113 protein-coding genes (2 of these 113 only partly in view) are annotated in these 111,313 nt (G+C 64.5%); 70 read left to right on the plus strand and 43 right to left on the minus strand.

Translation table 11 applies throughout. The features are described from left to right. The 7 genes from AKG11_RS16430 to AKG11_RS16455 all read left to right on the plus strand — a co-directional run. Positions 1-213, plus strand: partial view of an ABC transporter permease gene (locus tag AKG11_RS16430; RefSeq protein ID WP_050744648.1) — the end only. Its footprint begins 759 nt before the window's first position; only the last 213 of its 972 coding nucleotides appear in the window; the start codon falls outside the window, past its left edge; its stop codon occupies positions 211-213. After that, positions 210-1,169 (plus strand): ABC transporter ATP-binding protein, encoded by a 960-nt coding sequence (locus AKG11_RS16435; RefSeq protein WP_050744649.1) that lies wholly within the window; start codon positions 210-212, stop codon positions 1,167-1,169. The genes AKG11_RS16430 and AKG11_RS16435 overlap by 4 nt, the downstream gene beginning before the upstream one ends. 8 nt (positions 1,170-1,177) lie before the next feature. Next, positions 1,178-2,164 carry an ABC transporter ATP-binding protein gene (locus AKG11_RS16440; RefSeq protein ID WP_037409682.1) on the plus strand — a complete coding sequence of 329 codons (987 nt, stop codon included), beginning with the start codon at positions 1,178-1,180 and terminating at the stop codon, positions 2,162-2,164. Between the two features lie 317 nt (positions 2,165-2,481). Then, positions 2,482-2,652 (plus strand): hypothetical protein, encoded by a 171-nt coding sequence (locus AKG11_RS34580; protein ID WP_023514505.1) that lies wholly within the window; start codon positions 2,482-2,484, stop codon positions 2,650-2,652. Further along, complete coding sequence (locus AKG11_RS16445; protein ID WP_023514506.1) at positions 2,652-3,188, plus strand: NUDIX hydrolase; 537 nt, start codon at positions 2,652-2,654, stop codon at positions 3,186-3,188. The genes AKG11_RS34580 and AKG11_RS16445 overlap by 1 nt, the downstream gene beginning before the upstream one ends. Before the next feature lie 214 nt (positions 3,189-3,402). Continuing rightward, complete coding sequence (locus AKG11_RS16450; RefSeq protein ID WP_023514507.1) at positions 3,403-3,612, plus strand: hypothetical protein; 210 nt, start codon at positions 3,403-3,405, stop codon at positions 3,610-3,612. 157 nt (positions 3,613-3,769) lie between these two features. Then, positions 3,770-5,428, plus strand: a complete 1,659-nt coding sequence (locus tag AKG11_RS16455) for an FMN-binding glutamate synthase family protein (protein WP_082342461.1) — start codon at positions 3,770-3,772, stop codon at positions 5,426-5,428. Positions 5,429-5,511: 83 nt separating this feature from the next. Here the strand turns inward: AKG11_RS16455 and AKG11_RS16460 are convergent, their stop codons facing one another. The 3 genes from AKG11_RS16460 to AKG11_RS16465 form a co-directional block, all read right to left on the minus strand. Beyond that, positions 5,512-5,976, minus strand: a complete 465-nt coding sequence (locus tag AKG11_RS16460) for a GFA family protein (protein ID WP_050744650.1) — start codon at positions 5,974-5,976, stop codon at positions 5,512-5,514. Between the two features lie 32 nt (positions 5,977-6,008). Further along, positions 6,009-6,176 carry a hypothetical protein gene (locus AKG11_RS35135; RefSeq protein WP_088016452.1) on the minus strand — a complete coding sequence of 56 codons (168 nt, stop codon included), beginning with the start codon at positions 6,174-6,176 and terminating at the stop codon, positions 6,009-6,011. 119 nt (positions 6,177-6,295) lie between these two features. Then, entirely contained in the window at positions 6,296-6,982 is a 687-nt protein-coding gene (locus AKG11_RS16465; RefSeq protein ID WP_050744651.1) for a GntR family transcriptional regulator, read from the minus strand. Between the two features lie 257 nt (positions 6,983-7,239). Here AKG11_RS16465 and AKG11_RS16470 point away from each other — a divergent pair, with 257 nt between their 5' ends. The 7 genes from AKG11_RS16470 (at position 7,240) to AKG11_RS16500 (ending at position 15,048) form a co-directional block, all read left to right on the plus strand. Further along, positions 7,240-8,340: an ABC transporter ATP-binding protein gene (locus AKG11_RS16470; RefSeq protein ID WP_050744652.1), complete on the plus strand. Its 1,101-nt coding sequence runs from the start codon at positions 7,240-7,242 to the stop codon at positions 8,338-8,340. A 2-nt stretch (positions 8,341-8,342) separates the two neighbouring features. Beyond that, positions 8,343-9,266, plus strand: a complete 924-nt coding sequence (locus AKG11_RS16475; protein ID WP_023514513.1) for an ABC transporter permease — start codon at positions 8,343-8,345, stop codon at positions 9,264-9,266. Next, complete coding sequence (locus AKG11_RS16480) at positions 9,259-10,062, plus strand: ABC transporter permease (protein WP_023514514.1); 804 nt, start codon at positions 9,259-9,261, stop codon at positions 10,060-10,062. Before AKG11_RS16475 ends, AKG11_RS16480 begins: the two co-directional genes overlap by 8 nt. 42 nt (positions 10,063-10,104) lie before the next feature. Further along, positions 10,105-11,139, plus strand: a complete 1,035-nt coding sequence (locus AKG11_RS16485; RefSeq protein ID WP_037409688.1) for an extracellular solute-binding protein — start codon at positions 10,105-10,107, stop codon at positions 11,137-11,139. A gap of 77 nt (positions 11,140-11,216) precedes the next feature. Next, positions 11,217-12,398 carry a serine hydrolase domain-containing protein gene (locus tag AKG11_RS16490; protein ID WP_050744653.1) on the plus strand — a complete coding sequence of 394 codons (1,182 nt, stop codon included), beginning with the start codon at positions 11,217-11,219 and terminating at the stop codon, positions 12,396-12,398. Positions 12,399-12,418: 20 nt separating this feature from the next. Beyond that, the gene (locus AKG11_RS16495) at positions 12,419-14,089 is read left to right on the plus strand and encodes an amidohydrolase (protein WP_050744954.1); all 1,671 of its coding nucleotides are present in this window, start codon (positions 12,419-12,421) and stop codon (positions 14,087-14,089) included. 80 nt (positions 14,090-14,169) lie between these two features. Further along, positions 14,170-15,048, plus strand: coding sequence for a DMT family transporter (locus tag AKG11_RS16500; protein ID WP_050744654.1), 879 nt, complete (start codon positions 14,170-14,172; stop codon positions 15,046-15,048). A gap of 5 nt (positions 15,049-15,053) precedes the next feature. On the opposite strand, the gene AKG11_RS16505 is transcribed toward AKG11_RS16500, so the two are convergent. The 6 genes from AKG11_RS16505 to speB form a co-directional block, all read right to left on the minus strand. Next, positions 15,054-15,836: a carbon-nitrogen hydrolase family protein gene (locus AKG11_RS16505; RefSeq protein ID WP_050744655.1), complete on the minus strand. Its 783-nt coding sequence runs from the start codon at positions 15,834-15,836 to the stop codon at positions 15,054-15,056. A 219-nt stretch (positions 15,837-16,055) separates the two neighbouring features. Further along, positions 16,056-16,853 carry an ABC transporter permease gene (locus AKG11_RS16510; RefSeq protein ID WP_050744656.1) on the minus strand — a complete coding sequence of 266 codons (798 nt, stop codon included), beginning with the start codon at positions 16,851-16,853 and terminating at the stop codon, positions 16,056-16,058. Further along, a complete protein-coding gene (locus AKG11_RS16515) occupies positions 16,850-17,704 on the minus strand; it encodes an ABC transporter permease (protein WP_023515374.1) in 855 nt (284 codons plus the stop codon). The genes AKG11_RS16510 and AKG11_RS16515 overlap by 4 nt, the downstream gene beginning before the upstream one ends. After that, the gene (locus tag AKG11_RS16520; RefSeq protein WP_050744657.1) at positions 17,701-18,735 is read right to left on the minus strand and encodes an ABC transporter ATP-binding protein; all 1,035 of its coding nucleotides are present in this window, start codon (positions 18,733-18,735) and stop codon (positions 17,701-17,703) included. The genes AKG11_RS16515 and AKG11_RS16520 overlap by 4 nt, the downstream gene beginning before the upstream one ends. 81 nt (positions 18,736-18,816) lie before the next feature. Then, complete coding sequence (locus AKG11_RS16525) at positions 18,817-19,905, minus strand: ABC transporter substrate-binding protein (RefSeq protein WP_023516960.1); 1,089 nt, start codon at positions 19,903-19,905, stop codon at positions 18,817-18,819. Between the two features lie 68 nt (positions 19,906-19,973). After that, complete coding sequence (gene speB, locus AKG11_RS16530; protein WP_050744658.1) at positions 19,974-21,026, minus strand: agmatinase; 1,053 nt, start codon at positions 21,024-21,026, stop codon at positions 19,974-19,976. A gap of 182 nt (positions 21,027-21,208) precedes the next feature. Here speB and AKG11_RS16535 point away from each other — a divergent pair, with 182 nt between their 5' ends. From AKG11_RS16535 to cueR, 5 genes are all read left to right on the plus strand, one after another. Next, a complete protein-coding gene (locus AKG11_RS16535) occupies positions 21,209-22,225 on the plus strand; it encodes a LysR substrate-binding domain-containing protein (protein WP_050744659.1) in 1,017 nt (338 codons plus the stop codon). 17 nt (positions 22,226-22,242) lie between these two features. Beyond that, entirely contained in the window at positions 22,243-23,415 is a 1,173-nt protein-coding gene (locus tag AKG11_RS16540; RefSeq protein WP_023516963.1) for an aminotransferase, read from the plus strand. Between the two features lie 218 nt (positions 23,416-23,633). Then, positions 23,634-24,101, plus strand: coding sequence for a MarR family winged helix-turn-helix transcriptional regulator (locus AKG11_RS16545; RefSeq protein WP_050744660.1), 468 nt, complete (start codon positions 23,634-23,636; stop codon positions 24,099-24,101). A gap of 76 nt (positions 24,102-24,177) precedes the next feature. Next, positions 24,178-24,393, plus strand: a complete 216-nt coding sequence (locus AKG11_RS16550) for a heavy-metal-associated domain-containing protein (protein WP_023515675.1) — start codon at positions 24,178-24,180, stop codon at positions 24,391-24,393. 214 nt (positions 24,394-24,607) lie between these two features. Further along, positions 24,608-25,018 carry a Cu(I)-responsive transcriptional regulator gene (gene cueR / locus AKG11_RS16560; RefSeq protein WP_023515676.1) on the plus strand — a complete coding sequence of 137 codons (411 nt, stop codon included), beginning with the start codon at positions 24,608-24,610 and terminating at the stop codon, positions 25,016-25,018. 1 nt (position 25,019) lies between these two features. On the opposite strand, the gene AKG11_RS16565 is transcribed toward cueR, so the two are convergent. Together AKG11_RS16565 and AKG11_RS16570 are read right to left on the minus strand one after the other, a co-directional pair. Further along, the gene (locus AKG11_RS16565) at positions 25,020-25,412 is read right to left on the minus strand and encodes a YybH family protein (protein ID WP_050744662.1); all 393 of its coding nucleotides are present in this window, start codon (positions 25,410-25,412) and stop codon (positions 25,020-25,022) included. Between the two features lie 20 nt (positions 25,413-25,432). Continuing rightward, positions 25,433-26,059, minus strand: coding sequence for a TetR/AcrR family transcriptional regulator (locus tag AKG11_RS16570; RefSeq protein ID WP_023515678.1), 627 nt, complete (start codon positions 26,057-26,059; stop codon positions 25,433-25,435). A gap of 131 nt (positions 26,060-26,190) precedes the next feature. On the opposite strand from AKG11_RS16570, the gene AKG11_RS16575 reads away from it, so the two are divergent. The 7 genes from AKG11_RS16575 to AKG11_RS16605 all read left to right on the plus strand — a co-directional run bounded on the left by AKG11_RS16575 (position 26,191) and on the right by AKG11_RS16605 (position 33,594). Continuing rightward, positions 26,191-27,264, plus strand: a complete 1,074-nt coding sequence (locus AKG11_RS16575) for a polyamine ABC transporter substrate-binding protein (protein WP_050744955.1) — start codon at positions 26,191-26,193, stop codon at positions 27,262-27,264. Positions 27,265-27,490: 226 nt separating this feature from the next. Next, positions 27,491-28,354, plus strand: a complete 864-nt coding sequence (locus AKG11_RS16580; RefSeq protein WP_050744663.1) for an ABC transporter permease — start codon at positions 27,491-27,493, stop codon at positions 28,352-28,354. Positions 28,355-28,356: 2 nt separating this feature from the next. Continuing rightward, positions 28,357-29,145 carry an ABC transporter permease gene (locus AKG11_RS16585; RefSeq protein WP_197283990.1) on the plus strand — a complete coding sequence of 263 codons (789 nt, stop codon included), beginning with the start codon at positions 28,357-28,359 and terminating at the stop codon, positions 29,143-29,145. Next, entirely contained in the window at positions 29,142-30,227 is a 1,086-nt protein-coding gene (locus AKG11_RS35845; protein ID WP_050744664.1) for an ABC transporter ATP-binding protein, read from the plus strand. Before AKG11_RS16585 ends, AKG11_RS35845 begins: the two co-directional genes overlap by 4 nt. Before the next feature lie 6 nt (positions 30,228-30,233). Next, positions 30,234-30,962, plus strand: coding sequence for an MBL fold metallo-hydrolase (locus AKG11_RS16595; RefSeq protein WP_050744665.1), 729 nt, complete (start codon positions 30,234-30,236; stop codon positions 30,960-30,962). A 12-nt stretch (positions 30,963-30,974) separates the two neighbouring features. Continuing rightward, positions 30,975-32,408, plus strand: a complete 1,434-nt coding sequence (locus AKG11_RS16600) for an aldehyde dehydrogenase family protein (protein WP_050744666.1) — start codon at positions 30,975-30,977, stop codon at positions 32,406-32,408. Between the two features lie 292 nt (positions 32,409-32,700). Beyond that, positions 32,701-33,594: a DMT family transporter gene (locus AKG11_RS16605; RefSeq protein ID WP_371260114.1), complete on the plus strand. Its 894-nt coding sequence runs from the start codon at positions 32,701-32,703 to the stop codon at positions 33,592-33,594. 3 nt (positions 33,595-33,597) lie between these two features. Here AKG11_RS16605 and AKG11_RS16610 read toward each other — a convergent pair whose 3' ends face one another. Both AKG11_RS16610 and AKG11_RS16615 read right to left on the minus strand, forming a co-directional pair. Continuing rightward, on the minus strand, positions 33,598-33,831 hold the full coding sequence (locus AKG11_RS16610; protein WP_050744667.1) for a hypothetical protein: 234 nt from the start codon (positions 33,829-33,831) through the stop codon (positions 33,598-33,600). A 93-nt stretch (positions 33,832-33,924) separates the two neighbouring features. Next, positions 33,925-35,709, minus strand: a complete 1,785-nt coding sequence (locus AKG11_RS16615) for an IlvD/Edd family dehydratase (protein WP_024271208.1) — start codon at positions 35,707-35,709, stop codon at positions 33,925-33,927. Between the two features lie 167 nt (positions 35,710-35,876). Between AKG11_RS16615 and AKG11_RS16620 the strand changes: the two genes are divergently transcribed. Next, positions 35,877-36,776, plus strand: coding sequence for a DMT family transporter (locus tag AKG11_RS16620; RefSeq protein WP_050744668.1), 900 nt, complete (start codon positions 35,877-35,879; stop codon positions 36,774-36,776). Positions 36,777-36,784: 8 nt separating this feature from the next. On the opposite strand, the gene AKG11_RS16625 is transcribed toward AKG11_RS16620, so the two are convergent. Beyond that, a complete protein-coding gene (locus AKG11_RS16625; RefSeq protein WP_050744669.1) occupies positions 36,785-37,276 on the minus strand; it encodes a hypothetical protein in 492 nt (163 codons plus the stop codon). Then, entirely contained in the window at positions 37,273-37,740 is a 468-nt protein-coding gene (locus AKG11_RS16630) for an Lrp/AsnC family transcriptional regulator (RefSeq protein ID WP_023516832.1), read from the minus strand. The genes AKG11_RS16625 and AKG11_RS16630 overlap by 4 nt, the downstream gene beginning before the upstream one ends. A gap of 122 nt (positions 37,741-37,862) precedes the next feature. Between AKG11_RS16630 and AKG11_RS16635 the strand changes: the two genes are divergently transcribed. From AKG11_RS16635 to AKG11_RS16650, 4 genes are all read left to right on the plus strand, one after another. Beyond that, a complete protein-coding gene (locus AKG11_RS16635; RefSeq protein WP_050744670.1) occupies positions 37,863-39,953 on the plus strand; it encodes a transketolase C-terminal domain-containing protein in 2,091 nt (696 codons plus the stop codon). 15 nt (positions 39,954-39,968) lie between these two features. Beyond that, a complete protein-coding gene (locus AKG11_RS16640; RefSeq protein ID WP_371260103.1) occupies positions 39,969-41,156 on the plus strand; it encodes a dihydrolipoamide acetyltransferase family protein in 1,188 nt (395 codons plus the stop codon). After that, positions 41,153-42,556: a dihydrolipoyl dehydrogenase gene (lpdA, locus tag AKG11_RS16645; protein WP_050744672.1), complete on the plus strand. Its 1,404-nt coding sequence runs from the start codon at positions 41,153-41,155 to the stop codon at positions 42,554-42,556. The genes AKG11_RS16640 and lpdA overlap by 4 nt, the downstream gene beginning before the upstream one ends. Positions 42,557-42,767: 211 nt before the next feature. Beyond that, complete coding sequence (locus AKG11_RS16650; RefSeq protein ID WP_050744673.1) at positions 42,768-43,850, plus strand: acyl-CoA dehydrogenase family protein; 1,083 nt, start codon at positions 42,768-42,770, stop codon at positions 43,848-43,850. Positions 43,851-43,883: 33 nt separating this feature from the next. Here AKG11_RS16650 and AKG11_RS16655 read toward each other — a convergent pair whose 3' ends face one another. After that, entirely contained in the window at positions 43,884-44,348 is a 465-nt protein-coding gene (locus AKG11_RS16655; RefSeq protein ID WP_023516837.1) for an RrF2 family transcriptional regulator, read from the minus strand. Between the two features lie 500 nt (positions 44,349-44,848). Between AKG11_RS16655 and tauA the strand changes: the two genes are divergently transcribed. From tauA to AKG11_RS16670, 3 genes are all read left to right on the plus strand, one after another. Further along, on the plus strand, positions 44,849-45,853 hold the full coding sequence (tauA, locus tag AKG11_RS16660; protein ID WP_050744674.1) for a taurine ABC transporter substrate-binding protein: 1,005 nt from the start codon (positions 44,849-44,851) through the stop codon (positions 45,851-45,853). A gap of 93 nt (positions 45,854-45,946) precedes the next feature. Then, positions 45,947-46,735 (plus strand): taurine ABC transporter ATP-binding protein, encoded by a 789-nt coding sequence (locus AKG11_RS16665; RefSeq protein ID WP_050744675.1) that lies wholly within the window; start codon positions 45,947-45,949, stop codon positions 46,733-46,735. 14 nt (positions 46,736-46,749) lie between these two features. Then, positions 46,750-47,592 carry an ABC transporter permease subunit gene (locus AKG11_RS16670; protein ID WP_082342463.1) on the plus strand — a complete coding sequence of 281 codons (843 nt, stop codon included), beginning with the start codon at positions 46,750-46,752 and terminating at the stop codon, positions 47,590-47,592. Positions 47,593-47,667: 75 nt separating this feature from the next. Here AKG11_RS16670 and AKG11_RS16675 read toward each other — a convergent pair whose 3' ends face one another. From AKG11_RS16675 to AKG11_RS16685, 3 genes are all read right to left on the minus strand, one after another. Next, on the minus strand, positions 47,668-48,324 hold the full coding sequence (locus AKG11_RS16675; RefSeq protein ID WP_050744676.1) for a methionine ABC transporter permease: 657 nt from the start codon (positions 48,322-48,324) through the stop codon (positions 47,668-47,670). Continuing rightward, on the minus strand, positions 48,305-49,375 hold the full coding sequence (locus AKG11_RS16680; RefSeq protein ID WP_050744677.1) for a methionine ABC transporter ATP-binding protein: 1,071 nt from the start codon (positions 49,373-49,375) through the stop codon (positions 48,305-48,307). The genes AKG11_RS16675 and AKG11_RS16680 overlap by 20 nt, the downstream gene beginning before the upstream one ends. An 83-nt stretch (positions 49,376-49,458) precedes the next feature. Continuing rightward, positions 49,459-50,307, minus strand: coding sequence for a MetQ/NlpA family ABC transporter substrate-binding protein (locus tag AKG11_RS16685; protein WP_050744678.1), 849 nt, complete (start codon positions 50,305-50,307; stop codon positions 49,459-49,461). On the opposite strand from AKG11_RS16685, the gene AKG11_RS16690 reads away from it, so the two are divergent. Next, positions 50,294-50,476 (plus strand): hypothetical protein, encoded by a 183-nt coding sequence (locus tag AKG11_RS16690; protein WP_050744679.1) that lies wholly within the window; start codon positions 50,294-50,296, stop codon positions 50,474-50,476. The two genes, AKG11_RS16685 and AKG11_RS16690, sit on opposite strands and share 14 nt — an antisense overlap. A 53-nt stretch (positions 50,477-50,529) precedes the next feature. Here the strand turns inward: AKG11_RS16690 and AKG11_RS16695 are convergent, their stop codons facing one another. Further along, positions 50,530-51,345, minus strand: a complete 816-nt coding sequence (locus AKG11_RS16695; protein WP_050744680.1) for a MerR family transcriptional regulator — start codon at positions 51,343-51,345, stop codon at positions 50,530-50,532. Positions 51,346-51,594: 249 nt separating this feature from the next. On the opposite strand from AKG11_RS16695, the gene AKG11_RS16700 reads away from it, so the two are divergent. Beyond that, on the plus strand, positions 51,595-52,872 hold the full coding sequence (locus AKG11_RS16700; RefSeq protein WP_050744681.1) for a 4-aminobutyrate--2-oxoglutarate transaminase: 1,278 nt from the start codon (positions 51,595-51,597) through the stop codon (positions 52,870-52,872). Between the two features lie 96 nt (positions 52,873-52,968). Beyond that, entirely contained in the window at positions 52,969-54,450 is a 1,482-nt protein-coding gene (locus AKG11_RS16705; protein WP_050744959.1) for an NAD-dependent succinate-semialdehyde dehydrogenase, read from the plus strand. A gap of 36 nt (positions 54,451-54,486) precedes the next feature. Here AKG11_RS16705 and AKG11_RS16710 read toward each other — a convergent pair whose 3' ends face one another. Genes AKG11_RS16710 through AKG11_RS16725 form a run of 4 tightly spaced genes read right to left on the minus strand, consistent with a single transcriptional unit; the run spans position 54,487 to position 56,846 of the window. Then, positions 54,487-54,882: a type II toxin-antitoxin system VapC family toxin gene (locus tag AKG11_RS16710; protein WP_050744682.1), complete on the minus strand. Its 396-nt coding sequence runs from the start codon at positions 54,880-54,882 to the stop codon at positions 54,487-54,489. Continuing rightward, on the minus strand, positions 54,882-55,121 hold the full coding sequence (locus AKG11_RS16715) for a type II toxin-antitoxin system VapB family antitoxin (RefSeq protein WP_050744683.1): 240 nt from the start codon (positions 55,119-55,121) through the stop codon (positions 54,882-54,884). Before AKG11_RS16715 ends, AKG11_RS16710 begins: the two co-directional genes overlap by 1 nt. A gap of 59 nt (positions 55,122-55,180) precedes the next feature. Continuing rightward, the gene (maiA, locus tag AKG11_RS16720; protein WP_050744684.1) at positions 55,181-55,825 is read right to left on the minus strand and encodes a maleylacetoacetate isomerase; all 645 of its coding nucleotides are present in this window, start codon (positions 55,823-55,825) and stop codon (positions 55,181-55,183) included. Positions 55,826-55,829: 4 nt separating this feature from the next. Further along, positions 55,830-56,846 (minus strand): fumarylacetoacetate hydrolase family protein, encoded by a 1,017-nt coding sequence (locus AKG11_RS16725; protein WP_050744685.1) that lies wholly within the window; start codon positions 56,844-56,846, stop codon positions 55,830-55,832. Positions 56,847-56,961: 115 nt separating this feature from the next. Here AKG11_RS16725 and AKG11_RS16730 point away from each other — a divergent pair, with 115 nt between their 5' ends. Beyond that, complete coding sequence (locus AKG11_RS16730) at positions 56,962-57,522, plus strand: DUF2585 domain-containing protein (protein ID WP_050744686.1); 561 nt, start codon at positions 56,962-56,964, stop codon at positions 57,520-57,522. Between the two features lie 2 nt (positions 57,523-57,524). On the opposite strand, the gene hmgA is transcribed toward AKG11_RS16730, so the two are convergent. Then, the gene (gene hmgA / locus AKG11_RS16735) at positions 57,525-58,856 is read right to left on the minus strand and encodes a homogentisate 1,2-dioxygenase (RefSeq protein ID WP_050744687.1); all 1,332 of its coding nucleotides are present in this window, start codon (positions 58,854-58,856) and stop codon (positions 57,525-57,527) included. Positions 58,857-58,937: 81 nt separating this feature from the next. Between hmgA and AKG11_RS16740 the strand changes: the two genes are divergently transcribed. The 6 genes from AKG11_RS16740 to AKG11_RS16765 all read left to right on the plus strand — a co-directional run bounded on the left by AKG11_RS16740 (position 58,938) and on the right by AKG11_RS16765 (position 64,091). Then, positions 58,938-59,396 (plus strand): MarR family winged helix-turn-helix transcriptional regulator, encoded by a 459-nt coding sequence (locus AKG11_RS16740; RefSeq protein ID WP_050744688.1) that lies wholly within the window; start codon positions 58,938-58,940, stop codon positions 59,394-59,396. A gap of 88 nt (positions 59,397-59,484) precedes the next feature. After that, a complete protein-coding gene (locus tag AKG11_RS16745) occupies positions 59,485-59,739 on the plus strand; it encodes a WGR domain-containing protein (protein ID WP_082342467.1) in 255 nt (84 codons plus the stop codon). Between the two features lie 239 nt (positions 59,740-59,978). Continuing rightward, on the plus strand, positions 59,979-61,190 hold the full coding sequence (gene repA, locus AKG11_RS16750) for a plasmid partitioning protein RepA (protein WP_050744961.1): 1,212 nt from the start codon (positions 59,979-59,981) through the stop codon (positions 61,188-61,190). Between the two features lie 2 nt (positions 61,191-61,192). Continuing rightward, the gene (gene repB, locus AKG11_RS16755) at positions 61,193-62,224 is read left to right on the plus strand and encodes a plasmid partitioning protein RepB (RefSeq protein WP_023514386.1); all 1,032 of its coding nucleotides are present in this window, start codon (positions 61,193-61,195) and stop codon (positions 62,222-62,224) included. Positions 62,225-62,381: 157 nt separating this feature from the next. Then, entirely contained in the window at positions 62,382-63,704 is a 1,323-nt protein-coding gene (gene repC / locus AKG11_RS16760) for a plasmid replication protein RepC (protein WP_050744689.1), read from the plus strand. Positions 63,705-63,797: 93 nt separating this feature from the next. After that, positions 63,798-64,091, plus strand: coding sequence for a DUF6074 family protein (locus AKG11_RS16765; protein ID WP_050744690.1), 294 nt, complete (start codon positions 63,798-63,800; stop codon positions 64,089-64,091). A gap of 2 nt (positions 64,092-64,093) precedes the next feature. Here the strand turns inward: AKG11_RS16765 and AKG11_RS16770 are convergent, their stop codons facing one another. Further along, positions 64,094-64,675, minus strand: a complete 582-nt coding sequence (locus AKG11_RS16770; protein WP_023514389.1) for a LysE family translocator — start codon at positions 64,673-64,675, stop codon at positions 64,094-64,096. A gap of 148 nt (positions 64,676-64,823) precedes the next feature. Here AKG11_RS16770 and AKG11_RS16775 point away from each other — a divergent pair, with 148 nt between their 5' ends. The 8 genes from AKG11_RS16775 (at position 64,824) to AKG11_RS16810 (ending at position 75,272) form a co-directional block, all read left to right on the plus strand. Continuing rightward, entirely contained in the window at positions 64,824-65,324 is a 501-nt protein-coding gene (locus AKG11_RS16775) for a heme-degrading domain-containing protein (RefSeq protein WP_050744691.1), read from the plus strand. A 105-nt stretch (positions 65,325-65,429) separates the two neighbouring features. Continuing rightward, positions 65,430-67,253 (plus strand): sensor histidine kinase, encoded by a 1,824-nt coding sequence (locus AKG11_RS16780; protein ID WP_371260105.1) that lies wholly within the window; start codon positions 65,430-65,432, stop codon positions 67,251-67,253. Continuing rightward, positions 67,250-68,605, plus strand: coding sequence for a sigma-54-dependent transcriptional regulator (locus tag AKG11_RS16785; protein WP_050744692.1), 1,356 nt, complete (start codon positions 67,250-67,252; stop codon positions 68,603-68,605). Before AKG11_RS16780 ends, AKG11_RS16785 begins: the two co-directional genes overlap by 4 nt. Positions 68,606-68,804: 199 nt before the next feature. Then, positions 68,805-69,788 carry a tripartite tricarboxylate transporter substrate-binding protein gene (locus AKG11_RS16790; RefSeq protein ID WP_050744693.1) on the plus strand — a complete coding sequence of 328 codons (984 nt, stop codon included), beginning with the start codon at positions 68,805-68,807 and terminating at the stop codon, positions 69,786-69,788. A 146-nt stretch (positions 69,789-69,934) separates the two neighbouring features. Beyond that, positions 69,935-70,396 (plus strand): tripartite tricarboxylate transporter TctB family protein, encoded by a 462-nt coding sequence (locus AKG11_RS16795; RefSeq protein WP_050744694.1) that lies wholly within the window; start codon positions 69,935-69,937, stop codon positions 70,394-70,396. 9 nt (positions 70,397-70,405) lie between these two features. Further along, positions 70,406-71,911, plus strand: coding sequence for a tripartite tricarboxylate transporter permease (locus AKG11_RS16800; protein ID WP_050744695.1), 1,506 nt, complete (start codon positions 70,406-70,408; stop codon positions 71,909-71,911). A gap of 132 nt (positions 71,912-72,043) precedes the next feature. Then, positions 72,044-72,928 carry a helix-turn-helix transcriptional regulator gene (locus AKG11_RS16805; RefSeq protein WP_050744696.1) on the plus strand — a complete coding sequence of 295 codons (885 nt, stop codon included), beginning with the start codon at positions 72,044-72,046 and terminating at the stop codon, positions 72,926-72,928. A 160-nt stretch (positions 72,929-73,088) separates the two neighbouring features. Continuing rightward, positions 73,089-75,272, plus strand: coding sequence for a TonB-dependent siderophore receptor (locus tag AKG11_RS16810; protein WP_050744963.1), 2,184 nt, complete (start codon positions 73,089-73,091; stop codon positions 75,270-75,272). A gap of 175 nt (positions 75,273-75,447) precedes the next feature. Here the strand turns inward: AKG11_RS16810 and AKG11_RS16815 are convergent, their stop codons facing one another. The 11 genes from AKG11_RS16815 to AKG11_RS16865 form a co-directional block, all read right to left on the minus strand. After that, positions 75,448-76,470: an LLM class flavin-dependent oxidoreductase gene (locus AKG11_RS16815; RefSeq protein ID WP_050744697.1), complete on the minus strand. Its 1,023-nt coding sequence runs from the start codon at positions 76,468-76,470 to the stop codon at positions 75,448-75,450. Positions 76,471-76,771: 301 nt separating this feature from the next. After that, entirely contained in the window at positions 76,772-77,122 is a 351-nt protein-coding gene (locus AKG11_RS16820) for a ribbon-helix-helix domain-containing protein (RefSeq protein ID WP_023513893.1), read from the minus strand. Positions 77,123-77,144: 22 nt separating this feature from the next. Next, complete coding sequence (locus AKG11_RS16825; protein WP_050744698.1) at positions 77,145-77,741, minus strand: DJ-1/PfpI family protein; 597 nt, start codon at positions 77,739-77,741, stop codon at positions 77,145-77,147. 96 nt (positions 77,742-77,837) lie between these two features. Continuing rightward, positions 77,838-78,197, minus strand: a complete 360-nt coding sequence (locus tag AKG11_RS16830; protein WP_050744699.1) for a cupin domain-containing protein — start codon at positions 78,195-78,197, stop codon at positions 77,838-77,840. Positions 78,198-78,216: 19 nt separating this feature from the next. Continuing rightward, positions 78,217-79,602, minus strand: coding sequence for an NAD(P)/FAD-dependent oxidoreductase (locus AKG11_RS16835; protein ID WP_050744700.1), 1,386 nt, complete (start codon positions 79,600-79,602; stop codon positions 78,217-78,219). 17 nt (positions 79,603-79,619) lie between these two features. After that, a complete protein-coding gene (locus tag AKG11_RS16840) occupies positions 79,620-80,735 on the minus strand; it encodes an ABC transporter ATP-binding protein (RefSeq protein WP_050744701.1) in 1,116 nt (371 codons plus the stop codon). Positions 80,736-80,738: 3 nt separating this feature from the next. After that, the gene (locus AKG11_RS16845) at positions 80,739-81,524 is read right to left on the minus strand and encodes an ABC transporter permease (RefSeq protein ID WP_050744702.1); all 786 of its coding nucleotides are present in this window, start codon (positions 81,522-81,524) and stop codon (positions 80,739-80,741) included. A gap of 3 nt (positions 81,525-81,527) precedes the next feature. Next, entirely contained in the window at positions 81,528-82,394 is an 867-nt protein-coding gene (locus AKG11_RS16850; protein ID WP_050744703.1) for an ABC transporter permease, read from the minus strand. A gap of 205 nt (positions 82,395-82,599) precedes the next feature. Continuing rightward, positions 82,600-83,670 (minus strand): extracellular solute-binding protein, encoded by a 1,071-nt coding sequence (locus tag AKG11_RS16855; RefSeq protein ID WP_050744704.1) that lies wholly within the window; start codon positions 83,668-83,670, stop codon positions 82,600-82,602. A 45-nt stretch (positions 83,671-83,715) separates the two neighbouring features. Further along, a complete protein-coding gene (locus AKG11_RS16860) occupies positions 83,716-84,333 on the minus strand; it encodes a helix-turn-helix domain-containing protein (protein ID WP_050744705.1) in 618 nt (205 codons plus the stop codon). 159 nt (positions 84,334-84,492) lie between these two features. Continuing rightward, positions 84,493-86,454, minus strand: a complete 1,962-nt coding sequence (locus AKG11_RS16865) for an oxidoreductase (protein ID WP_050744706.1) — start codon at positions 86,452-86,454, stop codon at positions 84,493-84,495. A 222-nt stretch (positions 86,455-86,676) separates the two neighbouring features. On the opposite strand from AKG11_RS16865, the gene AKG11_RS16870 reads away from it, so the two are divergent. Continuing rightward, complete coding sequence (locus tag AKG11_RS16870) at positions 86,677-87,276, plus strand: helix-turn-helix domain-containing protein (RefSeq protein ID WP_050744707.1); 600 nt, start codon at positions 86,677-86,679, stop codon at positions 87,274-87,276. Between the two features lie 2 nt (positions 87,277-87,278). Here AKG11_RS16870 and AKG11_RS16875 read toward each other — a convergent pair whose 3' ends face one another. Continuing rightward, a complete protein-coding gene (locus tag AKG11_RS16875; RefSeq protein ID WP_050744708.1) occupies positions 87,279-88,184 on the minus strand; it encodes a LysR family transcriptional regulator in 906 nt (301 codons plus the stop codon). A 215-nt stretch (positions 88,185-88,399) separates the two neighbouring features. Between AKG11_RS16875 and AKG11_RS16880 the strand changes: the two genes are divergently transcribed. The 16 genes from AKG11_RS16880 to AKG11_RS16955 all read left to right on the plus strand — a co-directional run bounded on the left by AKG11_RS16880 (position 88,400) and on the right by AKG11_RS16955 (position 104,279). After that, the gene (locus tag AKG11_RS16880) at positions 88,400-89,197 is read left to right on the plus strand and encodes a transporter substrate-binding domain-containing protein (protein WP_023513327.1); all 798 of its coding nucleotides are present in this window, start codon (positions 88,400-88,402) and stop codon (positions 89,195-89,197) included. A gap of 80 nt (positions 89,198-89,277) precedes the next feature. After that, positions 89,278-90,003: an ABC transporter permease gene (locus AKG11_RS16885; protein WP_050744709.1), complete on the plus strand. Its 726-nt coding sequence runs from the start codon at positions 89,278-89,280 to the stop codon at positions 90,001-90,003. Continuing rightward, entirely contained in the window at positions 89,996-90,673 is a 678-nt protein-coding gene (locus tag AKG11_RS16890) for an ABC transporter permease subunit (protein ID WP_050744710.1), read from the plus strand. The genes AKG11_RS16885 and AKG11_RS16890 overlap by 8 nt, the downstream gene beginning before the upstream one ends. Before the next feature lie 9 nt (positions 90,674-90,682). Continuing rightward, the gene (locus AKG11_RS16895) at positions 90,683-91,426 is read left to right on the plus strand and encodes an amino acid ABC transporter ATP-binding protein (protein WP_050744711.1); all 744 of its coding nucleotides are present in this window, start codon (positions 90,683-90,685) and stop codon (positions 91,424-91,426) included. Between the two features lie 111 nt (positions 91,427-91,537). Beyond that, a complete protein-coding gene (locus AKG11_RS16900; protein WP_050744712.1) occupies positions 91,538-93,052 on the plus strand; it encodes a M81 family metallopeptidase in 1,515 nt (504 codons plus the stop codon). A 140-nt stretch (positions 93,053-93,192) separates the two neighbouring features. Beyond that, complete coding sequence (locus AKG11_RS16905; protein WP_050744713.1) at positions 93,193-94,239, plus strand: LacI family DNA-binding transcriptional regulator; 1,047 nt, start codon at positions 93,193-93,195, stop codon at positions 94,237-94,239. After that, entirely contained in the window at positions 94,232-95,254 is a 1,023-nt protein-coding gene (locus AKG11_RS16910; RefSeq protein ID WP_023513333.1) for an ABC transporter substrate-binding protein, read from the plus strand. The genes AKG11_RS16905 and AKG11_RS16910 overlap by 8 nt, the downstream gene beginning before the upstream one ends. 281 nt (positions 95,255-95,535) lie before the next feature. Continuing rightward, on the plus strand, positions 95,536-96,363 hold the full coding sequence (locus AKG11_RS16915) for an ABC transporter permease (protein ID WP_050744714.1): 828 nt from the start codon (positions 95,536-95,538) through the stop codon (positions 96,361-96,363). Then, complete coding sequence (locus AKG11_RS16920) at positions 96,360-97,136, plus strand: ABC transporter permease (protein WP_050744715.1); 777 nt, start codon at positions 96,360-96,362, stop codon at positions 97,134-97,136. Before AKG11_RS16915 ends, AKG11_RS16920 begins: the two co-directional genes overlap by 4 nt. Further along, entirely contained in the window at positions 97,129-98,157 is a 1,029-nt protein-coding gene (locus AKG11_RS16925; protein WP_050744716.1) for an ABC transporter ATP-binding protein, read from the plus strand. Before AKG11_RS16920 ends, AKG11_RS16925 begins: the two co-directional genes overlap by 8 nt. Positions 98,158-98,162: 5 nt before the next feature. Then, positions 98,163-99,086, plus strand: coding sequence for a nucleoside hydrolase (locus AKG11_RS16930; RefSeq protein ID WP_050744717.1), 924 nt, complete (start codon positions 98,163-98,165; stop codon positions 99,084-99,086). Further along, positions 99,083-100,873 (plus strand): adenine deaminase, encoded by a 1,791-nt coding sequence (locus AKG11_RS16935; RefSeq protein WP_050744718.1) that lies wholly within the window; start codon positions 99,083-99,085, stop codon positions 100,871-100,873. Before AKG11_RS16930 ends, AKG11_RS16935 begins: the two co-directional genes overlap by 4 nt. Then, the gene (locus AKG11_RS16940) at positions 100,870-101,772 is read left to right on the plus strand and encodes a DMT family transporter (protein ID WP_050744719.1); all 903 of its coding nucleotides are present in this window, start codon (positions 100,870-100,872) and stop codon (positions 101,770-101,772) included. Before AKG11_RS16935 ends, AKG11_RS16940 begins: the two co-directional genes overlap by 4 nt. 16 nt (positions 101,773-101,788) lie before the next feature. Beyond that, entirely contained in the window at positions 101,789-103,090 is a 1,302-nt protein-coding gene (locus AKG11_RS16945; RefSeq protein ID WP_197283991.1) for an amidohydrolase, read from the plus strand. A 49-nt stretch (positions 103,091-103,139) separates the two neighbouring features. After that, positions 103,140-103,844, plus strand: a complete 705-nt coding sequence (locus tag AKG11_RS16950) for a helix-turn-helix transcriptional regulator (protein ID WP_023513341.1) — start codon at positions 103,140-103,142, stop codon at positions 103,842-103,844. Between the two features lie 54 nt (positions 103,845-103,898). Further along, positions 103,899-104,279, plus strand: a complete 381-nt coding sequence (locus AKG11_RS16955) for a VOC family protein (RefSeq protein WP_050744720.1) — start codon at positions 103,899-103,901, stop codon at positions 104,277-104,279. Positions 104,280-104,341: 62 nt separating this feature from the next. Here the strand turns inward: AKG11_RS16955 and AKG11_RS16960 are convergent, their stop codons facing one another. From AKG11_RS16960 to AKG11_RS16980, 5 genes are read right to left on the minus strand one after another with little or no spacing between them, the layout of a single operon-like run. Next, positions 104,342-105,859 carry an amino acid permease gene (locus AKG11_RS16960; RefSeq protein WP_023513343.1) on the minus strand — a complete coding sequence of 506 codons (1,518 nt, stop codon included), beginning with the start codon at positions 105,857-105,859 and terminating at the stop codon, positions 104,342-104,344. A 37-nt stretch (positions 105,860-105,896) separates the two neighbouring features. Beyond that, positions 105,897-106,256, minus strand: a complete 360-nt coding sequence (locus AKG11_RS16965) for a DUF1937 family protein (protein WP_050744721.1) — start codon at positions 106,254-106,256, stop codon at positions 105,897-105,899. A 40-nt stretch (positions 106,257-106,296) separates the two neighbouring features. After that, a complete protein-coding gene (locus AKG11_RS16970; protein WP_050744722.1) occupies positions 106,297-107,691 on the minus strand; it encodes an FGGY family carbohydrate kinase in 1,395 nt (464 codons plus the stop codon). Next, the gene (locus AKG11_RS16975) at positions 107,691-108,917 is read right to left on the minus strand and encodes an NAD(P)/FAD-dependent oxidoreductase (protein WP_050744723.1); all 1,227 of its coding nucleotides are present in this window, start codon (positions 108,915-108,917) and stop codon (positions 107,691-107,693) included. Before AKG11_RS16975 ends, AKG11_RS16970 begins: the two co-directional genes overlap by 1 nt. Further along, complete coding sequence (locus tag AKG11_RS16980; RefSeq protein ID WP_371260115.1) at positions 108,914-110,341, minus strand: NAD(P)/FAD-dependent oxidoreductase; 1,428 nt, start codon at positions 110,339-110,341, stop codon at positions 108,914-108,916. The genes AKG11_RS16975 and AKG11_RS16980 overlap by 4 nt, the downstream gene beginning before the upstream one ends. A 237-nt stretch (positions 110,342-110,578) precedes the next feature. Between AKG11_RS16980 and AKG11_RS16985 the strand changes: the two genes are divergently transcribed. Continuing rightward, a protein-coding gene (locus AKG11_RS16985) for a DeoR/GlpR family DNA-binding transcription regulator (protein WP_050744966.1) crosses the window boundary here: on the plus strand, positions 110,579-111,313 show its 5' portion. It continues 36 nt past the right edge of the window; only the first 735 of its 771 coding nucleotides appear in the window; the start codon lies at positions 110,579-110,581; its stop codon lies beyond the right edge, outside the window.

The following is a 111,313-nucleotide window of genomic DNA, read 5'->3' on the forward strand; positions in this document are numbered from 1 at the left end:
GATTTCGGCGCGCTGGTCGGCGGTTCGGCGCTTCTCACCGAAGTGGTCTTCGGCCTCAACGGCATTGGCAAGCTCACCTATGACGCGATGCAGAATCTCGACCTGCCGATGATCATGGCGACGGTGATGTATGCCTCGATGTTCGTGGTCATCGCCAATGCGGTGGTCGATTTCGTCTATATCCTTCTCGATCCCCGCGTGAGGACGTCATGATGCTTTCCGTACGCGACCTCAGGGTGTCGTTCCGCACCGAAGACGGCCTGGTGCGGGCCATCGACGGCGTTTCCTTCGATCTCGACGAGGGCGAGATTCTCGGCGTCGTCGGCGAATCGGGTTCGGGCAAAACCGTCTCGCTTCTGGCGGTGATGGGGCTCATCACCGATCCCAACGCCACGATCGAGGGCTCCATCCGCTACAAGGGCCGCGAGCTTGTCGGCCTGCCGGCGCGAGAACTCCGGCGCCTGCGCGGCCGGGAGATCGCCATGATCTTCCAGGATCCGATGACCGCTCTGACGCCGGTCTATACGATCGGCTGGCAGATTGCCGAGCAGATCCGCGCCCACGAGGCGATCAGCAAGGCAAAGGCGCTGGAGCGGGTGGAGGCGCTGCTTGCCGAGGTGAACTTCCCCAATCCGCGCGAAGCGATGTCGCGCTATCCGCACCAGCTTTCCGGCGGGATGCGCCAGCGCGCGGTGATCGCCATGGCGCTCTCCTGCAATCCGGCCCTGCTCGTCGCCGACGAGCCGACCACGGCGCTCGACGTCACCGTGCAGGCCGGCATTCTTGATCTTGTGCGCAAGCTGCGGGCCACCCACAACTCCGCCGTCGTCTTCATCACGCATGACATGGGCGTGGTCTCCGAGCTCGCCGACCGGGTGATGGTGATGTATGCCGGCCGGGTGGTGGAGCGCGGCAACCGTGCTGCGTTGTTCTCCGATCCGCGCCACCCCTATACGCGAGCCCTGCTCGGCTCGATTCCGCCGCTGACCGGCGAGAAGCCCCACCGCCTGCCGGCCATTCCCGGCTCACCGCCCTCGCTGCTGCGCCTGCCGCAGGGCTGCGCCTTCGGCCCGCGCTGTCCGCTGCGCTACGAGCCCTGCCTCACCAAGAAACCTGTCCTTCCAGCCGGCCTACACGCGGCGGCGTGCCTCCGGGAGGTGCAAGCATGAGCACTGCAATGACAGACACCGAACAGCCGATCCTCGAAACCCGCGCGCTCGGAAAGCGCTTTTCGATCGGCACGCGGTTTTCCGCGGAGGGACGACGGACGGTACACGCGGTCGACAACGTCTCGCTGACGGTCCGGCGCGGGGAGACGCTCGGCCTTGTCGGGGAGTCGGGATGCGGCAAGTCCACATTGGCGCGCTGCCTGGTGCGGCTTTACGAGGTCTCCGACGGCAAGCTCCTGTTCGAGGGCGAGGACATCACCGCCCGGTCGCTGCGGGAGCTGCGCCCGCTGCGCCGCCGCCTGCAGATGGTTTTCCAGGATCCGTCCGCCTCGCTGAACCCGCGCCGGCGCGTCGGCGATCTCGTCGCCGAGCCGCTGCGTATCCACACGAAACTCTCCTCTAGCGAGATCGACAAGCGGGTTGCCGAACTTTTCGACATCGTCGGCCTCCTGCCGGACCATGTCGGGCGCTATCCGCACGAATTCTCCGGCGGCCAGCGCCAGCGTGTCGGTATCGCACGCGCCATCGCCCTCAATCCCGATCTCGTCGTGCTGGATGAACCTGTTTCCGCACTCGACGTCTCGGTACAGGCGCAGATCGTCAACCTGCTTGCCGATCTCCAGGAAAAGCTTGGCCTCACCTATATCTTCATTGCCCATGACCTCTCGGTGGTGCGCCAGGTCTCGACCCGCATCGCGGTCATGTATCTGGGGTCCGTCGTCGAGGAGGGACCTGCCGAGGAGGTCTTCTCTGCGCCGGCCCACCCCTACAGCCAGGCGCTGATCTCGGCGGTTCCGATCGTCGAGACGACGCCAAGCGGCGCGCGCAGGCGCATCCTCCTTACCGGCGACGTGCCAAGTCCGCTCAACCCACCCTCCGGCTGCCGCTTCCATCCACGCTGTCCGATCGCGAAGGACCGCTGCCGGACGGAGCGACCCGAGGCGCAGGCGCATGGCAATGGCCGTAAGGTGGCCTGCCATTTTCCGACGCTGTGAGGCTTGGGCAGGACGGGTTTTTTCTGTTCTGTCCAGCATCGTGATGCTTCGTTGTCGGCGTTGCTGTCGTGCGCCGTGGCATGCTGCAGAAGGACGCACCCTCTTGAATTTGCCGCATTGAACGGCCAAGTGCAGGCTATGACTATGGAAACGCCCGCCAGAATTTCGAGGTTTCGCGATCAAGCGCGCTCCCTGACCCGGAGCCGGCTGTCTTGATCCTGTAACGCCGCCGCAAATCCCGCCGCTCCGGGAACCCCACAATCCAACAGTGCGGTTCATGTCGTCTCGCCCTTGTGGCGTTCCGATGGAGCGTTTCCATGTCCACGTCTCATTCCCTGAAAACCTGCCTCACCTGCGACCGGCGCCTGCCGCGCGCAGCCAGCCGTTGCCCCTGGTGCAAGGCGCCCATTCTCGTCCGCTCTGCCTGCGGCGCCCGCCACGGGCCCGGCGCGACGGTCTTCTTCCTGCGCGGCGAGGGGAGGGCATGATGAGAGGCAAGACACGCACCAGCGTTCCCGCCCCCGAGGCCGGTCACTGCGATGAACTGCAGCAGGTCGGGGTGCTCCCCTGGCGCCTGCGGCGCGATGGCGAGCCGAAGATGTTGCTCATCACTTCGCGCCGGCGTGGGCGGTGGATCGTGCCCAAGGGATGGCCGATGAAAGGGCGATCGGCGGCGGCCGCGGCCTCCCGTGAGGCCTTTGAGGAGGCTGGCATCATCGGCGATATCTCTCCTTCGCCTGTGACCTCCTATCGCTACTGGAAGGCACTGGATGACGGCTCGGAGGTTTCCTGCCGCGTCACGGTGTTCGGTATGAAGGTGCGCGGCACGCTGAGCCATTGGCGCGAGAAGGGGCAAAGGCAGCGGCGCTGGTTTTCCCTCACCGCGGCGGCCGAACGTCTCGACGACACGGAGCTTGCCGCCTTCGTGCGGTCGCTCGACGCCTCCTCGGAAGCGCTGCGGTCGCTCGGTCCACTTGCCGGGTGGACGTACCCGCCCGGTGAGCCGCAGACCGGCGAACGGTGAGGGAGCCGATGGTTTCGCTCCGTCTCGCCCGCCGCCGTGGTTCCTCACGCCCTTTCCGCAGGATCGGCGCCGACTGCTGAGAGCCTGGCGCTGCGAACTGCAAATGCAAGCGCGGCGCCAGGATTTCGCTTTCCGACCCAAGAAGAAAACCTGCGGAGCAAGGCCGGACGCGTCGTCGTGCCGCCGCCTTGCCCCTGTTCAGAAAGAGCCAGATATGAGCTTTCGATATAGTCACACCTTCCCCATCAGCGGTCCGAACAAGCTGCCCCGTTTCAGGCAGTGGGCGGCGGAAAACCTGCCGGGCATCGCTTTCTCCCTGCCGCCGCAGGTTCCGGTGAAGAGCACGGCCCTGACGGTGCGCCTGCAATCCATCGAGGATCGCGCTGTGCTGACAGAGAAGCTGGCGGGCGCAGGCTTCAAGTGACGTGAGGCGCGGCGAACGATTGCCTTTACCGTCCGGTAAACATCTGCTGACACAAAGATGTGGTACCGGCATGGTGGCGTCGTTCGCCGCATCTCTTCCTCGAACGCCCCGATCACATCGATCTCCCCACGATACCAGCGATTTTCGGACCAGACATATGGTAAAGGCCCTCGTTTCCAACCAGCGTTATGCAGTGTTCTTCCTTGTCGGGGTGGCTGCATTCGCCTCCCTCGGCGGCGCGCTGCTCTATAGCGGCTGGCTGTTCCTCGTCGCCGCGGCCTGCGGTGCGTTGTTCCTTCTCGGCATTCACGATCTGCGCCAGCACAGGCACGCGATCCTGCGCAACTATCCGGTGGTCGGGCATCTGCGCTTCCTGCTGGAGAGCATCCGGCCGGAAATCCGCCAGTACATCATCGAAAGCGACAATGACGCAGTCCCGTTCAACCGGCAGGACCGCGGTCTCGTCTATCAGCGCGCCAAGGGGGTGGAGGACAAGCGGCCGTTCGGCACGATCGAGAATGTCTACGGTTCCGGCTATGCCTGGCTCACCCATTCCGCGACGCCGGTCGCCATTGCGGATACGGACTTCCGCGTACGCGTCGGTGGGCCGGCCTGCCGGCAGCCCTATGAAGCCAGCCTCTACAACATCTCGGCCATGAGCTTCGGTTCGCTCTCGGGCAATGCCATCCTCGCCCTCAACACCGGCGCGCGCAAGGGCGGCTTCGCGCATGATACGGGGGAGGGCAGCATCAGCCGCTATCACCGGCAGGGCGGGGGCGATCTGATCTATCAGGTCGCATCCGGCTATTTCGGCTGCCGCGGCGAGGATGGCCGCTTCTCGCCTGAAAAATTCGCCCAGCTTTCTGCCGATCCCCAGATCAAGATGATCGAGATCAAGCTGAGCCAGGGGGCAAAGCCTGGCCATGGCGGCATGCTGCCGGCCTCGAAGATCTCGCCGGAAATCGCGGAGGCCCGTGGCATTCCGATGGGTATCGACTGCATTTCACCGGCTGCGCACAGCACATTCTCGACCCCGATCGGCCTGATGCGGTTCGTCGGGCAGCTGCGTGAGCTCTCCGGCGGAAAGCCCGTCGGCTTCAAGCTGTGCATCGGTCATCGCCGTGAGTTCATGAGCATGGTCAAGGCCATGCTTCAAACGGGCATCGTTCCCGATTTCATCGTGGTCGACGGTGCGGAGGGCGGAACGGGCGCCGCCCCGGTGGAGTTCGCAAACCGCGTCGGGATGCCGATGCTCGAGGGGTTGACCTTCGTGCACAACACGCTGCGCGGCGCAGGCATCCGCAACCAGGTCCGCATCGGCGCGGCGGGCAAGATCGTCTCCGCCTTCGACATTGCCCGCACGCTGGCCCTTGGCGCGGACTGGTGCAACGCCGCGCGCGGCTTCATGTTTGCCATCGGCTGCATCCAGGCGCAGTCCTGTCACACCAATCGCTGTCCGGTCGGCATCGCCACCCAGGACCCCGTGCGTCAGCGCGCGATCGATCTTGGCGACAAGAGCGACCGCGTCGCGCGGTTCCATCGCAATACCATGCATGCGCTGGGCGAGATCGCCGGTGCCGCCGGCCTTGGCGATCCGAGCGATTTCATGCCTTACCACTTCATGTTCCGGCAGAAGGACAACGAGTTCCTCGACGGCAACGAGGCCTATCCCTATCTGCCCGAGGGCTTTCTCGTCTCCGGCTCGGAAATACCGGAACTGGCCGACTGGCACGACCGCTGGGACCGTGCCAGCGCCGAAAGCTTCGCCCCGCCGGAAATCCCCCACGGGCCGTTCCGCAAGCGCAAGGCCGCTTGACGGTTACAGCGCCCCGGATGCGCCGGGGCGCTGCCTGGTATTCGCGTTCCATAATTAAGCTTATGTGATCGTTTGCCGGTCTCTTAGGGCTCGGACTCATCAGCCGGAATGAACCGCAACACGCCCGCAAGGCTTGGGCCGCTTCCGGCTGGCCTGTCGGACGGATGCGAGACGCCATCGTTGACTGGAACTTCGGAAAAATCGAAGGGGCTGATGCCCTCGAGGCAGGCGACGTTGACGCCGTATTGCTCAGGGTTGGAGCGGCGCTGGTGGTGGGTATAGATGCCGCAGCGTGCGCAGAAATAGTGTTTTGCTGTCTTCGTGTTGAACTGGTAGAGCGTAAGCAGCTCCTCGCCCTCCTCGATGGCGATGTCGGAGAGATTGGCGGAAACCGCGATGGCGCCGCGCATGCGGCAATAGGAACAGGAGCAACGGCGCGCGCTGTGCAGCCCATTTGCAAGGCGAACCCGGAAGCGGACGGAGCCGCAGTGGCAGGCGCCGCCGATGGTGTCGATATCCTTGTCGAGGGGATTTTCTCCTTGCGCCATTGGGGCCTCCTTCGACGATCGGTCCCGCCCGCTTACAGTGTCTGTGGCGCGATGAATTGGTAATAGGCCCAGACAAGGACGATCACCGCGAGAACGGCTATCCAGATGAGGCCCTTTTTCGGTTGCGGCGCCTTCGGTGTCTTCTTGTTTTCCTGCTGCGGCTTCCGGCGTTCGAATTTCAGAACATTGTTGTCGTTCATGGCATCCTCCGGTGCGCGGGCTTGGCAGTCGCCGAGAGCTTTACCGGCGATCTGCCCCTTTCTGCAAGCGCTCACCAAAGAAGAATACCGGTCGGGTTGTCGAGGGAAACCCGGTGCCGTCAACTCGCCCTCCGCGCGGCGCCCATCTGTTCGAAATGCATCTGCCCGAGATGGCCCGTGCCGTCGCGGATGTCGGCGGCGATGGCCGCCTTGAGCGCGTCGGGATTGCGCGCGACGATGGCGGCGAGCGCTTCGGCGTGGCGGTCGATCTGGTAGGTGGCGGAAAGGGTTTCGCCCGCCCGGCGCATGAAGGGCGCAAGGCGCAGCCAGAGGGATTCGATCAGCGGCAGCATCACCGTGCCCGGCCGGGCCTCGTAGAGGCAGCGGTGGAAATCGAAATTCGCCTCCACGAGGCGGCCGAAATCGCGCCGTGCCAGTGCCTCGTCGGCCTGCTGGTCGAAGGCGCGCAGGCGCGCGAGTCGGGCCTCGTCGATGAAGGGCATGGCGCGTTCGGCGGCGCGGGTTTCGAGCGCGATGCGGGCCTCCAGCACCTCTTCGAAGCGCTGCGGATCGATGTCCGGCACGCGGACGCGGCGATTATCGAGCAGTTCCAGCGCGCCGTCGGCAACCAGCCTGTGCAGCGCCTCGCGCACCGGCATGGCGCTGACGCCGAGGGATTCGGCCAAGCCGTTGATCGTCACCGGATCGCCCGGCTCGAACTGGCCCGTCATGACGGCCCGCCGCAGCACGCGGTAGACCCATTGCTTGGCGGATTCGGACGCTTCGCGACCGGCAGCAACCAGCATGCGGAAACCCTCCCCTCTGTCGACCCGGCCTCTGCCGGCTTATCGTCTCTGGGCTGAATTCTGCGACCCTTGCACGCAAGGCGGATAAAATCGCAAAGCTCAAAATCACCCTTTACAGATTTGATCAAATTATGATTTGTTGTGATCATAAGCAAGATAAGCCTATCACATAAGAACCGCGATCAGCGGTCGGACAGAGGACAGCCGGCGCTTTGGGCGGAGCACGCTCGGGCGGCCGGACGATAAACGGGGAACCGATGACTGAGACCCGAACGACCGCGGCCCATGGCGGTGCCATCGGCATGCATGGCATCAAGAAATGGTTCGGCAATTTCCAGGCCGTCGACAATGTGACGCTGGATATCCGGTCGAATGAATTCTTCACCCTTCTCGGCCCTTCCGGCTGCGGCAAGACCACGCTCCTGCGTATGATCGCCGGCTTCGAGCTGCCGACCGAAGGACAGGTCCTGCTCGATGGCGTGGATATTTCCAGCCTTCTGCCGAACCAGCGGCCCGTCAACACGGTCTTCCAGAACTATGCCCTCTTCCCGCACCTGACGGTGGCCGAGAACATCGGTTTCGGCCTCAAGATGCTGGGCAAGCCTCGCTCGGAAATCGACAGCGTCGTCAAGGACATGCTGAAGCTTGTCCATCTGGATGGGCGAGGCGACAATCCGGTCACCCAGCTTTCCGGCGGCCAGCAGCAGCGCGTGGCGCTCGCCCGGGCTCTCGCGCCGCAACCGAAGGTGCTGCTGCTCGACGAGCCGCTTTCCGCGCTCGACCTGAAACTGCGCAAGTCCATGCAGATGGAGCTGAAGCGCCTCCAGACCGAAACCGGCATTACCTTCGTCTTCGTCACGCATGACCAGGAGGAAGCGCTCACCATGTCCGATCGCATCGCCGTCATGTCGACGGGCACGGTGCGCCAGGTGGGCTCGCCCTGGGATATCTACGACCGTCCGGCCGAACGTTTCGTGGCCGACTTCATCGGCGAGACGAATTTCCTTTCGGCCGAGGTCGTTGCGGTTTCCGGCGACCGGGCCCGCGTGCGGCTCTCCTCCGGCGCGGAGATCCCGGCGACCTTCCCGGCCGACCTGACGCCCGGCGGCAAGGTGACGGTTGTCGTCCGTCCCGAACATGCCCAGGTCGCAGCCCCCTCGCCGTCTTCGGTGTTGCGCGGCACCATCCACGAAATCGTCTATCTCGGCACGGACACGCATTTCCACATTCGCCTCGAGGACGGCACGACCTTCACCGTGCGCCAGCAGAATGCCCGCAGCGGGTCCTGCGGCTTTTCGAAGGACGAGGTGGTCGGCATCAGCCTCAGCGACGACGTCGCCCAGATCTTGAGGGATTGACGATGAGCGGCGCACAGCAGGCCGCTCTCGCGGCGCAGAAAAAGGACATCCGCTCCCGCTGGCTGCTCAGCACGCCGGCCCTGCTCATCATCTTCTTTGCGGCCGTCGGCCCGCTGCTCGTGATGCTGCTCTACTCCTTCATGGCGAAGGGCGACTATGGTGATGTCAAGTTCGGGGAGTTCTCGCTCGACGGCTGGGTCTCGGTCTTCTTCCAGCGCGACATATTCGACGATACGCTCGGGCTTGCGGATGCGCATCTGTCGATCATCTGGCGCTCGCTCCAGCTGTCGTTCTTCACGACGCTCCTCACCCTGATCCTCGGCTTTCCGACCGCTTACTTCATCGCGACGCGCCCGGCGCATACCCGTGAGATCTGGGTCTTCCTGGTGACGATCCCGTTCTGGACCAACCTTCTGATCCGCACTTTCGCCATGCAGCAGGTCATTCGCAACGAAGGTCTGCTCAACAACGCCCTGATCTGGCTCGGCGTGATCGATTCCCCCCTGCAGATCATGTACACGGACACCGCCAACCTGCTCGGCATGACCTATGTCTACCTGCCGCTCATGGTGCTGCCGCTCTATGCCTCGATCGAGAAGCTCGATTTCCGGCTGGTGGAGGCGGGCTACGATCTCTATGCGAGCCGCCTGCAGGTCCTGCGCGGCATCGTGATCCCGCTGGTGAAGCCCGGCATCATCGCCGGCTCCATCCTCGTCTTCATTCCCTCGCTCGGTGCCTACGTCATTCCGCGCGTGCTCGGCGGCGGCAAGAACATGATGCTCGGCAACCTCATCGAGATGCAGTTCGGATCGGGCCGCAACTGGCCGCTCGGCGCCGCCATGTCTATCACCCTGATGGCGCTGGTGATGGTTGCGCTGATCTTCTACGTGCGCAATGCCTCGCGGGGAGGTTCGAGCCATGTTTAAATCGCATTTCGACATCCGCTCGCAGCCTGGTTTCGGGCTCATCACCCTCTTCACCTTCTTCGCGCTTTACCTGCCGATCGCCGCGCTGGTCATCTACTCCTTCAACGGGGCGGAATCCCTGTCGCGCTGGGATGGTTTCTCGGCACGCTGGTTCGTCGCCGCCTGGCAGAACGCGGCCGTTCAGGACGCGGCCATCCGCTCGCTGATCATCGCGGTCTGGGCCGCTCTCCTTGCCACGATCGCCGCCACCATGGCGGCTCTCGCGACGACGCGCACGACGCCCTATCGCGGCCTCACCTTCAAGTATGCGCTCATCAACCAGCCGCTGATGGTACCGGAGATCGTGACAGCCGTGGCGCTGCTCATCGTCTTCTCGCGCATCAAGGTCTGGACCGGCTATTCGGGGCTCGGTTACCTGATCGTCGCACATACCGCCTTCTGCATTCCCTTCGCCTACCTGCCCATCCGTGCCCGGCTGGAGAGCATGGACCTGACGCTGGAGCGGGCGGCGGCCGACCTTTATGCCTCGCGCTGGCAGACCTTCCGGCATGTGACCCTGCCGCTGCTGCGCCCGGCGGTCATCGCTGGCTTCATGTTGTCCTTCGTCATCTCCCTGGATGACGTCGTCATCACGGAATTCGTGAAATCCGGTGGTCAGGATACCCTGCCGACCTACATGCTGGGACAGCTCCGGCGCGAGACGACACCCGAGATCAATGCCATCGCCACGGTCTTCCTGGCGCTTTCGACGGCACTCGTCGTGATCTTCTTCTTCATCAACCGAAAAAAACAGTAATCATCTCGACGAACAAACGACAGAGAGGAACAGAGAATGAAAATGAAATGGATGACGACGACCGCGACGGCGGCCATTGCCATGCTGGCGACGGCAGGTGCCGCCTCGGCAGCGGGCGAGCTCAATATCTACAACTGGGGTGACTATACCAACCCGGAGCTGATCAAGAAGTTCGAGGCGAAGTTCGACGTCAAAGTGACGGTCACGGACTATGATTCGAACGACACGGCACTTGCCAAGGTCCGCGCCGGCGGCCACGGCTTCGACATCGTCGTACCGTCGGCGAACTACGTGCAGATCTGGGTCAAGGAAGGCCTGCTGCAGGAAGCCCGTCCGGACCAGATGGAGAACTTCAAGAATGTCGATACGCGCTGGGTCGACGTGCCGTGGGATCCGGGCCGTCACTACACCGTTCCGTGGCAGTGGGGCCTGACCGGCATTGGCGTCAACGCTTCCGTCTACAAGGGCGACATCAACACCTCGGCGATCTTCCTGGATCCGCCGGCGGAACTTGCCGGCAAGATCAACGTCGCGCCGGAAATGAACGACGTGCTCTTCGCCACCATCAAGTACTTCGGCGGCGAATGGTGCACGATGGACAAGGACGTGCTGCGCAAGGTCCGCGACAAGCTCGTCGAGGCGAAGACGAAATGGCTCGCCATGGACTACAGCGTGACCGAGAAGCTGCCGGCCGGCGACTATGCCGCCGTCTACTACTGGAACGGTGCCATCATGCGCTCGCGCCTGAAGAACGCCGACATCAAGTTCGGTTACCCGAAGGAAGGTTTCCCCTACTTCATGGACAGCGTCGCGCTGCTGAAGGATGCGAAGAACACCGAGAATGCCAAGCTGTTCATGAACTTCATCATGGATCCGGAAAACGCGGCCCTGATCTCCGCCTTCGCCAAGTATTCCAACGGCATCAAGGGTTCCGAAAAGTTCCTGCCGGCGGAAATGCAGAATGCACCGGAACTGGTCGTGCCGGCTGAATTCGAGCCTGCAGGCCAATTCCTTGCAAGCTGCGAACCGGATGTGCAGCAGCTCTACACGAAGATCTGGACCGAACTGCAGAAGTAAGCGGCAAGGCCGCGAAAACCGAGGACAGCTGGACGCGGGAAGGCTTTGCGCCTTCCCGCGCTTCGGTTGGATATGTCATGATCAAGACGTTCAAGGACGAGCACGGCTTTGCCCGTGCGGATGTTACACTCGCCAACTGGCGCACTGCCCCCTATAGCCGCTGGACCTTCCAGAATGTCCGCGATCTCGTGCCGACGGCGGTGATTGCGGCAGAGGTGCCGGCCGCCGAAGCGCCGCTTCCCAGCGACGCCTTTCTCGATGCGGCGATGGAGACAGGCCTAGCCGGTGCCGCGAGCGCCCGCGCCTTCCTCGACTTCGCCCATACAGACGCCTTCGTAATGATGCGCCGGGGCGAGATCGTCGCGGAATATTACGCACCGCATGCCGATCCGGATGCGCCGCACCTTGTCTTCTCCATCTCGAAGTCGCTGACGGCCGTCGTCTCCGGCATCCTGGAGGCGGACGGACTGATCGATCCCGACCGGCCGGTGACGGATTACCTGCCGGAGGCCAAGGGCAGCGTCTATGGCGACTGCACCTATCGCGACGTGCTCGACATGCGCGTCAGCCTGGATTTCGAGGAAGCCTATCTCGACCCGCACGGCGCCTTCGCGCGCTATCGCCGCGCCATGCTCTGGAACCCGCCGGAGCCGAACATTGCGCCGGAAACGCTCGCCTCCTTCCTCGTAACCCTCGAGAAGGCCGAGCGGCCGCATGGCGGGCCGTTCTACTATGCCTCGCCGAATGCCGATCTCCTCGGCGTCGTCATCGAGCGCGTCACCGGCGCTCGTTTTGCCGACCTCACCTCCGATCTTCTCTGGAAGCCGATGGGTGCCAAGGGCAATGCCAACATCACGGTGGACGCGATCGGCACGCCGCGCACCGCGGGCGGCGTTTCCATGACGGCGCGCGACCTTGCCCGTCTTGGTGAACTGCTGCGGAACCACGGCGTGCGCAACGGCCGGCAGATCGTGCCGGAAGGCTGGATCCGCGACATGCAGGAGAACGGCGACCGGGAGGCCTGGCAGCAGGGCCGCAATGTCGACCTGCCGAACGGGCGCTACCGCAGCCAGTGGTACCAGTCGGGTGAAGCCGATGGTGCCTTCTGCGCGATCGGTATCCACGGCCAGTGGCTCTATGTCGATCCGAGCACCGAGACCGTCATCGTCAAGCTCTCCTCCCAGCCGGAGCCGCTGGGCGACGAGGAGAACCAGGACAATTTCACGTTCTTCCGGGCGCTTTGCCGCCGGGCAATCTGAACGCATTTCAAGGATACGCCATGCAGACGGAAGCGAGCTTTATCATCCGCAATGCGCGGGTGCTGACCATGGACGCGGCGAACCCGCGGGCGAATGCGGTCGCCATTGCCGGAAACCGCATCCTGGCCGTCGGCTCCGAAGCGGAGATCGATGCCTTTTCGGGGCCCGACACCCATGTGATCGACGCCAAGGGCGGGACTGTCCTGCCCGGCTTCAACGAAGCGCACATGCACATTTTCGGCGGTTCGGCCGAACTCACCGAATTGTCGCTGGCCGGCGTCAAGGGATTTGACGCCCTCGAAAAGGCCGTGAAAGGCTATGCCGCCGACTATCCGGAGCGCCAGCTCCTCATCGCGCAGCAGGCGGACTACACGATCCTCTCTGACGACGAGCGCATGACGCGGCATCATCTCGACCGGATCCTGCCCGACCGCGCGCTCCTGATCGTCGCGCCCGACCACCACACCGCCTGGGCCAATACGACGGCGCTCAGGATGGGCGGCATCCTGGAGGGGCGGGATGTCGGCGTCGGCAACGAGATCGTCATGGCCGACGATGGTCTCGCGATCGGTGAACTGCGCGAGAGCAACGCCATCCGCCCCATTTCCGCCTTCGGCGAGACCGGCGGGCGCGAAATGCTCGGTGTCGGCACCGGCGGCGACCCGGAGCATGTGACGGCGGAAGAGCGTGCCGGCGATATCGAGGTCATCAAGCGGGGCCTTGCCTATGTGGCTTCGCTCGGCATTACCTCGCTGCAGAACATGGACGGCAGCCTCTACCAGCTTGAAATGCTCGACGAGATCGAGCGTACGGTGGGTCTGCCGGTGCGCGTGCGCATGCCCTTCCACATGAAGAATTTCATGCCGCTCTCGGATCTCGAGACGAAGGCGGCCGTGTGGCGTGACCGCTTCAACAACGATCGCCTGCGCTGCGATTTCGTCAAGCTCTTCATGGACGGCGTGACGGAATCGGGCACCGCCGTCTTCATCGACGACTATGCACACCAGCCTGGCTGGAAGGGCGACCCGCTGTTCTCGCAGGAACACTTCGACAGCATCGCGATTGCCGCCGACAAGCTGGGCCTGCCGGTGGCGGTTCACGCCATCGGCGACGGCGCCGTGCGCATGGTGCTTGATGGCTACGAGGCCGCCATCAAGGCGAACGGCAAGCGCGACAGCCGCAACCGCATCGAACATATCGAGGTCGTGCATCCCGACGATATCGGACGTTTCAAGGAACTCGGCACCGTCGCCTCGATGCAGCCGACCCATCCGCCGGGCAGCGCCGGCCTGCCGGTCGAGCCCTACCTCTCCTACATCGGCGAAGACCGCTGGCCCTATGCTTTCGCCTGGCGCACGCTGGTCGATGCCGGGGCGGAGATCGTCTTCGCCACGGATTGGCCGGTTTCCCCGCTCGACCCGATGAACTGCATCGAATGCGCCATGACGCGTGGTCTCTGGAAGGAGGGCCTGAAGGACGAACGGCTCTCGCTGGCCGAGACGCTGGCCGCCTATACGAAGAATGGCGCCTGGGTCGAGTTCATGGAAGACCGCAAGGGCATGCTGAAGGCGGGCTATCTCGCGGATGTCGTCGTGCTCTCGGACAATGTCGAGGCGGCCGAGCACGGGAAGCTCGCCGCGATCCGCCCTGTCACGACGATTTGCGACGGCCGCATCACCTTTCAGGCCTGAGCGGAGGGCGGCCGTGAAAGGCTCTATCCGCTAGGGGAAATCTGTGCGATAGGCCGGGCGATCATTCGTCCGGTCTTTCTATGTATCTCGCCGAAATCCTTGCCCTTTGCGCCGCCATCTGCATTGCGATGAGCAGCATGCTCGTTGGCGAATTGCGCGGCCGCCTACCGCTTCTCGATCTCGCGCGCCTGCAGATGGGCACCGCCTTTTTCATGACGGCCGCTGTATCCCTCGCCGTCGATGGCTGGCGCACGATAGGGCTCTGGCAGCTCGGTTTTCTTGCCGTTTCCAGCCTTTTCGGCATCATCATCGCGAGCACGACCTATTTCGCGGCGATCTATACCGCCGGCCCTCGCACCACGGCCTTGCTCTTCTCGCTCACCGCACCCTTTGCCGTCCTGTTCGGTTACCTTTTCCTCGGGGAAACGATAGACGGCCAGCAAGGAGCCGGTATCGCTTGCGTTCTCCTGGGGATCTTGCTCGCGATCGGTGCTCGGGGTACGGCGAAATCCAAAGGAACCGAGCGGGTCTCGTGGCTCGGTATCGTACTGGGCGTCGTTACGGCGCTTGGCCAGGCGCTCGGAAGCCTTGCTGCTCGTCCCGCGATGGCGGCCGGGGCCGAACCCTTCACGGCAATGGCCGTGCGCTCCGGGATTGCGGCCCTGTTCTTCCTGCTTCTCATGGCGGTTCCGCATCCGGCGGTAAAGCCGGCGGCGCAGATCGGAAAAAGGTCGCTGAGCCTTGCGGTCGGCTCTGCTTTCTTCGGTGTGGGCCTGGGCATGTCGCTGCTGATGGCCGCCTTGGCACATGGCAGCGTCGGCATCGTCTCGACGCTGTCTTCGATGACGCCGGTCGTGATCCTGCCCATGATCTGGGCCCGTACCGGCGCCGTGCCGCCGCCGCTGGCATGGCTGGGCGCGGCGCTGGCGGTCGCCGGAACGGCTCTGATCAGCCTTTAGGCGGTTCAGCCCTGACGCCCAAGATCGATGAGGTAGGTGTTTTCCGCGCGCGACTTCGCGTAATCCTCGGGGCGGATTTCCGCGAAGAGCAGGGTTTCGCCCTCTGCCGGCGCTTCGGCGAGCAGCTTGCCGTCGGGCGCTGCGATGCGTGACAGGCCGGCATAGGTGAAATGGTCGTCGGCGCCGCAATGGTTGATATAGGCGACGAAGACCTGGTTCTCGAAGGCGCGCACCTGGATCATGTGATTGGCGATGAAAGTGCCGGACGAGCCCTTCGGCAACGCCGTGGGCACGAGGACGAGATCGGCGCCGGCGAGCGCGAGACGCCGGACGTTTTCCGGAAACTCCACGTCGTAGCAGATCAGCATGCCGAGCCGGATGCCGCCGAGCTCCACCATGACGGAGGCAGGTGCGGCGGTGCGGAAGGCGGCGCGCTCGTAGTCGCCATAGAGATGAGACTTGCGGTAGACGGCGTTGGTACCGATGCCATCGGTAAAGAGCGCGCTGTTGTAGACATGCGTGCCGTCCTGTTCGGCAAAGCCCGCGACGATGGCAAGGGCGTTGTCGCGGGCGATCGCGCCGAGGCGCGTGGCAACGTCACCCGTTGCGGGGGATGCGAGACGGCTGAAGGCCGCCTCCCCTGCCCCATAGCCGGGAACGGCAAGTTCCGGCACGACGAGCAACCTGGCACCGCCGGCTGCCGCATCGGCGGCAGCTGCCGCGATGCGCTCGATATTGGCCTCGCCGTCGCCGGCAATGGCGTGCATCTGGAGGGCGGCGATCCGCATGCGGGCTCCTGTTCGTTGTGGCCTTCCGGCAGCAAGCGTCCCGCTCCTGACGGGCCGGCAGGGCGTTGTCGCTTGTCTTCGAGCCGCGAAAACGCCCTAACCTGGTGTCTTTCGTATTCCCGGACGGAGGATCGGTCCCCGCCTTCCGGACGTACTCTCGATCCTTGTTTTTGCCGCATTATCCGACGCCGAAGCGATTTCGCTTCGGCTGGAAATGCTCTAGTCCCGCGACGACATGGCGCCGAGCAGCTTCGGCAGGTCGCCGAAGCGGGCGACGAGACCGAAGATGGTGGCGGCGATGGCGACGAAGAGGATCGTGACCGAGGCCATCGTCGGCGTATAGCCGTAGCGCAGGGCGTTGAAGATCTTGATCGGCAGCGTCTCCATCGTGAAACCGATCGTCATGTAGGCAACGATATACTCGTTGAGCGACAGGACGAAGGCGAAGGCATAGCCGGAGATCAGATAGGGCAGGATGAGCGGCAGGACAACCGTGCGGAAGATCGTGCGGTCATCGGCGCCCATCGTGGAGGCTGCTTCCACCAGCGAACGGTCGATGGAAGAGAAGCCGAGCGAGAGCGTGACCAGCGGCAGCGTCACGAAGAAGATCGCATGGCTGATGACGGCTGTCGCGGGCTGGCCGTAGAAGCCGGTCGTCGCCCAGAAGGTGAGAAGGCCGAGCGCGGTGATGACCGGCGGCAGCGTGAAGGGCGCGACGCCGAGCAGCTGGAAGATGTTTGCCCAGGGCGCGTGGCGGCGCCAGAGGAACCAGGCGAGCGGCAGGGCGATGGCGAGCGCGACGGCCGCTGAAAGAGCCGCGAGCGTTATCGAGGCGAAGAGTGCGTTGCGCCACTCGACATTGGTGAAGATTTCGCCGTACCAGCCGAGCGAAAAGCCCTGCGGCGGGAAGGCGAGCGTCTGCTTCTCGTTGACCGAGACACCGGCCACCACGATGATCGGCAGCGAGAGAAAGAGGCCGATAAGGCCGAAATAGACCTTCTGCAGAAGCGCGTTCATGCGGCTTCTCCCTTGCGACCGGCATAGACCGTGAGTGCGACGAGGCCGAGCGTGACGAGCACGAGGAACACGGCCATGGCGGCGGCGAACGGCATGTTGGACTGGTAGATCGCCTGGTCGGTGATGAGCACCGAGAGCGTCCAGTGCTGCGGCCGGCCGAGGATCTGCGGCAGGAGGTAGGAGCCGAGCGCGAAGATGAACACCATGATCAGCGTCGCGACGATGGTGTTCCTGAGTGCCGGCACGACCACGGTGAAGAAAGATTTTACCGGCGAGGCGCCAAGCGTGCGCGCGGCCTCCGTCAGGGTGGGGTCGAGCCGCACCAGCGCGGGATAGAGCACGAGCACGGTATAGGGCAGCGCCTGGTAGGTCATGGCGGTCAACACCGCGCCGAAGCTCGGGTTGAGGGCCACCGCCTCGTTCATGATGCCGAGCATCACGAGCAGATTGGTAATACCGGCGGTACGCGAGAAGAGGGTCGACCAGGCAAAGCCGATGATGACTTCCGACAGCGACAGGATGGAGAGCAGCGCCACCAGCCAGAGCACCTGCGTCTTTCGCCGGGCGCGCGAGAGCAGATATGTGAAGGGGACGGCGAGCACCACACAGCAGATGGCGACCGTAATCGCCAGGAACAGCGAGAAGCCGAGCACCTTGCCGAAGAACAGGCTCAGGAAGCGGGCATAGTTGTCGAAGACGAAATCGGGCGAGTAGAACCCCGCCGGGTCGCGGCGGAAGAAGGAGACGGCGATCATCGTCGCGAAGGGCACGACGAAGAAGACGATCAGCATGCCCGCGGGAAAGAACAGCGGGCCGTAGTCGGAAAACTTCTGCGGAGCCTCGCGTCTCATGACTTCAGCACCACGCAATCGCCGGGGTTGAGCTGGATGCCGACGGTCTGGCCGACGGCAACGTCTGGCCGGGCATTCGGCATGGAGACGGCGACGACCTGCTTGCCGGCCGCCTCGACGAAGGTCTCGATCGTGCCGCCGAGATCGCGCACGAAGGTGACGGTCCCCGTGATCGGGGCGTTGCCGGCGGCGGTGAGGTGCACGTCTTCCGGGCGCACCGAGATGATGCCGGACTTGAGGCCCGCCGGGATGGAAAGGCCGGGCACCTGCGCGCCGAGCACGCTCGCGCCGGCGCCGCCGGCGGAGAAGTCGATGAGGTTGGTCATGCCGATGAAGTCGGCGACGAAGGTGTCGGCCGGGCGGCGGTAGATTTCGACGGGCGCGGCGGCCTGGCGGATTTCACCGCCGCTCATCACGACGACCGTGTCGGCCATGGTCATGGCCTCGCGCTGGTCGTGGGTGACGACGATGGTGGTGATGCCGAGGCGTTGCTGCAGCTGGCGCAGTTCCACCTGCATGGCCTCGCGCAGCTTCGCGTCGAGGGCGGAGAGCGGTTCGTCGAGCAGGAAGAGTTTCGGCGAGATGGCGAGCGCGCGGGCGATCGCGACGCGCTGGCGCTGGCCGCCGGAGAGCTTTGCGACCGGGCGGTCCGCGTAGCCTGTAAGGTGGATCATCGCGAGCAGCTCGTCGACGCGTTTCTTCTGCTCTTCCTTGCCGACGCCGCGGATGCGCAGCGAATAGGCGATGTTCTCGCCGACCGTCAGGTGCGGGAAAAGCGCCAGCGACTGGAAGACCATGCCGAGCTCCCGTTTGTGGGTCGGCACGTTGGTAATGTCCTTGCCGTCGAGCTTGATGGCGCCGCTCGTCGGAAGATCGAGGCCGGCGACCATGCGCATCAGGGTCGTCTTGCCGCAACCGGACGGGCCGAGAAGGCAGACGAAGGTGCCGTGCGGAACCGTCAGCTCGACATTCTTGACGGCCGTGAAGGTACCAAACTGCTTGACGATATTCTGGAGGGTCAATCCGGACATTGGAGCTCCGCTCGGCGCTGACGGTTTTGGGGCCGGCCGGCTGATTGTTCAGCCGGCCGGTCGAGTTCTGGAAGGCGCGGCTCAGCCCGCGATCATTTCCGTCCACTTCTGGTTCAGCCAGTCGGCCTTGGACGTGTAGAGGTCATAACGCGGGATGATCGGCTCGATGTCCGAGGACACCGCGGCGAACTCTTCGGCCGTGAGGTCGAGCAGATCGCGCTTCAGTGTCGGGGCGGTGCCGACCTTGCGCGACAGGAGCGCCTGGATCTTCGGCTGGCACATGTAGTTGATGAAGGTGTGGGCTTCTTCGGCCTTTTCGGAGGCACGCGACAGGGCCCAGCAACCGGAATCCATGATGCCGCCTTCCTTCGGGAAGGTGGAGCGGACCGGCTGGCCATCCTTTGCGGCAAGGCCCGTCACGTCATGGTAGTACTGGCCCATCGGGATTTCGCCCGACTTCAGCGACTGTTCGAACTGCGCCTCGTCGCGATACCACAGGCGGACGTTCGGCTTGACTTCGGCGAGCTTCTCGAAGGCCTTGACGAGGCCCTCCTCGGTGTCGAGCGCGTTGGTGCCACCGAAATGGGTCTTCGCGGTCACTTCCAGGAGGAACGAGTTCGAGACGAGCGCCAGCAGGCCGAGCTTGTCGGCGTTGGCCGGATCCCACAGCGCATTCCAGGAGGTCGGCGCTTCCTTGTAGACATCCGTGTTGGTGACGAGCGTGATGTACCAGGCGACGGCACCGATGCCGGCGACGCGGCCGTCGGGATACTTGTTGACGAAATGGTCGATGAGGTTCGATGAATTCGGGATCTTGGCCGTGTCGAGAGCGGCCCAGAGTTCGGTCGACTGGCCCTTCAGCATGGCGACCTGCGACATCATCGAGACGTCGGCCGGGGCCTGGCCGGCCTTGGCGGCCTGTTCGAGCTGGACGAGCCAGGCTTCGCCGGTCGGCTCGGCGACCGATTCCACGGCGATGCCGGTTTCCTTGGTGAAATCGGCAAAAATGTTCTTGTCGAACGAATCCTTGAAGTAGCCGCCATACACGCCGACCTTCAGCGACTTGTCCTGGGCGCGCAGCACGGCCGGCATGGCCAGCAGCGAGGCACCGGCAACGCCGGCACCCAGCACCGCGCGGCGGCTGACATTGGTCTTGAGGATGTCACGCATCGTCATTTTTCTCCTGTTAGGCCGGCCGATCGATCCGGCCGGTGCGTTCCCGTTGTTGCTATTGTATGTCAGGCGGTCCGGGCCACGGAAGGGCTGAAAACCATAAGGCTCAGAATTTCGAACAGCACCTGGGCGCCGGCATGGGCGGTGTTGGTCGTGGCGTCATATTGCGGGGCGACTTCGACGACGTCGCCGCCGACGAGATTGATGCCCTTGAGGCCGCGGATCAGCTCCAGAACCTCGCGGCTCGTCAGGCCGCCGATTTCCGGCGTACCGGTGCCAGGGGCGAAGCTCGGGTCGAGGCTGTCGATGTCGAAGGAGAGATAGGTCGGCCCGTCGCCAACGATCGCCTTCGCCTTCTCGATGATGGCAGGAATGCCGCGGCCGCTCACCTCTTCGGCGTGGATGACGGTCATGCCGGACTCATAGGAGAATTCCCAGAGATATTCCGACGAGCCGCGGATACCGATCTGGATCGTGCGGGTCGGGTCGAGCACGCCGTCGAGCACGGCGTTGCGGAACGGGCCGCCATGGTGGAACTTCGTCTGGTCGAAGGAGCCGCCGGTGTCGCAATGGGCATCGATATGGATCATGCCGACCGGCTGTTTCTTCCCGACCGCCTTCATGATCGGATGGGTGATCGAGTGGTCGCCGCCGACGGCGAGCGGGATCACGCCGGCATCGACGATCTGGTTGAAGCGCTTCTCGATGTCGTCATGGCTGAGCTCGAGGCGATAGCGGCTCTGGAAGGGTACGTCGCCGATATCGGCCACGCGCAGTTCCTGCACCGGGGCGCAATCGAGCACGTGGTTGTAGGGGCCGATGCGCTCGATGGAGCGCATGGCGCGCGGCCCGAAGCGCGAGCCGGGGCGGTTGGTGACGCCGAGATCCATCGGCACGCCCGTTATGGCGACCTGGAGATTGCCGAAATCGGGATTTTCCGCATCAAGGGGCATGTAAGGCGCGGAGAGGAAGGTCGGCACGCCGGCATAGGGCGCAAGGCGCGAGCCGCTCTTGGTGAAGATCTTGTCGGCGACCTTGCGGAAGGCCGGGTCGAACAGTTCGCCACCGTGGCTTGCGCCGTATTTTGCCTTGAGTTCGTCGAGCTTGCTGCCGCCCATTGTCCTTACCTCACCTGTCAGAAATGCGGGCAGACCGGGGGCCGGAGCAGAAGCGAGCCAAATGATGTTCCCCCGGGGCTTTGCCCTCGTTCTTCATAGTATCGTAATAAAACGGCTGGAAAATCAATTGACATTGTTGTAGCGGTTTGTGTGAGAAAAACTCACATACCGGAACCGCCTCCATGGCCTCGCGCCTGCCGCCGCTCAACCCGCTTCGCGCCTTCGAGGCGACCGCCCGCCGGGGCGCGGTTTCGGCTGCCGCGCGCGAGCTGAACGTGACGCACGGCGCGGTCAGCCACCAGATACGGGCACTGGAGGAATCGCTTGGCACCGTTCTTTTCGAGCGCGGCGGCAAGCGGCTCAAGCTGACGCCGCAGGGCGCGCTTCTGCTGCCCGCCGTTACCAATGCCTTCGGCGAGATCGCGGCAGCAACGGCGCTGATGAAGCAGCCGGAGACCCGCGGCGATCTCACCGTCACCTGCGTGCCGGCGCTCCTGTCGCTCTGGCTCATCCCGCGCCTCAACACCTTCACCGACCAGTTCCCCGGCGTGCGTGTGACGCTGATCGCCTCCAACGATCCCGACAATCTGCGCTCGCTCGACACGGATGTCAGCGTGCTCTACGGCGATGGCAACTGGCCGGATTGCTGGACGCGGCTCTGGTCGCATCTCCAGCTCTTTCCGGTGGCGAGCCCGACGCTGCTCAACAGCCGGCCGCTGCGCTCGGTGCGCGATCTTTCCGACCACACGCTGTTCCACGGCGACGACGGGCGCGAATGGAACACCTGGCTGGCGGCGGCGGATGCGATCGACGTGGTGCGCGGGCGCCAGCATTTCATGAGCGACGCGCGCCTTTCCACCGAGGCGGCGCTGCATGGCCAGGGTATCGCCCTCGGCGACACGATCACCGCCAGCAACCTCATCGCCCGCGGCGAACTCGTCGTGCCCTTCGACCTGACGGTGCCGGCCAATGACGCGTTCTATGTCGCCTGCCGGCAGGCGGTGCGCCAGGCGCCGATCGTCAAGGTGTTCATCGACTGGCTCTTTGCCTCGCTCGAAGAGAGCCTGCCCGAGCCGCAGACCTCCGCCCGCATGATATTGCGCGGCCGCAGCGGCCGGACCGGTGAAAACCATCACGCGACCGCAATCCCGGCCAAGCGCCGTGTTCCCTCCACCCCCCAGCGCAAGACCCGCGCCTGACCGCTACGGAAATGACAATGCCCCGTTTCAACCCGCTCGTCGAAACCCTTGCCGCCCCGCCGATCCCGTCCGTCTTCGCCTGGGGCGATGCCTATGATGGCCGTAGCGGCCCGATGATCGACCTGTCGCAGGCTGTGCCCGGTTATCCGCCGCATCCCGACATGCTGCGCCTGCTCGGCGAATATGCCGCTTCGCGCGCCTATACGGGCTATGGGCCGATCGAAGGCGAGGACAGCCTGCGCAAGGCCTATGCGCTGCATGTGGCGGAGGCCTACGGCGCGGCGATTGTCGCCGGCAATGTCCATATCACGGCCGGCTGCAACCAGGCCTTCATCTGTGCCGCCATGGCGGTCGCCGGAGCCGGTGATGCGGTGCTGATGACCGATCCCTACTATTTCAACCAGGAAACGACGCTCGCCATGCTGGGTATCAAGACCCGGTTTGCTGCCTGCGACCCCGCCAATGGGTTCCTGCCTGACATCGAGACGCTGGCATCGGCGATTACGCCCGACGTGCGCGCCGTCGCGCTCGTCTCTCCGAACAACCCCACCGGCGCCGTCTATCCGCCCGCCCTGCTGGCGCAGATCTACGATCTTTGCGCCGCACGCGGTGTCTGGCTCATTCTCGACGAGACCTATCGCGACTTCCTGCCGGCCGGTGCCGGCCGGCCGCATGACCTGTTCGGCCGGCCGGGCTGGGAGAGCACGCTGATCAGCCTCTACAGCTTCTCGAAATCCTTCTGCATACCCGGCCATCGCCTCGGCGCCATCACGGCGGGTGCCGGCGTGGTCGAGCAGGTCGCCAAGATCATGGACAACCTGCAGATCTGCCCGCCGCGCTCCGCCCAAGCCGCTGTTGCCACAGCCCTGCCACTCCTGGCCGACTGGCGCGAGGAGAACCGTCGGGAAATCGCCCGGCGGGTCGAGGCGCTGCTTTCGACTATGGCCGGCGCTCCGGCCTGGCGCGTTGGCGCGGTCGGCGCCTACTTCGCCTTCATTGGCCATCCGTTCGGCGAAGCGCCCTCCGCGCGGGTCGCGGAGAAGCTGGCCAAGGAGGCCGGCATTCTCTGCCTGCCCGGCAGCTATTTCGGTGCGCGGCAGGACGGCTACCTCCGCTTCGCCTTCGCCAATGCCGATGTGACGACGATCGGGCGGCTGCAGGAACGGCTCAACCGATTCGCCTTGGACTAATCAGCGGTTGCTACTTTTAGCTGAGCGAGACGATGTTCATGTAGACCCCAGGCATCACCGAATGTCTGGGGGCGGCAAAATCATTTCGCTCCTAATGGTTGCGTGTAGAAAATAGATGCAATCGCGCAAGCCGTGTCTTGTGCTTGCTCCGGTTGTCCTTATGGTCTTGACATGCTGCGCACCGGAGGACGTCCGGTCGCGGGGAAGAGGCTCAAGTCATGGGAACAGCGGGCGAAGTTGACGGGCCAACTACCGAAGACGCTCTTGGCGCCTCCTTGGTGGCGCAAGGCGTGGTGCATCAACTCCGTCGGGCCCACGGCCAGTTCCTTCACCGTTTCCTCCTCTATTTTTCGGCTATGAACCTGCGTCCGGCAGAGTTCAGCGCCCTCGCCCTGATCGCGGAAAATCCCGGGCGCAAGCAATCGGAGATTGCCGGAGCGATGGGTGTCCAACGGGCGAATTTCGTATCGCTGATGAACGAGCTCGAAGGGCGATGTCTGATCGAGCGGCGTGCTGCGCCGAACGACCGGCGCTCTCACGCCCTTTATGTAACTCCAGCCGGGGCGAGCCTATTTGCAGATGCCCGCAAGGCGGAGGCGGATTTTGAGGCGGATTGCCTGGAGCGACTTGGCGGTACGCGGGCGCGCGACCAGTTCCTGGTCCTCCTCACGCTTCTCTTCGGTTGAGTCTTTCCGGTGGATCCGGGCTTGACCTTGCCATGCGGGAAGGTTTCAGCATGGGTGACCAATCAGGAGACCCTTCATGAGTGACAATGCCCGCCTCGCCTTCACTGTTGCGGATATGACCTGCGGTCATTGTGCCAAGACGATCACGGGCGCGGTCCTTTCTGCCTTTCCGGCCGCCAAGATCGAGATCGATCTCGGCACGAAGCGCGTTTCGGTTGAGAATGCCGGCGACCGCTCTGCCGTCGCCTCTGTCATCGAAGCTGAGGGCTATTCGCCGGTCGACGCCGCCTGAGCGCAAAAGGCCGCTTGATCTTGACAGACGGGGCACTGCGCGACCATTTCCAGAACGTGATGACGGCCCACTTTGCTCGTATGCTGACGGCTCGCCTGGCTTTTCCTGGCGCGCCGGATGGGTCGGCAGGCACTGCGCTTTGCGCAATGCCCACCGTCTCGATCCTGCTGCGGCCGGAATGTTTTCCCGCGGCTTTCTGCAAGGGAGACTATGCATGAACATCGGCGAAGCGGCAGAGGCGACGGGCGTCACCGCCAAGATGATCCGGCATTACGAAGAGATCGGCCTCATCCGGGCGGCCGGCCGCACGGGCGCGGGCTACCGCGTCTACGGCGCGAAGGACCTCTCGACGCTCTCCTTCATTCGGCGTGCGCGTGATCTCGGCTTTTCCATCGCCCAGATCCGCGACCTGCTCGCGCTCTGGCAGGACCGCGAACGCGCTTCCGGTGACGTCAAGCGCATCGCCAGCGCGCATGTCGCCGAGATGAAGGAAAAGATGCGCCTGCTGCAGGAGATGGTGCAGACGCTGGAGCACCTTTCCGCGCATTGCCACGGCGACGACCGGCCGGATTGCCCGATCCTCGAACAGCTTGCGGCCGGCAAGGCCGAGGAAAAATGTTGCTGACTTAGACCGCGGGCGACAGGTGCTCGTGGACTGCGAGCCAGCGGCCGGACGGGTCGCGGGAGAAGACGATGGTCTCGCGCTCGTTGTTCCTTACGGTCTCGCCACCGATGGAAAGATCGGTCTCGACGGCGTGGGTGAAGATCGCGACGTTGCCGGCAAACTGCACCTGTCGGTCCGTCGAACGGCAGGCGAGCACGCGGAAACCGTCGCGCTTCTCCCAGAGGGCCCACTCGGCCTCGTAGGCGGCGCGGCTGTCGAGGCGGCGGTCGAGATTGTAGAAGAGGAAGCTCGCCTCTTCAGCGAAGGCGGCGAAATAGGCCTCGCGGTCGTGCCGTGCAAAGGCGTCGACCAGCGCATCGGCGGTGGCAAGGACGGTGGTTTCCGGTTCGGTCATGCGGGGAGGCTTCCTGTCGCTCAGACGATCTTGACGGTGCTGATGAGCGCGGCGATGGGCTCGTGCTGGGTGTTGACGCGCGCCTTCAGTTCTTCGAGCGGCATGGCGTCGACCTTGCAGAACTCGATGAACATCATATTGAGATTGTTGAAGAAAAGCTCACCCATCGCCTTGGTGTCGACGCTGGCCTGTACGATGCCGCGGGCCTGCAGGGTCTCGACGAGGCGAATGACTTGCGCGCAGAGCTGGCCGTCGAGTTCGCTGTAGCGCCGGGAGAGCGGCATGTCCGGCTGCTGGATGGAGATCGCCATGGCCGTACGCCACATCTCCTTGGAGAGGTAGTAGAGCGAATGGTCGTAATACTGCTCGATCAGCGCACGCAGCGCTTCGGCGACGTTCAGCGGTGGGTTGGCGACGATGCGCGTGCCGGCTTCCAGCACCTCCGTCACCTCCATCGCCACGGTCGCGACGAGGATGTCGCCCTTGTTCTGGTAGTAGTTGTAGAGTGTGCCGACGGAGACCTCCGCCATCTCGGCGATGTCCTCGATACGCGCGCTGTCATAGCCCTCGCGGCGAAACAGCGTGGTCGCGGCCTCGAGGATGCGACGTGTCCTGTCCGCCTTCTGTTTTGCGCGCAATCCGGCCATGGAACCTCCGTTGGAATCTCCTCAAAAATGAGATTGACTTAAAAAATGAACTCGTTCAATCTTTTTCTCAAGGCGTCGCAACGAGCGCCATTCGCCAGGCCGAAAACCTGCAGCCAGAGGGAAAGATGATGATGACCACCGTTTCCCGCGGCCCGTTCCGCCGAATGCTTCTTGCCACCGCCGCCGCGCTTGTTCTCGCTCCCGCAGGTGCGATGGCGCAGGATGAGTTGAACGCGCTCGTCTGGTGCGACCACACCGACCCGGCGCTCGTGGAACCCTTCGAAAAGGCCAACAACGTCAAGGTGAACCTCAAGGAATACGAGGGCACGGGCGCGGCGATCTCGATCATCGAGCAGTCGCGTCCCGGCGACTGGGACGTGCTGGTCATCGACGCCGTCGACGTGCCGCGCGCCATCGACATGGAAATCCTCGGCGAGATGCCGGCCGACAAGCTGCCGCTCGGCGACCTCTTTCCGGAAGTGCGCATGGAAGAGACGACGACCAATGACGGCAAGGTCTACGCCGTCACGGAAAAATTCGGCTACAACACGATTTCCTACGACAAGACGAAGGTCGACCCGGCGGACATGGACGACCTTTCGGTGATCTGGTCGGAGAAGTACAAGGGCCGCATCGCGCTTTACGACTACTACCTGCCGATGGTTGGCCTGACAGGCGTCGGCATCGGCAAGAAGACGGCCGAGCTGAAGCAGGACGACCTGTCGGCGATCAAGGAAAAGCTCTTCGAGATGAAGAAGGTCGCCCGCCAGGTGAGCGACGTCGTCGCCTCGCAGACGGCGCTGGCGACGGGCGAAGTGGACATCGTCGTCGGTGGCGGCGAGTGGCTGACGGCCGGGCTTTCGGCGGAAAAGCCGAATCTCGACTGGACGATCCCGAAACAGGGCGCGCTGCGCTGGGCGCAGTCGATCGGCGTCTTCAAGGATTCGGAGAAGCAGGACCTGGCGCTGAAATTCGTGCAGTATATCGTCAGCCCCGAGGGGCAGGCGCGGCTTGCGACCTCCTCCTGCTACTGGGCGATGCCGGCGAACGCCAAGGCGGGCGAGCACCTGACCGACCAGCAGAAGACGGCGCTGCGCTGGGACAGGCAGCCGGACTACCTGAAGAACTCGCAGCTTTATCCGGTGGCGGATGCCGACATGGATGCGGCGATGCAGGATATCTGGACGGAGATGTTGCAGCAGTAAGGGTTTGATGGAGCGCAGTCGCCCGCGTCGTTGGGCAATTGCATCAGGTTCGCCCCTCACCCTAACCCTCTCCCCGCAAGCGGGGAGAGGGGACTTGCCCCACGAACCGGTCACCGGTCGAGGAAGCCGATGCGGCATACCCCCGTCTCCCCGCCTGCGGGGAGAAGGTGCCGGCAGGCGGATGAGGGGCGGCACCAGCATAGAGCGCGAACGGAGACCCGACCGCATGACCACCACCGCCCTCGAACGCGCTGAGCGCCGCAAGGCCTGGGCCTTTGCCCTGCCGGCGCTCGCCTGGACGGGCTTCTTCTTCCTCGTGCCCTTGGCCTATATCGCGGCGATCAGTTTCTGGACGCGGCAGGGGCGCGAGATCGTCGCGACCTGGACGCTCGACAACTACCTCGCCTTCTTCGGCAAGGCGCATTTCTTCAAGGGGCTCACCGTCTCGCTGGAGATCACAGCCATCGTCACCGTCATCTCGGTGCTGCTCGCCTATCCGCTCGCCTGGATCATCGCGGAGCGCGTGCCGAAGAAGTGGCAGCGCTTCGCCCTCGTCATGGCCATCCTGCCGTTCTGGACCTCCTATGTCGTGCGCTCCTATTCCTGGCTGCTGGTGCTCTCCAAGGGCGGCGTCGTCAATCAGGCGCTGCTCGCCCTCGGCGTCATCGCCGAGCCGCTGGAGCTTTCGGCCAACCGCACCGGCACGGTCATCGGCTTCGTGCACTTCTTCGTCATGCTGCTGACGCTGACGATCTACGCCAACCTCATCCAGCTTTCTCCGAACTATCGCCGCGCGGCGGCAGACCTCGGGGCAAACGCTTTCCAGACTTTTTGGCATGTCGTGCTGCCGCTGACGCTGCCCGGCATCATGGTCGGCGCGTTCCTGACCTTCGTGCTGTGCATCGGCGACTACATCACGCCGCAGATCCTCGGCGGCAACAACGAATTGGTGCTGCCGCAGGTCATCATGCTGCAACTGGGACGACGGGCGGATTTCCCGATGGCGGCCGCGCTCTCGCTGGTTCTGATGGTCGTCGTGACGCTCGCCTATATCGCCTGCGCCCGCTGGCTGAAGATGGAGAGGACCTGACCATGCGGCACCTCACCACGGCACTGGCGGCGCTCTATGCCGGCCTGCTCTATCTCTTCATTTTCCTGCCGGTCGTCGTGCTGGTGTTGTTCTCCTTCCAGGACGGCACGCTGCCGGTGCCGCCGCTGAACGGGCTGACGCTGCGCTGGTACGAGGCGATCTTTGCCGACGGCAAGTTGATGGCGGCGCTCGGCAATTCGCTTCTCGTCGCGATCCTCTCCTCGGCGGTCGCCTGCGTGCTCGGCTTTCTCGCGGCCTATGCCTTCGCGCGCTACACGCTGCCGGCCTCCGGCCTGCTGCGCGGCCTCATCGTCGCGCCGATGACGGTGAGCACGCTGATCATCGGGCTCGGCCTGCTCTCGATGCTGAACGTCACGGGCCTCCGTCTTTCGCTTCTGACCGTCGGCATCGGCCATGTGGTGATCAACCTGCCGCTGTGCTTTGCCATCATCTATGCCTCGATGGGCGGACATCAGGTGAATATCGAGCGGGCGGCGCGCGATCTCGGCGCGAAGGACTGGCAGGTCATGCTGCTCGTCACCGCGCCCATGCTGCTGCCGTCGATCCTTGCCGCCTTCTTCCTCTCCGTCACCTTCAGTTGGGACGAATTCATCGTCGCCTTCCTGCTGTCGCGCTTCGACGTGACGCTGCCGGTCGAGATCTGGAGCATGCTGCGCTCGGGTCTCGATCCCAAGACCAATGCCATCGGCTCCGTCGTCTTCCTCATCTCCGTGGCGTTCCTCGTCGTGATGGAACTCGCCGTCTTCCGCAAAACCGGGAAATCCTCATGACCGCCGACGTTTCCATCAAGAACGCCACCAAGGTTTTCGGCGCTTTCCGGGCACTGGACGACGTCTCGCTCGATATTGCCGCCGGCGAGTTCATCGTGCTGCTCGGCCCCTCCGGCTGCGGCAAGACCACGCTGCTCTCCATCCTCGGCGGCTTCATCGAGCCGACCTCGGGCACGATCGCGATCGGCGGGCGGGACATGACCTTCGTGCCGCCGGCCAAACGCCCGACGACCACCATGTTCCAGGACTATGCGCTCTTTCCGCATATGTGCCTGCGCGACAATGTCGGCTTCGGCCTCAGGATGCGCGGCATGGGCAAGGCGGAGCGTTACGAGAAGGCATTTTCCTATCTCGATCTCGTCGGGCTCAGGGCGTCCTCCGCCAAGAAGCCGCACGAACTCTCGGGCGGCCAGCGGCAGCGCGTGGCGCTCGCCCGGGCGCTGGCGGTCGATCCCGACGTGCTGCTGCTCGACGAGCCGCTCGGCGCGCTGGACCTGAAGCTGCGCCGGCAGATGCAGGACGAATTGAAGGCCATCCAGAAGCGCGTCGGCACGACCTTCGTGCATGTCACGCACGACCAGGAAGAGGCGATGGCGATCGCCGATCGCATCGTCGTCATGAACAAGGGGCGCATCGAGGATGTCGGCACGCCCGCCTCGATCTACATGCGCCCGCGCTCGCTGTTTTCCGCCGGCTTCATGGGCGAGGCGAATTTTCTGCCGGCCACGGTGCGCGGCACGGCGGCAAACGAGGCCGAAGTGGAAACCGCGCTCGGCCGCGTCGCCCTGCCCGCCTCCGCCTTCGTCTCGGGTCTGCCGGCGGCGGGGCGGGATGTGACGCTCTGCATCCGGCCGGAGCATTTTCGCAGTGCCGGTGCGGCGGTGCCGACCGTCTCGCTGGGGCGCGGCCGGATCACCGGCAGCGCCTTCTTCGGCACGCATCACCGCTGCCATGTTACCGCGGGCGGGGCGAGCCTCACCGCCCATCTGCCGCAGACCGAGACGCCTGACATCGGCGGCGAGCTTGACCTTCGGCTGAAGGCGGATAGCATCGTCGTGCTTCAGGACGGAGCGGGAGTTTAGGGTCACATGCAGCGCATCCGCCCGGAGGATTGGTACAGCGTTCGTCGCCTCGATGACGACGTCACCGCGATCAGCGAACCCTATATCCAGGAATTCTACCGCTGCAACATCTGGCATGTGCGCGGCCGTGACCGGGATATGCTTGTCGACAGCGGCATGGGTGTCGTCTCCTTGCGTGAATGGGTGCCGCTCGTCACCGAGCGCAATCTGATCGCCGTGGCGAGCCATACGCATTTCGACCATATCGGCTGCCACCACGAATTCGAGTGCCGGGCCGTACATGCCGCCGAGGCGGACCTGCTCGCCAACCCGACGCGGCAGAACACGCTGGCCGACCCTTATGTGACCGACGAGATCTTCGACGCGCTGCCGCCTGAACCCTATTGCTCGACATGTTACGCGGTGAAGCGCGCGCCGGCGACGCGCATCCTCGAAGACGGCGACGTCATTGATCTCGGCGACCGGCATTTCGAGGTCATCCACACGCCGGGCCACTCCCCAGGGGGTATTGCGCTCTATGAAAAGGCGACCGAAATTCTCTTCTCGGGCGACATCGTCTACGATGGCCCGCTGATCGAGGACACCTACCATTCCCATCTCGGGGATTACATCGCCTCGATGGAAAGGCTCATGACCATGCCCGTGCGGCTGGTGCATGGCGGCCATTTTCCAAGTTTCGGCGGGGAACGCTACCGCCAGCTCATCAAGGGCTGGCTCGATGAAAAACAGAAGTGACGGGAGAAAAGCATGCTCGACAAGCGCAAATTCTACATCGACGGCCAGTGGGTGTACCCGCTGAAGCCCAACGACCTCGAGGTCATCAACCCGGCGACGGAAAAGCCGATCGCGGTCATCTCCATGGGCACCGCCGCCGATATCGACCGCGCCGTCGCCGCGGCCAAGAAGGCTTTTGCGACCTACAGCCAGACCAGCGTGGAGGAACGCCTCGCGCTGCTCGAAAAGCTGCTCTCGATCTACAAGCGCCGCTACGAGGAGATGGCCCGCACCATCACGCTCGAACTCGGCGCGCCGATCACCATGAGCACCGAGCAGCAGGCGGATGTCGGCGTCGGCCACCTGCAGGGTTTCATCGACGGGCTGAAGCGGCTGAAGAGCCGCGAGGTGCTGGCGAACGGCGACGTGGTGCGCCGCGAGCCGATCGGCGTCTGCGGCCTCATCACGCCCTGGAACTGGCCGATCAACCAGATCGCGCTGAAGGTCGTTCCGGCACTGGCGACGGGCTCGACCTGCGTGTTGAAGCCATCCGAATTCACGCCGCTCAACGCGCTGCTCTATGCGGAGATGGTGCATGAGGCGGGCTTCCCGGCCGGCACGTTCAACCTCGTCAACGGCGATGGCCTCGAATGCGGCGCGGCGCTCTCCAAGCACAAGGACGTCGACATGATGTCCTTCACCGGCTCCACCCGCGCCGGCATTGCGGTCAGCAAGGATGCGGCCGAGACCGTCAAGCGCGTGACGCTGGAACTCGGCGGCAAGTCGCCGAACCTCGTCTTTGCCGATGCGGACCTCGAAGACCGCGTTGCCGGCAGCGTGCGCGAGTGCTTCAACAATTCCGGCCAGTCCTGCGATGCCCCGACCCGCATGCTGGTCGAGCGTTCGGTCTATGACAAGGTGGTCGAGATAGCCGAACGCACCGGCAAGCAGGCGACCGTCGGCAATCCGGAACAGGAAGGTGAGCATATCGGCCCGCTTGTCTCGCACGTCCAGTTCGGTCGCGTGCAGGCGCTGATCGAGGCGGGTGTTGCCGAGGGCGCGCGCGTGCTGGTCGGTGGCCCGGGTAAGCCCGAGGGTTTCGAGACCGGCTATTTCGTCAAGCCGACGATCTTCGCCGACGTCAACAACGAGATGCGCATTGCCCGTGAAGAGGTGTTCGGCCCCGTTCTCTCGATCATACCCTTCGACACGGAGGAGGAAGCGATCGCGATCGCCAACGACACCGCCTATGGACTTGCCGCCTATCTTCAGACCGGCAATCCCGATCGGGCCGAGCGCGTCGCCGCCCGCCTTCGCGCCGGCATGGTGCACATCAATGGCGGCCCACACCGCTACGGCAGCCCATTCGGCGGCTACAAGCAGTCGGGCAACGGCCGCGAGGGCGGCCTTTTCGGCCTGGAGGATTTCCTCGAGGTGAAGACCGTGCACCGGCCGGACGCGGCCTGAGACAGCGGCGGCGCCCCTGTGGGGCGCCGCTTTCCTTTATAGACGGCCTTGACTGGCGCTGTTGTCGTCCTCGTGCTTGACCCGAGGTTCCATCGGCGGCTCCGAGCCCGGTGGTGGGGTCCGCCCCGATCACGGTGGAAAAATCGTGCGGACGTTCGTCGGCAGTCGGGAAAGCGGCGCGTGCAAGGGCGCCCTTCACATGCGGCCGGGGGCGACGCAAAGTTTTCCTCCAATTTCGCCTGTCCCGTCTGGCCCAATCGGTTGCGGTCTGATAGCTCGCGGCATTCACGATATCCGGACTGCCGCCTTGTCTCCGATTGCCTCCTCCAAGCACAGCCGCCTTGCTTTGATCGCCCTGCTCGTCGGCGGCGTGGCGATAGGCGGGTCGCCGATCTTCGTGCGCCTTTCCGAGGTCGGGCCGATGGTCACGGCCTTCTGGCGTGTCGCGCTGGCCTTTCTGCCGTTCGTGCTCATCTCGCAGGTGGCAAAGCAGGGTGACGAGCGGCCGACAGGGCTCAGAGACTATCTCTTCCTGCTGCTGCCGGGTGCATTCCTTGCCGCCGATCTTGCCGCCTGGCACTTGTCGCTGCACATGACCTCCGTCGCCAATGCAACGCTGCTCGGCAATCTTGCGCCGGTCTTCGTGACGCTCGGCTCCTGGCTGCTCTTCCGCACGCGGGTCACGCCGGTCTTCCTGGCGGGCCTCGGGCTGACGCTCATCGGCGTGCTCGTGCTGAAGGGCGGGCCGTCGGCGCTTGGCGGCGGTCAGCTTGCCGGCGATGCGACGGCCGTCGTTGCCGCGTTCTTCTACGCCGGTTACATGCTGTCGCTCGGCCATATCCGTTCGCGGTTTTCGACGCTGCGCATCATGGTCTGGACGACCTTCTCGGCGGCGGTCTGTATCTTGCCGGTGGCCCTCTTCTTCGAGGGGGGCATGGTGCCCGCGACGTTGTTCGGCTGGACGATGCTCATCGGCCTTGCCTTGATCAGCCATGTCGCCGGGCAGGGCCTTGTCACCTATGCGCTTGCCTACCTGCCGACGGCCTTCTCCTCGCTGACGCTGCTTCTGCAACCGGTCGTCGCCGCCGTCCTCGCCTGGGCCATTCTGGCCGAACCAGTCGGTGCGATGCAGGCGGTCGGCGGGGCGATCGTGTTGATCGGCATTCTCGTCGCTCGCCGCGGATGAGGTTCAGCCATCGGTCTGTTTGGCCTGCAGGACGGTTCTGATGCCCGCGTAGACGATCAGTCCGTTGATGATGATGCCGAGCAGGAAGCGGCCCGGGGCGAGCGCGAAGCTCATCGGCGCATCCGGATTGTAGCCGAGGCCCGCAATGCCGCCCATGTCGTTCATCGCGATGCCGGAGATGAGCCACCAGGCACCGGCGACGATCATGATCCAGCCCATTATCTTGCCGTTCTTCATGCTACCTCTCCCGCGGCATGCACGTTGCAAGGCGAAAGCCCGGCAAGGCCGCCTCCGGAGAAACGGCCAGGCTGCACCGAATATTCCGGCAGGCTAATGATTGTGCCGCGGCGGCGTTTCCGCGATCGCGCGGAAATCGGCCGCCCCGTCGATCACCGCGCCGTCCGAAAGCTGGGTAACGGTCTTGCGGTAGATCCGCTGCCAGGGCGTCGCATCGGCCGGTACCGGCGGAATGCCGTCCACCTTGCGGCGCTCGATTTCCACCGCCTCCACCAGCATGTCGCACCGCCCCTCGGTCAGGTCGATGCGGATGACATCGCCGGTGCGCAGGAAGGCGAGACCGCCGCCGGCGGCACTTTCCGGCGAGGCGTTGAGGATCGACGGGCTGTCGGCCGTGCCGGACTGGCGCCCATCGCCGATCGTCGGCAGGCTGGTGATGCCGCGCTTGAGCAGATGGTCCGGCGGCTGCATGTTGACGACCTCGGCCGAACCCGGCCAGCCGAGCGGCCCCGCGCCGCGGATGACGAGGATGGTGCGCTCGTCGATGCCGAGCGCGGGGTCGTTGATGCGCCTGTGATAGTCTTCCGAGCCGTCGAAGACGACCGCCTTTCCCTCGAAGACGCCCTCGCGACCGGGCTCGCTGAGGTAGCGCGCGCGAAACTCCTGCGAGATGACCGAGGTCTTCATGATGGCGAAATCGAAGAGGTTGCCCTTCAGGACGAGGAACCCGGCGCGTTCCTTCAGCGGCTCGTCATAGGGGCGGATGACCTCGCGGTCACTGGCGGCGCGCCCTTCCAGGTTTTCCGCCATGCTGCGCCCCGTCACGGTCGGACAGTCGCCGGCGAGCTTTCCGGCGGCAAGCAGCTCGTGCATGATCGCCGGCACGCCGCCGGCCCGATGGAAGCGCTCGCCGAGGAAGCGGCCGGCGGGCTGCACGTCAGCGAGCAGCGGGATGTCGTAGCCGTGCTCCTGCCAGTCCTCAGGCGTCATCTCCACGCCGGCATGTTTCGCCATGGCCATCAGATGCGGCTGGGCATTGGTCGAGCCGCCGATGGCCGAGTTGACGCGGATCGCGTTGAGGAAGGACTTTCGCGTCAGGATCGATGAGGGACGGATGTCTTCCAGCACCAGTTCCACCGCACGCCGGCCGGTGCGATAGGCCATCTGCCCGCGTTCGCGATAGGCCGCCGGGATGGCCGCGCAGCCGGTCAGCGACATGCCAAGCGCCTCGGCGAGTGCGTTCATCGTCGAGGCGGTACCCATCGTGTTGCAATGGCCGATGGAGGGCGCCGAGCCCATCGCGGCCTGGAGAAATTCTTCTTCATCGATTTCTCCGGCGGCGAGCTTGCGGCGCGAGCGCCAGATCACCGTGCCGGAACCTGCGAGGCCACCTTCGTGCCAGCCGTCGAGCATCGGTCCGCCAGAAAGCACGATCGCGGGAATATCGACCGTCGAGGCAGCCATCAGCGCCGACGGTGTGGTCTTGTCGCAGCCTGTCGTCAGGACGACGCCGTCGAGCGGGTAACCGTAGAGGATCTCGACAAGGCCGAGATAGGCAAGGTTGCGGTCGAGCGCGGCCGTCGGCCGCTTGCAGTTCTCGAAGATCGGATGGGTCGGGAACTCGATCGGAATGCCGCCAGCATCGCGGATACCGTCGCGAACGCGCTTGGCGAGATCGACATGGTGGCGGTTGCAGGGGGTCAGATCGCTGCCGCTCTGGGCGATGCCGATGACCGGCTTGCCTGAGCGCAGTTCTTCCGGGGTGATGCCGTAGTTCATGAAGCGCTCGAGATAAAGCGCCGCCATGTCGACGTGCTCGCGGTTGTCGAACCAGTCCTCGGAGCGCAGCCGCCGCTTGCCCGTCTTTTCGTCCGTCATGAAATGAACCTCGTCAAAAATCCCGGATTGCACTCTTCCATTGCCGCCGTGCGCAATCAACCGGGCGGGGCCCGGTGCGCCGCTTTATGCAGCTATCAAAATTGCTGACTGGATCGGCCGGGCGGAATGTGTCACAGCCCTTTCATCCAAGCTTCCGAGTTTCCGCCATGACAGACATCACCGCCTCCTCCCCCGCCACGGGCACCGCTCGCCTCGGCGTGCTCCTGATGCTGCTCGGCATGGTGATGTTCTCGCTGAACGACGTGCTCGGCAAATGGCTCGTCGCGACCTATTCCGTCGGTCAGCTCATGCTGATCCGCAGCATCGCCGCGATGGTGGTTCTCGCACCGTTCTTCTGGAAGGTCGGCTGGCGCAGGCTCGTGGATGTCGAGCGGCCGAAGCTGCATCTCGTGCGCGCAGCGCTGTTTGCCTTCGAGGCCTCCGCTTTCTACTTCGCCGTCGCCTACATGCCGCTTGCCGATGCCATGACCTATTGGCTGGCCGCGCCGATCTACGTTGCCGCCATGTCGCCGCTGCTGCTCGGCGAGAAGGTCGGCTGGCGGCGCTGGACGGCGATCATCGTTGGCTTCATCGGCGTGGTGATCGCGCTGGAACCGTCGAAAGAGACGTTCACCCTGCCGGCGCTGATCGCGCTTGCCGGCAGCCTCGCCTTCAGCTTCGCCATGGTGCTCAGCCGAACGCTGCGCACGACACCCGATACGACGCTGGTGTTCTGGCAGGTGGCAGGTGCGGCCATCTTCGCCGGTGTCTGGTGCATTGCCGATCCGGCCGGCTGGGCACCGGTCAGCAGCATCGACTTCGGCCTTCTGAGCCTGCTCGGCGTTGTGGCGATGGGCGCGCATATGCTGGTGAATCGCTCGCTGAAGCTGGCTGATGCGGCGACCGTCGTGCCGCTGCAATATTCGCTGCTGCTCTGGGCCGTGGTTTTCGGCTGGATGTTCTTCGGCGATGCGCCGCGCTCGGCCATGCTGATCGGTGCCGGCTTCATCGTCGCCTCCGGCCTCTTCATCTTCTTCCGCGAGCAGCAGCTCAAGCGCCGTGCCTGACGCGCGCTTCAGGGCGCCGTGCAGGATTGCGAGATGCCTTTCGCCCAGGTGGCGTAAGCGTCCGGTTCGATGACCGTGAGATCGAAAGCCATCTTCTCGTAGCCGTCGCCGGAGAGGCTGGTGGCGCCACCCTTGAAGGTGCCCATCGCCGCGGGACTGAAGGCCACGAGATTGAGCAGTCCGGGAATGGCATCCGCCTTGAGATCGAGCGCCGGCACGCGCCATTCATGGATGATATCGTCGGCGGTGATGGAGAGATGCACGCGTTTGCCGCGCGGCAGCATGAGCGCGCCTTCGACGCGGCATTCGCCGGCCCCGTCCGTTTCCGTGTTCGGATAGGCATAGCGCCAGCCATATTGGTATCCGATGATGGTGACGGAAAGCTCGGGCGGCGCCTGGTCCGCCTTCAAAATGTCCGGCACGAGAAGATCAAGCGGCGAGGCGAAGGCGCTGCGTGCGAAAAGGGTGGCGATCAGGAGAAGCGGCGCGCGGCGGATCACAGGGGCAGTTCCGTGGTGTATTTCACGCTCTTCAGCGCGAAATGTGAGGAAGAGTTGGCGACGGCTTCATGGGTCAGGATCGCCTGCATCAGCAGTTGTTCGTAGTCCCGGACGTCCTTTACCACGACGCGGATCAGGTAGTCCCACTCGCCGGACATGGAGTAACATTCCAGCACCTCCTCGTGGGTCTGCACGAAGCGCTCGAAATCGCGCCGGGCGCCCGGATCGTGCGACTTCATGCGCACCTGGCAGAAGACGTTGAGCCCGCGGCCGATGCTGTCGGGATCGAGCAGCCGCACGGTCGGGCCGAGCACGCCGGCCTCCTCCAGCGCCTTGATGCGCCGCCAGCAGGAGGCGCTGGAAGCGCCGACCTCTTCGGCAAGCGCCGCATGGCTGATATCCCCCCGCCGCTGCAGGACCTTGAGGATTTTCTTGTCGACGGCATCAAGTTGAATGGAATTCATCGAAAATCCCACGAATGTGATGGTTCTGTTTCATTCTTACCGCAAAACCCAGCCTGTTTGAAACGCTTTTTCGGCGGGAGGGGCCTACACTCTCCAGGACTTGATATCTGCGGGAGGAAACCATGGCGCAGGTCGCACTCAAATCCGTCGTCGGGTCTGCCGCCCGCAACGCGCCCGACGATACCGTCGATTGGAAGCGCATCGCCTATCTGGTGCATCTGTCGCGGGCGCTCGACGACATGGAGGAAACCCGCCTCGTTCCCGAAAAGAAGGTGCTCTACCAGTTTTCCGCCCGTGGCCACGATATGGCGCAGATCATGCTCGGCTGTCTCCTCACCGACCGGCATGACGCGACCTGCGGCTACTACCGGTCCCGCCCGCTGCTGCTTTCGCTCGGCATCGACCCCGCGGATGCGCTCGGTTCCGCCATGGGCCGGGCCGGTGGTTACTCGGACGGGCGCGATATCGGTGTCGTCTTCAATTATCCCAATCTTGACGGTGCCTCCGCCCTGCCGATGTGCGGCGGTGTCGGCGCGCAATACACGCCGACGGCCGGGTGGGCGCAGGCGGTGAAATACTACGCCGAAACGCTCGGCAAGGCAGATTACGCACGGAGCATCGCCGTCGTGCTCGGCGGTGACGGTTCGGTCGCCTCGAACGGCTTCTGGTCGGCGCTGGCCATCGCCACCACGCAAACCCTGCCGATGCTGTTCTACATCGAGGACAACGGCTACGGCATTTCCGTTCCGTCGACGATCCAGACGCCCGGCGGCAACATCGCGGCGAACCTTTCCGGTTGGCAGAACCTGACGATCTTCGAGGGCGACGGTACCGATCCGGCCGCCGTCGCCCGGCTGACCTGCGCGGCGGTGGAGCATGTGCGTGAGGCGCGCGGCCCCGCGCTGCTGCGCCTCACCGTGCCGCGCCTGCAGGGCCACAGTTTTCAGGACACGCAGGCCTACAAGAGCGAAGCGGTGGTCCGCAGCGAATGGGCGCGGGATCCGCTACCGCGCCTGAAGGACTACATCGTGCCGGCCGTGCTCAGCGCGGCGGAGTGGGAGGCGGCGGATACGGGCGCAAGGGCGGCGGCGGAAACCGCGCGCATCGCCGCAGAAGCGCGTCCGGTCGCCGTTCCGGAGACGGTGACGCGCCATGTTTTCTTCGAGGGCGAGGTGCAGGTGATGGGCGGGCAGATCCGCCACGGCCATGTGCCGCCGCAAACCGCCGCGGTCGCCGTGTCGGAAGGCCAGCGCATCAACATGGTCACAGCCATCCGCCGCACGCTCGAGCACGAGCTTTCGATCAACGAACGTGTGGTGCTGTTTGGCGAGGACATCGGCCCGAAGGGCGGCGTGCATGCCGTCACGCTCGGTCTCCAGGAAAAATTCGGCCGCGAACGGGTGTTCGACACGTCGCTTTCGGAGGAAGGCATTGTCGGCCGGGCGGTCGGCATGGCGCTGGCGGGGCTGATGCCGGTGCCGGAAATCCAGTTCCGCAAGTATGCCGAACCTGCCACCGAGCAGATCAACGACTGCGGCACGATCCGCTGGCGCACCAACAACCGTTTTGCCGCGCCCATGGTGCTGCGCATGCCGGGCGGCTACTTCAAATGCGGCGACCCCTGGCACAGCCAGACCAACGAGGTGGCCTTCGTGCACCAGCCCGGCTGGAAGGTGGCGGTCCCCTCCAATGCCGCCGACGCGGTCGGGTTGCTGCGCACCGGCCTTCGCGGCAATGATCCGGTCATCTTCTTCGAGCACCGCGCCATGCTGGACCATGCCTGGGCGCGGCGCCCCTATCCCGGTGACGATTTCGCCCTGCCCTTCGGCAAGGCGAGTTTCACGCGCCGCGGCGAGGCGATCACGCTCGTCACCTGGGGCGCCATGGTGCATCGTTGCGAGGAAGCGGCGGAGGGCGTTTCCGCCGATGTCATCGACCTGCGCACGCTGATGCCCTGGGACAGGGAGGCGGTGCTGGATTCGGTCCGGCGCACGCGCCGCTGCCTTGTCGTGCACGAGGATCTCGGCACCGCCGGCTTCGGTGCGGAGATCGCCGCCGTCGTCGCCGACGAGGCCTTCATGGATCTCGATGCCCCCGTCTCGCGCCTGACGATGCCGGACATACCGAGCCCGCACAATCCGGTCCTGCTCGACTGGGCGGTGCCTTCGGCGGGGCGGATCCGCGCCAAGATCGATGCATTGATGGAGTTCTGACGGATGGCGGGGCTGATGATCGACGTTCTCGCGCCCGTGGAGCAGGAAGGCACCAAGGCGGTCGTGCGCAACTGGCTGAAGGCGGTGGGAGATAGAGTAGCGCCCGACGATCCCCTCGTGGAACTTGAAACCGACAAGGTGACACAGGAAATTCCCGCCCCCGTCGCCGGCATCCTGAGTGAGATCCTGATGCAGGGCGGCGAAAAAGCCGAGCCCGGCGCCGTGCTTGGCCGCATCCGGCAGGAAGAGGCTGCTACCGCCGAGCCCGTTGCCATGGCCACCAAGCCGGAGCTCAGGCGGGTGCCGGCCGCTGCGGAACACTATTCTCCGGCCGTACGGCGTGCAGCGGAGGAATACGGCATCGACCCCGCGACGGTAGATGGCTCCGGCAAGGGCGGACGGGTGACGCGGGCCGATATGGATGCCGCGCACGAGGCGGCGCGCGCTGTGCAGTCATCACCGGCGCCTGTCCAGGAGACTGTACCGGAGATACCGCCTCTCGGAGGGCGCTCGCGGGCGATCCGGCACTCGCCAATGCGGCTTGCGATCGCGGAACACATGCAGATGTCCGTCTCCACGGCGCCGCATGTCACGGCGGTGTTCGAGGCGGATTTCAGCGCCGTCATGCGGCACCGCGAGAAGAGCAAGCAGGCCTTTGCCGCGTCGGGCGTGTCGCTCTCCTACACGGCCTACATCGTTTCGGCCTGCGTGGCGGCGATGAAGGCGGTGCCCGAGGTCAACAGCCGCTGGTTCGACGACCGGCTGGAGGTGTTCGACGACGTCAATGTCGGCATCGGCACGGCGCTCGGCAATGAAGGACTGGTGGTGCCCGTCATCCGTGCAGCGCAGGACCTCTCGCTCTCCGGTATCGCCGCGCGCCTGCAGGATCTTACGACCCGTGCCCGGACGAAGGCGCTGGCGCCCGCCGACATGCGCGGTGGCACCTTCACCATCTCGAACCACGGCGTTTCCGGGTCGCTTCTTGCCACGCCCATCATCATCAACCAGCCGCAAACGGCGATCCTCGGCGCCGGCAAGCTGGAAAAGCGCGTGGTGGTGCGGGAGGTCGAGGGTGTCGATACGATCCAGATCCGGCCGATGGCCTATGTTTCGCTGACCATCGACCATCGCGCGCTCGACGGTCACCAGACCAACACATGGCTCGCCCGCTTCGTCGAGACGCTGGAAGGCTGGCCGCAATGAGCGCTTCCGGCGACTATGACGTGCTGGTGATCGGCGGCGGTCCCGGGGGCTATGCCTGTGCGATCCGCGCTGCGCAGCTCGGGCTGAAGACAGCCTGTGTCGAGGCGCGGCCGACGCTCGGCGGTACCTGTCTCAATATCGGCTGCATCCCCTCCAAGACATTGCTGCATGCGACGCATCTGCTGGAGCTTGCCCGTGACGGCCATATGGCCGGTTTCGGCATCGACACGGGGCCGGTCTCCGTTGATCTCGCCCGGTTGATGGCGCGCAAGGAGGCGACCGTGGCCTCGCTGGCGGGCGGCATCGATTTCCTGTTCCGCAAGAGCGGCGTTGACCGCCTGTCGGGGCGGGCGCGGCTCGCTGGATCAGGCCGTGTCGATATCGGCGGCAAGAGCGTCACCGCAAAGGCGATCGTCATTGCTACGGGCTCGCTGCCGACGGGGCTGGACGGTCTGCAGGTGGACAACGACGCCGGGATTGTGGTCGATTCGACTGGTGCGCTGTCCCTCCCCCGCATACCCGGCCGGCTCGCCGTCATCGGCGGCGGAGCGATCGGCCTTGAACTGGGCTCGGTCTGGCGGCGCCTTGGTGCTGCCGTAACGGTCGTCGAGCTGGCGGACAGCATCCTGCCTGGCATGGACGCCGATATCCGCGCGACGATGACGAAACTCCTGGTGCGGCAGGGCATGGAGATCCTCGCTTCTACCGGCGTTTCCGGTGCTGAAATCCGCAAGGACGGTGCCATCCTCAAACTGAGGGGAGCGGAGGGCGAAGTCTCGGAACTCGCCGCCGACGTCGTGCTGGTCGCCACAGGGCGGCGGCCGAATACGGGCGGTCTCGGGCTGGAAACGGCCGGCATCACCCCGGATATGGGCGGTTTCATTCCGGTCGACGCGCGCGGTCGGACGGTGGTGGACGGCATTCATGCGATCGGCGACGTGACGCGCGGGCCGATGCTCGCGCACCGCGCCGAAGACGAGGGAATCGCCATGGCCGAGCGGCTTGCCGGTCGGCCCGGTACGAACAATTCCGCCATCGTCCCGGCAATCGTCTACACCGATCCGGAGGTCGCCGCCGTTGGCCGGACCGAAGAGAGCCTGAGGGCGGAGGGGATCGCCTACCGCGCCTCGACCTTCCCGATGCTGGCCAACAGCCGGGCAAAGGCGAACGGCAGCACGGAGGGTTTCGTCAAGCTTCTGGCGGACGAGGCGAGCGGCGTCGTGCTTGGTGCGCATATGGTCGGCACTGTCGCCGGTACGATGATCGCGGAGGTCGCGCAAGCGATGGAGTTCGGGGCGACGGCGGAGGATATTGCCTATACCTGCCATGCCCACCCGACGCACAACGAAGCGACCAAGGAAGCGGCCCTCGGTTTTTTCGGGGCGGCTATTCATAGCTGAGCGCGACGATACCGGCGCCGTCAACGCTTGACCGGTTGCCGTGGCAGGGGCTGAAATTTTCTGGCGATGATTGCTGTTCCGCGTGATACCGTGCGCTCCGTCGGCGGGGTCGCCGTGTAAAATTCAATATATACAATCTCTATAGAATGTGATCTTTTTGACCGATTAAGCCTGTGCGCCCTGAAACGCCAATCCGCGAGGAGCAGACGACATGGGTATGATCTCATCAGCGTTCGACCGTCCGTCGCGAACCGCTGCCATCATCGGTGGTGAAGACGAGGCGTTGACCGTTGCGGGCACGATTGCCGGCATCTTCGCCGACGGGGACGCGGCCCAGACCGCGCAGGCCCGCCTCGATCTTCTCTCCCGTTCCGGCCTGTTCGGCATTTCGGTGCCCACCGAGCACGGCGGGATCGACGTTTCCAACACCGTGTTGGCGGATGTCTGTGCCATGGCGGCTGCACAGTCGACAACACTTGCCGATATCCTGGCCGCTCATTTCGTGGCGCTGGAGCATCTGCGCAGCTATGGTACGGACGGCCATCGTTCCGTGGTGTTTTCCGCCACCCTCGCCGGTGCCCGGCTCTGCCGGGCGGCAGCGAGGCGCAACGGACAGGATACCGACGCCCTGCCATTGGCCGCAAGCGGCCTTGCCTGGCGCCTGAGCGGCGAAGCGCTCTGTACCCCCTGTACCCGCCATGCAGACTGGCTGATCGTGCCGGGGCGCAGCGAGAGCGGGCGGACGATGGGCGTCCTGCTGGCGACCCGCATCGAGGGGTTGCACTACGTCGCCAACAGCTGCGAACCGGTGGGCAGGTCCGCGCCGTCGGCGGAACATGTTCTCTTCAAGGATGTCGCCGTCGATGCCGACGCGGTGCTGCATCCACCGGCCGAAACAGCGGTGCCCCAATCGCTGGAACTGCTTCTGGAGGCCGCCCGGCAGCTGGGTGCGGGCCAGCGCGCATTCGAGCGCCTACTGCGCGCCGATCACGGCGATCTTCTCGAGACGGGTCTGCTGTCTGCCCGCCTCGCCGCCGCGCAGGCTATGATGGCGGAAGCCGGCCGCACTATCGATGCGGCCCAGATCGGCCTTGCGGACCAGCACCGGACGAACGCCTTCCTCGCCTCCACGGCTGCCCTTGCGGTGGCGCATGAGGCCGCAAACCACGCGCGCAAGGCGATAGACCGCAGCCCATCACCAGTGGCCGTCTCCCCGTTCCTTGCCACTGTCCTGCAGGAAAGCGGCCGGCTACGGCGCCAGGGGCATCCACACCCGCCGGAACAGGAAGGTTAGGGTTCTACGCGGAGCGCTGTGCGGCGCTCCGGGTTATCCGACGCGCTTTTCCAGCGCTTCCTCGTCGATCATTGCGCTGGCACCGGGTACGGCAACGAACTGTTCGAGCGTCATCGTGTCGAGGATGGAGGCAATGGCGTCGCGCACATCGGTCATGGCGCGGCGGACCTGACAGGCTTCAGGGTTGGCGCAATCCTCACAGGCCTCATAGGCCGTGCGGCTGGCGCAGCGGATCGGCGCCAGCGGGCCGTCGAGCACGCGGATGGCATGGCCGATGCGGATCTCCGATGCAGCGTGGGAGAGCGAATAGCCGCCGCCCGGCCCCTTCTTGGAGCGCAACATGCCGGCATTGCGCAGTTCCAGCAGGATCGTGTCGAGGAATTTCTTCGGAATGTTGTTGCGGAGCGCGATCTCGCTGACGAAAGCGGTTTCGCCGGGTGCCAGCCGCGCCAGATCCACCAGGGCCTTCAGTCCGTATTTTCCCTTTTTCGTCAGCATGTCGGCCTGCTTTCCATCAGCATATGTGCATCACCGGATATGCCCGGCAGCGCGGACACGCGCATCGCGTCCGGCTCGGTTTCCGTCCGTCGTCCTCGGGAAGATCGATCGGCTCACCCATGACGGGTGATTCTGGCTCATTCTTGGCACCGGAGTGCGAAAAACATATAAAAACAATATAATTTATTTTTCAGTGATCCTGCAAGGAAATTGGCATTTTTGCCAAGTGCTTATGCGGATTTTCCGCCCTGGCGTGCCCATTTGGCATCATTTTCCACTCTCGCCGATCCTTTCCGCGAACTCCTCCTTGCACGAGGCCTTGCATGGCGGTTTTCCGGTGCACGCGACTCGTTTCAACGGCACCGTCGGAAAACGCAAAACCAATCGCGAGGATGCCGCTAAATTGAGGCAAATATTTCTCTACTAAATTTATTGAATATATAGCCTTGAATGACCGGCCCGCGACTGAACCCGGGCGACGGCTTTTTGAGGAGAGACCCATGACCACGACCCGCAGGACCCTGCTTGCCGCGACGGCCGCCCTTGCCCTCACCGCTTCGTTCGGCACTGCCTTTGCCGAAGAGGTGACACTCAATATCGGTTACCAGCCGATCGTAGAACCTTCTCGCGTGCCGCAGGCCGACGGTACCTATGAGAAGGTGACCGGCGCCAAAATCAACTGGCAGAAATTCGATGGCGGCGCCGACGTGATCGCCGCCATCGCTTCGGGTTCGCTGGATATCGGCTATGTCGGCTCCTCGCCGCTGGCCGCCGCGTCCAGCCGTGAATTGCCGATCGAGACGATCTTCGTCGTCGGCCTCATCAGCGAGGCCGAGGCGCTTGCCGTGAAAGCCATCGAGAAGCCGGAGGATCTTGCAGGCAAGAAGATCGCGACGCCCTTCGTCTCCACCGCGCATTACAGCCTGCTGACGGCGCTGAAGCACTGGAAGGTCGATCCGAAGTCGGTGGAGATCCTCAATCTGCGTCCGCCGGAGATTGCGGCCGCCTGGGAACGCGGCGATATCGACGGCGCCTATGTTTGGGATCCGGTGCTCGCCCAGCTGAAGAAGAGCGGCAAGGTTCTCGCCACCTCGGCGGATGTCGCCGAGTGGGGCGGTCCGACCTTCGATGCCTGGATCGTCAGCAAGAAATTTGCCGAGGAGCATCCGGATGTCGTGACGGCCTTCGTGAAGGTGACGGGCGATGCGACGGCGGCCTACCGCGCCAATCCAGAATCCTGGAACGCTACCTCGCCGGAAGCCGAGAAGATTGCACGCCTGACAGGCGCCAAGCAGGACGAAGTGCCGGCACTCCTGAAGGGCTACATCTTCCCGACGCTGGAAGAGCAGGCCGGCGAGGCGTTGCTCGGCGGCGGCACGGTGAAGGCGGTGGCCGACACATCGGCCTTCCTGCTGGAACAGGGCAAGATCCCCGCGGCGCTCTCCGATTACGCGCCTTATGTCTCCACCCGCTGGGTGACGGATGCGACGAAGCTCGCCTACTGACCCGGTGAGACAATCCCGCGGCGGAAGGGCCTGGCAGCGTTATAGCGCTGCCGGGCCTTCTTCCGATCGATCGCCCACGCTTCCGGAGGTTTCATGAGCACCCTGACATTCCGCAACGTTTCGCTGCGCTATCCGCCGAGGGCGGGGCGCACCGGCGCAGAGGAAAAACTGGTCCTCGACGGCATCAATCTGCAGGTCGCATCGGACGAGCTGGTCGCCATCATCGGGCGATCAGGCTCCGGCAAGACGAGCCTGCTCAATCTCGCCGCCGGTTTCCTCGATCCCACCGCCGGCACCGTCACCGTGGATGGCGTACCCATCGACGGGCCGGGCGCCGACCGGGCGGTCGTTTTCCAGGACGATGCGCTCTATCCCTGGCTGGACGCGCGAGACAACATCGCCCTTCCCTTCAAGCTGAAAGGCGTGCCGCTTGCCGAGCGCCGTGCGCGGGCGGAACAGCTTCTCGCCCGTGTCGGCCTTGCCGATGCCGGTAACCGGCGGATCTGGGAGCTCTCCGGCGGCATGCGCCAACGGGTCGGTATTGCCCGAGCACTCGCCGCCGAGCCGCGGTTCCTGCTGCTCGACGAACCGCTCGGCGCGCTCGACGCCCTGACACGCACGCGCATGCAGGAATTCCTACTGCGCATCAAGGCGGAAAGCGGAGCGGGCGCCCTGCTCATCACGCACAGCATCGAGGAGGCGCTGCTGCTCGGCACGCGCATCGTCGTCCTGTCACCCAATCCGGGTCGCCTGACGGCGGAGATCGAGGCGGGCTTCAATGCGGAGGTGCTGAATGGCGCATCGGTCGCTGCGGTGAAGGCCTCGCCGATCTTCAAGCGCATGCATGCCGGCCTGACCGGCCTCATCCACGCCTCCGCGTAAGAGGAGATTGCCGCATGACACTTTCGACTGACATCGATGCCCTGCCGCAGGTGACGGAAACGCAGCCGGTGAAACGCCTGCCGAGGGGGCGGTCGCTACCGGTGGCCATCATCTCGGCCGTCACGATCGGCGTGATCATCGCGGCCTGGGGGCTGGCCTCCGTCTACGCGCTCGTCTCGCCGGTCTTCCTGCCCTCCCCGCGGCAGGTCGTGCTCGCGCTCTACAATCTCGTCGTCACGGGGTTCGTCGACGCGACGCTGGCAGAACATGTCGGCGCCAGCCTCACCCGCATCTTCGGCGCGTTGATCGCCTCCATCCTCATCGGCATTCCTGCCGGCATCGCGATCGGCACGAGCCGCCTTGGCCGCGGCGTTCTCGACCCTATCGTCGAATTCCTGCGGCCGCTGCCGCCGCTTGCCTATCTGCCGCTGATCATCATCTGGGTCGGCATCGGCGAGGCCTCGAAGATCACGGTCATCGCACTTTCCATGCTGCCGTCGATCATCCTGTCGACCTCCGCCGGCGTGCGCGGGGTTTCGAAGGATCACGTCAATGCGGCTCGCTCGCTCGGGGCGAGCCGGGCGCAGGTGCTGCGCGAGGTGGTGCTGCCGAGTGCCGTGCCGTCGATCCTGACCGGCGTGCGCATTGCGCTCGGCGCCGGCTGGACGACGCTGGTGGCGGCCGAGCTGGTGGCTGCGACGAGCGGCATCGGTTTCATGATCCAGTCGGCGGCTCAGTTCCTCGTCACCGACATCGTCATTGCCGGCATCATCGTCATCGCGCTGATCGCCATCCTCCTGGAATACATCGCCCGGCAGATCGAGCGGCGCCTGGTGCCCTGGGCAGCGCATCGCTGAGGTTTATCGGGGGGCCTGAAAGGAAACGGCCGCCTCTTGGTCAGAAGAGGCGGCCGTTTTCCGGTGTGCTGGATCTCACCCGCGGTGGTCGAGGCGGGCGGTCAGGCGATCGCCCAGCCACTGGATACCGCAGACGAGCACGATCAGCACGGCGACAACCGCCACCATCACCGATGTCTCGAAGCGCTGGTAGCCGTAGCGGATGGCGAGGTCGCCGAGGCCGCCCGCGCCGATGGCGCCGGCCATGGCAGAGGCGCCGATCAGCGTGACGAGCGTGACGGTGAAGCCGGCCACGATGCCGGGCAACGCCTCGGGGATCAGCACTTCCCGCACGATGGTCCAGCGGTTGCCGCCCATCGCCCGCACCGCCTCGATCAGGCCGCGATCGACTTCACGCAGCGACACCTCGGCGATGCGCGCATAATAGGGTGTCGCGGCGATGGCGAGCGGCACGATGGCCGCCCAGGTGCCGATCGACGTGCCGACGATGAGGCGCGTGACCGGAATGAGGGCGACCAGCAGGATGATGAAGGGCACGGAGCGGAAACCGTTGATGACGGCGCCGAGCACGCGGCTGATCCAGAGGTTTTCCGCAATGCCGCCGCGCGCGGTTGCGACCAGCGCAAGGCCGAGCGGCAGGCCGAAGACGAGCGAGATGACGCCGGAGGCCGCCGTCATGACGACGGTTTCCCACAGCGAACGGACGAGCAGTTCAAGCATGACCGGCGACATGGCCGAGGACCTCCACCTGTGCGCCGGAGCGCTCTGCAAGGGTTGTGAAACGTGCAGTGGCCTCGGCCGGCACGGCGATGAAGAAGCGGCCGACCGCCTGTTCCTGGATATGGTCGATGCCGCCGTGGATCAGCCGGTAGCCGTCCGGAAACGCGGCGGAAAGCTGCTGAAGGAAGGGGCCTGTTGCGGCAGGGCCGGCGATATCGACACCGAGGATGGCCTCGCCAACCACATCCGCGACCAGCGTCTCGGCGATATGGGCCGGCAGCTGCGGGCGGATGCCGCTGAGAAGGCTCTTCGTCGTCTGTGCCTGAGGCGTCGCGAAGACCTGCCAGACCGGACCTTCCTCCACGATGCGGCCGGCGTCGAGCACCGTTACGCGGTCCGCGATGGAGCGCACCACTTCCATTTCGTGGGTGATGAGCAGGATGGTGAGGCCGAGCTTGCGGTTGATATCCTTCAGCAGCGTAAGGATCGCCCGGGTCGTTTCCGGATCGAGCGCGGAGGTCGCCTCGTCGGAAAGCAGCAGCGCCGGGCTTGCGGCGAGTGCCCTTGCAATGCCGACGCGCTGCTTCTGGCCACCGGAAAGTTCCGACGGATAGGCCTTCGCCTTGCCCGAGAGGCCGACGAGTTCGATAAGCTCGGCCGCGCGTGCCAGACGTTTGGCCTTCGGCCAGCCCTCGATCTTCAACGGTAGGGCGATATTTTCCTCGACGGTCTTGGCCGAGAGCAGGTTGAAGTGCTGGAAGATCATGCCGATGCGGCGGCGCAGCGGTTGCAGATCCGCCTCGCCAAGGCCGGTGATCTCGCGACCTTCGATGGCAATGCTGCCGCTGTCCGGCCGTTCGAGGCCGTTGAGGCAGCGGATGAGCGTCGACTTGCCGGCGCCGCTGCGGCCGATGATGCCGAGGATTTCGCCGCGGCGCACCGTAAGCGAAACGCCGTCGAGCGCGGCGGTTGCGCCGAAGCGGCGCCGGACGTCGGCGAGACGCACGACATCGTCCTGCCGCGCGACGGCTTCGGCCGCCTGTCTTGTCACATGGGTGTTCATTTCGGTTCCCTTCCGGAAACGACAAGACAGCCCGCGGCGGCCGAAGGCGCATCGCGGGCTGTCTTGCTGGTTGGTTGGCGGCCTTAGTAGGCGCTGATGCCCGTGCCCTTGTAGACGCGGTCGAATTCAGCCTTCACGGCATCGTTCTGGTAGGCTTCGACCAGCGGCTTGACCCAGGCCTCATCCTTCGATTCTTCGCGTACGGCGATGAAGTTGCGGTACGGGTTTTCGTCGACGGGTTCCTGCGCGATGCGGTTTTCCGGGGTGAGCCCGCTCTTCAGTGCCCAGTCGGTGTTGACGATCGCGGCATCGAGGTCATCGACCGAGCGGCCGACGATTCCGGCATCGAGTTCCTTGATCTCGAAGTTCTTCGGGTTCTCGGCGATGTCGGCGATCGTGGCGAGGATGCCGGTGCCGTCCTTCAGCTTGATCAGGCCTTCGTTCTGGAGCACGCGCAGCGCCCGGCCCTCGTTGGACGGGTCGTTCGGCACGCCGACGACGGCGCCATCAGGAAGTTCGGCCACCTTGGCGTGCTTCTTGGAGTAGAGGCCGATCGGCCAAACGGCCGTGTAGCCGACCGGGACGATTTTGTAGCCGTGCTGCTGGACCTGGTTTTCCAGATAGGGAAGATGCTGGAAGGCGTTCGCGTCGATTTCGCCGCGGGCAAGCGCTTCGTTCGGCTGGGTGTAGTCGTTGAAGACGACCGCCTCGATGGTGAGGCCCTTCTTGGCGGCTTCCGCGATGACGACGCGCCAGACGTCTTCGTCCTCGCCCGAGATGATGCCGACCTTGAGATCCTTCTTGTCTTCGGCAAAGCCGGGTGCGGGAAGCGAGAAGGTGGAGAGGGCGGCGGCTGCCACCGCGAGGGCCGCGAGTGCGGCGCGGCGGGTGAAGAGAGTGCTTGCGCGGAGTTTCTTGTTGATTTTCGACATGCTGGCCTGCTTTCGCGATTGGGAGGATCGACTGCGAAACATCGTTGTTTCTGCCCTCAAAATCGCAAATGCTGCTTTTATGGACAACGAATGGCGGTTTATTGAGCAGGCGGAAACGGAAATTTTCACTCCCGGATATCGCGGTGCAGCGGAAAATATTTTCTACTGAAATTGTAAACTATGTCGGGTGCCGCAGCGGGCACCGTCCGTCCGGGCGCCGGCTCAGAAGGTCGGCGGCGTGTTGATCCAGATCAGCACGGTCTCGCCGTCGTGACGGTTGCGCCAGGCATGGCGCCGGCAGCTTTCGAAATAGAGGCTGTCGCCGGGGCCGAGGTCGTGGAACTCGTGGCCGTCGAGCACCATTTCGATGCGACCGGAGAGGACATGCACGAATTCCTCGCCCTCATGCTTGTAGGCACCGTCCGAGGAAGCGCCGGGGGCGAGCACGAAACGGTGGCAATCCATCATGTTGCGCCCGTCGGCCAGAACCTGGATGGTGACGCCGGGGGAGGTCTCGGGCCAAAACTTCCACTCCCCTGCCCGGACGACCGAGCGGTTTTCCAGCTCCTCCTCGCCGGAGAGTTTCGAGACGGTTGTGCCATAGTAGTCGGCAAGGTCGTGCAGCACGCGGAACGTCACGCCCTGCGAGGTGCGCTCGAAGGTGGAGAGCACGGAGGTCGCGACGCCGATGTCGCCGGCGACCTGGTCGAGCGTCTTGCCGGCGGCGTGGCGCAGGCTCCGCAGCTTGCGCCCGACGCCCTGGTGAGCGTCGCCGTCGGAGGCGGGACTGTCATTGGCTGGCTCTTCCGCTTCGAGCGCCTCGCGGATGGCCGCTGGGTTGAGGCCGCGCTCGGTCCTGTACCAGGCGATGCGCTTCAGCCGTGCGACGTCCTCAGCGCTGTATTGGCGGTGACCCGTTTCGGAGCGGTCGGGCACGACCAGCCCCTGCGTTTCCCAAAGCCTGAGCGTGGAGGCTGAAACGCCAGCGAGCCGCGCGGCCTCCGCCACCTTGTAGTGCACCGGTTCTTGCGAACCCATCGCGCCAATCCCTGATTCTGTATAGTGTTCTTTTATAGCACTCCGGCGGCGCGGACCGGTTCGAAAAACCGTCGCATTGCGGCCGTAAAATGCCCGTTGCATTCTTGCAGAAAAAATGTAGGAATTCCACTTGAGACTTGCAGAAAAAATGCAAGTTAATGCGGTTCCGGCAAAAAGCGCGAAGCGGCTTTGCGTTGGGAGCCGCGCGAACGTTCCATTATCAGAAGCCTCCAGATTCAGGATAGCGCCATGACCGCAACGCCCCTCACAGACCGCAAGAACGCCGCCATCTCGCGCGGCGTCGGCATGACCACGCAGATCTACGCCGACCGTGCGGAGAATGCGGAGATCTGGGACAAGGAAGGCAACCGCTATATCGATTTCGCCGCGGGTATCGCCGTCGTCAACACGGGCCACCGCCATCCGCGCGTCATCGAGGCCGTCAAGAACCAGCTCGACCGCTTTACCCACACCTGCCACCAGGTCGTGCCCTATGAGAACTATGTCGAGCTCGCCGAGCGTCTGAACGCCATCACCCCCGGCAATTTCGCCAAGAAGACGATCTTCGTGACGACCGGCGCCGAAGCCGTCGAGAACGCCGTGAAGATCGCCCGCGCCGCCACCGGTCGCCAGGCCGTCATCGCCTTCACGGGTAGCTTCCACGGCCGCACCTTCATGGGCATGGCGCTGACCGGTAAGGTGGTTCCCTACAAGGTCGGCTTCGGCGCCATGCCGGCCGATGTCTACCATGCGCCCTTCCCGGTCGAGATGCACGGCACGACGGTCGAGCAGTCGCTTTCCGTCCTGAAGAAGCTGTTTGCAGCCGATGTCGATCCGAACCGGGTCGCGGCGATCATTGTCGAGCCGGTTCAGGGCGAAGGCGGTTTCTATCCGGTCCCGGTTTCCTTCATGAAGGCGCTGCGCGAGATCTGCGACCAGCACGGCATCCTGCTCATCGCCGATGAGGTCCAGACCGGTTTCGCCCGCACCGGCAAGATGTTCGCCATGGAGCACTACGGCATCGCGGCCGACCTGATGACCATGGCCAAGGGCCTTGGTGGTGGTTTCCCGATCGCGGCCGTCACCGGCCGTGCGGAAATCATGGACGCGCCCGGCCCGGGCGGTCTTGGCGGCACCTATGCCGGCAGCCCGATCGGCGTTGCGGCGGCCCATGCCGTTCTTGACGTCATCAAGGACGAGGACCTCTGCAACCGCGCCGAAAATCTCGGCGCGCGCCTGAAACAGCGCCTTGCCTCGCTGCAGGACAAGATTCCCGAGATTGTCGACATCCGCGGCCCGGGCTTCATGAACGCCGTCGAGTTCAACGATGTTTCGACCAAGCTGCCGAGCGCCGAGTTCGCCAACAAGGTGCGTCTGAAGGCTCTCGACAAGGGCCTGATCCTGCTGACCTGCGGCGTGCACGGCAACGTCATCCGCTTCCTGGCGCCGATCACTATCCAGGACGAGGTGTTCGCCGAGGCGCTCGACATTCTCGAAAGCGCGATGATCGAAGCCCGCGCCGCCTGATCGGCGCCGCGCAACACTGAAACACATCCTCCCAAGGCGGCACCCGGAGCTCTAGCTCCGGGTGAACGGCCTTCCATGTCCGAAAGGAAGGACACCATGGCTTTCTACGATGCTCTCACCCGGCACCTGACGTCGACCGATCTCCTGCGCGATGCGGGTTATGTCAACGGCAACTGGATCGGCGGAAACGGCGCGGCAACCTTCGACGTCTTCAACCCGGCCACCGGCGAAAAGCTCGCCACACTGCCGGAAATGGGCGCCGGCGAAACGGCCGCGGCGATCGACGCGGCCTATGCGGCACAGCAGGTCTGGGCCGCCCGCCCGGCGAGGGACCGCAGCATCCTCCTGCGCAAGTGGAACGACCTCATCATCGCGAATGCCGACGAACTGGCCGCGATCCTGACTGCCGAAATGGGCAAGCCGCTGGCGGAAGCCAAGGGCGAAATCCTCTATGCCGCCTCCTATGTCGAGTGGTATGCGGAAGAGGCCAAGCGCATCAACGGCGAGACGATTCCGGCTCCGTCGGCCGACAAGCGCATGCTGGTCATCAAGCAGCCCGTCGGCGTCGTGGGCACGATCACGCCGTGGAATTTCCCTGCCGCGATGATCGCCCGCAAGGTGGCGCCGGCACTTGCCGTCGGCTGCACGGTTGTTTCCAAGCCGGCCGAGCAGACGCCGCTTTCGGCCATTGCCCTTGCGGTGCTCGCCGAAAAGGCCGGCATTCCCGCGGGCGCCTTCAACGTCATTCTCGGCACGGATGGTCCGGCGATCGGCAAGGAGCTCTGCTTCAACCCGAAAGTCCGCAAAATCTCGTTCACGGGTTCGACGGAGGTCGGTCGCATCCTGATGCGCCAGTGCTCCGACCAGATCAAGAAGGTGAGCCTGGAGCTCGGCGGCAACGCGCCCTTCATCGTCTTCGACGACGCGAACATCGACGCCGCCGTGGAAGGCGCCATGGCGTCGAAATATCGCAATGCCGGCCAGACCTGCGTCTGCGCCAACCGTCTCTATGTGCAGTCGAATGTCTATGACGTCTTTGCCGAAAAGCTGGCGAAGAGGGTTGCCGAGCTCTCGGTCGGCGATGGCTTCGACAAGGGCACGACGATCGGCCCGCTCATCGAGGAAGCGGCGATCGACAAGGTCGAGGCGCATATTGCCGATGCCGTCTCCAAGGGAGCGTCCGTGGTGGCCGGCGGCAAGCGCGTCGACGGCAAGGGCACCTTCTTCCAGCCGACCGTTCTGAAGAACGTCGCACGCGGCATGACGGTCGCACGGGAGGAAACCTTCGGTCCCGTCGCCCCGCTCTTCCGCTTCGACACCGTCGAGGACGTGATCGCGCAGGCGAACGACACCGAGTTCGGCCTTGCCGCCTACTTCTTCGCCGGCGATCTCAAGAAGGTCTGGAAGGTGGCTGAAGCGCTGGAATACGGCATGGTCGGCGTCAATACCGGCCTCATTTCCTCCGAGGCTGCGCCCTTCGGCGGCATCAAGCAGTCCGGTCTCGGCCGCGAAGGCTCCGCCCATGGTGCCGACGACTATCTCGAACTGAAATATGTCTGCATGGGCGACGTCGCCTGATGTTACCGGGATCGCCCTGCTTGGGCAGGGCGATCCTCAGGCGGTCTCGATATCCGTCTGCGGAAGGTCGTCGTCTTTGTGGAGCAGTGGCATACCGAGCTGCCTTGCGCAGGCATAGGCGAAGCAGTCTCCGAAGTTGAGACCTGCGGGATGGCGGCCCTTGCCGAAGCGGTGGTATGCATCGACGGCTGCTGCCGCGATTGCCGGCTCGATGGCAATGATCTGGACATCAAACAGCCGGATATAGGCCTCGACCTCGCGCAGGGCGGTGTTCGGTTCAAGTCGGAAAATCCGGCTATAAGCAACGGACGCTTCCCAAAGCGCCATAGCCGAGGTCGTCGGTGAACGCGCGGCCGCCAAGCGCGCCGACAGCGATTCGGCATCGCTTTCGTTTGTCATCATGGCGACGATTGCTGAAGCGTCGAGGAACATCAATCCTCGTAGAGACTGTCGATGAAGGCTTTGTCGGCCTTGAGGCCAGTGGGGGCGTACTTCCTGTTGAGTTCCCTTGTCATGGCCACGGCCTTCTCGACCAATGTCGGTTCGCTCTCCACGCGCTCCAGTTCATGCACGAGAGCCTGCCGCACCGCCTCGGTCTTGCTGACCTTGCGCAGCGCGGACAGTCGTTCGGCAAGCCGATCGACCTCCTGGTCCTTCACATAGAGCGGCATGGTATATATCCTTCCTCTGTCGAGGGTATATATACCATGCCGGAACCTTGCCTGAAAGATCAGGCCGGCTTGACCGCGTCAGGGTGCGCAGCCTGGAAAGCAGTAAGGGCGCGGCAGGTTTCGGCGATGCGTCGTACCCGTTCGAGGGCCGACAGGTCGACGCCCCAGCGCTCGGCATTGTAGACCTGCGGCACGAGGCAGAAATCCGCCATGGTGGGCGTGTCGCCATGGCAGAAGATGCCGGTCGCCGGGGCATCGAGGAGCTTTTCGACGGCCAGAAGGCCTTCGCCGATGTACTTCTTCATCCAGGCGACGCGCGTCTCCTCCCCTCCCCCCGTCAGCGTCATGACATGGCCGATGACGCCGGTGTTGCAGACGGCGTGGATTTCCATGGCGATCGCATAGGAAAGCGTGCGCACCCGCTGCCGACCCAGCGGATCGGCAGGCAGGAAACGCGCCTCGGGGCGCGTTTCGGCAAGATACTCGATGATAGCAAGCGATTGCGTCAGGACGTGCCCGTCGATCGACAAGGCCGGCACGAGGCCCTGCGGGTTGCGGGCGCGGTGTTCCGGGGAACGCTGCTGACCGGCCAGGAGATCAACGGATTCGCGCCGGTAGGACAGGCTGAGGCTTTCGAGCGCGATGCGCACACGGTAGCTGGCGGATGAGCGCCAGTAATCGAAGAGGATGATCTCGTCGTGCACTGGCTCAGCCTTTCTCGTATCGCTCGACGGTCTGTTCGATCGCGCCGAAGATCGAGTGGCCCGTCTTGTCCTTCATCTCGATGCGCACGGTGTCGCCGAATTTCATGAAGGGTGTCTTGGGCGCGCCCGAGGCGATCGTTTCGATGGTGCGGATTTCCGCGATGCAGGAATACCCCGCCCCACCTTCGGCGACCGACTTGCCGGGGCCGTCATCAAGCTTGTTGGAGACGGTGCCGGAGCCGATGATCGAGCCGGCGACGAGCGGCCGGGTTTTGGCGGCATGGGCGACGAGTTCGGCGAAGTCGAAGGTCATGTCGATGCCGGCATTGGCCTTGCCGAAGGCCTTGCCGTTCAGGGAGACGAGGAGCGGCAGGTGCAGCTTGCCGCCGTCCCAGGCATCGCCCAGTTCGGCGGGGGTCACCGCGACGGGTGAGAAGGCCGAGGAGGGTTTCGACTGGAAGAAGCCGAAGCCCTTGGCGAGTTCACCCGGAATGAGGCCACGCAACGACACGTCGTTGACGAGCATGACGAGCTTGATTGCCTGCCGCGCCTCCTCGACGCTCGCGCCCATCGGCACGTCGTCCACGATGACGGCGATCTCGCCTTCCATGTCGATGCCGAAGGCCTCATCCGCCGCAAGGATCGGGTCTCGCGGTCCCAAAAAGCTGTCGGAGCCGCCTTGATACATCAGGGGATCGGTCCAGAAGCTCTCGGGCATTTCGGCATTGCGTGCCTTGCGCACGAGTTCGACGTGATTGACATAGGCCGAGCCGTCCGCCCACTGGTAAGCGCGGGGCAGTGGCGATGCGGCGTCGTGTTCGTGGAAGCGGGCGGTCGGTTGCGAGCCGGTTTCCAACCCTTCGGCGACCCGCTCAAGCCGCGGGGCGACATGTTCCCAGTCGTCCAGCGCATCCTGGAGAGTGCGGGCGATATGCCCCACTTCCGAGCAGCGTGTCAGGTCGCGCGAGACGACGACCAAGCGGCCGTCGCGGGTGGAATTTTTCAGTGTCGCAAGCTTCATGCGTCCTACTCCCGATCTTGTTTCCGGCCGTGCGATCGTGTCATCTTCCGGCCGCCTGTCTCCACCCTCGTGCGCCGGTCGTTCCGGCGCATCGCTTTTCCGAGGAAATCCCGTCTTGAACCGTACGGTGCTGAATTCCCTGCTGCTGGTCGCCGGCTTCGTCGGCGCGACGGCCATCATCCTTTATACGATGGGGCAGCCACTCATCTGCAAGTGCGGATATGTCAAACTCTGGCATGGCGTGGTGGTTTCTTCGGAAAACTCGCAGCACCTGTCCGATTGGTACACGCCGAGCCACATCATCCACGGTATCCTGTTCTTCGGCCTCTTCACGTTCCTCCTGAAGAAGGCGAGCCTCAAACTGCGGCTTGCTCTCTCGCTGGTGCTGGAATGCGCCTGGGAAATCCTCGAAAACACCGACATGATCATCAATCGCTATCGCGAGGCGACGATCTCGCTCGACTATTTCGGCGACAGCGTGATCAATTCGAGCGCGGACATTCTCGCCATGGTGGTCGGCTTCTTCCTCGCGGCACGCCTGCCCGTCTGGGCGAGCGTTGCGATCATCGTCGTCTTCGAGGCGACCACCACCTGGCTCATCCGCGATGGCCTGGCGCTCAACATCCTGATGCTCGTCTGGCCGCTGGAGGCGGTGAAGGCCTGGCAGGGCGGCTGACGTCATTTGATGCCCGGCGTTCCGTCGAACTTGCGTTCCAGCCCATCCCAGCATTCGAGATAGTTGTCCTGCAGGGTTTCTAGCTCGGCCGCGAACTTCGTGATCTGCTGGGGGAAGCGCGTCTCGAACATGAAGGCCATGGTGTGGTCGAGTTTTACAGGCTTAAGCTCGCTGTTCGAGGCTTTCTCGAAGCCGGTCGCATCGGGCCCGTGTGGTAGCATCATGTTGTGAAGGCTCATGCCGCCGGGCACGAACCCCTCCTCCTTGGCGTCGTACTGGCCGTGGATCAGGCCCATGAATTCGCTCATGATGTTGCGGTGATACCAGGGCGGGCGGAAGGTGTGCTCGGCCACCATCCAGCGCGGCGGGAAGATGACGAAGTCGATGTTCGCGGTGCCGGCCTCCTCGGTCGGCGCAGTCAGCACGGTGAAGATCGACGGGTCGGGATGGTCGAAGAGGATCGCGCCGACCGGCGAATAGGCCCTGAGGTCGTATTTGAACGGTGTGTAGTTTCCGTGCCAGGCGACGACGTCGAGCGGGGAATGGCCGATCTCGGTCACATAGAACTTGCCGCACCATTTGACGTGCACGCGGCAGGGCGTCTCCTTGTCCTCATAGGCCGCGACCGGCGTCTTGAAGTCGCGCGGATTGGCAAGGCAGTTGGCGCCGATCGGCCCGCGGTCCGGCAGGGTGAATTTCGCGCCGTAGTTCTCGCAGACATAACCGCGCCAGGTGTCGCCCTCGCCGATGCGCGCGACCTTGAACATCATGCCGCGCGGGATGAGGCAGATTTCCAGCGGCTCGACATCCATGATGCCCATTTCGGTGAAGATACGGACGGCACCGAGCTGCGGCACGACGAGAAGCTCGCCGTCGGCATTGAAGAAATAGTCGTCCACCATGTCGGCGTTGAACGTATAGGCATGCGCCGCCATGCCGACCTGCGTCAGCACGTCGCCGGCCGTTGTCATGGTGCGGATACCTTGAAGGAAATTCTGCGTCTCGTCAGACGCCGGCAGCGGGTTCCAGCGCAGCTGGCCGAGCGGCAGGGAATGGTCGTCGAGGCAGGGCGCAGTTTTCCAGTGCGGATAGCTGGTATTGGAGAAGCGGCGGGTGTGGCGCACGCTTGGGCGGATTCGGTAGAGCCAGGAGCGCTCGTTGGTGCCGCGCGGTGCAGTGAAGGGTGATCCGGAAAGCTGTTCGGCATAGAGGCCGTAGTTGCATTTCTGCGGGCTGTTCTGGCCCTGCGGCAGGGCGCCCGGCAGCGCCTCCGTTTCGAAATCATTGCCGAAACCCGGCATGTATTTCAGGCTGTTGGCGGCATGATCCGACATGGCTGATCCTCCTCCTGCAAGGCGCTTGTCCTCAAGTGGTTGCAGATGTAACTGTCTATTTTGTAACCATCAAGGCGCGCCATGGATTTCAAGCTCGAGACATTCCTGCCCTATCGGCTCAATCTCGCCGCCGAGCTGGTCAGCCAGCGCTTTGGCGCGCAATACCGTGCGCGCTACCGCATGACGCGGCCCGAATGGCGGGCGCTAGCTGCACTCGGCGCCTACGGGCACATGACGGCGACGGAGATCGGCGCGAACTCCAGCATGCACAAGACGAAGGTGTCGCGTGCCGTGCGGGCGCTGGAGGAAAAACGCTGGCTGAAGCGGCGTGAAGATTTGGACGACCGCCGGATCGAGCACCTCGAACTGACGCCGGCGGGACGGCGCATCTATGGCGAAATGGTCGTGGTGGCACGGGAGTACGAGCGCGAGCTTGCCCTGCTCCTCGGTGCCGGCGGGATGAAACAACTGGAGGCCGGTCTTGCCGCCGTCGAGGCGAAGCTGGCGGTGCCGACGGTTCGTCGCGTGCCGAAGGACTGACGATACATCAATACTGTGAAACGATCGACCCTGATCGATTCATATCTTTCGTTGGACGGTGATTCGCGCCTTCGGCAGACTCGCGTCCATGCCCAACACGCTCCCACCGCCGATGCCCAGCTATCGTTTTCGCCGTATCGATGCGGTGCGCAACATGGCGCGCTTCTATATGCTCTCGTTGGAGCCGACCCTTTTCGGCGAGGTCGCGGTGCTGCGTCACTGGGGCCGTATCGGCACGCGCGGCCGGCAGGCGCTGAACCTCTATCCCTCGCTGGCGGAGGCGGAAAGGGTGCTCGCGCGACAGGTCGCGCTTCGGCGCAGGCGGGGCTATGTCGAGGCTTGAGGGACCAGATTCGGTGGTCCCGGAAGAAAAATGCAAACTTTCTTGAGTTTTCCCCAGCCGAATCGCGCGGCCTCGATAGGCGACCGATGGTCAATAGGCTAAAGTCCGGGTTATTGGGTGCCAGCCCCATCCCGTGACGGGCGCGTTAACCCTTTTTGCCTTGCCCTGGAATCAGAATCGCGTCTAAATGCGTTTTAAACCTGCAAATGGGTTTGAAATCGCATTTTGAGATTCTCGACATGAATATGGCCGCAACGTTCGGACGGGCAATTTCCGAGGTCGATCAACTGATCATCGGACAGGCGCACGAACTGTCAGACAAACTGAAGCAGCACCGGCTGGAGATGTTCCCTCCCGTCGCACAGAAGAACCTGCGCCAGTTCCAGCTGAGCGAGGCCGCACATTTCCTGGGCGTCACCAGCGGCTACCTGCGCAATCTTTCGCTGGAATCCAAGGGGCCGCTGCCGCAGGTCACGCCTTCCGGCCGCCGGTCCTATTCGGCCGAGCAATTGCAGGAGATGCGCGAGTATCTGGAGCAGAACGGCCGCGCCGGTCAGCGCTACGTGCCGCGCCGGCGCGGCGGCGAGCACCTTCAGGTCATCGCGGTCGTCAACTTCAAGGGCGGCTCCGGCAAGACGACGACGACGGCCCACCTCGCCCAACACCTCGCGCTGACCGGGCACCGGGTGCTGGCGGTGGATCTCGACCCGCAGGCCAGCCTTTCGGCGGTGCACGGCTTCCAGCCGGAGTTCGACGTCAACGAGAACGAGACGCTTTACGGGGCCATCCGCTATGACGACCAGCGGCGGCCGCTGAAGGAAATCATCCGCAAGACGAACTTCCCGGGCCTCGACATCGTGCCGGGCAATCTCGAACTCATGGAGTTCGAGCACGACACGCCGCGGGTTCTCGCGCAGGGCGACCGGAGCGATTATGGCCGGATCTTCTTCGCACGGCTCGATGAGGCCCTGTCGTCCGTAGCCGAGGACTATGACGTGGTGGTGATCGACTGCCCGCCGCAGCTCGGCTTCCTGACGATGAGCGCGATCTGCGGCGCGACGGCGGTGCTGATCACGGTGCATCCGCAGATGCTCGACGTCATGTCCATGTGCCAGTTCCTGCAGATGCTGGGGGAAGTGCTGAACACGCTGAAGAGCGCGGGTGGCAACATGAACCTCGACTGGCTGCGGTATCTCGTTACCCGCTACGACCCGGCCGACGGGCCGCAAACCCAGATGGTCGCCTTCATGCGCTCACTGTTCAAGCAGCATGTCCTGACCAATCCGATGGTGCGAAGCGTTGCCATTGCCGATGCAGCGCTGACCAACCAGACGCTTTACGAAGTTGACCGGAGTCAGTTCACACGTGCCACCTATGACCGGGCGCTCGAATCCATGGAGGCGGTCAACGCGGAAATCGTTGAACTGATCCACAAAGCATGGGGGCGCTGACCATGGCGCGCAAGAACGTTCTTTCCAACCTGATGTCCCCGACGACGACGGAGCAAGTGGCGCCGGTAACCCCCGGCAACGACGAGCCGCGCCAGCATGTGACCTACAAGGGCATCGGCGCGCTTGGCGCTGTTACGCGCAGTATCGACGCGCTGGCCGCCAAGGCGGATGCGGCAAAAGAGATCGAAGCGAAGTTGACGGCCGGCGAGGTCGTCATCGAGCTTGAGCCCGATCAGATCGAAGAATCCTTCGTTTCCGACCGCCTTGCCCATTCGGACGAGCAGTTCCGTGACCTTGTTGAGGCTATGCGCGTGCGGGGGCAGGACTCGCCGATCCTCGTTCGCCCGCATCCAGCCAAGGACGGTATCTACCAGATCGCCTTCGGCCATCGCCGCGCCAAGGCTGCGCGCCTGCTCGGGCGGCCCGTTCGTGCTGTCGTCAAGGCGTTGACCGACCGGGACCACGTTATCGCGCAGGGCCAGGAAAACAGTGCGCGCGCTGACCTTTCCTTCCTCGAAAGGGCAACCTTTGCCGGGGAGCTGGAGGCGCGTGGCTTCGACCGCGAAACGATCATGGCGGCGCTGAGTGCCGACAAGACGACCGTGTCCAAGATGCTCTCGGTGGTGAACCGCATTCCCAAGACGGTGCGGACCGGCATCGGCCCGGCGCTCGCCATCGGGCGAGACCGCTGGCACGAGCTGGCCACCCGCTTCGACGAGCCCGCCAACGAGGACAGGGCGATGGAATTCCTGGCCCGCGACCGGGTGAAAGCCCGTGCACCCGAGGACCGTTTCAATCTCGTCAGCAGCCACCTTGCCCGCAAGGACGCCCCAGAGGCTGTCGCAAAGCCGGCGCCGGCCGAGTGGGTCCGCAAGGATGGCCCGGTGCGCGCCAGCATCAAGACCACCGGTCGCCAGTACACGATTGCGCTGAAATCCGCGGATGCCTTGGCCTTTGGCGCTTACATTACCCAGAACCTGGACCGCCTCTACGAGGCGTTCCGGACGGAAAATGCAGATAAATCAGGAGATTGATCCGCAAAAGAAAAAGGCCCCCTCAACGTTACCGTCGTGGAAGCCCTTCTCATCGTTTAGCAGCCTGAGAGTCGCACTTCCCCGAATCACAGTCAAGCCTTTTTGGCGCCGGTTCCGGTGATGGGGTTTCTTTTGCCTGTTGAAAAGGTGAAGAGACATGGAGACGGACGGCATAACGACGCCCTTCGGGCGGCGGGCGATGACGCTTGGCATGCTCGCAAGCCAGGCGATCGCAAAATCAGTCCCGCCGGATGCGAGCGTGGACAAGTGGAAGCTGTATCGGTGGCTCTGTGAAGCGCGGCCGAAGCTGGGCATCAGCGACCGGGCGCTTTCGGTGCTGAATGCATTGATGAGCTTTTATCCGAAGACTGACCTTGCCGGAAGCGATGGGCTGGTGGTGTTCCCCTCGAACGCTCAGCTTTCGCTGCGCACGCACGGCATGGCGGAGACGACGCTGCGCCGGCATCTCGCGGCGCTGGTGGAAAGTGGCCTTCTCACCCGGCGCGACAGTCCGAACGGCAAGCGCTATGTGCGACGCGACCAGCAGGGCGCGATCGGTGAAGCCTTCGGCTTTTCACTGGCCCCGCTGCTTGCCCGGGCCGAGGAAATCGAACAGCTTGCCGCCGAGGTGGTTGCCGAGCGCCTGTTGCTGCAGCGGCTGCGGGAGCGTGTGACGCTCGTGCGCCGGGATATTGCCAAGCTGATCGGGACCGCGCTGGAAGACGGGCTTACGGGGGACTGGATGCGTTACGAAGCCGATTTTCGAGTGCTTGTGCTTGCCCTGCCACGCGTACCGACACCGGAAATCCTGACGCCGGCCCTCGCCGCGCTGGAAGCGTTGCGAGCGGAAATCATCAACCACCTGGAACAGCAGGTTATTTTGAAAAAATCGGCGGGCAATGCCGGCCAAACTGAGCGGCACAAACAGAATTCAAAACCCGACTCATCCTCTGATTTTGAACCTCGCTTCGAACCGAAGCAGGGCGGCGGCGCCGAGAGAGAACAGGAGCGGGTGGCTGTGCAGCACGGCAATGGCGATGAAAAAACGAGCGGACGCTATTCGCAGTGGCCTGTCGATGTCCCGACGACGGCGAAAGGAGTTCATCCACAGCCGGCGAATGTTTCGGATGCGCTCAAGCCCTATCCGCTGGGTCTTGTGCTGCAGGCGTGCCCGGAAATCGTCGCCTTCGGTCCGGGTGGAGCGATATCGAGCTGGCGCGATCTGATGACCGCGGCGGTGGTGGTGCGCTCAATGCTGGCGGTCAGCGCCTCGGCCTATGAGAACGCCTGTGCGATCCTCGGGCCGGAGAACGCAGCGACGGTCATTGCCTGCATTCTTGAACGCGCCGGGCACATCAACTCGGCGGGCGGCTATTTGCGTGACCTCACTCGGCGGGCGGAACGCGGGGAGTTTTCGCTCGGGCCGATGCTGATGGCGCTGACGCGGGCAAACGAGAAGCCAGTACGGCAGGTGGGGTGACGGTGCCAGGGCGGTACACGAAATTCACTTTGGAAACCGGGCATTAACCATGGATTCCCTAATCATGGGGGGAAGACAAGGAAGCCCGAATCAATGCCCCCATATGCCGCGATCCAGCCGCACCGCCGCTCTGTTGCCAACGAGAATGGACCGGTCGTCCCGTTTCCCGTCGAACGCCGCACGGCCCATGTCCGCCGCTGTGCCGGGGAACTGGGCGTCCTGCATGGCGATGAAGCGCGGCTATACTGGGTGAAGGTGTGCCGTGAACTTGCGGCCGAGCTGCAGAAGCTTGGATCGAACGAAACCCAGGCACGGGCCGCCGTCTTCGCCTTTCAGGACGAGGTGCAGCAGGAACTCATGCGCCTGCATCAGGCCGATGAGGCCTGATCTCAAATAAGCCCGGAAGCGGTTCCCGCCAGCCCGAGCGAAAACACGCCGAGGCAGACGGCTGCAACGCGGTAGACAAGTTGCGGCGACAGAACCGGCGCGCGACCAATCAGGCTGCCTAGAACAAGAAAACTCGTGCCGGCGCCCGCAACCAGCAGGCTGAACAACCCTATCGCCGGGGCGATCTGCGAAAGCGGGCCGTGTGGCATGATGACGAGACCGATAATCGGTGCTTTCGGGTTGAGGACGGTTGTCAGGAAGACCTGACCGATGGTTACGGTAGAGGCACTGTCCGGGGTCGTCTCGCTGGACGAGACGCGCCAAAGCCGAATGGCCAGAAAAAGCACCCACAAGGCAGCCACGAGCCGAAGGGTGACGGCAAGCGCCGGGCGCCCTTCCAGCAGAGACGCGGCAATCGTTGCCAGTGGCACGACGACGACAAGATAGCCTGCAAGCTCCCCGATCAGCAGCGGGAGGCTCGAGCGGAATCCGCGCGCTGCGGCGCCGACCGTCAGAAGGGTGTTGGTCGGTCCAGGCGTGAGCAGCAGCGCGAGAATGGCGACGATGAAAAAGCTGTCCGGCATGAGTGTTCCACGGGTGGGGAGGATCTGTACGGCTCCACCCTAGGCACTTCCTGCACCGCGGCCTTGATCTCCGTCAAGAGCGCGGTGTCTTCCCCCGCATGCGAAGTCCCGGTAAGGATCGGACCAAGATCACGAGAGGGAGACGACAATGACCGAGATGATTGCGGACGACATCCGCCGGCTGGAGGAACAGGAGCGCCTTCTCCGGTTCAGCCGGTTCAGCCCGGACGATGCCTGGGCGCTCGGCAATCGGGTTCGCGAGACGGCGCTCGCCCGTGGCGCGGGTGTGGCGATCGATATCTCCCTGCGTGATCGGCCGTTGTTTCATTGCGCCCTCCCCGGAACATCGACCGACAATGTCGAGTGGGTCCGTCGCAAGCGAAACACGGTGCTGCGGCTCTGGCACTCCTCCTATCTCGTGGGGCGGAGGCTGGCGTTTTCCGGCCGGGACCAAATGGAAGCGCATAATCTCCCGCATGCCGACTTCGCAGTGCACGGCGGCAGCGTCCCGCTCTTCGTAGCGGATCTCGGCTGCGTGGGAGCCGTTACGGTTTCGGGCGTGCCACAGCGCATAGACCACGCCATTGTCGCGGATGCGATCGCCGGCTTCTTGAACATCGACCTTGGTGAAGCCCGCTTGCCGGACTAGCGTCCCTCCCCTCCCCTCCCCTCCCCTCTAGGAAAGATCGACCCGGCTCATTAGGATAAGCTGCGGCCGCTTGGCCGGGAGGAAGCGGAGAGGAGCAGTCGTTCCGTGAAATTGCGTCATGCCCTGGCATTCGTGATCCTGCCGATCGTCGTGGTGCTCACCATCCTGCAAGGCGGCGCGCTGTTGACCCGCAGCTACATGGGCGAAGCCTCCTTGCAGGCCGGCACGACACTTCGCCTTGCGGTTGCGGCGCTCGGCGGGCATCTCAGCCGCTACGAGCCCCTGCCCGCGCTGATCGCTGATCACGACGACATCGAAGCGCTGCTCCAGGCGCCGGCGGACCCGGAGCTGCGCCGGACCGCAAGTCAATACCTCAAGGAGATCAACAGCCTTCTGGAGTCCTCGGACATTTATGTGATGACGCCGGACGGCAACACGATCGCGGCCAGCAATTATGAGGCACCCGGAACCTTCGTCGGCCAGAATTTCGACTACCGTCCCTACTTTCAGGAGGCGATCGCGGGTCGGCAGGCACGGTTCTATGCGCTTGGTACGACATCGCTGAGACGGGGGTACTATTTCTCCTCGCCGGTGGAAGTCGGCGGTACTATCCTCGGTGTTATCGTCTTCAAGGTGGACATTGACACCATTGAGGCTTCCTGGCGCGGTGGCGAATACGAAATCTTCGTCGCAGACCCCGAAGGCATCATCTTCATGACGGGGAACGAAAAGTGGCTCTATAACGGCATTCTGCCGTTGGACGCCCCTCGCCTCGCCCGTACCCAGGCTTCCCGGCGCTACGCCGAAGCGGCATTGAAACCCCTACCCGTCACCGAAAGTGTTTACTACGGTCAACATTTGATGCGGATCGCCGGTGAAGGCTCGACGCGGGAATATCTGCAGCTCTCGCAATACATGCCGGAGGCGGACTGGACCGTGAATGTGCTGCTCGACACAGCCTCGGTGCGCACGCAGGCCCGGACCGCCCTCATCGCCATTCTGCTGTTCATCTGCCTTGCGGGCCTTGGACTTGCCGTGCTCTGGCAACGTCGCGCCCGGGTCGTGGAGCGGCTCCGGCTCCAGGAGGAGGCGCGCAACGAGCTGGAACGGCGCGTCGAGGAGCGCACTGCTGATCTCGCCCGCGTCAACGAACAGATCGAACTCGAAGTCGCCGAACGACGGCTGACCGAGCAGGAACTGCGCAAGACTCAGGCCGATCTCATCCAGGCCGGCAAGCTTGCCGGTCTCGGCCAGATGTCAGCCGCCCTCTCCCATGAACTCAACCAGCCGCTTGCCGCGGCGAAAACCTATGCGGACAGCGCGGCGCTGCTGATCGATCGGGGCCGTGTGCCTGAAGCGCAAGATAATGTCCGCCGCATCTCCGCCCTCGTCGACCGCATGGCCTCGATAAGCCGTCACTTACGCAACTTTGCCCGCAAGCCGAACGAGAAACTGGGAGCCGTTCCCCTCCCCGATGTCATCGCCGATACGGTGGAGATCGTCACCCCGCGGCTGAAGGCGGCGGATGCGAAGCTGGAGGTCGCACTTGATGAGCAGGCATTCGTCGTGCGCGCCGGGCCGGTCCGCCTCCAGCAGGTGCTTGTCAACATCATCAGCAATGCGGCCGATGCGGTCGAGGGACTGGATGACCGGCTGATCCGGCTTTCCGCGCATCGCGAAGACGATCATGTCGTCATCGAAGTGCGCGATCACGGACCGGGCGTACCGGCTGCAATTGCCGATCGTATCTTCGATCCCTTCTTCACGACCAAGGGCGTCGGCAAGGGACTTGGCTTGGGTCTCTCCATTTCTTATAATATTATCAAGGACTTCGGTGGAAGTCTCTCCGCTGTGAGCCATCCCGACGGAGGCGCTGTTTTCCGCATTACGCTCGATGTCGCAACCCCTGCGCAGGAGGCGGCGGAATGAGCGGACCACGCATTCTGCTGATCGACGACGAAGAAGAGATGCGCCGCTCCTCGGCGCAGGCCCTCGAACTGTTCGACCTGACGGTGGATACCTTTGCCAGTGCGGAGCCGGTGCTGGAACTCGTCGGTTACGCCTTCGACGGGGTTGTCGTCAGCGATATCCGCATGCCCGGCATGGACGGCATGACGCTGTTGCAGCGCATTCGCGAGGTGGATCCGGAAGTCCCGGTTATCCTGGTGACCGGGCATGCGGATGTGCAACTTGCCGTCAGCGCCATGCGGGCCGGCGTCTATGACTTCCTGGAAAAGCCGTTCACGGCGCAGCATCTCGCCGGCATCATCCGCCGTGCGATGGACCGCCGTAGCCTGGTGCTGGAAAACCGCCGCCTGCGCGCCGTCGCCGGCAAGCGGGACGACATCGAAGCCCGGCTGCCGGGTCGAACGCAGATCATGGTGGACCTTCGGTACAGGTTGAGGGCGATCGGCGCGACGGATGCCGATACGTTGGTGATCGGCGAGACCGGGGCCGGCAAGGAAGTGGTGGCACGCGCGCTGCACGATATCAGCGCCCGCGCAAACCGCCCTTTCATCGCCATCAACTGCGCGGCCCTGCCGGAAAACCTCATCGAGAGCGAGCTCTTCGGCCACGAGGCGGGAGCCTTTCCCGGCGCCCTGCGGCCGCGCTTCGGCAAATTCGAACACGGCCGTGGCGGCACCATCCTGCTGGACGAGATCGGCTCCATGCCCTTCGACCTGCAGGCAAAGTTCCTGCGCGTGCTGCAGGAACGGGTCATCACCCGTCTCGGCTCGAACGAGCCCGTGCCGCTCGACGTGCGCTTCATCGCGACCAGCAAGGTGGATCTGGCGGCGGAGGTGGCGGCCGGACGGTTCCGGGCCGACCTCCTCTATCGGCTCAATGTCGCGACGCTGCATGTGCCCTCGCTCGCGCAGCGCCGGGCGGATATTCCCCTGCTCTTCCTCCAGCTTGTGCGCGAGGCCGCGGCGCGATACGGCCGCAGCGACATTGACGTTCCCCCGCAGTTGACGGCGGACATTGCCGGCCGGAGCTGGCCGGGCAACGTGCGGGAGCTGCGCAATTTCGCGGACAGGCTCGTGCTGGGGCTCGATACTGCGCCGGACGAGGCGTCGCCGGAGTCCGCACCGCAGCGCCTTGCCGACAGGGTCGCCACCTACGAGCGAGGTCTGATCGCCTCGGCACTGGCTGCCCATGGCGGCAGTCTGAAGCCTGTTTACGAGCAGCTCGGGGTCTCCCGCAAGACGCTTTACGAGAAGATGCAGAAGTACGGGCTCGATAAAAATTTCGCGTCTGGGCTGCTTCAGGACGACATTTGAGGCGTTGGTGGGTGGATTTCCACCCACTCGTGTGCAGGTTTGTTCCCATCTCCACCCATCGTGCCAAGTTTACGGCGGTAAACTCGCCCGTAAAATTCCCTCGCCGCTTGCCGACTCGCCATCCCGGAGGCCCTTCTAGGTCATCCAGAACCGGCGCGGGAGGAGCCACGTCGGCTGGGCATTTCATCGGGAGGATTTGATGAAGACATTGAAAGCCCTGTTCGGCGTCTCGGCCGCACTCGCCGTATCGCTGCTCGCCACGTCGGCACTCGGCCAGACCTATCCGGAACGGACCATCACCATGGTGGTGCCCTTCTCCGCGGGCGGTCCGACCGATACGGTCACCCGCCTCGTCGCCGAAGCGATGTCAAAGGATCTTGGCCAGCAGATCGTGGTCGAGAATGTCGGCGGCGCCGGCGGCACGCTGGGTGCGGGCCGTGTGGCCAGCGCAGACCCGGACGGTTACACGCTGCTGCTCCACCATATCGGCATGGCGACCAGCGCGACGCTCTATCGCAAGCTCGCCTATGACACTTTGAACGCGTTCGAATATGTCGGCCTCGTCACCGATGTGCCGATGACGATCGTCGCCCGCAAGGATCTCGAGCCGACGGACCTCAAGGGCCTGATCGACTACATGAAGGCGAACAAGGATACGGTGACCGTGGCCAATGCCGGCATCGGCGCGGCCTCGCATCTGTGCGGCATGCTGCTGATGAGCGCCATGCAGACGCAGTTCGTTACCGTTCCCTACAAGGGCACCGGCCCCGCGATGACGGATCTGCTCGGCGGCCAGGTCGACGTGATGTGTGACCAGACGACCAACACGACGAAGCAGATCCAGGGCGGCACGATCAAGGCCTACGCGGTGACCTCCCCTGCCCGGCTCGGCAATCTGCCGGATGTCCCGACGGCGGAAGAAGCCGGTCTCTCCGGCTTCCAGGTCGGCATCTGGCACGGCGTCTATGCGCCCAAGGGTACGCCGGCCGACGTGACGGAACGCCTGTCCAAGTCGCTGCAGGCTGCGCTGAAGGACCCCAACGTCGTTGCCCGCTTTGCCGAACTCGGCACGGCGCCGTCGGCAGAGGCAGACGCAACGCCGGCTGCCCTGAAGGCAAAACTCGAAGGCGAGATTGCGCGCTGGAAGCCTGTCATCGAGGCGGCCGGCCAGTACGCTGACTGAGGTCAACCGCTGCCGTCGCGTGTCGTTTCCGTCGAGATGACGGAAACGACACGGCGGTGCACGGAGCGGCTCGCAGCGGCAGTCGATGTCGCCACGAGCCCTGACCGCCTGCGCGGCCCGTCCCGGCCGCTGGAAGAGGGGAACCCATGAAACAATTACAGTTCGACGGTACCAATGCGATCTGCGGCCTGACCTTTATCGCGCTTGGCGGCTTCTTTATCTATCAATGCCTCAACCTTGAGCTCGGCACGGCTTTCCGCATGGGGCCGGGTTACTTCCCGTTGATCCTCGCCGCGATCCTGACGCTGCTCGGCGTCGTCGTGCTGGTGCAGGCGACACGGGTGCAGGGCGAGCCCATAGCCCCGCTGGCGCTGCGCGGCATGTTGTTCATTCTGCCGGCGCCCGTTTTCTTCGGGCTCACCGTGCGCGGGCTCGGCTTCGTGCCGTCGCTGTTCTTCGCCGCGCTTATCGCCGCCTTCGCCTCGACGCGCATGAAGCCGCTGATGGCGCTGGTGCTCGCAGGGGCGATCACGCTCTTTTCCGTCCTGGTGTTCAGCTACGCCCTCGGGTTGCCGTTCGAACGCTTCGGCCCCTGGACCCGGCTTTAGGAGGCGCGCATGGATCTTGTCAGCAATCTCGCGCTCGGCTTTTCCACCGCGGCCTCGCCGGAAAACCTCGCCTTCTGCCTGATCGGCGTGCTGCTCGGAACGCTGATCGGTGTTCTGCCCGGTATCGGCGCGACGGCGACCATCGCCATGCTCCTGCCGATCACCTTCAAGCTGGAACCGGTCTCTTCGCTGATCATGCTCGCCGGCATCTACTACGGCGCGCAATATGGTGGCTCGACCACGGCGATCCTGATCAACATGCCGGGCGAGTCTTCATCCGCCGTGACCGCCATCGACGGTTATCAGATGGCCCGCAAGGGCAGGGCAGGAGCGGCGCTCTCCATCGCTGCGCTCGGCTCGTTCTTCGCCGGCACGGTCTCCACCTTCCTCGTCGCGATCTTCGCCATTCCCCTGACGGCCATCGCACTCGAATTCGGCGCTGCCGAGTATTTCTCTCTGATGGTCGTCGGTCTGGTTTCGTCCATCGCGCTGGCCCACGGCTCGATCGTCAAGGCACTGGCCATGGTGGCGCTGGGCTTGCTGCTCGGCCTCGTCGGTACGGACATCTATACCGGCACGCCGCGCTTCACCCTCGGCATTCGCGAATATGCCGACGGGCTCAACTTCGTTGCCGTTGCGGTCGGCGTCTTCGGCATCGCCGAGATCCTGCGCAACCTCGAGGGAGAGAAGACACGCAGCCTCATCATGGCCAAGGTGTCCGGGCTCTGGCCGACGAAGGACGACTTCCGGCGCATGGTCGGTCCGGTGCTGCGCGGCACGGCCATCGGCTCGGCGCTCGGCATCCTGCCGGGGGGAGGGGCGATCCTCGCGGCCTTCGCGTCCTACACGGTGGAAAAACGTGTATCGGATCATCCTGAAGAGTTCGGCCACGGCGCGGTTGCAGGTGTCGCCGGACCGGAATCGGCCAACAATGCGGGTGCCCAAACCTCGTTCATCCCGCTGTTGACGCTCGGCATCCCCGCCAATCCCGTCATGGCGCTGATGGTCGGGGCGATGATCATCCAGGGCATCGTGCCGGGGCCGAATGTCGCGACCGAGCAGCCGACGCTGTTCTGGGGCATCATCGCCTCGATGTGGATCGGCAACCTGATGCTTGTCGTGCTGAACCTGCCGCTGATCGGCCTCTGGGTGAAGCTGCTGACGGTGCCCTACTATGTGCTCTTCCCGATCATCATGGCGTTCTGCTCGATCGGGGTCTACAGCGTCAACTCGAACGTCTACGACCTCTATGCGGTCGCGCTGTTCGGCCTTGGCGGGTATCTGCTGGTCAAGTTGCGCTGCGAGCCGGCGCCGCTGCTGCTCGGCTTCGTGCTCGGGCCTTTGCTGGAGGAGAACCTGCGCCGCGCCATGATCCTGTCGCGCGGCGACCCGACGACCTTCGTCACACGTCCTATCAGCGCAATCCTGCTGGCACTGGCGCTGGCGGTTCTCATCATCGTCTTCCTGCCTTCGGTCAAGAAGAAGCGTGAAGAGGTTTTCCAAGAAGAAGACTGAAACAGGAAAACCTGCGGGGGAGGGGAGGAGTGGCGACGAGCCGCTCCTCCTCGCATTTTAGCGATATTGCATTGCGGCAGAAACCGGGTTAAAAAACTTGAGGAAAAATAGAAGGAATATCAGCAGGGGAAGATGACGTTCCAGCCGCGCATGCAGAACAGGATCGAGGGCTTTTCCGTCGTCGGCGGTCTCAACCGTCGTCACTGGAACGGCATCGTCGCTGATGTCTGGGATGTCGAATGCGCGGCCCATGCAGGCGGCTATTATGTCGGCCGGGACCCGCGGCTTTTCATCCTGCTCGACAAGCAGGGGCCGGGCGATTCTCGCATTCGCCTCGCGCCTGGGGGGAGCGAATCCGTCGAGGACTGGCGGCATTGCCCGATTGCCTACATCCCCGCGAATTTTGAACTCTGGGCGGATCTCGCCGATCACCAGTTCCTGCGCCATCTCGACCTGCATTTCGATGTGGAAACGGTTGGCCGGCGCCTGGCGGAGGATCTCGATCCGGAGCGGCTCGCTACCCCGAAGCTGTTCTTCTCCGATGACCGCCTGTTTTCGCTGGCGCAGCTCATCGCTGCCGAATGCATCAATCCGCTGCCGCTGCATGACCTCTATGGCGACGGCCTGGCGCTGGCGCTGATCATCGATGTCATGAAACTGGGTAAGATGCCGGGCCGTAAGCGCGGCAAACTGGCGGGCTGGCAACTTCGTCGCGCGACCGACTTCATTGAAGAAAACTGCTTGCGCAACATCCGGCTGGAGGAACTCGCCAGCCTGATCGGCCTGTCGCAATCCCATTTCAGCCATGCCTTCAAGGCATCGACCGGCATTGCGCCCCATCAATGGCAGGTGAATGCGCGGCTGCGCCGGGCCAAGCAATTGCTTTTGCAGGGTGATCAGCCTCTGACGGAGATCGCCGCCGAGACCGGATTTGCCGACCAGGCGCATTTCACCCGGGTTTTCCGCAAGAATTTCGGCACGACCCCGGCCCATTGGCAGAAAGTGCAGCTGACCTGAGCTTGCGCGGTCGGGCGATTGTTCGCTCCGTGGAAAATTGCCCAAGAACGTACAATTTTCGCGGAATGCGACAAGCCCGATCATTAAAACTGAGTTAAGCACTCACCTTATTGTTGGAAGACCGTTCTGGCTGGCGAACGGGTGAGTGGGGTATGCGCAGATGATGATGAAATCGAAGGGGCCGGCGCCGCGGGCAAGGCTTTTGGCGGGTGTTGCAATGTCCATGCTCGCCGGACTGGGCCATGCCGAGGCCCAGGACAGCACGACGCTCAATCCCGTAGTCGTCGAGGGGGCCGGCGGGGAAGGGGAGGCCTCCGCGACGGGACCTGTCAGGGGTTATGTCGCCAAGGTGTCCGCTACCGGCTCGAAATCCGATACCGCGCTTCGCGATATCCCCCAGGCCGTTTCTGTCATCGGCCGGGATGAACTCGAAGACCGCGGCGTCGTCGGCAAGGTGGACGAAGCGCTGCGCTACACGTCCGGCGTCTTCGCCGAACCCTTCGGCTCCGATCCGGACACGGACTGGATCTACATTCGCGGTTTCGATGCCAGCCAGACAGGGCTTTTCCTCGATAGCCTCAATCTCTTCAGTTATTCGTTCGGCAACTTCCAGGTTGATCCGTTCTTCCTCGAACGAGTGGAAGTGCTGAAGGGGCCGGCCTCCGTGCTCTACGGCGCGGCCAATCCCGGCGGTCTTGTCAATATGGTCGGCAAGCGACCGCTCGAGGAGAAGCTGGTCTACAGCGAGATCGGCGTCAACAATTACGGCAATGCCTTCGCCGGTTTCGACGTCAACACACCGCTTGGGAGCGGCGTCAATTTCCGCCTTACGGGCAAGCTTGCGGGCGGTGACCAGACGACCGACTATTCGGAAGACCTGCGCGGCGGGATCATGCCGCAGGTTACCTGGCAGCCGGATGATGCGACGAAGCTCAACGTCTACGCCTTCTACAGCGCCATGGACCAGGTGCATGTCGGCAACGGCTTCTATCCCTACTACGGGACCGTGGAATCGGCGCGCTTCGGCAAGATCGATCCGGAAGGTTTCTATGGCGAGCCGTCGTCCGATGATGGCGGTTACCAGCAATTCCTGCTCGGCCACGAGTTCGAGCACACCTTCGACAATGGCTGGACCTTCTCGCAGAACGGTCGCTACGGTCACCTCTCGAAGGAGGAGACCATGGCCTACATTTACGGTTACTACAACCGGGATACGGATGCAGGCTGGCTGGAGCAGCCGGATGGCAGCACGGATACGTTTACCCGCATCGGCTTCCATGGCGACACCGAGGTGGATACCTTCGCGCTCGACAACCGCCTGAACGGCACGTTCCAGACGGGCGGGCTGGAGCACGACCTGACGGTCGGTCTCGATTTCAAATACTACAGGATCGAGCAGACCCAGGCCGCGGGCGGTGCGACGCCGATCGATGTGCTCGACCCGCTCTACGGTGTCGCTCAGGGTGACAAGTTCGTCTATCTCGATCAGGTGCTGACGCAGCGCCAGGTCGGCCTCTATGCGCAGGATCAGATCCGCTTCGGCGGCGGCTTCATCGCCACCTTGAACGGGCGCTACGACTTCGTGCGCACCGAATCCGATGCTGCGGTCGGCTATAGCTACACCTCCGACGACAAGGCCGTGAGCGGCCGTGCAGGCCTCGCCTACGAATTTGCCAACGGCTTTACCCCCTATGCCAGCGTTTCGACGTTCTTCCTGCCAGTTATCGGTGCAAGCGCGACAGCACCGATCAAGCCGGAGGAAGGCTATCAGCTCGAAGGCGGCTTCAAGTACGAGCCGACGGGCTTTGACGGCATGCTCACGGCTTCGGTCTTCCATCTCGTGAAACAGAACTGGACCGTCACCGACCCGTTGACCTTCCTGCAGTCGCAGATCGGCGAAGTGACCTCGACGGGGATCGAACTGGAAGCGAAGGCGCAGATCGCCAACGACTGGAAGGCGACGGCGGCCTTCACCTACCAGAAGCTGGAAATGACGGAACACGCCGACCGGACCCTGATCGGCAACAGCCCCTATCTGGTGCCGGAAGTCACCGCGTCGCTCTGGCTCGCCTACACTATCCCGGAAGGCGCCCTGGAAGGGCTCAGCGTCGGCGGCGGCGTGCGCTACCAGGGCGAATCTTGGGCGGATTACGCCAACACCAAGAAGGTGCCGGACGTGGTGCTCGCCGACGCGGCGCTGCGCTACGAGACGGACGGCTGGGGCGCGGCGCTCAACGTCACCAACCTCTTCGACAAGGAGTATGTGAAGGGGTGCCAGACCACCATGGTCTGCGGCTACGGCGATGGCCGTACCATTACCTTCAAGCTCAGCCGCACCTGGTAAGGGGCAAAGGCGCACCGAGGCTCCGGTGCGCCTTTCGCTTGCCAATGAGGCACGCAAACCTTTCCTCCGTCATGGGCGGGCCTGACCTGCAGATGACGGAGGCGGGTGGGGCGGAGCTTGCCGTCGAAACCGAGGCGCGCCGGAAAATCCGACGCGCCTTTGTCGTTTCAGCCAATCAGCGCCAGCCCAGCGCCGGTGCTACGTGCTTCAGGATGGCCTCGATGACATGGGCATTGTACTCGACGCCCAGCTGGTTCGGCACGGTCAGCAGCAGTGTATCGGCCTCCCGGATCGCCTCGTCGGCGGCAAGCTGCCCGATGAGCTTGTCCGGCTCGTCGGCATAGGAGCGGCCGAAGATCGCCCGCGTCTGGTCGTCGATGAAGCCGATCGAATCCGCCTCCTTGCCGCCGCGGCCGAAATAGGCCCGGTCGCGGTCGTCGACGAGCGCGAAGATACTGCGGCTGACCGAAACACGCGGTGTGCGGCCGTGGCCGGCTTCCTTCCATGCCTCGCGATAGGCGCGGATCTGCGCCGCCTGCTGGACATGGAACGGCTCGCCCGTCTCGTCGTTCTTCAGCGTCGAGCTCTGCAGGTTCATGCCGAGCTTCGCCGCCCAGACGGCGGTGGCGTTCGAGCTTGCACCCCACCAGATGCGCTCGCGCAAGCCTTCCGAATGCGGCTCCAGTCGCAGGAGGCCGGGCGGGTTGGGGAACATCGGCCGCGGGTTCGGCTGTGCGAAACCTTCGCCTTTCAGCACATCCAGAAACACTTCGGCATGCCGTCGCCCCATGTCGGCGTCGCTCTGGCCTTCCTGCGGCTGGTAACCGAAGTAACGCCAGCCGTCGATAACCTGCTCGGGCGAGCCGCGGCTGATGCCGAGCTGCAGGCGTCCACGGGAGATGAGGTCGGCTGCGCCGGCGTCCTCTGCCATGTAGAGCGGGTTTTCGTAGCGCATGTCGATGACGGCCGTGCCGATCTCGATCCTGTCCGTCTTCGCGCCGACGGCGGCAAGGAGCGGAAAGGGGGAGGCGAGTTGCCGGGCGAAATGATGCACCCGGAAATAGGCACCGTCCGCGCCCAGTTCCTCCGCCGCGACGGCAAGGTCGATCGACTGGAGCAGCGTATCGCCGGCCGAGCGGGTCTCGGATTGGGGGGAGGGGGTCCAGTGCCCGAAGGAAAGGAAACCGATTTTCTTCATGGATGTTTGCCTCGACGCCGGTGCGTCCGTTGGGATGGGTGTCGCCGGCGAAGATGGGGTATCGGGCAAGGCTTGAAAAGGTGTGGAACGAGAACGCTGCGTTCACCGTTCGATGCTTTTGCGCTGGTAAAGGCTACGGCAGGGTCAGGCGGTCACCGCTTGTTTGGATGGTTCCGGGTTCAGGAAAACTGGCTTTGTCCAGAGGTTCGAAAGAAACTCCATGCGCCCTGTGCGGTTTTCCCTGGAAAAGATTCAAAAACTGCACATTGCGGAAACGTCGCCAATGCGATCCCCGCCATGCTCAGTGATATTTTTCCCGCTCCCGCAGGAGGATCGCCGGGGCGTTCAGCCCGGCGATCGGTTGGTTGACGTCTGCCGGAATGTCTCCGGTCAGCTGGAGATCGAGATAGCGCGCGCAGCACACCCTCAGGAAAGATGTGAAGTTTCCGAGGTCGTGGCCGGCGTCGATCGATTCATGGTGCAGCTTGGTGATCAGCTGCGTCACGTTCATGCGATCGCGGCGCGCGATCTCCTCGAGCTTCGACCAGAAGAAATTCTCCAGCCGCACGCTCGTCACCATGCCGTCGATCCGCAGCGAACGCGTGGTGCTCTCCCAGAGCTTCGCATCCGCCTTGATGAACAGCTCACACATCCCGGCCTCCTTGTCCGCCTCCTCAGGCAGCGTCTGTTTGTAGCAGGGACGCGGCGTCCAGCACAGCCATGAACTGCCGCAGCCAGGAAGGGTGTGCCGGCCATGCGGGTGCCGTGACGAGATTGCCGTCGGAGACCGCATCGTCGATCGCGATATCCGCGTAGATGCCGCCGGCAAGTTCCACCTCAGGGCGGCAGGCGGGATAGGCCGAGCAGGTCCGGCCCTTGAGGACGCCGGCCGCTGCGAGAAGCTGGGCACCGTGGCAGATGGCGGCCACCGGCTTGCCGGCTTCGAAGAAGTGCCGCACCGCCTTGATGACCTCGGGGTTGAGGCGCAGATATTCCGGCGCGCGGCCGCCCGGGATGACCAGCGCGTCGTAGTCTTCGGCGCGGATGCTGGAGAAGGTGGCGTTGAGGGTGAAATTATGGCCACGTTTTTCGGTATAGGTCTGGTCGCCCTCGAAATCATGGATGGCGGTCGCGACGGTCTGGCCGGCATTCTTGCCGGGGCAGACGGCATGCACGGTGTAGCCGCAGGCAAGCAGCGTCTGGAACGGGACCATGGTTTCATAGTCCTCGGTGAAGTCGCCGGTGATCATCAGAATTTTCGAAGCTGGCATCTGTTTCCTCCCAAAACCAATGGGAGGAGCTTAGCAAGGCCGGCATGCGAGCGGGTACTATGGGAATACTACAGTTAAGATTCAGCGATAGCGCCGTCAGACACCCTTCGCCGCCATCGTGTAGATCTTGCGGGTCCGCTCGTGGATCGTCCATTCGCCGCGCCAGCCGAGCGGCAGCACGAACATTTCACCCGCCCCGATTTCCCGGCTCGTGCCGTCAGCATTGTGCAGCGATACACGGCCGGTGAGGATGTGGCAGATTTCCGCAATCTCGCTACGGTCGGCGGTGAAGCGGCCGGGGGTGCATTCCCATATGCCCGTCTCCATCTTGCCGTCCGGGCTCGTCCACAGGGGCAGCGTTGCCTCCTGCTGCTCGCCCTCGATGGAGGTGGGTTTTGCGACGAAGGCGCCGATATCGCGTTGGAGGAGGTCGCCGAAATTTTCGAAGCTGATCATGGTTCGTCCTGTCTCTGGCTCAATGGCCTGTGATGGTGTCGGCAAGCGCCGCGAGTTTCGACGTGTGCGGCAGGCCGGCGAACTCGCGCTCGTCGGCGATGCGGTAAAGCTGGTACATGGAATGCACGCCGAGCCAGCGGAAGGGTTCCGGCTCCCACTTGCGCACGGTGCGGTTGACCCAGGGCAGGGCGGTCAGCTCTGTCTCACGGTTGAGCACGAGGTCGCAGAGCGTGCGGCCGGCAAGGTTGGAGCTGGAGACGCCGAGACCGACATAACCGCCGGCCCAGCCGATGCCCGTCGAGCGGTCGAAGCCGGCCGTCGTGCACCAGTCGCGCGGCACGCCGAGCACGCCGCACCAGGCATGGTCGATCTTCAGCGGTTTCGTCTGCGGCAGCAGGCGCGTGAGGATGGCATGCAGGGCGTCGATGGTCGCTTGCTGCGTCTTTCCGTTCACGTCGGTCTTCGAGCCGAAACGATAGGGCACGCCGCGCCCGCCCATGGTGATGCGACCCTCGCGGGTGCGCTGGGCGTAACAATAGGCATGCGCCGCATCGCCGAGCAGTTCGTGGCCTTCCCAGCCGATCTCCCGCCACAGCGCTTCCGGTACGGGCTCGGTGACGATCTGGGCGCTGTTCAGCGGCAGCCAGGTGCGCTCCTCGCCGGGGAAGCCGGCGGAAAAGCCTTCCGTGGCGCGGATGATTTTCGCCGCGCGTACCGTGCCGCGGTCGGTTTCGACCCGGCCCTTCTCGAAGCGGGTGACCGCGGTGCCTTCGAAGATCGGAACGCCAAGGGCTTCGACGACATTGGCAAGGCCACGCACGAGCTTGGCCGGCTGCACGCGCGCGGTGTCGCGGATAACGAAGCCGCCCTGGACGTTGGCGATGCGGATGCGTTTTGCGACCTCCTCTGCGGAGAGCATTTCCAGGCGCTCGGCAGGCATCTGCCAATCGAGATAGAACTGGTACTCCTCGCGAGCGCGGGCGAGCTGCGGCGCGTTGGTGGCGACGGTGAAATTGTCGACGCGGCGGATATCGGCGTCGATGCCCTCGGCCTCGGTGACACGGATCACTTCGTCCACCGTGCCCGCCATGGCGCGCTGCATGTCGATGACCGCGCCGCGCGTCGAGGTTTTCAGATATTTGTCGCGGGACCATCCGAAGCCGCCGGATAGCCAGCCGCCGTTTCGTCCGGATGCGCCGAAGCCCGCGAACTCCCGTTCCAGCACGACGATGTCGAGCGAGGGATCGGCCTTCTTCAGGTAGTAGGCCGTCCACAGGCCCGTATAGCCGGCGCCGATAATGCAGACATCGGCCTCGCGATCGCCGGGCAGGGGAGGGCGCTTTCGCGGTATGCCGCCGATATCGGCATACCAGAAGGAGATGTCACCGTTGGTCTTGACGTCCATGGGAGAGGCTTTCGGGTTCAGGTCAGCGTCACGTCGGCGCTGGCATCGTCGGGAAGAAGGATGAGGTCGGCGGGGGTGAAGGCGATGTCGACGGTGTCGCCAATGGCAAAATCGGTCGCGCCGAGGGGACTGCGCACCACGGCGACCGTGCCGTCCGTCAGCCGCACCTCGTATTTCGAGCCGGAGCCGAGATAGATCGCCTCGGCGACCGTGCCGGACAGGCGGTTTTCGCCGGGGAGAGTGTCCATGCCGGGGCGTTTCAGCGCCACGCGCTCGGGCCGCAGCAGGATGACCGGGCGGGCATCGCCGGGAAGGCGGCCATGGGCAAGAATCCTTTGATCGCCGATGGTCATCACCGTGTCGTTGCCGGAGACCTCGGCCTTGCCGCGGAGAACCGTGGATTCGCCGATGAAGCGGCCGACGAAGAGTGTCGCGGGGTGGTCGTAGAGTTCGCGGCCCGTGCCGATCTGCTCGATGCGCCCGCCGTTGAAGACGGCGATGCGGTCGGAGAGCACGAGGGCTTCCTCTTGATCGTGCGTGACGTAGACGAAGGTGGTGCCGAGTTCGCGGTGGATACGCTTGATTTCGAGTTGCAGCCATTCGCGCAGCTTTTTGTCGAGTGCGCCGAGCGGTTCGTCCATCAGGAGGAGCGGCGGATCGAAGACCAGCGCCCGGGCGAGCGCCACGCGCTGCTGCTGGCCGCCTGACAACTCGTTGGGGTAGCGATGGGCGAAATCGGCCATCTTCACCATGTCGAGGGCGCGTTTGACGCGGCGCTCGCGGTCTTCGCCTTTGTTGCCGCGCAGCGTCAGGGGATAGGCGACGTTCTTCCCGACCGTCATGTGCGGGAAAAGCGCGTAGTGTTGGAAGACGACGCCGATATTGCGCTTGTGCGAGGGCAGGCCCGTCACGCTCTTGCCGCCGATTTCCAGCGTGCCGGAGCTGATGTCGGTGAAACCGGCGATGAGGTTCAGTGTCGTCGTCTTGCCGGAGCCGGAGGGGCCGAGCAGCGTCATGAACTCGCCGGGGCGGATGTGCAGGTCGATATCGTTGAGGGCGGTGAACGCGCCGTAACGTTTGGACGCCTTGCGGATTTCGATCGCCGCGCCGGCGGAGCGTTGGGGTGCGTTCATGGGTCAGGTCCTTCCGCGGCGCATGCCGAAAAGCAGGCCGGCGATGATGATGAGCGAGGTCGCGAGGAACAGCAGCGTGCCGACGGCGGCGACGGTCGGGTCGGCGTCGCGGGTGATCGAGGTGTAGATCTGCACCGGCAGGGTTTTGAGGTACGGGCTGGTGATGAACAGCGCGACGATGATCTCGTCGAACGAGGTGATGAAGGCGAAGAGCGCGCCGGAGAGGATGCCGGGCAGGATGAGCGGCAACGTCACGGTGCGGAACACGGTGAGCCGGCCGGCGCCGAGGCTGGCGGCGGCGGTTTCAAGGCGGCGGTCGAAGACTTCGAGGCTCGCCTGCACGGCGATCAGCACGAAGGGGATGGCGAGCATGGTGTGCGCCAGCACGAAGCCGGTGACCGTGCCGACGAGATGGGCATCGAGATAGACCGCGTAGATTCCGATCGCCAGCACCACGCCCGGCACGACCATCGGCGTGATGAGGAGGGCGCGCAGCAGGCCGCCGGTGCGCGCCGCCGCTCTCGTGACGCCGAAGGCGGCGAGCGTGCCGACGACCGTCGCCACGACCGCGACGATGAGGGCGATGATCAGCGAATTGGAGAAGCTGGTCGTCCAGTCGGGATTGCGGAAAAAATTGTCGTACCATTGCCAGGAGAAGCCGACCGGCGGGAAGGCGAGCGACTTGTTGCCGTTGAACGACATGGGGATGACGACGAGCGTCGGCGCGAGCAGGAGCACCGCGACGAGCAGGCAGAACAGGCCGAGGAGGACGCGGGGGAAGGATGGCATCTCTTACGCCTCCCTGCGGGTCGAGGAATGTTTTTGGCGCATCAGCGGGGCGGCGATGGCGAGAAGCACGAAGGTGGCGACGAGCAGCACCACGCCCATGGCGCCGCCGCGGCCCCAGTTGAGCAGGCTCAACACCTGGTTCTGCACCAGCGAGGACAGCATGGTCGAGCGCGGGCCGCCGAGAAGGGCAGGGGTGATGTAGAAGCCGAGCGACAGGATGAAGACGATGATGACGCCGGCATAGACGCCGGGCAGCGAGAGCGGCACGTAGATCTGCAGGAAGGCGCGCCAGGGCTTTGCGCCGAGGCTGCGGGCGGCCTGGAGCAGGCGCGTGTCGATGCCCTTCATCACGGAATAGATCGGCAGGATCATGAAGGGCAGCAGCACCTGCGTCATGCCGATGATGACGCCGGGCAGCGTGCGGATCAGTTTTACGGGCGGCAGGCCGATGCCGCGCAGGAAGGAGTTGATGACGCCGGAATCCTGCAACAGGATGACCCAGGCGAGCGTGCGCACCACGCCGCTCAGCCAGAAGGGCACGAGCACGCACAGGATGAGCGCGAGGCGCACGTTCTTGCCGACGATGGTCATGGCGTAGGCATAGGGATAGGCGCAGATCAGCGAGACGAGCGTCACCCAGGCGGCGACGACGAAGGTGCGTTGCAGCACGGTGCGGTTCACCGCGGACTGGAAGAACCAGACATAATTGTCGAGGCCGGGCGCGGGATCGGTGAAGCTTCGGACGACGACGATGGCCAGCGGATAGGCGAGCGCGGAGAGCAGCACCAGTACGGCAGGGGCCGCGAGCCACACCGCACCGCGCGGGCGCCATCGCGTAAGGAGAGCGGGCCTGTCAGGCGTGTCGGTCACGGTCGTCTCCTGTGGTTCGGTTGGGTGGCGGCATTCTCAGTTGGGCTGGCCCCTCATCCGGCCTGCCGGCCACCTTCTCCCCGTAAACGGGGCGAAGGGGATAGGCCGCACCGTTTTCCGCAATGAGAACCGGTTCGTGGGGCAGGTCCCCTCTCCCCGCTTGCGGGGAGAGGGTTAGGGTGAGGGGCAGTCGCCGCCGCAGGCCTCAGTTACCGGAAAGCAGCGCGTTCCACTTTTCCGCGGCGAGGTCGAAATTCTTCACCCAGAACGGAATGTTCTGCTGATAGCCCTGCGCGATGCGCTCGGGCGTCGAGGTGAGGAAGGCGGCGGTGGTGTCGTCGACCTTCGGCTTGGCGTCGAGGTTGATCGGCGTGTAGGAGGTCTTTTCGGTGAGGATCGCCTGCGCGTTCGCGCCGAGATAGGCGTTGAGCAGCGCATAGGCGGCATCTGTGTCTTTGACGCCGACCGGGATGGTCATCTGGTCCATGACGACCAGCCAGTCCTGCCAGACGGGCGTATAGGCGGCGCCGTTCTTCACCGCGGTCATGGCGCGGCCGGTCCACATCATCACCATGTCGGCCTCGCCGGATTCGGCGAGCTGCTGGCTCTCCGCGCCGGTCTTCCAGTAGATCGTGTCGGGGCCGAGATCGCGCAGCTTCTGGATGCCCTTCTCGATATCGTCTGATGTCATCGCCTTGGGATCGCCGCCCGTCGCCTTGAAGGCCTGCTCGATCAGGCCGCCGGTCGGATCTCCGGAACCGTCGATGGCGCGCACGCCCGGGAATTTTTCCGTATCGAAGAAGTCGGCCCAGCTCTTCGGCGGATTGTCCTTGTAGGTCTCGTTCTTGTACATCAAGACGACGCCGTAGTTCATCGCCGGAACCGAGCATTCGCCGACCTGGCCGGGCGGGATTTTCGAAACGTCGAGCTTGGAGAAGTCCAGCTTCTGGAACAGCGTGCCGCAATGCACGTAAGGCGGCAGGTCGGCGGTGTCGACCACGTCCCAGGTGACGTTGCCGGCATCGACCTGGGCCTTGAGCTTGGCGATCTCCGTCGGGCCGTCATTGAGCAGCGTCACGCCGGATTTCGTGACGAAATCCTGGAGCGCCGCGACCTGGCCGTCCTGGTAGATGCCGCCGTAGGAGACGAAGGTCAGCGTCTTGCCCTTGAGCGAACCTTCCTTCACCTCGCCGGCGACCGGCTTTTCCTGTGCAAACGCCGGCAACGCCAGGGCGCACGTCATCGTCAGGGCAAAAGCCCTCGCAAAATTCCTCATCACTGATACTCCCAGTAGCGCTCGCGTGAATTGTTCCTGCCGCGGTTACGAGCCCGGCCGTGGCAGGTATTTGTCGAGGTCATCGGCGACGCTGGTGGGCGGCGCGATCATCCAGAGGACTTCAGCCGTTTCCGTGCCGATATTGACGGTCTTGTGCGGAACCGAGGTCGGATATTCGATGCTGTCGCCAGCCGACAGCACATGGCGTTCCTCGCCGAGGGTGAGTTCCACCTCACCTCGCAGCACGAAGAAGAGTTCATGCGAGTCCCCGTGGCTGTAGGGCTTGTCGCCCGTCGACCCGCCGGGATCGAATTCGCCGATATAGACTTCCATGTCGCGGATCGGCCGCCGTGACAGAAGCATTTTTCGATAACCCTCGGCCGGCGGCAGGGCCGGGCGCTCGTGCTTGCGCAGCACGCGGCCGACGGGCGGGGCGGCCTCTTCGAAGAGGTCCGTCAGGCTGATGCCGAGCGCGCCGGCAATGCGCATCAGCGTGCTGATGTTGACGCCGCTAAGGCCCCGTTCGAGCTGGCTGAGGAAACTTGCGGTCGTTCCGGTCGCCTCGCCCAGCGTGCGCAACGACATGCGGCGGGCGGTGCGGAAGGCTTTTACCTTCTCGCCGACGGCAGCCTGGTTCCTCGTCGCGACCGCGATGTCGTCCATGGTTTTGCTCCTCACTTAACAGCGTATTAAGTGAATGGCATTTTGGCAACTGCTAAAATCAAGGTGCAACGATTTTCCCGAATTGCCCGGGATCCGCCCTCGGCGGATATCTGCTTGGCGGGAGGGCGTTCGGCAGCAAAGCCGTTTCAAAATGGCAACTTAGAGAGCGGTTCCAGCCTTTAATCCGTCATAGACGGCTTCTTCGGCGGTGCGTGGCGCCAGACAGTCTCCGATGAGATGGATCTCCGGGACCAGTCCAGTCAGCATCGTCCGCAACGTGTCGTTTGGCGCATGCCCGAGACAGAGGACGAGCGTATCCACCTCCTCAAAGAGGATCGGCTGTTCGCTGACGGTGTGTTGCAGGTAGACCGTGCCGCCGTCGCAGCCGTAGAGCCGGGCATAGGGCGTGATGCCGATGCCCTTTCTATGCAGTTCCGCGGCGATGTTGTCGCGCACATAGAGCGGCAGAAGCTCTCCCGGATGGGTGCCGTTGACCGCAAGTTCGACGCTGCATCCCTCGTTGATCAGCAGTTCGGCAATGCCGGGGCCGATCCAGTCGCAGCGCCAGTCCGCGACGACGACGCGGCTGCCGGTCTTGACTTCGCGGCGCAGCACCTGCCAGGCATCGACCACCTGCACGCTGTCGTCGGCGGGGATTTCCGGCAGGTAGGGGCTCGCGCCCGTCGCGAGCACGACGGCGTCCGGCCTTTCCTGTTCGATAAGGGCCACATCGACGCGAACGCCTTTGACCACGCGCACCTGCGCCAGTTCGAGTTCGCGCGACAGGTTGGTGACGATGCCGCCGAATTCGACGCGGCGCGGCAATTGCTGGGCGAGCAGGGCCTGCCCGCCGAGCTGGTTTGCGGCTTCATAGAGCGTGACCTGATGGCCGCGTGCGGCGGCGATGGCGGCGGCCTTCATGCCGCCCGGCCCGCCGCCGATCACCATGACCTTTTTCGGCCGGGCGGCCGGGGTCAGCGTGCCGAAGGCAAGTTCCCGGCCGGTCTCCGGATGCTGGATGCAGGAGATCGGCACGCCGCGGTGAAAATGGCCGATACAGGCCTGGTTGCAGGCGATGCAGGCACGGATATCGTCCGTGCGGCCTTCTTCGGCCTTAGCCGGCATCTCGGGATCGCAGATCAGCGCGCGCGTCATGCCGCAGACATCGGCTGCGCCCTCGGCGATGACGGCCTCGGCCTCCTGCGGCTGGTTGATACGGCCGGCAACGAAGACCGGTACGCTCAGCGCCTTGCGGAAGCGGGCGGCGTCGCTGGACAGATAGGCGTTGCGATAGGCCATGGGCGGCACGATATGCACCGCGCCGCCGAGCGAGGCAGAGGTGCCGGCGGTGACGTTGACATAGTCGACCAGCGGTTCGAGCAGGCGACAGCCGTCGAGCGCCTCGTCCGGGGTGAGGCCGTTTTCATCGCGGTCCCCGGCGCTGATGCGCAGGCCGACGACGAAATCCTCCGACGTGGCTGATCGGATCGCCTTCAGCGCTTCCTCGGCAAAACGCAGCCGGTTTTCCAGCGCGCCGCCATAGGCATCCGTGCGGCGGTTGACGCGCGGGTTCAAAAATTGCGCCGGCAGGTAGCCGTGGCTTGCCACCAGCTCCACGCCGTCGACACCGGCCTCCAGCATGCGCCGGGCGGCCGCACCATAGCCGGCGACGATCTCGTCGATCATCGCTTGGTCGAGCGCGCGCGGCATGACGCGAAACCGCTCGTTGGGCGTGACGGAGGGGGCATAGGCGACCGTCAGCAGGCCGTCGCCGCCCTCCATGATTTCGCGGCCGGGATGGAAAAGCTGCGAGAAGAGCGCGCAGCCGTGGGCGTGGCAGGTTTCCGCCAGTTTGCGATAGCCCTCGATGCAGCTGTCGTCCGTCGCCATCAGCATGTGCGAGGTGTAGCGCGCCGTCTCGTGCACGCCGGCCACCTGTGAGACGATAAGACCGACGCCGCCTTTGGCTCTGGCCTCGTGGTAGGCGACGAGAGCCGCGTTGACGCGGCCATCGGTCGGCAGCGTCGTGTCGTGGCCGGTGGACATGATGCGGTTCTTCAGCCGCACGCCGCGGATCGTCAGCGGCTGGAAGAGGTTCGGAAAGGCGGCGGACGCAGTCATGCTGCGCTCCCGGTCTTGCGACAGTGGCGCATGGCGCGATCGGTCCGTGCATTCTCCATCATTCAGTCCTCCCATCCTGATTGAGCGAAGCCAGGTGCTTATATTTTATCCAAAGTAAAAAATCGACGATTTTTTTTACTAACGGCAAAATCTGTTGCCACGTGCTCTATTCTGGGCAACCTTGCCGCCATGCGCCGGTATCGCGTGGAAAGGGAAGAGGTGATGGTGGGCGAGGATGTTCTTGGAGGGCAGGGCGGCGCGGTGGCCGAGGATCCGGTGCTCGGCGAGCGTATCCGCGGCTTGCGCAAGCGGCGGGGCATGACGCTCGCCCAGTTGGCCGAAAGTTGCGACCTTTCGACCGGCTATATCAGCCAGATCGAGCGCAATCTTGCCTACCCGTCGATCCCGGCCCTGGTCGGCATTGCCCGCAGTCTCGGGGTGACCGTGCAATGGTTCTTCGGCGGTGCGGCGGCGGTGCCGCAGGCCGAGCAGGGGTACGTCATCCGCCGCGGCAACCGTCTGCGCATCCAGTATGACGGCGGCATCGTCGACGAACTGCTGACGCCGAAGATGAGCCTCCAGGTCGAGATGATTCACACCCGCCTGCCGCCGGGCAGCGAAAGCGCGGAAAGCTACACCCATGCGGGTGACGCCGTCGGGTTCGTCGTGACAGGCGAATTGGAGATGTGGGTCGGCGAACGGCATTTCCACCTGCGCGAGGGCGACAGCTGCTCCTATTCCGCCGGTGAGCCGCACCGCTACCGCAATCCGGGAAGCCGGGAGGCCGTCGTGCTCTGGGCGATCAGCCCGCCCAGCTTCTGACGTCAGCGCACCGTTTCGATTTCCTGCAGCAGCCAGTCGCGGAAGCGGGCGAGGGCGGGGTTGCCCTCGATACTCTCCTTCGGACAGAGGAATTTATAGGATTCCTCCGGCTGGAAGGTCTCTTCCGAGAGCACGCACAGGGTGCCGCGCGCAATGTCGGCCTCGACGAAGGCGCGGTGCGAGAAGCCGATACCGTGGCCGGAGCGCGCGGCGGCAAGCAGCGTATGCTGGTCGTCGAAGAAGAGATTGGCGTTCGTCTGCGTCTCCTGCAGGTTGTTGTGGGTCAGCCAGTTCTTCCAGTCATTGGCGTTGCGATAGTGCAGGCGCGCGACGCTGCGGCTGAACAGGAGATCTCTGGCCTGCGCGACGCTGGCGAGCAGCGCCGGGCTGCAGACGGGGACAAGGCGTTCGCGCAGCACCTCGACGGCATAGTCTCCGGCCGGAGGATGGACGCAGTACTTGATCTGGGCGTCCTCACGCTCGACGGCGCCGCTGCGCTCCTCCAGATTGCTGAGATGGAGCTGGATGCCGGGGTTCTGTTCGAGGAAGCCCGCCATGCGGGGTACCAGCACCTCCATGGCGAAGAAGGGGCCAGTGCGGATACGCAGGATCTTCGCCTCGGTCTCCTGGCCGATGAGCGAGAGCACATTGGCGACATCCTCGAAGGCGCGTGTGCAGACGTCGAGCAGCAGGCTGCCTTCCGAGGTGAGGCTGACCCCGCGCGAGTTGCGCTCCAGAAGGCGGCGGCCGAGCCGCTCCTCCAGCTGCTTGATCTGATGGCTGACGGCGCCCTGGCTGACGGCAAGCTCGCTCGCCGCCGCCGTGAAGCTGCGGTGGTGGCCCACGGCCTCGAAGGCGCGCAATGCGCGCAGATTGGCGAGTTGTCGACGGTGGTGCCTGTCTGTCATCGAGCCATGAGGAAAACTAATAGTTAGGAATATATCTTTTGCATTGTTGCAGCGTCGGCTCAACAGTAATCCTACAGGGGCAGAACGAAAACCGACCGGATGTATCGTTCGCCAAGACCCGGAAAATTCAGGTTGTTGCCTTCACTTCGGTGTCATGCGCTGGAAGGTGGGGCTGTGGGCGAGGCAATCCGGCGACACAACACGATGAGGGAACGATGATGAGAAAAATGGCGCTCTATGCGTGCACGGCGGTCGCGATCGTCCTGTCGGGGGCAGCATCGGCCGCAGCCGAGACGATCCGCATGGGTGCGGAAGGTGCCTATCCGCCCTTCAACTATGTTGCCGAGGATGGCCAGCTCAAGGGCTTCGACATCGATCTCGGCAACGCGATCTGCGCGGAGCTGAAGGCGGAATGCGTGTGGAGCACCAACGAGTGGAGCGGCATCATTCCGGCGCTGCAGGCCAGCAAGTTCGACATCATCGCCTCGTCGATGGCGATCACGGAAGCGCGCAGGGAGCAGGTAAGCTTCTCCGAGCCGTACTATTTCAACGCCATGCGTTTCGTCGCGTCGAAGGACCTGGACCTGAAGGACGTCACGCCCGCCACCGCCGAGGGCATGGTGATCGGCACGCAGTCGGGCTCGATTGCGGCCGACATGCTCAAGGAGTTCTTCCCCGACAATGAGGTTAAGCTCTATCCGACGCTGGGCGAGGCCTTCCTCGACATGAAGAGCAGCCGCCTCGACCTCCTGGTGGAATCGAAGATCGCCAGCGCGGATTGGCTGGCCAAGGGCGAGGACTGCTGCGTCTTCGTCGGCGAGGAGTTCCTCCAGGACGGTACGCTCGGCGCCGGTCTTGCCTTCCGCAAGGAGGACAACGCCCTTCGCGAGCGCGTGAACGCGGCGCTGGCGACCCTCGTCGGCAACGGCACCTATGAGACGATCCGCAAGAAATACTTCGACTTCGATATCCGTCAGAAGCCGAAGAATGCGAGCGAGCTGTTCGCAAAATAATCCGGTCCTGACCGCATGAAACGTTGGCGCAGCCCGGCAACCGGGCTGCGCCCGCCGTCAGCCCTTGTCCGGACAGGTTCATGAACCAGCTATCCCTTCTTGCCTTCGGCGCGGGCGGATGGGGCGACGAGATCCTTCGGGGCCTTGCCGTCACCCTCGCGCTGGCGCTGGCCACCTTTCCGGTGGCGATCGCGCTGTCCTTCGCCGTGCATTGGGCACGCACCGCGTCTTTGGCGCCGGTGCGGCTCTTCGGGCAGGCCTATGCGACGCTCTTCAAGAGCCTGCCGGAAATCCTGACGCTTCTCATCCTCTACTACCAGGCCCAGGCGGTGCTGAACTGGCTGGCGCAGCGCCTATCGCCGGGAAGCGATTTCTCCATCAGCCCCTTCATCGCCGGGCTTGTCGCGCTCAGCCTCGTCATCAGCGCCTATGGCAGCGAGGTCGTGCGTGCAGCGATGAACGCGGTGGGCCGCGGGCAGTTCGAGGCGGCCGCGGCGCTGGGATTGTCCCCCATGCGAGCGTTCCAGAAGGTGATCCTGCCGCAGCTCTGGCGCCATGCGCTGCCGGGCTTCGGCAATCTCTGGGTGATCCTCTTGAAGGATACCTCGCTCGTTTCGGTGATCGCGCTCAGCGACCTCACCCATGTCGCCGTCATGGCGATCAACACGACGCGCGAACCGTTCCTGTTCTATCTCGCCATCGGCGTGCTCTATGTCGCGTTGGTGACCCTGTCGTCACGGGCGCAGAAGGCACTGGAGCTGCGGGCATCACGCGGGTTTTCCGCCGCCGGAGGCTCGCATGCTTGATCTCTGGTTCGACAATCTGCCGCTCTGGCGCGACGGCCTCCTCACCACGATCGGTCTCACCGTCTCGGCGGTCGTCATCGGCTTCTTCCTCGCTGTGCCGATCGGCGTGGCGCGTTCGCGCTCCAGGGGCGTGCTCGGCCTCCTTGCGCTCGGCTATGTCAACGTGCTGCGCGGCCTGCCACTCCTGGTGCTGTTGTTCCTCATCTATTACGGCGTGGGCCAGTTCAACCGTGAACTCAGGCAGTTGGGGCTCTGGTGGTTCTTCCGTGACGCCACCTATTGCGGCCTTCTGGCTCTGGTGCTCAACACCGCCGCCTACCAGGCCGAGATCATCCGCGGCAGCCTCGATACGATTTCCAAGTCTGTGCTTGAAACCAACGCGGCGCTCAACCTGACGCGCTGGACGGCCTTCCGGCGGGTGCTGTTGCCGATCGCGCTTTCCAAGGCGCTGCCGGCGCTCGGCAACGAGGTGATCCTGCTTCTGAAGTCCACCTCGCTCGTCGCCATCATTACCGTCTTCGACCTGATGGGGCAGGCGCGGTTCATCTTCTCGAAGACCTTTGACCTTGGTGTCTATTACGTGGCGGCGGTGCACTATCTGGTCGTCGTCCTTCTCATCGAATGGGCCGTGCGGCGGATCGAGGCGCGCACGCCCTGGGTCGCGCGGTAGGAGAGCTTCATGCAGCAGCAGCCCGCCGTCCGCTTCGAGCGGCTCAACAAGTTCTACGGCGCCTTTCATGTGCTGAAGGATATCGACCTTTCGGTCGCCCGCGGCGAGCGCATCGTGCTGTGCGGTCCGTCCGGCTCGGGAAAATCCACGCTGATCCGCTGTATCAACCGGCTGGAACCCCATCAGTCCGGCCGGCTGACTGTCGATGGCATCCTGCTCGACGATACGCCGAAGACCATTCGCGCGGTGCGCAACCGGGTCGGCATGTGCTTCCAGCATTTCAACCTGATCCCGCACCTGACCGTGCTTGGCAACTGCACCCTGTCGCCGATCCATACACATGGCGTCGCGAAGGAAGAGGCGGAGGCGCTTGCCATGGCGCTGCTCGCGCGGGTGCGCATGGACGGCCATGCCGGCAAATATCCCCATCAGCTTTCCGGCGGCCAGCAGCAGCGTGTCGCCATCGCGCGCGGCCTCTGCCTCCGGCCTGAGATCATGCTCTTCGACGAGCCGACCTCCGCGCTCGATCCGGAATCGATCGCCGAAGTGCTCGAGGTGATGGCCGGGCTTGCCGCCGAGGGCATGACGATGCTGTGCGTGACCCACGAAATGGGCTTCGCCCGCAAGGTCGCGGACCGCATCGTGTTCATGGAAAAGGGGGAAATCATCGAGGCGGTGCCGCCGGACGTGTTCTTCGGCGTCGACGCGAAGGAGCGGTCCCGACGTTTCCTCAGCCGTATCGCGCAGAGCTGACGGGGGCGTCATGGCTTCCTGAAACTTTGCGCCACCTCGAAAACCGGGCCGCATTCCGCATTTTTCCACGCCAGTTCATCGTCTGCCCTTGCGGGCAGGGAAGGGTATTTCATGTCCTATCGTGTCGCCATCATAGAGTTCATCAACGAATCCAACACGTTCACGCTGAAGCGGACCGGGATCGACGATTTCCGTGCCTCGCATTACTTCAAGGGCGATGAGATTCCGCAGAACTTCGCGGGCACGGGATCGGAAGTGGGCGGAGCGATGGAGGTTGCCCATGCGCGGGGCTGGACGCCGGTCTATATCGTTGCTGCCCACGCCGAACCGAACGGCATCATCCTTGAAGAGGCACGCGCGGAGATCACGCAGGAATGCCTGCGCCGGCTGAAGGAAAGCGGACCCTTCGACGGGATCTTCGTGGCGCTGCACGGCGCGATGGTGACGGAGACGGACGAGGACGGTGATTGCCAGTTCCTGCGGGAAATTCGTGCCGTGGTGGGGGATGCCGTGCCCGTCGCCATCACGCTGGACCTGCATGCCAACATCTTCGACGACCTGGCGGACCTTGCCCAGATCTCCGTTTCCTTCCGCACCTATCCGCATGTCGACATGCGGGAGGTCGGCGTCGAGGCCTGCGATCTGCTGCACCGGGCGATGGCCGGCGAGATCGCGCCGAAACTCGCCATCCGCCGCCCGCCCATGCTGCTCGGCTGCGACGACGGGCGCACGACGGACAACGGGCCGATGTGCCGCCTACTGGAAAAAGCGGCGGCGGAAGCAGCGGCGCCGGGCGTGCTCGCCGTCTCGATCAATGCCGGCTTCACCGATGCCGATGTCTGGGCCGCCGGGCCAAGCGTTGTCGTCACCTATGACAGCGCCACCGTGCCGGTCGCAGCGGCGGAGGGCGTCGGGGAAAGGCTCTGCGCGGCCATCTGGTCCTACCGCAACGAGTGGACGCAGCCGGTGCCGCTCTCGGCATGCATCGCGGAACTGACGGACGCCGATCCCAGGGACGGCATCGTCGTGGTGGCGGATTTTTCCGACAATCCCGGATCGGGCGCCTATAGCGACTGCACGGCCCTGATCGCCGCCATGCTGGACGCGCAGCTCACCGATGCCGCCGCCGGGGCGTTGCTGGATCCCGATGCGGTCCGCGAGATCGCAGAGGCTGGCGTCGGGGCAAAGGTCACGGTGACGATTGGCGGGCGCACGGACCCGGCGGTCGGTGGCGGTCCCCTGACGGTGACCGGCACGGTGATGGCGATCACCGACGGCAGGTTCGTCTTCGAGGGGCCGATGTTCACCGGCCTGCCCGGCACCTGCGGCACGAGTGTTTGCCTGCGCGTCGATGGGCTCGACATCATGATCGTTTCCGAGCGCATGCAGATGCTGGACAAGAACATCTTCCGCGCCGTCGGCATAGAGCCGACCAAAAGGGCGATCCTCGCGGTGAAATCCATGCAGCATTTCAAGGGCGCCTTCGGGCCGATCGCCGCGCGCATGATCGTGACGGATGCTGGCGGGCTGAGCTCGCCGGATCTTGCGCGCAGGACCTATACGCGCCTTCGCCGCCCGGCTTTTCCTCTGGATTCTGAACAGCTTGCTGCAGCGTCATCAAACTGACGACGTGTGCTTCCGGCGGTCGCTTTCCACGGGAACGCTGCCGCCGGCCGCTGTTTTCCACCGGCAAAAAACGGCGCCGATTGACAATGTTTTAAACTGTGCTAATGTGATTAAACGTTTAATCATGTCGGTGACCAGCCGTGAAGCCTTCGCGACCCAACCTTTCGGAACTGGCGCGCCACCTTGGGGTGTCGATTGCGACGGTATCGAATGCGCTGTCGGGCAAGGGGCGGCTGTCGCCGGAACTTGCCAAGCGCATCCGCGATGCGGCGGACGAATTGGGCTATGTGCCGAGCCAGGCGGGCAGGGCCCTGCGCACCGGCCGCAGCGGCGTTCTCGGCCTCGTTCTGCCCGATATCGGCAATCCGCTCTATCCGGAAATCGCGCAGGAAATCGAGCGCGTGGCGACGGGGGCGGGCTACGGCGTGCTGATCGCCAACTCGCGCGACGAGATCGCCGCGCAGGACAAGGCGATCTTCCAGCTCATCGAGCGCGGGGTGGACGGCATCGTCATCGTTCCCCGCCGCGGCACGACGGTGCCGGAAACGCGCTGCCCCATTGCGATCATCGACACGCCGACGACCCCGCGCAACACCGTCTCGGCGGATCATTTCGCCGGCGGCGCGGAGGCTGCCGGCCATCTTGCTGCGCTCGGCCACAGCAGGATCCTTCTGATCGGTGACGATCCGAGCTCGAATGTGCAGAACGCCCGTATCAATGGCATGCGTTCCGCGCTGTCGGGCATCAGGACGGAGACCATCTGGATCGTCGAACTGGAGGCCCGGCACGGCAAGGGCTGTGCGCTCGGGCTTGCAGACTGGCGGAAGCGGGGCTTTACCGCCTTCGCCTGCGTCTCCGATCCCCACGCACTGCGTGCGCTCACCGAGCTGCAATCGGCCGGCATCGCCATTCCGGCGGAGGCCAGCATCACCGGTTTCGACAATCTGCAATGGTCGTCCTTCATCTCGCCGCCGCTGACGACCGTGAAGATGAACATGCCGGAAATCGCGACGCTGGCGCTCGATGCGCTGGTCGAGGCGATCCAGTCCCGCGAGGCCTCGGACGACACGCCGAGCCCGCCCGTCACCGCTCGCAAGGCCGCCGTGCCGATGGAGCTTGTCATCCGCCGTTCCAGTGGTCCCGCGCCATCTGCCGGTTTTTTTGAGGAGGAGTCCCCGCATGCATAAGAAAGTACTGGCCGCCAGCGTCTTCTGGCTCATGAGCGGAGCGCTTGCATCCGCCGAGGAGCAGACGCTGACCATTTCCGTCTATGGCTTCGTCCAGGAGGAATTCACCGAGGCGCTCTACAAGCCCTTCGAGGCCGAATGCGGCTGCAAGCTGGTCGTCGAGACCGGCAACAGCATCGAGCGCCTGGCCAAGCTGGACGCCAACAAGGACGCTCCGGTCATCGACATGGCCGTCTTCTCGCTTGCCGATGCGCTTTCCGCCGCGCGCAAGGGCCTGACCGACAAGATCGATACGACGAAGCTTTCCAACTACGACAAGCTCTATGATTTCGCCAAGGACCCGAACGGCGACGGCATGAGCGTCGGCTACACGATCTACAAGACCGGCATCGCCTACCGCACCGACAAGATGAAGATCGAATCCTGGGCGGATCTCCTGAAGGACGACTATGCCGGCCATGTCGCCCTGCCGAACATCACCACCAACCAGGGTGGACCGGTGCTGAACATGATCGGCAAGGCGCTCGGCAAGGATTCACCCGATCTCAAGGATGCCATGGCCGCCGTCGGCGAGAAGCGCGACGAGTTCGTCACCTTCTACGTCAAGAGCTCGCAGCTCGTGCAGCTCATGCAGCAGGAAGAGATCTGGGCCGCGCCGATGGGGCACTTCTCCTGGGCCGGCATCTCGAAGCTGGACCTGCCGATCGGCTGGGCCGCCACCAAGGAAGGCGACGCCGGCGATATGAACGCCATGGTGCTCGTCAAGGGCTCCAAGAACCAGGAATTGGCCCTGAAGTTCATGGATTTCTGGCTTTCGACGCCGATGCAGACCAAGATCGCCGAAATGCTGATCGACAGCCCGGCGAACAAGGAAGTCGTCGTCGCGCCCGAGATCGCCGAAAAGCTGACCTACGGCGCTGACGTCGCCAACAAGCTGACCTTCCTGCCGGCCGCCACCACCCTCGACTACCGTGAGAAGTGGCTTGCCGAGTGGAACGCGACGGTCGCGCAGTAAAAGGCGTTCTGAACCGAAGGCGATCGCACTAAGTTGCCCCTCACCCTCTCCCCGCAAGCGGGGAGAGGGGACTTGCCCTACGAACCGTTGAGGAATTGGGCAAGCCGGCACGGCATATCTCCTTCGCCCCGCTTGCGGGGGGAAGGTGGCCGGCAGGCCGGATGAGGGGCAATCTCTATACGCGACCGCTCCCCCTCGTGGGGAGATGCCGGCAGGCAGAGGGAAGCCCTCTGCGCTTCCCATCACCCCGAACCGCTGCCCTCTTTTCGGCAGGAGCACGCATGTTTCAAAATCGCGCTGAAGCCTTGGCGCTGGCCTTGCCGGCCGCCGTCTTTGCGACCGTCATCTTCCTGGTGCCCGTGGTCATCGTGCTGGCGGAAGGCTTTCGCAGCCCGGCCGGCTGGACCTTCTCGGCCTATACAAACTTCTTCTCCGAGCCACTGAACAGGCTGGTTCTGCTGCGCACGTTCAAGCTCGGCATCGCCGTGACGGTGGCGTCCGCCATCATCGGTTATGCCGCCGCCTTTGCGATCGTCAATCTCAGCGCCTCCGGCAAGGGGCGCATGATCGGCCTCATCTCGCTGCCGCTGATGATCTCGCCGGTCGCGCGCACCTATGCCTGGATCGTCATCCTCGGCCGCACCGGCATCGTCAACCAGGCGCTGCAGGCCGTCGGCCTCAGCGACGAGCCGATCCGCCTGCTCTTTACCGAGACGGCCGTCTTTATCGGCCTCCTGCAGCTCTTCCTGCCGCTGATGATCCTGTCGCTGATCAGCGCGCTGGAAAACATGCCCAAGGATGCCATCCTCGCCGCCCGGGTGCTCGGCGCCAACTGGTTCCAGGTTTTCTGGAAGGTCATCCTGCCCTTGACGCGCGAAGGCCTCGTTGTCGGCGGCACTCTGGTCTTCACCGGTTCGCTGACGGCCTACATCACGCCCGCCATCCTCGGCGGCTCCAAGGTGCTGATGCTGGAGACGTTGCTCTTCCAGCGCGTCACCGTCGCCAACGACTTTGTCTCCGCAAGCGTCATCGCCTTCATCCTGATCGCCATGTGCTTTGCCGCGAACCTTCTCCTGAAACGGCTCGCCACCGCGAGGAACAAGCGATGAACCGCACGCTGTCCTTCACCATCCTCACCGCGCTGATCGTCTTCCTGATCGGTCCGTTCCTGATCATCGTCGCCGCCTCGCTTTCGGCCGGCGATACGCTTGTCTTCCCGCCGCAGGGCCTGTCGCTCAAATGGGTGCTGAAGGTCTTCACCGTCGAGAGTTTCCGCGACAGCTTCATCATGTCGATGATCCTCGCCGTCGGCGGCACCTTCGTCGCGCTGTTGCTCGGCGTGCCGGCGGCCTATGCGCTGTCGCGCTACAAGCTGCCCTTCGGCGAGACGATCAACACCATCGTTACCCTGCCGATCATCGTGCCCGGCATCATCGTCGGTCTCGCGCTCCTGCGCTATCTCGTCGTGCCCTTCAGTTTCTCGATCGGCGTCGCGCTGTTCCTTGCCCATACGGCCCTCGTGCTGCCCTATACGGTGCGCGTCGTCTCCTCCAGCTTCAACAACCTGCGCTCCGACATGGAGGAGGCGGCGGTGCTGCTCGGCGCCACCCGCCTCGGCGCCTTCTTCATGGTGGTGCTGCCGAACATCCGGGCGGGCATTCTCGCCGCCTTCATCCTCGGCTTCGTAACGAGCTTCAACCAGGTGCCCGTCTCGCTGTTCCTGTCCGGTCCTGGCGTGCGCACGCTGCCCATCGACATGCTCTCCTACATGGAAACCACCTACGATCCCTCCGTCGCTGCGCTGTCGGCCCTTCTGGCCCTGATGTCGATCGGCATCGTCTTCCTCGCAGAACGCTTCCTTGGATTCTCCCGCTATGTCTGATCGCGCTTTCCTCTCCCTCGAAAACCTGACGCTCTCCTACGGCAATTCGATCGCCGTCGACAAATTCAACCTCGACATCAGGAAGGGCGAACTCGTCGCCTTTCTCGGCCCGTCCGGCTGCGGCAAGACGACGACCATGCGCTCGATCGCCGGCCTCCTGACGCCGACCTCCGGTCGCATCACGCTCGACGGCACGGACATCACCCGCGTTTCCGCCAACAAGCGCAATGTCGGCCTGGTCTTTCAGTCCTACGCGCTCTTCCCGCATCTGACCGTTTTCGAAAACGTCGCCTTCGGTCTGCGTTTGAAGCGCATGCCGGCCGCCGACATCGAGGCGCGTGTCACCGCCGGCCTGAAGTCGGTCGGCCTTTCCGCCTTCTCCGGCCGCAAGCCGGCGGAACTTTCCGGCGGCCAGCAGCAGCGCGTGGCGCTCGCCCGTTCCATGGTCATGGAGCCGAAGGTGCTCTTGCTCGACGAGCCGCTCTCCAATCTCGATGCGCGCCTGCGCGTCGAGATGCGCGCCGAGCTGCAGCGCGTGCAGAAGGAGACCGGGGTCACCATGATCTTCGTCACCCACGACCAGGCCGAAGCCCTGTCGCTCGCCGACCGCATCGTCGTGATGCGTGACGGCCTGGTCGAGCAGATCGGCACGCCTGAGGAAATCTACAACAACCCCGTCTCTTCCTTCGTCGCCGACTTCGTCGGATTCGAAAATGTCTTCGCGCTGAAGGACGGCAAGCTTGCTACGCCCGCGGGCGCGACCGCGCTTGCCGAGACGCTGCCCGGCAATGCCGCGGGTCTTGCCTGGCGCCCGGCAGGCGTCGTGCTCGATGCCGGCCCGTTCAGGGGCAAGGTGAAGAGCGTTTCCTTCACGGGCAATCTGCGCGAATACCTGCTCGACACGCCGCTCGGCCCCATCACGGCCGAGGTCAGTGCCGCGCTGCCGGTCCATGCGCTCGGTGCTGACCTCGCCTTCGACCTGCCGCTGAAGGCCGCTGCGCCCCTCCAGCGTTTCGCGTGACGGCGATGGGCGTCTGGATCGATACGGATATGGGGTTCGACGACATCGCCGCCATCCTCGTGGTGGCGCATGCGAGGGAGCCCATCGACGGCATATCGCTGGTCTTCGGCAATTCCGGCTTTGCGCAGGTGCGGCAGAATGCGGCCTCGGCTGCCGCAGCCTTCGGCTGGAGCTTCCCCCTCCACGACGGCCGGTCCGTGCCGGTCCTGGGCCGTCTCGAAACCGCGGAAAACATCCTTTCCGAAGCCGGCATGCTGACCGCCGGCCGCAGCCTGCCGCCGGCGCCGCTGCTGCCGGAGAGCGATGCCTTCTCGGCCCTCTGCCATTGGCTGGAGACGACGGAAAGCCCGCGCCGCATCCTCGCCCTCGGCCCGCTCACCAACATCGCCGCGCTCGCGCTCGCCCGGCCGGATCTGGCGAAGAAGATCGACGATCTTACCTGGATGGGCGGCGGCGTCACCGCCGGCAACCACACGGCCTCGGCCGAATTCAACGCCTTCGCCGACCCGGAAGCGCTCGCCATCGTGCTCGCCCATGGCCTGCCGCTGCGCATGGTCGATCTCGACCTCTGCCGCAAGGTCGTCGCTTTTCCGGACGACGCCGCGCCGGTCCGCACTGCAGGCGGGCGGAATGCCGACCTTCTGGCCGATCTTCTTGCCGGATACATCTCCATCGGGACAAGCCGTGGCCGCCCCGGCATGGCCATCTACGACCCTTGCGCTGCCGTCGTCTTCGTGCGACCGGAGCTGGTGACCTTTACTGCTGCTCGCATCGACGTGGAACTGTCCGGAATGCTGACCCGTGGACGCACGGTTGTGGATGTTCGCGCCGCCGCGGAAAGACGCAATGCCGCCTTCGTCTCCGATATCGACGTGGATGCCGCCCGTGCGGTCATCCTTGGCGCGCTGACTGCGGAGGCGCAGCGATGACCGGCCGGACCGACGCTAGCGACCTCGACGACGAGACCCTGAGGGAAAACGCCGTCGCGGCGGCCCGCGGCGACCGCGCCTTCGATATCCTCATCCGTGGCGGCACGCTGGTCGACATGGTGACGGGCGAGTGCCGCTCTGCCGATATCGGCCTCGTCGGCCCGCTGATTGCGAGCGTTCATGCGCCGGATGCCCGGCAGGATACGGCGGAGATAGTCGACGCCACCGGGCTCTTCGTCTCACCCGGCCTCATCGATACGCATATGCATGTCGAAAGCTCGATGATCACCCCCGCGGCCTATGCCGCGGCGACGCTGCCGCGCGGCGTCACCACGCTTGTCTGGGATCCACACGAGCTCGGCAATGTGCACGGTGTCGCCGGTGTCGACTGGGCGGCGGAGGCAGCCGGCGCGCTGGCGCAGCGCAATGTGCTGCTTGCACCCTCCTGCGTGCCGTCCGCGCCGGATCTGGAAATGGCAGGCGCTGATTTTCCCGCGGAAACCATCGCCGCACTGCTCGCCCGCCCGGAGATCGGCGGCATTGCCGAGGTGATGGACATGCGCGCCGTCATCGAGGGGAGGGCACGCATGAGCGCCATCCTCGCTGCCGGACGCCGGTCCGGCAAGCCGATCCACGGCCATGCGCGCAGCCTGGACGGTGCCGATCTGCAGGCTTTCGTGACGTCGGGTATCAGCTCCGATCATGAGATCGTCTCCGGTGAGGACCTCGTGCAGAAACTGCGTGCCGGCCTCACCATCGAATTGCGCGGTTCGCACGATCACCTTCTTCCCGAATGCGTCGCGGCCCTCAACGCGCTGCCCCACTTCCCGCAGACGGTGACGCTGTGCACCGACGACGTCTTCCCGGACGACCTTTTTTCCGCCGGCGGCCTCGATGACGTGGTGCGCCGCCTTGTGCGCTACGGCATGAAGCCGGAATGGGCCTTGCAGGCCGCCACGCTGAACGCTGCCCGCCGCATCCGCCGCGACGATCTCGGCCTCATCGCTCCCGGCCGCCGGGCCGATATCGTGCTGTTCCGGGATCTTGCCGATTTTCAAGCGAAACGGGTCTTTTGCAGCGGTCGTCTTGTTGCCCGTGATGGTGCCCTCATCGAAGCGGCACAGGAAATCGACGCGGCGCCGCTCCGCGGCTCCATGCATCTTGCGCCGCTCGTGGATGATGATTTCCGTATTCCCTGTGCGGGCAGCGAGGCGACCGTCGCCCTGATCGCCAAACCGCGCTTCACCGAATGGGGCGAGGCCGTCGCGAAGGTCGAGAACGGCTTTGTCGTTCCGCCCGCCGGAACCACGCTGATCGCGGTGGCACATCGGCACGGCAAGACGGATGCACGCCCTCGCGTCGGCCTCCTGTCCGGCTGGGGTGACTGGCGCGGCGCGCTTGCCACCACCGTCTCGCATGACAGCCATAACCTCACGGTCTTCGGTAGCAACACGCGGGACATGGCCGTGGCGGCCAATGCGGTGATTGCCGCCGGCGGCGGCATGGCCGTAGCGGCGGAGGGCAAGGTGCTGGCGCTGCTCGCGCTGCCGCTCTCCGGCCTGATTTCCGATGCGCCGCTTGAGGACGTGGCCGCGACCTTCTCGGCGCTGCGCACCGCGGCCGATGGCATCGTCGACTGGCAACCGCCCTATCTGGTGTTCAAGGCCGTTTTCGGCGCGACGCTCGCTTGCAATGCCGGCCCGCACCAGACCGACCGCGGCATCGCCGACGGCACGACCGGCGTGCTGCTCAAAAACCCGGTCTTGAGTATTCGGGGCCTTCCGTGAACGCACCCGCCAACACCACCGCTCTATCGGCCAGCACCGGTCTCTTGCTGCCGGCGATCTTTGTGCCGCTCTGGTCGAGCGGCTTCGTGCTGGCGCGGCTCGTCGCACCCCATGCGGAGCCGCTGACCTTCCTTGCCGTGCGCTTCTGCCTTGCCTTTCTGGCACTCGCTGCCATCGCGCTCTGGAAGGGGGCCCGCTGGCCGCGCGCGGCGCGGGAATGGCGACAGGCGCTGCTTGCCGGCGTGCTGATCCACGGGCTTTATCTCGGTGGTGTCTTCTGGTCGGTGGCAAACGGCCTGCCGACGGCGATTTCCGCGCTGATGGCGGGCATGCAGCCGCTGCTCGTGACGTTGCTGGCCGGCCGGCTGCTCGGTGAGCGCATGTCGCGGCGCGGCGCCATCGGCATCGTCATCGGCGCCATCGGCACGCTGGTCACCCTGGCGCCGAAGCTCGGCGCGACGGATGCCGGCGGCATTCCTCTCGTGCCGCTTCTCGTCTGCCTTGCGGGCGTGCTTGCTATTACCACCGGCTCCATCCTGGTCAAGCGCACCAGGATCACCGCCGATCCGCTGACCAACACCGCTGCACAATATATCGGCGCGCTGGTGCCGACTGCGATCCTCGTGCCCTTCGTCGGCGGGCCGGCCTTCGATACGACGGCGGTGCCGTTGTGGATCGGCCTTGCCTGGTCGGTTTTCGGCATGTCGCTCGGGGCGATCCTCTTGCTCCTGCACATGATCCGCCAGGGCGCGCTGTCCAAGGTGTCGTCGCTCTTCTTCCTCGTGCCTGGCGTCTCGGCCCTGATGGCCTGGATCGGTTTTGGCGAAAGCCTCACCCTGGTCCAGATTGCCGGCCTCTGCATCGCCACGCTCGGCGTTTCCCTTGCCAGCCGCGGCTAAACTGACAGGAACCACCATGACCCTTGCCGAGATGATCGCCACCAGCAATGCGCCCGCCGTCACCGTGCGCCGCGACCTGCATCGCCATCCGGAAACGGCCTTCCTCGAATACCGTACCGCCTCGCGCGTTGCCGCCTATCTCGACCATCTCGGTTTTGCCGTGCGCACCGGCCGGGACGTGATGGATCCAGCCGTCGTCATCGATCCGCCCTCGGCCGAGGTGGTGGTGGCAGCAAAGCAGGCGGCTCTTGCCACGGGCGGCGATCCCGCCTGGATGGACCGTATGCCGGCAGGCCTTACCGGGGTCGTCGCGGACTATCGTTTTGGCGACGGGCCGATCGTCGCCTTCCGCTTTGACATGGATGCGCTGCCGGTCAACGAGACCGGGGCCGAGACGCACCGGCCGAATGCGGAGGACTACCGCTCGCGTTTTGCCGGCCGCATGCATGCCTGCGGTCATGATGGCCATGTTGGCATCGGCCTTGCGCTCGCCCGCCGGCTTTGCGCGGAGAAGGGACTTTCCGGCACTCTGCGCCTGATCTTCCAGCCGGCGGAGGAAAGCGCCCGCGGTGCCGCGCCCATGGTGGCGGGCGGCGCGGTCGACGCTGTCGATCATCTCTTTGTCGGCCATCTCGGCTGCCTGTTGCCGTCCGGCAGGATCGGTGCCAGCGCTGTCGGCTTCCTGTTTTCCAGCCGCTTTGTCGTCACGTTCCGCGGGGCTGTCGCCCATGCGGCGATGGGGCCGCAGGAGGGGCGCAACGCACTGCTGGCCGGGGCCTCGGCGGCGCTCGGCTTGCACGGCATTTCGCGTTTTGCCGGTGCGGAAACCTTCGTCAATGTCGGCGTTCTGCGCGCCGGCACGGCCTTCAACATCGTGGCCGACACCTGCGAGATGCTGGTGGAGGTGCGGGCCGACGACCGTGCGGCGCACGACTACATGGTCGAGCGGCTGCACGCGGTCATCGAGGGCGCCGCCGCCATGCAGCAATGCGGCGTGGATATCGTTCGCAAGAACCACATGCCCGGCAACGAGAACAGCGGGGACGCCACCGACCTCATCGCCGACGTGGCGCGTGGCCTGCCCGGCGTCACCGAGGTGCTGCCGGAATGGTCGATCGGGGGGGGCGACGATGCCTGCCTGATGATCCGCCATGTGCGGGAGAACGGCGGCTCGGCCGCCTATTGCATCATCGGCAGCGATATACCAGCCGTGCACCACGCTGCTGATTTCGATATCGACGAGGCATCGCTCGAAACTGGCGTCGCGCTGTTTGCCGGCATCGCGCAGCGTCTGCTGGGTGGCGAAGCGCGCGCATAGCACCCTGCTGCCGCTTTCTGGCAGCGGTGGGTGCGTATAGAGTGCCGACATGTCCCGCTCCGAACGCCTCTTCGCTCTCCTGCAAGCCCTCCGCCGTCATCGCCGGCCGGTGAGCGGGCGGGTTCTGGCGGAGGAGACGGGCGTCAGCCTGCGCACGCTCTACCGCGACATTGCCAGCCTCCAGGCGCAGGGTGCCGGCATCGAGGGGGAGGCGGGACTGGGTTATGTTCTGAAGCCCGGCTTTCTCCTGCCGCCGCTGATGTTTTCGCCGGAGGAGATCGAGGCTCTTGTCCTTGGCGCCCGCTGGGTGGCGAACCGCGGCGACGACCCGCTGCAGGATGCCGCCCGCAACGCACTGGCCCGGATATCGGCAGTGCTGCCGCCTGAACTGCGCGAGACGCTGGAGGCATCGCCGCTGCTCGTCGGTCCGGGGAATGCGCTTCCGGCAAGTTCGGTGGACCTTGCCGTTCTGCGGCAGGCGATCCGCACGGAGCGCAGGCTTTCCATCACCTATCGCTCGGCGGAGGGCACGGCGTCGGCTCGCGTGATCTGGCCCTTCGCGCTCTCCTTTTTCGACCATGCGCGGGTGGTGATCGGATGGTGCGAGCTGCGCGAGGCCTTCCGGCATTTCCGCACCGACCGGATCGATGCGGTTGAGGTGTTAGACGACCGCTATCCCAGGCGCCGTCAGGCCCTGTTGCGGGCATGGCGCGAGGCGGAAAACATTCCGCAGCAGCGCATGCTGCTGCCATAAACTGGCAGCAGGGGATGGTAGCTGTTTCCTGTCTTTCAACGACAGGAGGCTCCGATGAGCAACATCAACAGCGTTCTTCTCTATGTGGCGGATGCAGCGGCAAGTGCCCGCTATTATGCACGTCTTCTCGGCCAGGAGCCGGTGGAGGCGAGCGCGACCTTCGCGATTTTCGTGCTGCCGTCCGGCCTCGGTCTCGGCCTGTGGGGCAGGGAGGGCGTGGCGCCGGCTCCGGCAGCGGCCGGTGGCGGAAGCGAGATCGGTTTCAAGGTCGAGACCGTGGAAGAGGTCGATCGCCGTCATGCCGCGTGGCGGGAGAGAGGCGCCGACATCCTGATGCCGCCGACCGATCTCGACTTCGGCCGCAGCTTTGTCGCCGTCGATCCCGATGGCCATCGCCTGCGCGTCTATACGGTGACGGACAACTCCCGAGCCTAGCGGCCGCCGGATATAGGAGAAGACCGGTCAGGGTTTCCCCGGCCGGTCGGCAGAGAGCGCGGCTATTCTGCCGGGGCAGACTTGTATTCCGCGCCGCGATCGGCATCGAGGATGCTGTCGATGGCGATGAGGTCGGGCATCTTCAGGCCGTTGGCACCGCCGCGCGAGACGAGCAGGTAGCCGAGGTAGACGGCGCCGATGGCGAACATGATCGCGACATAGGACCACGGCTTTGCGAAGGAGGCGTCGCGGAAGATCGCCAGTTCGAAGGCAAGCCATGCGATGGCGAGGACGAGCACCGGAACCTCCCAGGCGCCGAGCGTGAAGCCCTGGCTCGGCGGCAGCTGGTGGCGCTTGGCCGCATACATCAGCACGGTCACCGCATAGATGATCGCCGGCAGCAGCGTTGCGGCGGAGAACAGCGAGAACAGTGCATCGGTCTGCTGCGAGAACAGCGCGAGGATGACCTGCCCGATGACGGCGACGAAGATGGTCGCGTTGACCGGCGTGTGCAGGGTCGGGCTGATCTTGTGCCAGAGCTGCCATCCCGGGAAGCGCTCGTCGCGTGACATGGCCCAGACGAGGCGTGTGCCGCTGAGAAGGATGACGAGGCCGCAGGAGAAGATGGAGATGACCACCAGAACCAGCAGGAAATTGCCGACGATAGGGCCGAGCACGCGTGTGATGACATCCGCGATCGGCGTTGCAGAGGCACCGAGTGCTGTCGGATCGCCGAGAAGGGCGGTGACGGCGATGAGGAACAGCATGCCGATGATGCCGAGGCTGAGAACCGCCTGCCACATCGCCTTCGGCACGACACGCGCCGGTTCGCGGGTTTCCTCGGCAAGGTTTGCCGCCGATTCGAAACCGACGATGGTGAAGGCGCCGAGCAGCGTGCCCATGATCCACGGGCCGGCCTTGGTCAGTTCACCGAAGGCATAATAGCCTTCCGCGCCGATCGTGCCCGTACTCGTCAAATTGGCGAAGTCGAGTTCGTTGTTGATGGCGCCGACCGCAAAGAGCAGCACGACGAGCCCGATCATGCCGACGAGCTGGATGGTGACGGCGACCGCGTTGAAGCGCTGGGTGAACTTCGTGGAGAAGGCGATCATCACGGCCTGGGCGACGATGACGAGGCTGGTGATCCACCAGGCGTTCATGGTCGTGCCCTCGTAGCCGAAGAGGACCGGCAGCACGGTGGAGGCGATGGTGTAGTCTACCGCGCAGAGCACGATGGCAAGGAAGGTGAAGCTGATCCAGCCCATGATCCAGCCGAAGACCGGATTGGAGATGCGCGACGTCCACTGGTAGACGTAGCCGGTCACCGGAATGCGTGCGGCGAGCGAGCCGAGGATGAGAGCGACCATCAGCTGGCCGACGACAACCACCGGCCAGGTCCAGATGCCCATCGGGCCCGATGTCGAGAGCATGGCGCCGTAGGCGGTGAAGATGCCGGTCGCGATCGAGACGAAGCCGAAGGCGACGGCGAAGGATTGAAAGGCGGTGACGTCACGCTTCAGCGTGTCGTGCTGGCTTGCGTGATGGGATGGCGCGGGCCGTCCCGTGGTGTTCTTGCTCATGGTTCCCCTCCTGTTTCAGGTTTGGTATGCGGTCAAGTCATGCGGGAAAGTCGCCCTCGGCCTCGCTCCAGAGGCTGACGCGGCGGTTGCGTTGCTTGAAGAAATCGATCTCGCGCGCGACGCCGGCGCTTTCTTTCCAGCCGTCGGCATCGATGACGATCAGCTCGTCCATCGCCTCCATGAAAACGGCATCGACCGGCCCCCAGAGCTTGCCGATGCCCGCCTTGTCGAGATCGGCAAGGTGGCCGTTGATCGGATGGGACATCGACACCTGGCTGAAGACGGCGCCGCCGCCCCGCACGATGCGGGCGGCCACGGCGTTCGACAGCGTGAAACGCTGTTCCACGACCGTTTTGTCGGCATGCCCGTAGGGGCATGCGAGAAAGATCTTTCGCATGTTCTAAGCTCCGGAAATGGTCTGTCTGTGGTCGAGGGCGTCACTGACGCCAGGCTCGAGCCCTCTCGATGGCGCGCGCGAAGCGCGCATGGTCGGCCGTGCTGACGGAAGCATCCGGCGTGAAGGTCTGCGCCGCCTTGCGGGCGCCGCTGACGTCGATGCCGCAGAGTTCGGCAAGGCCGAGCGCCGTCAGCTCGTGCATCGGCGGCACGGTGATCGACCGCCTGCTCGCCGAGGCGAGGAACTGGGCGAAATAGCTGCTCTGCGACAGGCCGCCGTCGATGGAGATGCTTTCACCGAGCGGGACGACCTGCGCGGCGGCCTCGATGAGGCCCACCGTCAGCATCGCGATGCCCTCCAGCACCGCGCGAACCATGTCCCGTCGGTCCGTTGCATGGTCCATGCCGATGAAGAGTGGCGCAGCCTGGCGGTCCCAGTAGGGTGCGGCAAGGCCGGAAAGCGCCGGCACGAAAACGATGCCGCGGCTGAGGGCCGACGGCCCCTCGAAGCTGCCGAGCTCCTCCATTGCCGAGAAGAGGCCGATATTGCGCGCCCATTCGAGCGCCGAGCCGGCATCGTAGACGCCGCCCTCGACGGCGAAGGTCGGCGCTTCGCCCTTACGATGCCAGGCGATGGTCGGCAGAAGGTCTGAAGCGGGCGGACGCCTGTCTCCGGTGACGGACAAAAGGAAGGCGCCGGTGCCGAAGGTGATCTTGCAATCACCGGGCTTGCGGCAATCGTGGCCGTAAAGAGCGGCCTGCTGGTCGACGATCGAGACCTTGACGGGCGTTCCGCCGATGGTCCCGAAGGTTTCGTTGACGGCGGCGATATCGGGAAGGCAGTGTCGAGGGACGCCGTGTAGGTCGCACATCTCCTCGCTCCAGCTGCCGGTGGCAAGATCAATGAGGCCCGTACGCGAGGCGGTTGCCAGATCCGTACGGAACGTGCCGCACAGCCGGTCGAGGAAGAAGGCGTCCGTCGTGCCGAGCCGCAGGCGGCCGGCCTGAAGCGCGGTGGAGACCGCCGGGATGTTCTTGACCAGCCAGGCGAGTTTGCTGGCGGAGAAATAGGGATCGAGCGGCAGGCCGCAGACGCTCTTGGAGCGTTCCTCCGCGGCAGGCGGCAGGGCGGCAAGGTCGTCCGCCGTCCGCGCATCCTGCCAGACGATGACAGGAGAGAGGGCCTTTCCGGTCTCTGCGTCCCAGGCAAGGCAGCTTTCGCCCTGGTTGGAAATGCCGATCGCATCCACCGGCCCGGCGCCCTCCAGCACGGCCTCGATGTTGCGCAGCAGTTCCTCCGGATCGTGCTCCACCCAGCCGGGTGCCGGATGGTGCTGCGCATGGCGGCGCGTGCCGGCGACCGTCCAGGCCCCGCCATCCTCGACGACGAGGCAGCGGGTGGACGTCGTGCCCTGATCTATGGCGGCTACCCGCATTATGATTCCTCCCTGAAACGAAAATGGACGTGCTGCGCCTGCGGCGCCGCCGCCGGAATGGGCACGAGGACGCGCCGCTCGGGCATCCAGGTGCCGCTGGCGTGCCACACTTCGCGCCCCTCCAGTTCAAGCGACAGGCGGCCCTTCGCGCGGCGCAGGAAGCGCAGCTGGAAGTCCTGGAATGCCGCAGGCAGAGAGGCCGCACGGCGCAGGATGTTCGGCACGACGAGCTTGACCGGATCGTCGAAGGTGACGGCAACCGGTTGTACTGCCTCCGGGTCGCGGCCGATATCCGCAGCCAACGAGCGCCCGATCGCGCGGCCTTCGCGATAGGCCCAGCCGCCGGTCTCGACCGCGCGCAGCACGTTGCCGGCAGCGAAATGCAGCGGATCGCGCGCGCGTCCATATTGATCGACCGCCGGGCCGTCGCTGCCGGTATCGACCCCGATAGAAGACTGCAGGAACAGCGCCGATTCCGGCGTGAACTGTCCCGTCAGCAGCACGCCGTCACAGGCGAGGGTTTCGAACTCACCGTTCCGGCGGATGGTGACGGCCTCGACGCGATCGCGCCCGATGATGTCGACGACGTCGGTACCGCGGTGGAACGGCACGCCGACCAGTGTGGGAAACCAGTGCAGGGGTGCCCGGGCAAGGGCATGGGAGCGCGGCTCTATCATCGCGACGGGCCTTGCCCCGTGGGTGAGGCAGGTCAGCACGGCCGACAAAGAGACGAGTTCGGATCCGACGATGAGCGGGCGGCGGAACGGCACGAGGCCGTGGAAGGCGATGTAGGCCTGGAGCGTGCCCGTGGTGACGACGCCGATCGGCCGGTCGCCGGAGAGCAGGCGCGCAGAGCGTGGCTTTTCGCGCGCGCCGGTCGTCACCAGGATGCGGCTTGCACGGAGGGTCTCGACGCCGCGGCCCGAGGTGACCGTGACGGCCCCACCTTCTTCCAGCCGCACGACGGAATGGCCCGTGCGGATATCGACGCCGGCCTTGGCGGCTTCCCGTTCGAGTTTGCGCCCATAGGCCGCTCCGAAATAGACGCGGCCGAATTCCAGCATGCCAAAGGGGGAATGGCTGCAGTGGCGGGTTGCGCCACCGAGTGCCGGCTCACGGTCGAGCAGGGTGACCCGCCCGGCGCCGCGCTTGCGCATCTCGATGGCTGCCGCGACGCCCGAGGGGCCGCCGCCGATGACGATGACATCCGCGTCGAACGGGCTCATCGGCTCTCCCCCGTTTCGCTGGCCAGTGGTGTCGCAAGCTTTCCGCGGGTCATCTCGGCAAGGCGTGCATTGCAGTAGAAGCCCTGGCAGCGCCCCATGCCGGCGCGCGTGCGCCGGCGCAGGCCGCCGAAATCGCCGGGCGGGACGGGGCTGTCGAAGGTCGCCTCGATCTCGCGGCGCGTGACCAGCTCGCAGTGACAGACGATCTCGCCATGGTCGGGGCGTTGCCAGTCGCGCTCCCGGCATTCGGCCAGATTGGGGACTGAGACCGGCGGAACCTCGGAAGGGTGTGCAAAATCACCGGCAAAATCCGAATACAGCTTCAGGGCGTGCTGCGCGAGGCCAAGAGCAGAGCTGAGGCCTGTCGAGCGGATGCCGCCGAGCGTGATGGCGCGCTTGTCGGGTCGCACGAAAACCCGATAGCCCTTTTCCTCGCTGGCGGGGCGTAGCCCGGCATAGACCGCCGTCACCGGAATACCGGCAAGGGCGGGCACGATTTCCGCCGCGCGGCGCAAGAGGGCGTCGAGCGTTTCCGTCTCGACCGTGGCGCGCACCCGGTCCTCCTGCTCCTCCGCCGTCGGGCCGACGAGCACGTTGCCGAAGGCGGTGGGACAGACGACGATGCCCTTGGTGATTTCCGTCGGGACCGGCAGGATGATGCGGGGGACATGGCGCGCGGCGGCCTTGTCGAGCACGACGAACTGGCCCTTGCGCGGCTTGATGCGGAAGGCCGCTTCGAAGCCGAGGCGGCTATCGACGATATCGCCGTAAAGGCCGGCCGTATTGATCACGCTGCCCGCCTCGATGATGCCGGCCGACGTTTCCAGCCACCAGCTCCCGTCGAACGCGCCTTTGAGAAGTTCCGCGCCGCGCAGGAAGATCGCGCCGAGCGAAACGGCCTGCGTGAGATAGGCGAGCGGCGCCGACCAGGGATCGATGACATGTTCGCCCGGCACTTCGAGGGCGCCGGCAAGGCGTTCCGACAGCGTCGGCATTGCGGCGCGCGCTTCGGCGCCTGAGCGGAGCACGACATCCGTGATGCCGTTTTCGTGCGCCTGGGCGTCGATGGCGGCCAGCTTGTCGGCCTCGAGGCTGTTCCAGGCGCAGACGAAGGCCGTTGTGGTGACGAGGGGCAGGTTCAGCGTGTCGCGGATCGCGAGATACTCCCGCCGGCCTGCGCGGACCAGATCGAGCTCGAGGCTGCCGGGCGGGGCGTCGAAGCCCGTATGCAGGATCGCGCTGTTCGCCTTGGACGCTCCGGAGAGAATGTCCGTTCCCTTCTCTATGAGCACGACCTTCGCACCGGCCAGCGCAAACCGCCGGGCGACCGCACAGCCCACGACGCCTGCGCCGATGATCGCGATGTCGAATGATCCGCTGATGGCGGGGGGAAGGGGCACTGACATTTCTCCCGTTCGGTCAATGATTGACTGAACGGTATTTAACGTTTGACCGAATGTAAAGCGGGATTGCGAGCCAGTTCGGGCTCTGCGTGACGAGAATCCCTGATTTTCAGTGCGTGCGGTGCAAGAGTAAAAACCTCAGGTTTTGACCGATCGGTCTCTTTTCGGTCATTGACTTGACCGATCATCGCGCTACAACGGGAAAGCATAGCAAACGAGTGGCTTTGCATTCGAAAACCGTTGCCGGAAAGGACCATTGTGAGGCCTGCGGATCGCCACGAAAAAATTGTGCGGCTGGTGCACAAGGCTGGGGAAATCAGTGTCGATGAGCTGGCCCAGACGCTCTCCGCTTCCCGGGAAACCATCCGGCGCGATCTCTCGAACCTCGATGCGATGGGGCGCCTGAAGAAATTCCATGGCGGCGCGCGGGTTCGCTCCACGCCATCGGTCGAGCCGGCCGTGGAGGGACCCTTCGCGCTGCGCATGGCGGAAAACCTCACCGCAAAACGACGGATCGCCTATGCCGCCGCCCGGCTGCTTGCGCCGGGGGATTCGGTGTTCATCGACACGGGCACTACGACGCTGATCCTGGCGGAGGCGCTCGTCGACCTGCCGGCGCTGGTCGTCATCACCAATTCCTGGAAGATCGCCGCGACGGTTTCGGCCAATGCCGATCACAAGGTCTTCCTGCTCGGCGGAGCCTATGGCGCGGATGCGGGGGAGACGCTCGGGCAGTTCGCTGTCGAGCAAGTGCGGAAGTTCCGCGCGCGCCACGCCTTTCTCACCGTCGGGGCGGTGGACCAGCATTCGGTCATGGACTTCGACGCGCAGGTAACGGAGGTGGCGCAGACCATGATCGAGCGCGCGGAGGCGGTCACCGTGCTGGCGGATGGTTCGAAATTCGGCAAGCACGGCATTTTCGAGGTCGCGCCCTGGTCCGCGCTGGACCGGCTGGTGACGGAACAGGAACCGCCGGCCTCGATCGCCGAGGCG

Origin of the sequence: Shinella sp. SUS2 (genome assembly GCF_001262505.1) — a bacterium.
In the GTDB taxonomy this organism is placed as follows: domain Bacteria; phylum Pseudomonadota; class Alphaproteobacteria; order Rhizobiales; family Rhizobiaceae; genus Shinella.

Excerpts from the sequence above, each read along its gene's own strand:
- speB (WP_050744658.1), bottom strand. The coding sequence starts at position 21,026 with ATGGGCGGCAGCAAGCTCGACGAACTCAAGGCAAAATACGGCGCAAGC.
- AKG11_RS16795 (WP_050744694.1), top strand. The coding sequence starts at position 69,935 with ATGAAACAATTACAGTTCGACGGTACCAATGCGATCTGCGGCCTGACC.
- AKG11_RS16715 (WP_050744683.1), bottom strand. The coding sequence starts at position 55,121 with ATGCCGCTCTATGTGAAGGACCAGGAGGTCGATCGGCTTGCCGAACGA.
- AKG11_RS16855 (WP_050744704.1), bottom strand. The coding sequence starts at position 83,670 with ATGAGGAATTTTGCGAGGGCTTTTGCCCTGACGATGACGTGCGCCCTG.
- AKG11_RS16965 (WP_050744721.1), bottom strand. The coding sequence starts at position 106,256 with ATGCGAAAGATCTTTCTCGCATGCCCCTACGGGCATGCCGACAAAACG.
- repB (WP_023514386.1), top strand. The coding sequence starts at position 61,193 with ATGGCGCGCAAGAACGTTCTTTCCAACCTGATGTCCCCGACGACGACG.
- AKG11_RS34580 (WP_023514505.1), top strand. The coding sequence starts at position 2,482 with ATGTCCACGTCTCATTCCCTGAAAACCTGCCTCACCTGCGACCGGCGC.
- AKG11_RS16440 (WP_037409682.1), top strand. The coding sequence starts at position 1,178 with ATGACAGACACCGAACAGCCGATCCTCGAAACCCGCGCGCTCGGAAAG.
- AKG11_RS16860 (WP_050744705.1), bottom strand. The coding sequence starts at position 84,333 with ATGGACGACATCGCGGTCGCGACGAGGAACCAGGCTGCCGTCGGCGAG.
- AKG11_RS16615 (WP_024271208.1), bottom strand. The coding sequence starts at position 35,709 with ATGACGGACGAAAAGACGGGCAAGCGGCGGCTGCGCTCCGAGGACTGG.
- AKG11_RS16640 (WP_371260103.1), top strand. The coding sequence starts at position 39,969 with ATGATCGACGTTCTCGCGCCCGTGGAGCAGGAAGGCACCAAGGCGGTC.
- AKG11_RS16870 (WP_050744707.1), top strand. The coding sequence starts at position 86,677 with ATGGTGGGCGAGGATGTTCTTGGAGGGCAGGGCGGCGCGGTGGCCGAG.
- AKG11_RS16890 (WP_050744710.1), top strand. The coding sequence starts at position 89,996 with ATGCTTGATCTCTGGTTCGACAATCTGCCGCTCTGGCGCGACGGCCTC.
- AKG11_RS16930 (WP_050744717.1), top strand. The coding sequence starts at position 98,163 with ATGGGCGTCTGGATCGATACGGATATGGGGTTCGACGACATCGCCGCC.
- AKG11_RS16470 (WP_050744652.1), top strand. The coding sequence starts at position 7,240 with ATGACTGAGACCCGAACGACCGCGGCCCATGGCGGTGCCATCGGCATG.
- AKG11_RS16695 (WP_050744680.1), bottom strand. The coding sequence starts at position 51,345 with ATGGGTTCGCAAGAACCGGTGCACTACAAGGTGGCGGAGGCCGCGCGG.
- AKG11_RS16475 (WP_023514513.1), top strand. The coding sequence starts at position 8,343 with ATGAGCGGCGCACAGCAGGCCGCTCTCGCGGCGCAGAAAAAGGACATC.
- AKG11_RS16740 (WP_050744688.1), top strand. The coding sequence starts at position 58,938 with ATGGATTTCAAGCTCGAGACATTCCTGCCCTATCGGCTCAATCTCGCC.
- AKG11_RS16610 (WP_050744667.1), bottom strand. The coding sequence starts at position 33,831 with ATGAAGAACGGCAAGATAATGGGCTGGATCATGATCGTCGCCGGTGCC.
- AKG11_RS16900 (WP_050744712.1), top strand. The coding sequence starts at position 91,538 with ATGTCCTATCGTGTCGCCATCATAGAGTTCATCAACGAATCCAACACG.
- AKG11_RS16515 (WP_023515374.1), bottom strand. The coding sequence starts at position 17,704 with ATGAGACGCGAGGCTCCGCAGAAGTTTTCCGACTACGGCCCGCTGTTC.
- AKG11_RS16665 (WP_050744675.1), top strand. The coding sequence starts at position 45,947 with ATGAGCACCCTGACATTCCGCAACGTTTCGCTGCGCTATCCGCCGAGG.
- AKG11_RS16670 (WP_082342463.1), top strand. The coding sequence starts at position 46,750 with ATGACACTTTCGACTGACATCGATGCCCTGCCGCAGGTGACGGAAACG.
- AKG11_RS16955 (WP_050744720.1), top strand. The coding sequence starts at position 103,899 with ATGAGCAACATCAACAGCGTTCTTCTCTATGTGGCGGATGCAGCGGCA.
- AKG11_RS16790 (WP_050744693.1), top strand. The coding sequence starts at position 68,805 with ATGAAGACATTGAAAGCCCTGTTCGGCGTCTCGGCCGCACTCGCCGTA.
- AKG11_RS16565 (WP_050744662.1), bottom strand. The coding sequence starts at position 25,412 with ATGACCGAACCGGAAACCACCGTCCTTGCCACCGCCGATGCGCTGGTC.
- cueR (WP_023515676.1), top strand. The coding sequence starts at position 24,608 with ATGAACATCGGCGAAGCGGCAGAGGCGACGGGCGTCACCGCCAAGATG.
- AKG11_RS16840 (WP_050744701.1), bottom strand. The coding sequence starts at position 80,735 with ATGAACGCACCCCAACGCTCCGCCGGCGCGGCGATCGAAATCCGCAAG.
- AKG11_RS16435 (WP_050744649.1), top strand. The coding sequence starts at position 210 with ATGATGCTTTCCGTACGCGACCTCAGGGTGTCGTTCCGCACCGAAGAC.
- AKG11_RS16880 (WP_023513327.1), top strand. The coding sequence starts at position 88,400 with ATGATGAGAAAAATGGCGCTCTATGCGTGCACGGCGGTCGCGATCGTC.
- AKG11_RS16580 (WP_050744663.1), top strand. The coding sequence starts at position 27,491 with ATGACCACCACCGCCCTCGAACGCGCTGAGCGCCGCAAGGCCTGGGCC.
- AKG11_RS35135 (WP_088016452.1), bottom strand. The coding sequence starts at position 6,176 with ATGAACGACAACAATGTTCTGAAATTCGAACGCCGGAAGCCGCAGCAG.
- AKG11_RS16820 (WP_023513893.1), bottom strand. The coding sequence starts at position 77,122 with ATGTGTGAGCTGTTCATCAAGGCGGATGCGAAGCTCTGGGAGAGCACC.
- AKG11_RS16480 (WP_023514514.1), top strand. The coding sequence starts at position 9,259 with ATGTTTAAATCGCATTTCGACATCCGCTCGCAGCCTGGTTTCGGGCTC.
- AKG11_RS16510 (WP_050744656.1), bottom strand. The coding sequence starts at position 16,853 with ATGAACGCGCTTCTGCAGAAGGTCTATTTCGGCCTTATCGGCCTCTTT.
- AKG11_RS16975 (WP_050744723.1), bottom strand. The coding sequence starts at position 108,917 with ATGAGCCCGTTCGACGCGGATGTCATCGTCATCGGCGGCGGCCCCTCG.
- repC (WP_050744689.1), top strand. The coding sequence starts at position 62,382 with ATGGAGACGGACGGCATAACGACGCCCTTCGGGCGGCGGGCGATGACG.
- AKG11_RS16505 (WP_050744655.1), bottom strand. The coding sequence starts at position 15,836 with ATGCGGATCGCCGCCCTCCAGATGCACGCCATTGCCGGCGACGGCGAG.
- AKG11_RS16830 (WP_050744699.1), bottom strand. The coding sequence starts at position 78,197 with ATGATCAGCTTCGAAAATTTCGGCGACCTCCTCCAACGCGATATCGGC.
- AKG11_RS16455 (WP_082342461.1), top strand. The coding sequence starts at position 3,770 with ATGGTAAAGGCCCTCGTTTCCAACCAGCGTTATGCAGTGTTCTTCCTT.
- AKG11_RS16915 (WP_050744714.1), top strand. The coding sequence starts at position 95,536 with ATGTTTCAAAATCGCGCTGAAGCCTTGGCGCTGGCCTTGCCGGCCGCC.
- AKG11_RS16825 (WP_050744698.1), bottom strand. The coding sequence starts at position 77,741 with ATGCCAGCTTCGAAAATTCTGATGATCACCGGCGACTTCACCGAGGAC.
- repA (WP_050744961.1), top strand. The coding sequence starts at position 59,979 with ATGAATATGGCCGCAACGTTCGGACGGGCAATTTCCGAGGTCGATCAA.
- AKG11_RS16675 (WP_050744676.1), bottom strand. The coding sequence starts at position 48,324 with ATGTCGCCGGTCATGCTTGAACTGCTCGTCCGTTCGCTGTGGGAAACC.
- AKG11_RS16620 (WP_050744668.1), top strand. The coding sequence starts at position 35,877 with ATGACAGACATCACCGCCTCCTCCCCCGCCACGGGCACCGCTCGCCTC.
- AKG11_RS16655 (WP_023516837.1), bottom strand. The coding sequence starts at position 44,348 with ATGCTGACGAAAAAGGGAAAATACGGACTGAAGGCCCTGGTGGATCTG.
- AKG11_RS16465 (WP_050744651.1), bottom strand. The coding sequence starts at position 6,982 with ATGCTGGTTGCTGCCGGTCGCGAAGCGTCCGAATCCGCCAAGCAATGG.
- AKG11_RS16910 (WP_023513333.1), top strand. The coding sequence starts at position 94,232 with ATGCATAAGAAAGTACTGGCCGCCAGCGTCTTCTGGCTCATGAGCGGA.
- AKG11_RS16765 (WP_050744690.1), top strand. The coding sequence starts at position 63,798 with ATGCCCCCATATGCCGCGATCCAGCCGCACCGCCGCTCTGTTGCCAAC.
- hmgA (WP_050744687.1), bottom strand. The coding sequence starts at position 58,856 with ATGTCGGATCATGCCGCCAACAGCCTGAAATACATGCCGGGTTTCGGC.
- AKG11_RS16770 (WP_023514389.1), bottom strand. The coding sequence starts at position 64,675 with ATGCCGGACAGCTTTTTCATCGTCGCCATTCTCGCGCTGCTGCTCACG.
- AKG11_RS16535 (WP_050744659.1), top strand. The coding sequence starts at position 21,209 with ATGGCCTCGCGCCTGCCGCCGCTCAACCCGCTTCGCGCCTTCGAGGCG.
- AKG11_RS16500 (WP_050744654.1), top strand. The coding sequence starts at position 14,170 with ATGTATCTCGCCGAAATCCTTGCCCTTTGCGCCGCCATCTGCATTGCG.
- AKG11_RS16650 (WP_050744673.1), top strand. The coding sequence starts at position 42,768 with ATGGGTATGATCTCATCAGCGTTCGACCGTCCGTCGCGAACCGCTGCC.
- AKG11_RS16460 (WP_050744650.1), bottom strand. The coding sequence starts at position 5,976 with ATGGCGCAAGGAGAAAATCCCCTCGACAAGGATATCGACACCATCGGC.
- AKG11_RS16570 (WP_023515678.1), bottom strand. The coding sequence starts at position 26,059 with ATGGCCGGATTGCGCGCAAAACAGAAGGCGGACAGGACACGTCGCATC.
- AKG11_RS16805 (WP_050744696.1), top strand. The coding sequence starts at position 72,044 with ATGACGTTCCAGCCGCGCATGCAGAACAGGATCGAGGGCTTTTCCGTC.
- AKG11_RS16490 (WP_050744653.1), top strand. The coding sequence starts at position 11,217 with ATGATCAAGACGTTCAAGGACGAGCACGGCTTTGCCCGTGCGGATGTT.
- AKG11_RS16600 (WP_050744666.1), top strand. The coding sequence starts at position 30,975 with ATGCTCGACAAGCGCAAATTCTACATCGACGGCCAGTGGGTGTACCCG.
- AKG11_RS16710 (WP_050744682.1), bottom strand. The coding sequence starts at position 54,882 with ATGTTCCTCGACGCTTCAGCAATCGTCGCCATGATGACAAACGAAAGC.
- AKG11_RS16875 (WP_050744708.1), bottom strand. The coding sequence starts at position 88,184 with ATGACAGACAGGCACCACCGTCGACAACTCGCCAATCTGCGCGCATTG.
- AKG11_RS16745 (WP_082342467.1), top strand. The coding sequence starts at position 59,485 with ATGCCCAACACGCTCCCACCGCCGATGCCCAGCTATCGTTTTCGCCGT.
- AKG11_RS16450 (WP_023514507.1), top strand. The coding sequence starts at position 3,403 with ATGAGCTTTCGATATAGTCACACCTTCCCCATCAGCGGTCCGAACAAG.
- AKG11_RS16815 (WP_050744697.1), bottom strand. The coding sequence starts at position 76,470 with ATGAAGAAAATCGGTTTCCTTTCCTTCGGGCACTGGACCCCCTCCCCC.
- AKG11_RS16970 (WP_050744722.1), bottom strand. The coding sequence starts at position 107,691 with ATGCGGGTAGCCGCCATAGATCAGGGCACGACGTCCACCCGCTGCCTC.
- AKG11_RS16545 (WP_050744660.1), top strand. The coding sequence starts at position 23,634 with ATGGGAACAGCGGGCGAAGTTGACGGGCCAACTACCGAAGACGCTCTT.
- AKG11_RS16845 (WP_050744702.1), bottom strand. The coding sequence starts at position 81,524 with ATGCCATCCTTCCCCCGCGTCCTCCTCGGCCTGTTCTGCCTGCTCGTC.
- tauA (WP_050744674.1), top strand. The coding sequence starts at position 44,849 with ATGACCACGACCCGCAGGACCCTGCTTGCCGCGACGGCCGCCCTTGCC.
- AKG11_RS16775 (WP_050744691.1), top strand. The coding sequence starts at position 64,824 with ATGACCGAGATGATTGCGGACGACATCCGCCGGCTGGAGGAACAGGAG.
- AKG11_RS16485 (WP_037409688.1), top strand. The coding sequence starts at position 10,105 with ATGAAATGGATGACGACGACCGCGACGGCGGCCATTGCCATGCTGGCG.
- AKG11_RS16945 (WP_197283991.1), top strand. The coding sequence starts at position 101,789 with ATGACCCTTGCCGAGATGATCGCCACCAGCAATGCGCCCGCCGTCACC.
- AKG11_RS16630 (WP_023516832.1), bottom strand. The coding sequence starts at position 37,740 with ATGAATTCCATTCAACTTGATGCCGTCGACAAGAAAATCCTCAAGGTC.
- AKG11_RS16920 (WP_050744715.1), top strand. The coding sequence starts at position 96,360 with ATGAACCGCACGCTGTCCTTCACCATCCTCACCGCGCTGATCGTCTTC.
- AKG11_RS16835 (WP_050744700.1), bottom strand. The coding sequence starts at position 79,602 with ATGGACGTCAAGACCAACGGTGACATCTCCTTCTGGTATGCCGATATC.
- AKG11_RS16585 (WP_197283990.1), top strand. The coding sequence starts at position 28,357 with ATGCGGCACCTCACCACGGCACTGGCGGCGCTCTATGCCGGCCTGCTC.
- AKG11_RS16810 (WP_050744963.1), top strand. The coding sequence starts at position 73,089 with ATGATGATGAAATCGAAGGGGCCGGCGCCGCGGGCAAGGCTTTTGGCG.
- AKG11_RS16550 (WP_023515675.1), top strand. The coding sequence starts at position 24,178 with ATGAGTGACAATGCCCGCCTCGCCTTCACTGTTGCGGATATGACCTGC.
- AKG11_RS16950 (WP_023513341.1), top strand. The coding sequence starts at position 103,140 with ATGTCCCGCTCCGAACGCCTCTTCGCTCTCCTGCAAGCCCTCCGCCGT.
- AKG11_RS16960 (WP_023513343.1), bottom strand. The coding sequence starts at position 105,859 with ATGAGCAAGAACACCACGGGACGGCCCGCGCCATCCCATCACGCAAGC.
- AKG11_RS16925 (WP_050744716.1), top strand. The coding sequence starts at position 97,129 with ATGTCTGATCGCGCTTTCCTCTCCCTCGAAAACCTGACGCTCTCCTAC.
- AKG11_RS16595 (WP_050744665.1), top strand. The coding sequence starts at position 30,234 with ATGCAGCGCATCCGCCCGGAGGATTGGTACAGCGTTCGTCGCCTCGAT.
- AKG11_RS16725 (WP_050744685.1), bottom strand. The coding sequence starts at position 56,846 with ATGAAGCTTGCGACACTGAAAAATTCCACCCGCGACGGCCGCTTGGTC.
- AKG11_RS16700 (WP_050744681.1), top strand. The coding sequence starts at position 51,595 with ATGACCGCAACGCCCCTCACAGACCGCAAGAACGCCGCCATCTCGCGC.
- AKG11_RS16705 (WP_050744959.1), top strand. The coding sequence starts at position 52,969 with ATGGCTTTCTACGATGCTCTCACCCGGCACCTGACGTCGACCGATCTC.
- AKG11_RS16635 (WP_050744670.1), top strand. The coding sequence starts at position 37,863 with ATGGCGCAGGTCGCACTCAAATCCGTCGTCGGGTCTGCCGCCCGCAAC.
- AKG11_RS16495 (WP_050744954.1), top strand. The coding sequence starts at position 12,419 with ATGCAGACGGAAGCGAGCTTTATCATCCGCAATGCGCGGGTGCTGACC.
- AKG11_RS16540 (WP_023516963.1), top strand. The coding sequence starts at position 22,243 with ATGCCCCGTTTCAACCCGCTCGTCGAAACCCTTGCCGCCCCGCCGATC.
- AKG11_RS16785 (WP_050744692.1), top strand. The coding sequence starts at position 67,250 with ATGAGCGGACCACGCATTCTGCTGATCGACGACGAAGAAGAGATGCGC.
- AKG11_RS16685 (WP_050744678.1), bottom strand. The coding sequence starts at position 50,307 with ATGTCGAAAATCAACAAGAAACTCCGCGCAAGCACTCTCTTCACCCGC.
- AKG11_RS16445 (WP_023514506.1), top strand. The coding sequence starts at position 2,652 with ATGAGAGGCAAGACACGCACCAGCGTTCCCGCCCCCGAGGCCGGTCAC.
- AKG11_RS16935 (WP_050744718.1), top strand. The coding sequence starts at position 99,083 with ATGACCGGCCGGACCGACGCTAGCGACCTCGACGACGAGACCCTGAGG.
- AKG11_RS16865 (WP_050744706.1), bottom strand. The coding sequence starts at position 86,454 with ATGACTGCGTCCGCCGCCTTTCCGAACCTCTTCCAGCCGCTGACGATC.
- AKG11_RS16800 (WP_050744695.1), top strand. The coding sequence starts at position 70,406 with ATGGATCTTGTCAGCAATCTCGCGCTCGGCTTTTCCACCGCGGCCTCG.
- AKG11_RS16885 (WP_050744709.1), top strand. The coding sequence starts at position 89,278 with ATGAACCAGCTATCCCTTCTTGCCTTCGGCGCGGGCGGATGGGGCGAC.
- lpdA (WP_050744672.1), top strand. The coding sequence starts at position 41,153 with ATGAGCGCTTCCGGCGACTATGACGTGCTGGTGATCGGCGGCGGTCCC.
- AKG11_RS16525 (WP_023516960.1), bottom strand. The coding sequence starts at position 19,905 with ATGCGTGACATCCTCAAGACCAATGTCAGCCGCCGCGCGGTGCTGGGT.
- AKG11_RS35845 (WP_050744664.1), top strand. The coding sequence starts at position 29,142 with ATGACCGCCGACGTTTCCATCAAGAACGCCACCAAGGTTTTCGGCGCT.
- AKG11_RS16575 (WP_050744955.1), top strand. The coding sequence starts at position 26,191 with ATGACCACCGTTTCCCGCGGCCCGTTCCGCCGAATGCTTCTTGCCACC.
- AKG11_RS16895 (WP_050744711.1), top strand. The coding sequence starts at position 90,683 with ATGCAGCAGCAGCCCGCCGTCCGCTTCGAGCGGCTCAACAAGTTCTAC.
- AKG11_RS16520 (WP_050744657.1), bottom strand. The coding sequence starts at position 18,735 with ATGTCCGGATTGACCCTCCAGAATATCGTCAAGCAGTTTGGTACCTTC.
- AKG11_RS16680 (WP_050744677.1), bottom strand. The coding sequence starts at position 49,375 with ATGAACACCCATGTGACAAGACAGGCGGCCGAAGCCGTCGCGCGGCAG.